This window comes from Oricola indica (genome assembly GCF_019966595.1).
Lineage (GTDB): Bacteria > Pseudomonadota > Alphaproteobacteria > Rhizobiales > Rhizobiaceae > Oricola > Oricola indica.
Genome location: NZ_JAINFJ010000007.1, coordinates 1 through 113,477 on the forward strand (window position 1 = coordinate 1; position 113,477 = coordinate 113,477).

Annotated in this window: 111 protein-coding genes, 2 tRNA genes and 1 riboswitch; of the genes, 58 read left to right on the forward strand and 55 right to left on the reverse strand. The window is 61.5% G+C overall.

Annotated features, from left to right (window positions below; genetic code table 11):
* Positions 1-273: 273 nt before the first annotated feature.
* From LC343_RS16885 to sthA, 3 genes are all read right to left on the reverse strand, one after another.
* Positions 274-813: an RES family NAD+ phosphorylase gene (locus LC343_RS16885; RefSeq protein ID WP_223478344.1), complete on the reverse strand. Its 540-nt coding sequence runs from the start codon at positions 811-813 to the stop codon at positions 274-276.
* Positions 810-1,241: an antitoxin Xre/MbcA/ParS toxin-binding domain-containing protein gene (locus tag LC343_RS16890; protein WP_223478345.1), complete on the reverse strand. Its 432-nt coding sequence runs from the start codon at positions 1,239-1,241 to the stop codon at positions 810-812. Before LC343_RS16890 ends, LC343_RS16885 begins: the two co-directional genes overlap by 4 nt.
* 72 nt (positions 1,242-1,313) lie before the next feature.
* Positions 1,314-2,720, reverse strand: coding sequence for a Si-specific NAD(P)(+) transhydrogenase (sthA, locus tag LC343_RS16895; protein ID WP_238484365.1), 1,407 nt, complete (start codon positions 2,718-2,720; stop codon positions 1,314-1,316).
* Positions 2,721-3,078: 358 nt separating this feature from the next.
* Between sthA and LC343_RS16900 the strand changes: the two genes are divergently transcribed.
* Entirely contained in the window at positions 3,079-4,305 is a 1,227-nt protein-coding gene (locus LC343_RS16900) for an NAD(P)/FAD-dependent oxidoreductase (protein ID WP_223478347.1), read from the forward strand.
* A 12-nt stretch (positions 4,306-4,317) separates the two neighbouring features.
* Here the strand turns inward: LC343_RS16900 and LC343_RS16905 are convergent, their stop codons facing one another.
* The 5 genes from LC343_RS16905 to LC343_RS16925 all read right to left on the reverse strand — a co-directional run bounded on the left by LC343_RS16905 (position 4,318) and on the right by LC343_RS16925 (position 13,165).
* Positions 4,318-5,538: an efflux RND transporter periplasmic adaptor subunit gene (locus LC343_RS16905; RefSeq protein ID WP_223478348.1), complete on the reverse strand. Its 1,221-nt coding sequence runs from the start codon at positions 5,536-5,538 to the stop codon at positions 4,318-4,320.
* 3 nt (positions 5,539-5,541) lie between these two features.
* Positions 5,542-7,902, reverse strand: a complete 2,361-nt coding sequence (locus LC343_RS16910) for an ABC transporter permease (protein WP_223478349.1) — start codon at positions 7,900-7,902, stop codon at positions 5,542-5,544.
* Positions 7,903-7,906: 4 nt separating this feature from the next.
* A complete protein-coding gene (locus LC343_RS16915; RefSeq protein WP_223478350.1) occupies positions 7,907-8,629 on the reverse strand; it encodes an ABC transporter ATP-binding protein in 723 nt (240 codons plus the stop codon).
* A gap of 163 nt (positions 8,630-8,792) precedes the next feature.
* Positions 8,793-11,972, reverse strand: coding sequence for an efflux RND transporter permease subunit (locus LC343_RS16920; protein ID WP_223478351.1), 3,180 nt, complete (start codon positions 11,970-11,972; stop codon positions 8,793-8,795).
* Positions 11,969-13,165: an efflux RND transporter periplasmic adaptor subunit gene (locus tag LC343_RS16925; protein WP_223478352.1), complete on the reverse strand. Its 1,197-nt coding sequence runs from the start codon at positions 13,163-13,165 to the stop codon at positions 11,969-11,971. Before LC343_RS16925 ends, LC343_RS16920 begins: the two co-directional genes overlap by 4 nt.
* 314 nt (positions 13,166-13,479) lie before the next feature.
* Positions 13,480-13,583: riboswitch (guanidine-I (ykkC/yxkD leader) on the forward strand.
* 95 nt (positions 13,584-13,678) lie between these two features.
* Here LC343_RS16925 and LC343_RS16930 point away from each other — a divergent pair.
* The 5 genes from LC343_RS16930 to LC343_RS16950 are packed head-to-tail and all read left to right on the forward strand — an operon-like array spanning position 13,679 to position 18,129.
* The gene (locus LC343_RS16930) at positions 13,679-14,740 is read left to right on the forward strand and encodes a putative urea ABC transporter substrate-binding protein (protein WP_223478353.1); all 1,062 of its coding nucleotides are present in this window, start codon (positions 13,679-13,681) and stop codon (positions 14,738-14,740) included.
* Between the two features lie 52 nt (positions 14,741-14,792).
* Positions 14,793-15,614 (forward strand): ABC transporter permease, encoded by an 822-nt coding sequence (locus tag LC343_RS16935; protein WP_223478354.1) that lies wholly within the window; start codon positions 14,793-14,795, stop codon positions 15,612-15,614.
* Positions 15,611-16,417: an ATP-binding cassette domain-containing protein gene (locus LC343_RS16940; RefSeq protein WP_223478355.1), complete on the forward strand. Its 807-nt coding sequence runs from the start codon at positions 15,611-15,613 to the stop codon at positions 16,415-16,417. The genes LC343_RS16935 and LC343_RS16940 overlap by 4 nt, the downstream gene beginning before the upstream one ends.
* Entirely contained in the window at positions 16,410-17,675 is a 1,266-nt protein-coding gene (locus LC343_RS16945; RefSeq protein WP_428982583.1) for an agmatinase family protein, read from the forward strand. The genes LC343_RS16940 and LC343_RS16945 overlap by 8 nt, the downstream gene beginning before the upstream one ends.
* Positions 17,668-18,129, forward strand: coding sequence for a hypothetical protein (locus LC343_RS16950; RefSeq protein WP_223478356.1), 462 nt, complete (start codon positions 17,668-17,670; stop codon positions 18,127-18,129). The genes LC343_RS16945 and LC343_RS16950 overlap by 8 nt, the downstream gene beginning before the upstream one ends.
* A 10-nt stretch (positions 18,130-18,139) precedes the next feature.
* Here the strand turns inward: LC343_RS16950 and LC343_RS16955 are convergent, their stop codons facing one another.
* The 3 genes from LC343_RS16955 to LC343_RS16965 are packed head-to-tail and all read right to left on the reverse strand — an operon-like array spanning position 18,140 to position 21,002.
* Complete coding sequence (locus LC343_RS16955; protein ID WP_223478357.1) at positions 18,140-19,417, reverse strand: TRAP transporter large permease; 1,278 nt, start codon at positions 19,415-19,417, stop codon at positions 18,140-18,142.
* Positions 19,418-19,431: 14 nt separating this feature from the next.
* On the reverse strand, positions 19,432-20,016 hold the full coding sequence (locus LC343_RS16960; RefSeq protein ID WP_223478358.1) for a TRAP transporter small permease: 585 nt from the start codon (positions 20,014-20,016) through the stop codon (positions 19,432-19,434).
* Positions 20,017-20,042: 26 nt separating this feature from the next.
* Positions 20,043-21,002: a sialic acid TRAP transporter substrate-binding protein SiaP gene (locus LC343_RS16965; RefSeq protein ID WP_223478359.1), complete on the reverse strand. Its 960-nt coding sequence runs from the start codon at positions 21,000-21,002 to the stop codon at positions 20,043-20,045.
* A gap of 221 nt (positions 21,003-21,223) precedes the next feature.
* Between LC343_RS16965 and LC343_RS16970 the strand changes: the two genes are divergently transcribed.
* Genes LC343_RS16970 through kduD form a run of 3 tightly spaced genes read left to right on the forward strand, consistent with a single transcriptional unit; the run spans position 21,224 to position 23,647 of the window.
* A complete protein-coding gene (locus tag LC343_RS16970) occupies positions 21,224-22,021 on the forward strand; it encodes a GntR family transcriptional regulator (protein WP_223478360.1) in 798 nt (265 codons plus the stop codon).
* Positions 22,022-22,061: 40 nt separating this feature from the next.
* Positions 22,062-22,898 (forward strand): 5-dehydro-4-deoxy-D-glucuronate isomerase, encoded by an 837-nt coding sequence (gene kduI, locus LC343_RS16975; RefSeq protein WP_223478361.1) that lies wholly within the window; start codon positions 22,062-22,064, stop codon positions 22,896-22,898.
* Positions 22,895-23,647, forward strand: a complete 753-nt coding sequence (gene kduD, locus LC343_RS16980; RefSeq protein ID WP_223478362.1) for a 2-dehydro-3-deoxy-D-gluconate 5-dehydrogenase KduD — start codon at positions 22,895-22,897, stop codon at positions 23,645-23,647. Before kduI ends, kduD begins: the two co-directional genes overlap by 4 nt.
* Positions 23,648-23,662: 15 nt before the next feature.
* Here the strand turns inward: kduD and LC343_RS16985 are convergent, their stop codons facing one another.
* From LC343_RS16985 to LC343_RS17025, 9 genes are all read right to left on the reverse strand, one after another.
* Positions 23,663-24,010 (reverse strand): RidA family protein, encoded by a 348-nt coding sequence (locus LC343_RS16985; protein ID WP_223478363.1) that lies wholly within the window; start codon positions 24,008-24,010, stop codon positions 23,663-23,665.
* A 28-nt stretch (positions 24,011-24,038) separates the two neighbouring features.
* Complete coding sequence (locus LC343_RS16990) at positions 24,039-25,061, reverse strand: histone deacetylase family protein (protein WP_223478538.1); 1,023 nt, start codon at positions 25,059-25,061, stop codon at positions 24,039-24,041.
* A complete protein-coding gene (locus LC343_RS16995; protein WP_223478364.1) occupies positions 25,061-25,540 on the reverse strand; it encodes a GNAT family N-acetyltransferase in 480 nt (159 codons plus the stop codon). The genes LC343_RS16990 and LC343_RS16995 overlap by 1 nt, the downstream gene beginning before the upstream one ends.
* 1 nt (position 25,541) lies before the next feature.
* The gene (kce, locus tag LC343_RS17000) at positions 25,542-26,468 is read right to left on the reverse strand and encodes a 3,5-dioxohexanoate:acetyl-CoA acetone transferase (RefSeq protein WP_223478365.1); all 927 of its coding nucleotides are present in this window, start codon (positions 26,466-26,468) and stop codon (positions 25,542-25,544) included.
* Positions 26,469-26,476: 8 nt separating this feature from the next.
* Positions 26,477-27,832 carry an aminotransferase family protein gene (locus LC343_RS17005; RefSeq protein ID WP_223478366.1) on the reverse strand — a complete coding sequence of 452 codons (1,356 nt, stop codon included), beginning with the start codon at positions 27,830-27,832 and terminating at the stop codon, positions 26,477-26,479.
* A 21-nt stretch (positions 27,833-27,853) separates the two neighbouring features.
* On the reverse strand, positions 27,854-28,933 hold the full coding sequence (locus LC343_RS17010) for an ABC transporter ATP-binding protein (protein WP_223478367.1): 1,080 nt from the start codon (positions 28,931-28,933) through the stop codon (positions 27,854-27,856).
* 70 nt (positions 28,934-29,003) lie between these two features.
* Complete coding sequence (locus tag LC343_RS17015) at positions 29,004-30,146, reverse strand: extracellular solute-binding protein (protein WP_223478368.1); 1,143 nt, start codon at positions 30,144-30,146, stop codon at positions 29,004-29,006.
* A gap of 36 nt (positions 30,147-30,182) precedes the next feature.
* On the reverse strand, positions 30,183-30,968 hold the full coding sequence (locus tag LC343_RS17020; RefSeq protein ID WP_223478369.1) for an ABC transporter permease: 786 nt from the start codon (positions 30,966-30,968) through the stop codon (positions 30,183-30,185).
* The gene (locus LC343_RS17025) at positions 30,968-31,834 is read right to left on the reverse strand and encodes an ABC transporter permease (RefSeq protein WP_223478370.1); all 867 of its coding nucleotides are present in this window, start codon (positions 31,832-31,834) and stop codon (positions 30,968-30,970) included. The genes LC343_RS17020 and LC343_RS17025 overlap by 1 nt, the downstream gene beginning before the upstream one ends.
* A 94-nt stretch (positions 31,835-31,928) precedes the next feature.
* On the opposite strand from LC343_RS17025, the gene LC343_RS17030 reads away from it, so the two are divergent.
* Both LC343_RS17030 and recQ read left to right on the forward strand, forming a co-directional pair.
* Positions 31,929-32,900 (forward strand): LysR family transcriptional regulator, encoded by a 972-nt coding sequence (locus LC343_RS17030; RefSeq protein ID WP_223478371.1) that lies wholly within the window; start codon positions 31,929-31,931, stop codon positions 32,898-32,900.
* A gap of 129 nt (positions 32,901-33,029) precedes the next feature.
* Positions 33,030-34,832, forward strand: coding sequence for a DNA helicase RecQ (recQ, locus tag LC343_RS17035; protein ID WP_223478372.1), 1,803 nt, complete (start codon positions 33,030-33,032; stop codon positions 34,830-34,832).
* Positions 34,833-34,841: 9 nt separating this feature from the next.
* Here the strand turns inward: recQ and LC343_RS17040 are convergent, their stop codons facing one another.
* From LC343_RS17040 to LC343_RS17055, 4 genes are all read right to left on the reverse strand, one after another.
* Positions 34,842-35,720 carry a transglutaminase family protein gene (locus tag LC343_RS17040; RefSeq protein ID WP_223478373.1) on the reverse strand — a complete coding sequence of 293 codons (879 nt, stop codon included), beginning with the start codon at positions 35,718-35,720 and terminating at the stop codon, positions 34,842-34,844.
* Positions 35,721-35,729: 9 nt separating this feature from the next.
* Positions 35,730-38,135 (reverse strand): circularly permuted type 2 ATP-grasp protein, encoded by a 2,406-nt coding sequence (locus LC343_RS17045; protein ID WP_223478374.1) that lies wholly within the window; start codon positions 38,133-38,135, stop codon positions 35,730-35,732.
* Between the two features lie 4 nt (positions 38,136-38,139).
* Entirely contained in the window at positions 38,140-41,484 is a 3,345-nt protein-coding gene (locus LC343_RS17050) for a transglutaminase family protein (RefSeq protein WP_223478375.1), read from the reverse strand.
* Between the two features lie 171 nt (positions 41,485-41,655).
* A tRNA-Ile gene (locus LC343_RS17055) sits at positions 41,656-41,732 on the reverse strand.
* Between the two features lie 131 nt (positions 41,733-41,863).
* On the opposite strand from LC343_RS17055, the gene LC343_RS17060 reads away from it, so the two are divergent.
* Entirely contained in the window at positions 41,864-42,598 is a 735-nt protein-coding gene (locus LC343_RS17060) for an SIMPL domain-containing protein (RefSeq protein WP_223478376.1), read from the forward strand.
* A 48-nt stretch (positions 42,599-42,646) separates the two neighbouring features.
* Here LC343_RS17060 and LC343_RS17065 read toward each other — a convergent pair whose 3' ends face one another.
* From LC343_RS17065 to LC343_RS17075, 3 genes are all read right to left on the reverse strand, one after another.
* The gene (locus LC343_RS17065; protein WP_223478377.1) at positions 42,647-43,237 is read right to left on the reverse strand and encodes a GNAT family N-acetyltransferase; all 591 of its coding nucleotides are present in this window, start codon (positions 43,235-43,237) and stop codon (positions 42,647-42,649) included.
* On the reverse strand, positions 43,237-43,653 hold the full coding sequence (locus LC343_RS17070; RefSeq protein WP_223478378.1) for a ketosteroid isomerase-related protein: 417 nt from the start codon (positions 43,651-43,653) through the stop codon (positions 43,237-43,239). Before LC343_RS17070 ends, LC343_RS17065 begins: the two co-directional genes overlap by 1 nt.
* 61 nt (positions 43,654-43,714) lie before the next feature.
* Positions 43,715-44,161, reverse strand: coding sequence for a YcgN family cysteine cluster protein (locus LC343_RS17075; protein WP_223478539.1), 447 nt, complete (start codon positions 44,159-44,161; stop codon positions 43,715-43,717).
* 130 nt (positions 44,162-44,291) lie between these two features.
* Here LC343_RS17075 and LC343_RS17080 point away from each other — a divergent pair, with 130 nt between their 5' ends.
* Positions 44,292-44,996, forward strand: coding sequence for an SDR family oxidoreductase (locus LC343_RS17080; protein WP_223478379.1), 705 nt, complete (start codon positions 44,292-44,294; stop codon positions 44,994-44,996).
* Here LC343_RS17080 and LC343_RS17085 read toward each other — a convergent pair.
* Positions 44,993-45,505: a DUF721 domain-containing protein gene (locus LC343_RS17085; protein ID WP_338018596.1), complete on the reverse strand. Its 513-nt coding sequence runs from the start codon at positions 45,503-45,505 to the stop codon at positions 44,993-44,995. The genes LC343_RS17080 and LC343_RS17085 overlap by 4 nt on opposite strands.
* Before the next feature lie 102 nt (positions 45,506-45,607).
* On the opposite strand from LC343_RS17085, the gene mutY reads away from it, so the two are divergent.
* Positions 45,608-46,696, forward strand: a complete 1,089-nt coding sequence (gene mutY, locus LC343_RS17090; protein ID WP_223478380.1) for an A/G-specific adenine glycosylase — start codon at positions 45,608-45,610, stop codon at positions 46,694-46,696.
* An 18-nt stretch (positions 46,697-46,714) separates the two neighbouring features.
* Positions 46,715-47,326, forward strand: a complete 612-nt coding sequence (locus tag LC343_RS17095) for an HAD family hydrolase (RefSeq protein ID WP_223478381.1) — start codon at positions 46,715-46,717, stop codon at positions 47,324-47,326.
* A 126-nt stretch (positions 47,327-47,452) separates the two neighbouring features.
* Here LC343_RS17095 and LC343_RS17100 read toward each other — a convergent pair whose 3' ends face one another.
* Both LC343_RS17100 and LC343_RS17105 read right to left on the reverse strand, forming a co-directional pair.
* The gene (locus LC343_RS17100; protein WP_223478382.1) at positions 47,453-48,610 is read right to left on the reverse strand and encodes a site-specific DNA-methyltransferase; all 1,158 of its coding nucleotides are present in this window, start codon (positions 48,608-48,610) and stop codon (positions 47,453-47,455) included.
* A 101-nt stretch (positions 48,611-48,711) separates the two neighbouring features.
* Complete coding sequence (locus LC343_RS17105; RefSeq protein WP_223478383.1) at positions 48,712-49,170, reverse strand: Rrf2 family transcriptional regulator; 459 nt, start codon at positions 49,168-49,170, stop codon at positions 48,712-48,714.
* A gap of 129 nt (positions 49,171-49,299) precedes the next feature.
* On the opposite strand from LC343_RS17105, the gene LC343_RS17110 reads away from it, so the two are divergent.
* Positions 49,300-50,190 carry an NAD(P)/FAD-dependent oxidoreductase gene (locus LC343_RS17110; protein WP_223478384.1) on the forward strand — a complete coding sequence of 297 codons (891 nt, stop codon included), beginning with the start codon at positions 49,300-49,302 and terminating at the stop codon, positions 50,188-50,190.
* Between the two features lie 9 nt (positions 50,191-50,199).
* Here LC343_RS17110 and LC343_RS17115 read toward each other — a convergent pair whose 3' ends face one another.
* The gene (locus LC343_RS17115; protein WP_223478385.1) at positions 50,200-50,766 is read right to left on the reverse strand and encodes a hypothetical protein; all 567 of its coding nucleotides are present in this window, start codon (positions 50,764-50,766) and stop codon (positions 50,200-50,202) included.
* Here LC343_RS17115 and LC343_RS17120 point away from each other — a divergent pair.
* The 5 genes from LC343_RS17120 to LC343_RS17140 all read left to right on the forward strand — a co-directional run bounded on the left by LC343_RS17120 (position 50,765) and on the right by LC343_RS17140 (position 57,337).
* Positions 50,765-50,989 carry a hypothetical protein gene (locus LC343_RS17120; protein ID WP_223478386.1) on the forward strand — a complete coding sequence of 75 codons (225 nt, stop codon included), beginning with the start codon at positions 50,765-50,767 and terminating at the stop codon, positions 50,987-50,989. The two genes, LC343_RS17115 and LC343_RS17120, sit on opposite strands and share 2 nt — an antisense overlap.
* A complete protein-coding gene (gene thrC / locus LC343_RS17125) occupies positions 50,986-52,383 on the forward strand; it encodes a threonine synthase (protein WP_223478387.1) in 1,398 nt (465 codons plus the stop codon). The genes LC343_RS17120 and thrC overlap by 4 nt, the downstream gene beginning before the upstream one ends.
* A 61-nt stretch (positions 52,384-52,444) precedes the next feature.
* On the forward strand, positions 52,445-53,755 hold the full coding sequence (locus LC343_RS17130; RefSeq protein ID WP_223478388.1) for a M16 family metallopeptidase: 1,311 nt from the start codon (positions 52,445-52,447) through the stop codon (positions 53,753-53,755).
* A gap of 34 nt (positions 53,756-53,789) precedes the next feature.
* The gene (locus tag LC343_RS17135; protein WP_223478389.1) at positions 53,790-54,404 is read left to right on the forward strand and encodes a GNAT family N-acetyltransferase; all 615 of its coding nucleotides are present in this window, start codon (positions 53,790-53,792) and stop codon (positions 54,402-54,404) included.
* A gap of 14 nt (positions 54,405-54,418) precedes the next feature.
* The gene (locus LC343_RS17140) at positions 54,419-57,337 is read left to right on the forward strand and encodes a putative bifunctional diguanylate cyclase/phosphodiesterase (RefSeq protein WP_428982597.1); all 2,919 of its coding nucleotides are present in this window, start codon (positions 54,419-54,421) and stop codon (positions 57,335-57,337) included.
* Between the two features lie 20 nt (positions 57,338-57,357).
* Here LC343_RS17140 and LC343_RS17145 read toward each other — a convergent pair whose 3' ends face one another.
* A complete protein-coding gene (locus tag LC343_RS17145) occupies positions 57,358-57,957 on the reverse strand; it encodes a YqgE/AlgH family protein (RefSeq protein ID WP_223478390.1) in 600 nt (199 codons plus the stop codon).
* A gap of 158 nt (positions 57,958-58,115) precedes the next feature.
* Between LC343_RS17145 and LC343_RS17150 the strand changes: the two genes are divergently transcribed.
* Together LC343_RS17150 and LC343_RS17155 are read left to right on the forward strand one after the other, a co-directional pair.
* Positions 58,116-58,940 carry a protein-disulfide reductase DsbD domain-containing protein gene (locus LC343_RS17150; protein WP_223478391.1) on the forward strand — a complete coding sequence of 275 codons (825 nt, stop codon included), beginning with the start codon at positions 58,116-58,118 and terminating at the stop codon, positions 58,938-58,940.
* An 83-nt stretch (positions 58,941-59,023) separates the two neighbouring features.
* Complete coding sequence (locus tag LC343_RS17155; protein ID WP_223478392.1) at positions 59,024-59,512, forward strand: peroxiredoxin; 489 nt, start codon at positions 59,024-59,026, stop codon at positions 59,510-59,512.
* Here the strand turns inward: LC343_RS17155 and LC343_RS17160 are convergent.
* Positions 59,509-59,916 (reverse strand): hypothetical protein, encoded by a 408-nt coding sequence (locus LC343_RS17160; RefSeq protein ID WP_223478393.1) that lies wholly within the window; start codon positions 59,914-59,916, stop codon positions 59,509-59,511. The genes LC343_RS17155 and LC343_RS17160 overlap by 4 nt on opposite strands.
* A gap of 234 nt (positions 59,917-60,150) precedes the next feature.
* Here LC343_RS17160 and LC343_RS17165 point away from each other — a divergent pair, with 234 nt between their 5' ends.
* Together LC343_RS17165 and LC343_RS17170 are read left to right on the forward strand one after the other, a co-directional pair.
* On the forward strand, positions 60,151-60,675 hold the full coding sequence (locus LC343_RS17165; protein ID WP_223478394.1) for a hypothetical protein: 525 nt from the start codon (positions 60,151-60,153) through the stop codon (positions 60,673-60,675).
* Positions 60,676-60,716: 41 nt separating this feature from the next.
* On the forward strand, positions 60,717-61,112 hold the full coding sequence (locus LC343_RS17170) for a hypothetical protein (RefSeq protein WP_223478395.1): 396 nt from the start codon (positions 60,717-60,719) through the stop codon (positions 61,110-61,112).
* Between the two features lie 242 nt (positions 61,113-61,354).
* On the opposite strand, the gene rnhA is transcribed toward LC343_RS17170, so the two are convergent.
* From rnhA to coxB, 10 genes are all read right to left on the reverse strand, one after another.
* Complete coding sequence (gene rnhA, locus LC343_RS17175) at positions 61,355-61,810, reverse strand: ribonuclease HI (RefSeq protein WP_223478396.1); 456 nt, start codon at positions 61,808-61,810, stop codon at positions 61,355-61,357.
* Entirely contained in the window at positions 61,810-62,772 is a 963-nt protein-coding gene (locus LC343_RS17180; RefSeq protein WP_223478397.1) for a homoserine kinase, read from the reverse strand. The genes rnhA and LC343_RS17180 overlap by 1 nt, the downstream gene beginning before the upstream one ends.
* A 3-nt stretch (positions 62,773-62,775) precedes the next feature.
* Positions 62,776-63,789, reverse strand: a complete 1,014-nt coding sequence (gene ispH, locus LC343_RS17185; protein WP_223478398.1) for a 4-hydroxy-3-methylbut-2-enyl diphosphate reductase — start codon at positions 63,787-63,789, stop codon at positions 62,776-62,778.
* 47 nt (positions 63,790-63,836) lie between these two features.
* Positions 63,837-64,586 carry an SURF1 family protein gene (locus LC343_RS17190; RefSeq protein WP_223478399.1) on the reverse strand — a complete coding sequence of 250 codons (750 nt, stop codon included), beginning with the start codon at positions 64,584-64,586 and terminating at the stop codon, positions 63,837-63,839.
* A gap of 72 nt (positions 64,587-64,658) precedes the next feature.
* Positions 64,659-65,534, reverse strand: coding sequence for a cytochrome c oxidase subunit 3 (locus tag LC343_RS17195; RefSeq protein ID WP_223478400.1), 876 nt, complete (start codon positions 65,532-65,534; stop codon positions 64,659-64,661).
* Between the two features lie 14 nt (positions 65,535-65,548).
* Positions 65,549-66,151: a cytochrome c oxidase assembly protein gene (locus tag LC343_RS17200; RefSeq protein WP_223478401.1), complete on the reverse strand. Its 603-nt coding sequence runs from the start codon at positions 66,149-66,151 to the stop codon at positions 65,549-65,551.
* A 7-nt stretch (positions 66,152-66,158) separates the two neighbouring features.
* On the reverse strand, positions 66,159-66,323 hold the full coding sequence (locus LC343_RS17205; RefSeq protein ID WP_223478402.1) for a hypothetical protein: 165 nt from the start codon (positions 66,321-66,323) through the stop codon (positions 66,159-66,161).
* Between the two features lie 5 nt (positions 66,324-66,328).
* On the reverse strand, positions 66,329-67,258 hold the full coding sequence (locus tag LC343_RS17210) for a heme o synthase (protein ID WP_223478403.1): 930 nt from the start codon (positions 67,256-67,258) through the stop codon (positions 66,329-66,331).
* Positions 67,259-67,377: 119 nt separating this feature from the next.
* Entirely contained in the window at positions 67,378-69,033 is a 1,656-nt protein-coding gene (gene ctaD, locus LC343_RS17215; protein ID WP_223478404.1) for a cytochrome c oxidase subunit I, read from the reverse strand.
* Positions 69,034-69,071: 38 nt separating this feature from the next.
* Positions 69,072-69,947: a cytochrome c oxidase subunit II gene (gene coxB / locus LC343_RS17220; RefSeq protein ID WP_223478542.1), complete on the reverse strand. Its 876-nt coding sequence runs from the start codon at positions 69,945-69,947 to the stop codon at positions 69,072-69,074.
* A 641-nt stretch (positions 69,948-70,588) separates the two neighbouring features.
* Between coxB and LC343_RS17225 the strand changes: the two genes are divergently transcribed.
* From LC343_RS17225 to LC343_RS17235, 3 genes are all read left to right on the forward strand, one after another.
* Entirely contained in the window at positions 70,589-71,155 is a 567-nt protein-coding gene (locus LC343_RS17225; RefSeq protein ID WP_428982598.1) for an invasion associated locus B family protein, read from the forward strand.
* A 42-nt stretch (positions 71,156-71,197) separates the two neighbouring features.
* Positions 71,198-72,652, forward strand: a complete 1,455-nt coding sequence (gene tldD, locus LC343_RS17230) for a metalloprotease TldD (protein ID WP_428982586.1) — start codon at positions 71,198-71,200, stop codon at positions 72,650-72,652.
* Between the two features lie 159 nt (positions 72,653-72,811).
* The gene (locus LC343_RS17235) at positions 72,812-74,386 is read left to right on the forward strand and encodes an RNA-directed DNA polymerase (protein ID WP_223478405.1); all 1,575 of its coding nucleotides are present in this window, start codon (positions 72,812-72,814) and stop codon (positions 74,384-74,386) included.
* A gap of 109 nt (positions 74,387-74,495) precedes the next feature.
* On the opposite strand, the gene LC343_RS17240 is transcribed toward LC343_RS17235, so the two are convergent.
* On the reverse strand, positions 74,496-74,834 hold the full coding sequence (locus LC343_RS17240) for a hypothetical protein (protein WP_223478406.1): 339 nt from the start codon (positions 74,832-74,834) through the stop codon (positions 74,496-74,498).
* Between the two features lie 254 nt (positions 74,835-75,088).
* Between LC343_RS17240 and LC343_RS17245 the strand changes: the two genes are divergently transcribed.
* Positions 75,089-75,163: transfer RNA gene (locus LC343_RS17245), tRNA-Glu, on the forward strand.
* A 260-nt stretch (positions 75,164-75,423) separates the two neighbouring features.
* On the opposite strand, the gene LC343_RS17250 is transcribed toward LC343_RS17245, so the two are convergent.
* On the reverse strand, positions 75,424-75,876 hold the full coding sequence (locus tag LC343_RS17250; RefSeq protein WP_223478407.1) for a GNAT family N-acetyltransferase: 453 nt from the start codon (positions 75,874-75,876) through the stop codon (positions 75,424-75,426).
* Between the two features lie 483 nt (positions 75,877-76,359).
* Here LC343_RS17250 and LC343_RS17255 point away from each other — a divergent pair, with 483 nt between their 5' ends.
* Positions 76,360-76,779 carry a universal stress protein gene (locus LC343_RS17255; protein WP_223478408.1) on the forward strand — a complete coding sequence of 140 codons (420 nt, stop codon included), beginning with the start codon at positions 76,360-76,362 and terminating at the stop codon, positions 76,777-76,779.
* A gap of 47 nt (positions 76,780-76,826) precedes the next feature.
* The gene (locus tag LC343_RS17260; RefSeq protein WP_223478409.1) at positions 76,827-78,461 is read left to right on the forward strand and encodes a BCCT family transporter; all 1,635 of its coding nucleotides are present in this window, start codon (positions 76,827-76,829) and stop codon (positions 78,459-78,461) included.
* A 40-nt stretch (positions 78,462-78,501) separates the two neighbouring features.
* On the opposite strand, the gene LC343_RS17265 is transcribed toward LC343_RS17260, so the two are convergent.
* From LC343_RS17265 to LC343_RS17280, 4 genes are all read right to left on the reverse strand, one after another.
* Positions 78,502-80,016: a peptide ligase PGM1-related protein gene (locus tag LC343_RS17265; protein WP_223478410.1), complete on the reverse strand. Its 1,515-nt coding sequence runs from the start codon at positions 80,014-80,016 to the stop codon at positions 78,502-78,504.
* 24 nt (positions 80,017-80,040) lie between these two features.
* A complete protein-coding gene (locus LC343_RS17270) occupies positions 80,041-80,259 on the reverse strand; it encodes a hypothetical protein (protein ID WP_223478411.1) in 219 nt (72 codons plus the stop codon).
* A gap of 71 nt (positions 80,260-80,330) precedes the next feature.
* Positions 80,331-81,332: an LLM class flavin-dependent oxidoreductase gene (locus tag LC343_RS17275; RefSeq protein ID WP_223478412.1), complete on the reverse strand. Its 1,002-nt coding sequence runs from the start codon at positions 81,330-81,332 to the stop codon at positions 80,331-80,333.
* A 16-nt stretch (positions 81,333-81,348) separates the two neighbouring features.
* A complete protein-coding gene (locus LC343_RS17280) occupies positions 81,349-82,170 on the reverse strand; it encodes an arylamine N-acetyltransferase family protein (protein WP_223478413.1) in 822 nt (273 codons plus the stop codon).
* Positions 82,171-82,325: 155 nt separating this feature from the next.
* Between LC343_RS17280 and LC343_RS17285 the strand changes: the two genes are divergently transcribed.
* From LC343_RS17285 to LC343_RS17295, 3 genes are read left to right on the forward strand one after another with little or no spacing between them, the layout of a single operon-like run.
* Positions 82,326-83,252 carry an ABC transporter ATP-binding protein gene (locus LC343_RS17285; protein ID WP_223478414.1) on the forward strand — a complete coding sequence of 309 codons (927 nt, stop codon included), beginning with the start codon at positions 82,326-82,328 and terminating at the stop codon, positions 83,250-83,252.
* Positions 83,249-84,010, forward strand: a complete 762-nt coding sequence (locus LC343_RS17290) for an ABC transporter permease (RefSeq protein WP_223478415.1) — start codon at positions 83,249-83,251, stop codon at positions 84,008-84,010. Before LC343_RS17285 ends, LC343_RS17290 begins: the two co-directional genes overlap by 4 nt.
* Positions 84,011-84,041: 31 nt before the next feature.
* Positions 84,042-84,734 (forward strand): NAD-dependent deacylase, encoded by a 693-nt coding sequence (locus tag LC343_RS17295; RefSeq protein WP_223478416.1) that lies wholly within the window; start codon positions 84,042-84,044, stop codon positions 84,732-84,734.
* A 60-nt stretch (positions 84,735-84,794) separates the two neighbouring features.
* On the opposite strand, the gene pdxH is transcribed toward LC343_RS17295, so the two are convergent.
* Positions 84,795-85,415: a pyridoxamine 5'-phosphate oxidase gene (pdxH, locus tag LC343_RS17300; RefSeq protein WP_223478417.1), complete on the reverse strand. Its 621-nt coding sequence runs from the start codon at positions 85,413-85,415 to the stop codon at positions 84,795-84,797.
* A gap of 129 nt (positions 85,416-85,544) precedes the next feature.
* Here pdxH and LC343_RS17305 point away from each other — a divergent pair, with 129 nt between their 5' ends.
* The 14 genes from LC343_RS17305 (at position 85,545) to LC343_RS17370 (ending at position 97,732) form a co-directional block, all read left to right on the forward strand.
* Positions 85,545-85,982: an RT0821/Lpp0805 family surface protein gene (locus LC343_RS17305; RefSeq protein ID WP_223478418.1), complete on the forward strand. Its 438-nt coding sequence runs from the start codon at positions 85,545-85,547 to the stop codon at positions 85,980-85,982.
* Between the two features lie 90 nt (positions 85,983-86,072).
* Positions 86,073-87,026, forward strand: a complete 954-nt coding sequence (locus LC343_RS17310; RefSeq protein ID WP_223478419.1) for a DnaJ C-terminal domain-containing protein — start codon at positions 86,073-86,075, stop codon at positions 87,024-87,026.
* A 105-nt stretch (positions 87,027-87,131) separates the two neighbouring features.
* The gene (gene fabI / locus LC343_RS17315) at positions 87,132-87,944 is read left to right on the forward strand and encodes an enoyl-ACP reductase FabI (RefSeq protein ID WP_223478420.1); all 813 of its coding nucleotides are present in this window, start codon (positions 87,132-87,134) and stop codon (positions 87,942-87,944) included.
* Positions 87,945-87,973: 29 nt separating this feature from the next.
* Complete coding sequence (locus tag LC343_RS17320) at positions 87,974-88,576, forward strand: histidine phosphatase family protein (RefSeq protein ID WP_223478421.1); 603 nt, start codon at positions 87,974-87,976, stop codon at positions 88,574-88,576.
* Positions 88,577-88,702: 126 nt separating this feature from the next.
* Positions 88,703-89,797, forward strand: coding sequence for a chorismate synthase (aroC, locus tag LC343_RS17325; RefSeq protein WP_223478422.1), 1,095 nt, complete (start codon positions 88,703-88,705; stop codon positions 89,795-89,797).
* Between the two features lie 8 nt (positions 89,798-89,805).
* Positions 89,806-90,894, forward strand: coding sequence for a 3,4-dihydroxy-2-butanone-4-phosphate synthase (gene ribB / locus LC343_RS17330; protein ID WP_223478423.1), 1,089 nt, complete (start codon positions 89,806-89,808; stop codon positions 90,892-90,894).
* The gene (locus LC343_RS17335) at positions 90,842-91,852 is read left to right on the forward strand and encodes a hypothetical protein (RefSeq protein ID WP_223478424.1); all 1,011 of its coding nucleotides are present in this window, start codon (positions 90,842-90,844) and stop codon (positions 91,850-91,852) included. The genes ribB and LC343_RS17335 overlap by 53 nt, the downstream gene beginning before the upstream one ends.
* A gap of 81 nt (positions 91,853-91,933) precedes the next feature.
* Positions 91,934-92,887, forward strand: coding sequence for a hypothetical protein (locus LC343_RS17340; protein WP_223478425.1), 954 nt, complete (start codon positions 91,934-91,936; stop codon positions 92,885-92,887).
* A 55-nt stretch (positions 92,888-92,942) separates the two neighbouring features.
* The gene (locus LC343_RS17345; protein ID WP_223478426.1) at positions 92,943-93,872 is read left to right on the forward strand and encodes a histone deacetylase family protein; all 930 of its coding nucleotides are present in this window, start codon (positions 92,943-92,945) and stop codon (positions 93,870-93,872) included.
* 3 nt (positions 93,873-93,875) lie between these two features.
* Positions 93,876-94,127 carry an exodeoxyribonuclease VII small subunit gene (locus LC343_RS17350; RefSeq protein ID WP_223478427.1) on the forward strand — a complete coding sequence of 84 codons (252 nt, stop codon included), beginning with the start codon at positions 93,876-93,878 and terminating at the stop codon, positions 94,125-94,127.
* Positions 94,128-94,217: 90 nt separating this feature from the next.
* Positions 94,218-95,138: a pirin family protein gene (locus LC343_RS17355; protein WP_223478428.1), complete on the forward strand. Its 921-nt coding sequence runs from the start codon at positions 94,218-94,220 to the stop codon at positions 95,136-95,138.
* Between the two features lie 144 nt (positions 95,139-95,282).
* Positions 95,283-95,636 (forward strand): hypothetical protein, encoded by a 354-nt coding sequence (locus tag LC343_RS17360; RefSeq protein ID WP_223478429.1) that lies wholly within the window; start codon positions 95,283-95,285, stop codon positions 95,634-95,636.
* Positions 95,637-95,705: 69 nt separating this feature from the next.
* Positions 95,706-96,461, forward strand: a complete 756-nt coding sequence (locus LC343_RS17365) for a TlyA family RNA methyltransferase (RefSeq protein WP_223478430.1) — start codon at positions 95,706-95,708, stop codon at positions 96,459-96,461.
* Positions 96,458-97,732: a class I SAM-dependent RNA methyltransferase gene (locus LC343_RS17370; RefSeq protein WP_223478431.1), complete on the forward strand. Its 1,275-nt coding sequence runs from the start codon at positions 96,458-96,460 to the stop codon at positions 97,730-97,732. Before LC343_RS17365 ends, LC343_RS17370 begins: the two co-directional genes overlap by 4 nt.
* 6 nt (positions 97,733-97,738) lie before the next feature.
* On the opposite strand, the gene LC343_RS17375 is transcribed toward LC343_RS17370, so the two are convergent.
* Together LC343_RS17375 and LC343_RS17380 are read right to left on the reverse strand one after the other, a co-directional pair.
* Positions 97,739-98,488, reverse strand: coding sequence for a crotonase/enoyl-CoA hydratase family protein (locus LC343_RS17375; RefSeq protein ID WP_223478432.1), 750 nt, complete (start codon positions 98,486-98,488; stop codon positions 97,739-97,741).
* A 10-nt stretch (positions 98,489-98,498) separates the two neighbouring features.
* Positions 98,499-100,274, reverse strand: coding sequence for an acyl-CoA dehydrogenase family protein (locus tag LC343_RS17380; RefSeq protein ID WP_223478433.1), 1,776 nt, complete (start codon positions 100,272-100,274; stop codon positions 98,499-98,501).
* Positions 100,275-100,462: 188 nt separating this feature from the next.
* Here LC343_RS17380 and LC343_RS17385 point away from each other — a divergent pair, with 188 nt between their 5' ends.
* Complete coding sequence (locus LC343_RS17385) at positions 100,463-101,338, forward strand: S49 family peptidase (RefSeq protein WP_223478434.1); 876 nt, start codon at positions 100,463-100,465, stop codon at positions 101,336-101,338.
* A gap of 26 nt (positions 101,339-101,364) precedes the next feature.
* On the forward strand, positions 101,365-101,556 hold the full coding sequence (locus LC343_RS17390) for a hypothetical protein (protein WP_223478435.1): 192 nt from the start codon (positions 101,365-101,367) through the stop codon (positions 101,554-101,556).
* A gap of 49 nt (positions 101,557-101,605) precedes the next feature.
* Here the strand turns inward: LC343_RS17390 and LC343_RS17395 are convergent, their stop codons facing one another.
* A complete protein-coding gene (locus LC343_RS17395; RefSeq protein ID WP_223478436.1) occupies positions 101,606-102,004 on the reverse strand; it encodes a hypothetical protein in 399 nt (132 codons plus the stop codon).
* 210 nt (positions 102,005-102,214) lie between these two features.
* On the opposite strand from LC343_RS17395, the gene LC343_RS17400 reads away from it, so the two are divergent.
* Positions 102,215-103,168 carry a glycine--tRNA ligase subunit alpha gene (locus tag LC343_RS17400; RefSeq protein ID WP_223478437.1) on the forward strand — a complete coding sequence of 318 codons (954 nt, stop codon included), beginning with the start codon at positions 102,215-102,217 and terminating at the stop codon, positions 103,166-103,168.
* A 72-nt stretch (positions 103,169-103,240) separates the two neighbouring features.
* Here the strand turns inward: LC343_RS17400 and LC343_RS17405 are convergent, their stop codons facing one another.
* Entirely contained in the window at positions 103,241-103,570 is a 330-nt protein-coding gene (locus LC343_RS17405) for a GYD domain-containing protein (RefSeq protein WP_223478438.1), read from the reverse strand.
* A 444-nt stretch (positions 103,571-104,014) separates the two neighbouring features.
* Here LC343_RS17405 and LC343_RS17410 point away from each other — a divergent pair, with 444 nt between their 5' ends.
* The 5 genes from LC343_RS17410 (at position 104,015) to glyS (ending at position 110,272) form a co-directional block, all read left to right on the forward strand.
* Positions 104,015-104,881 (forward strand): hypothetical protein, encoded by an 867-nt coding sequence (locus LC343_RS17410; protein WP_223478439.1) that lies wholly within the window; start codon positions 104,015-104,017, stop codon positions 104,879-104,881.
* Positions 104,882-104,892: 11 nt separating this feature from the next.
* Positions 104,893-105,267, forward strand: a complete 375-nt coding sequence (locus tag LC343_RS17415; RefSeq protein ID WP_223478440.1) for a VOC family protein — start codon at positions 104,893-104,895, stop codon at positions 105,265-105,267.
* A 102-nt stretch (positions 105,268-105,369) separates the two neighbouring features.
* Positions 105,370-105,921: a LemA family protein gene (locus LC343_RS17420; protein ID WP_223478545.1), complete on the forward strand. Its 552-nt coding sequence runs from the start codon at positions 105,370-105,372 to the stop codon at positions 105,919-105,921.
* Between the two features lie 20 nt (positions 105,922-105,941).
* The gene (locus LC343_RS17425) at positions 105,942-107,870 is read left to right on the forward strand and encodes a DUF2207 domain-containing protein (RefSeq protein WP_428982599.1); all 1,929 of its coding nucleotides are present in this window, start codon (positions 105,942-105,944) and stop codon (positions 107,868-107,870) included.
* A 101-nt stretch (positions 107,871-107,971) separates the two neighbouring features.
* Entirely contained in the window at positions 107,972-110,272 is a 2,301-nt protein-coding gene (gene glyS / locus LC343_RS17430; protein ID WP_223478442.1) for a glycine--tRNA ligase subunit beta, read from the forward strand.
* Positions 110,273-110,447: 175 nt separating this feature from the next.
* On the opposite strand, the gene LC343_RS17435 is transcribed toward glyS, so the two are convergent.
* Positions 110,448-110,918 (reverse strand): hypothetical protein, encoded by a 471-nt coding sequence (locus LC343_RS17435; protein WP_223478443.1) that lies wholly within the window; start codon positions 110,916-110,918, stop codon positions 110,448-110,450.
* 149 nt (positions 110,919-111,067) lie between these two features.
* Here LC343_RS17435 and LC343_RS17440 point away from each other — a divergent pair, with 149 nt between their 5' ends.
* On the forward strand, positions 111,068-112,051 hold the full coding sequence (locus LC343_RS17440; protein WP_428982600.1) for an L-threonylcarbamoyladenylate synthase: 984 nt from the start codon (positions 111,068-111,070) through the stop codon (positions 112,049-112,051).
* A complete protein-coding gene (locus LC343_RS17445; protein WP_223478445.1) occupies positions 112,048-113,457 on the forward strand; it encodes an FAD-binding oxidoreductase in 1,410 nt (469 codons plus the stop codon). The genes LC343_RS17440 and LC343_RS17445 overlap by 4 nt, the downstream gene beginning before the upstream one ends.
* Positions 113,458-113,477 lie beyond the last annotated feature (20 nt).

Sequence of the window (113,477 nt, forward strand, 5' to 3'; positions counted from 1 at the left end):
GCTCGCCCGCAACTTCCTGTCCGCTGTCGCGCTTGCCACTCTCATCGCGTTCTGGGTCTGAATGAGTCTGGACCCTAGCCATCCACTCAGGAAGATCTTCCTCATAGGAAAGCGCGACATGAATCGGCTCATTCACAGTGTTTCTCCGTCGCAGAATTCCTTTAATCACAGTTTTCTCTGCAATACACGATGAAAACAATACCCTCTAGCAAGCCCTGAAGAGGTCGCCTTACGTTAGAATAATGACGACGGAAGGTATTCTCATTAATATATTTAAAACTGTGGCGAACTGTCTGTTTTCCAACTGCTCTGATCCATCGGTAAGCGGCCGGACGGGTCGAACACCGTCACGCGATGCGGCGGCTCGGCGCTCCATTTCCACAGAACCGCGTTGAATTGGTCAGGGCGCGCGCCAATGGCGAAGGAAGGCACCAATGCGCCCGCGACACCCTCGTCGATCAATCGCTGTGCGACATCCCAGGATTTCGGCCGCCGGCCGTCGGCTATGTCCAAGAGCCATGGGCTCGTCATGTCCGTAAGCGCAACGCCCGCTTCATCTCTGGCTGACGGGGTCCGAAGGTCGGCCATATCCTCGATGTCGAGATCGTAGCTACACACGGTCAACGGTTCGAAGCGGCGGACGAAGCCGTGGCCCATTTCCGCGTACATGCCCTCGACTGTCGAGGCGAGATAGAGCGCCGGCACGCCCTTTGGATTGAAGCGTCCCCCATGGATCGCCGCCCCCTCGCCGGATATGGGCGCCCAAGCCCATCTCGGGTCGTGCGCCCGGTAGCAGACGCCCTGAAACCTCAAGCAAATCCGCCGGTTGCGACGTGATCGAGATAATCGCGGACTGTCGCCGCCTTGCCGTTCTTGACGAGGGATTCAGCGGTCCGACCACCAAAGGCCGGAATCGGTTCAGCGCGGTACCATGACAGCGCCTGCAGCGGGCCGCCGGCCCAACCTGCGACACGGCCAAGGATTTCCAGCATCTCGCGAAGCCGCGTCTGTGCCGGACGGGCATTGAGCCGCGCGGCGCGATAGATCGTATCGGGTTTCAACCCGGCTGTTTCAGCCAATTGCGCCTTCGACATGCCAAATCCGTCGGCGAGTTTATCAATGGAAATCATCTGATCCTTGTCCTCGAATGCCGAAACCACGGACAGGCCACGACGCGCAAAAGGCGCGCGATAGGCACTTACGCTTTCTTCCAGTCCCGCGGTTTCAGCCTTTTCAGACATATGCCATACCAATTTACAGCTTTATATGCTCTTGAATATGGCACTCTGTGTGAGCAAGTCAAGCTTAGACGGTCATCCATCCTTGACCTGCGCCACCGGCACGCCCGCGCCCATGCGGTTCCAGGCATCCAGCGCCGCGATCTTGTAGGCTTCGGCAAGCGTCGGATAGTTGAAGGTGTTTTCGACGAAATAGTCGAGCGTACCTTTCAGGTTGAGCACGGCCTGGCCAATATGGATCAGTTCGGTCGCGCCTTCGCCTACGATATGGCAGCCGAGCAGGCGGCGGGTTTTCAGGGAAAACAGCATCTTCAACATGCCGCGATCGAGGCCCATGATGTGGCCGCGTGACGTTTCCCGGAAACGCGCGATACCCGATTCATAGGGTATGCCCCGCTCGTTCACCTCTTCCTCCGTCATGCCGACGGTCGAGATCTCCGGCACCGCATAAATGCCATAGGGAAAGAACTCCGGCGGCTCATGCGCCGGCACGCCGAGCGCATGGCAGGCTGCGATCCGTCCCTGTTCCATCGATGTCGAGGCGAGGCTCGGAAAGCCTATGACGTCGCCGGCCGCGTAGATATGCGGCGCGGAGGTTTGCAGCGTCTCGGGATCGACCTTGAGACGGCCGCGATGATCGACCTCAAGCCCACAGGCGTCCAGACCGAGCGAACCGGTCGCGCCCATGCGTCCAGCGGCAAAGAGCAGCATTTCCGAGCGCACCTTGCGGCCACCCTCGAGCGTTACCTCGCAGCCCCTTTCGTTGCGCGTCACGCTCTCGACCTTCTTGCCGAAACGCAAGGCCATGCCGCGGTCGCGCAACTGATAGGTGAAGTCCTCCATCAACTCGTTATCGATGAAATCGAGCATGGAATCGCGCGGCTCGATCAGCGTGACATGGACATCGAGGGCGGAGAAGATCGTCGCGTATTCCACGCCGATCACACCGGCACCAATGACGGCGATCGAGCGCGGGAGGTCCGGGAGTTCGAGGATTTCGTCGGAGTCGAAAACCGAAACGCCATTGTCGAAGGGAATGTAGTCGGGGCGAAACGGGATGGTGCCGACGGCGATCAGGAAACGATCCGCCGACATGGTGAAGGTCTCGCCCTCCTCGCCCTCGACTTCGATCGTGTGCGGATCGGTAAATTTCGCCGCGCCCCGCAGTGTCGAGACCTGGTTGCGGGCGAACTGGTGTTCGAGCACCTCGACCTCGTGAGAGAGCGTCAGGTGCAGGCGCCGGCGAAGGTCGTCAGCGTTGATGTCCTGCTTAACGCGGTAGGATCGGCCGTAAAAGCCCCGCTCGCGCCAGCCGGAAAGATTGAGCGCGGTTTCGCGCAGCGTCTTCGACGGTATCGTTCCGGTGTGAACGGACACGCCGCCGACACGTCCGCCGCGCTCGACGACCAGCACGTCCTTGCCCAGCTTTGCGGCCTGAATTGCGGCACGACGGCCTGCCGGGCCGCTGCCGATGACGATCATATCGTAGTGGTCCACGTGACTTTCCCCTCGGTACGTGGGCCTCCTCCCGATACACACTATCGGTCAGAAGCCGGGGCAAAATCCAGCCCCTGTCTCATATTCGGCATCCTCGCCCTCCTGGGCCGGCCCGGATACGACGACGGACGACGGTCCGCGAAAAGTGCCGCATCCTGAATCGGTTAGCCAATCGGCTTGAGAGTCCGCGTGAAAACCTCGCATTCCGATCCAACCGGCGGATGACAAGGCGTGCCCGACGGGGGGCGAAACTTCGCTTGGTGTTTAGGGTCGCAACTCCGCCGCACATCTTGCTAAGAAGAGATCGAAAGCGAGTCCGTATTCGTCTCAACCGGGGAGTTGCATGTCACATACCGTCATCATCGGGGGAAGCCACGCGGGCGTCGCGGCGGCTGCCGCATTACGCCAGCACGACGCGAACATGGAAATCACGCTCGTCTGCGGCGAGAACGAACTGCCCTATCAGCGCCCGCCTTTGTCGAAGGCCTACATGTCCGGCGAGATGAGCCTCGACCGGTTGAGACTGCGTCCCGCCAGTTGGTACGAGGAAAACAATATCGCGCTCAAACTCGGTGTCGCGGCGACGGCGATCGACCGCGTCGGCCACCATGTTCACCTCGATTCCGGCGACGGGCTCTCCTATGATGCGCTTGTTCTCGCGACTGGCGCGGAGGCACGCCGCCTTCCCGCCGAGATCGGCGGGGATTTGCCGAATGTCCGCGTCATGCGCTCGCTCGACGATGCCAACGGGCTCATGACCGACATGAAGCCCGGCCAGAAGCTGGTCGTTATCGGCGGCGGCTATATCGGATTGGAGGCGGCCGCCGAGGCCGCGAAGAAAGGGCTCGATGTCACTGTCGTCGAGGCCGCCGAGCGGATTTTGCGCCGGGTCGCCTGCCGGGAGACGGCGGACGCATTCCGTGCGCTTCACCAGTCTCACGGCGTGACGATTCTCGAGAACACACAGATCGAACGGCTGGTCGAAGCAGGCGGCATCGCTTCGGCGGTCAAGCTCGCCAATGGAGAGGAACTGCCGCTCGATCTCGCAATTGTCGGGATCGGTATCGCACCAAATGTCCAGCTCGCCGAAGCGGCGGGGCTGGAAACGGCCGTCGGCGTCGTCGTCGATGATCACGGGCGGACATCCGATCCCGAAATCCTGGCTGCGGGAGATTGCACAGTCCTGCCATTCGACAATATGCCGACACGGCTGGAATCGGTGCAGAACGCCCATGATCAGGCCGCCGTCGTGGCCGCCAACATTGCCGGTATCGATACTGTTTACGCGCCCACGCCATGGTTCTGGTCCGATCAGTACGACATGAAGCTCCAGATCGCCGGCCTCAACCGGGGATATGACGCGGTCGTGGTTCGACCGGGCAAGCGCGAAGGCGCGGTATCGCACTTTTATTTCAGGCAGGGCCGGTTCATCGCTGTCGATTGCCTCAACGATGCGGCAACCTACGCCATGAGCCGCAAGCTGCTGGAAGGCGGAGCAATGATATCGCCGGAGCAGATCGCCGACGACGCGTTCGACCTGCGCGCCGCCATGAAAGCTCTCCAGGGATAGAGGCCGTTTCGGTCAGTTCAGCGTCGCCCGATCGACGACTTCGACGCCGTCCTCGACCCTGTCGCTCGGATGCGTGATGACGCGCGCGCCCTCGTCCACACCGGACAGGATTTCCGCCATCAGGCCGCTGCGACGACCGACTTCGACGGGAACCCGCCGCGCGATGCCGTTTTCATAGGCGAACAATGCCCAGCCGCCATCATTGCGGAACAGCGCGGATATGGGCACCTGCAGGACATCCTCGCCCTCCCAGACAATGATGCGCACGAAAACGGCGTAGCCATTGCCGAGCCCCTTGCCGGCGACATCGCCGTTCTCGAAATCGAGTGTCACGTCGACGCGCTGCTCTTCGATACCCAGTGCGGAGACCTTGGTCGTTGCCGCCGGATCGATCTCGCGCACACGGGCCCGCAAGGTTTCGTCGCCGCCCCAGCGCTCGACGAGCGCGGGCGCGCCTTCTTCGATGCGAACTGCCTCGGATGACAAGATGTCGGCGACGATTTCGAGATTGTCGCGCTGCCCGATCGAGAGGAGTTGCGCACCCGCCTGTACGGGACGTTCGCTGACATTCACGATGTCGAGGACGACGCCGTCGGACGGCGCCATGATCGGCACGCAGCAATTCTCGTCCGTTTCACCGTTTTGCGGCGGACCGGGTTCGATGAGCGCCGCCTTCGCGCGTTCGAGCGCGCTCTCGGCGGCCGCGCGATTGGCCTTTGCGGAGTCGAGCGCCGCCTCCCGAACGCTCTTCGTCTGCGCGGCATCCTCCAGCTGGGTCAGGGAGGCGACGCCGCGATCGACCAGGGTCTGGATACGCGTATACTGCGTTATCACGTAGTTCAGTTCCTCTTCGGCCTGTCGCACGGATGTCTCGGCAGACTGCAACGCGGCCTCCGCTTCACGTACAGCGGCTTCGGCCTGAACGCGGGTGCGGGTGTCCAGAAATCCGGTCTCGGACGGTTGAACGATCGCGACAACCGTCACGCCTTCGACAACATCCTCGCCGACGGAGACCGGCGAGCGCTGCGCCGTGCCGGCGATCGGGGCCGACACTTCGAAAATGTCCTTGATCCGCGTCTTGCCGTCTGCATCGACGGTCACGCGCATCACATCGCGGTTTGCCGCGACAAGATCGACCGGAACCGGGTCGTCCCGAAAAGCGACGTAGAGCAGTCCGGCGACAGCCGCGAGGCCCACCAAAGTGCCAATGATCGTGCGAGGTTTGAACGGCATGAATTACTCCCGCGTTTTCATGACGGAGACCAGGTCGAGCGTGTCGAGGCGCCTGCGGACAACGAGGACGGAGCCGACGGCAGCCACGAGCGCGACCACGCTCGCAAAGCCAAAGGTGTGGTTCTTCAGAACGACCGGAATCGTGTAGAGGTCGCTTGCGAATGCGAAACTCATTCCCCAGGCGAGCAGCGCACCGACCGCCCATCCAAGCGGCTGGGCGACGATTGCCAGCAACAATGTCTCGCCCATCAGGATGTATGAGACTTCCGCATTGGTGAAGCCGAGAATGCGCAGACTGGCCAGCTCGCGGGCGCGTTCCGACAACTGGATGCGCGCGCTGTTGTAGGTGACGCCGATGGTGATCATGGCCGCGATCGCGATGTAGATGACCGACTGGATCACGATGTTTTCCTTGATCGTGTCGCGGAAGGTCTGGCGCGTATCCGTGAGCATGATCAGACCGGCCAGATTGGGCGTATCCTTCAACTCCTGATGCAGTTCGTCGATACGATTTTCGTCGACAAGCACATTGGCGGCCGAAATGCGCGGCGACTGGCGAAATAGCCGCGCCGCGTATTCCGCATCCATATAGGCTCCCATGCCGAAATATTGCGTGACGATACCGCTCACCACGAGGTGGTGTTCTTCCCGGCGACCGGTCAGGAATTCGACATCGATCCATTCACCCGGTCTGACATCGAGCTGGCCGGCAAGGCGCTTTGTCAGAAGAATACCTTCAGCCGGCGCTTCGATCACCTTGCCGTCGGGATCGATGACGCGGCTCAGATCGGCATTCGGCCAGCTCGCCTCGATCGACACCCGCTTTTCCAGGTGGCCGTTCGTCAGGCGCACCGGCAGGCTGTATTGGCCCTCCGCCCGCAGAATACCGGGCAGTCGCTCGATATCTTCGAGAACCGAAAGCGGCTGATCGCCGGAGAGAAGCAGGATCGCGTCCTGGCGATTGGACTGGAAGAACGCGACATCGAGGATCTCTTCCATGGAGTCGTCGAAGAAGCTCGAGGCGACGAGAACCGCAACACCGAGCGCCATGCCCAGAGACGTCAGGGATGCACGCAGCGGCCAGCGCATGATGCCGCGAAGGATCATCATGGTCGGTTGCGACAACCGCATCGAGGCGAACAAGCGGTCGAACAGCCCGCGCCGGAAATTCGGGGGAGCCGGCGGTGACATCGCGACCGCGGGCGCCAACCGCGCCGCCTTCATCGCATTGAATACCGCGCCGAGAGCCGCCGACAGCAGGCCCAGGACACCGGAGAGCACATAGGTGAATTTGGAGACGCTGAAGATCAGATAGGGGAAGGTGAAGAACTCGGCATACATCAGCGCCATGCCCCGCGCCGCCCATGTGCCGAGCCCCCAGCCGATCAGCACGCCAATGACGGCGATCAGCGCGGACAGCATGATGTAGTGCATCGCAATCGTGAAATTGGTGTAGCCGAGCGCTTTCATAAGACCGATCTGGCTACGCTCCAGCGCGACGATGCGGCCGATCACCATGTTGACGAGAAACGCCGCGATTCCGAAGAAAACCGGCGGCAGGATGCGCGCCATGGTCTCCAGTCCGAGCAGTTCGGAATCGATGAAGGCATCGGACATTTGCTGGTCGCGCCCGTATGCGCCCGTGCCGCCATATGGTCGTAGAATGTCATCGAGACGGTCGACCACCTCGTCGGCATCGGCGCTGCGTGTCAGTTTCAGACTGACATCGTTGAACGCGCCGGACATGTCGAAAGCTGAGGCGGCAGCATTTTCGGCCATCCAGAGGATGCCGAAATTCTCGTTGTCGGGCATCAGGGAGCCCGGTCCGATCGTATAGATATATTCAGGCGACAATGCCGTGCCGACGATCGTGAGCGGACGCTTGCGGCCGTTCAGATTGGCCTGGATGATGTCGCCGAGCTGATAGTCGTTTTCGAGCGCGAAGGGCTCGTTGACCATGATCTCATCGGAAGCATCCGGATCGGGCGGACGGCCGGACCGCACCAGAGGCACGTTCAGGATCGCGCCGTTGGCCGGCAGCGAGATGATGCGGCCGGTCGCGGTCTTGACCCGGTTCGGAAGGTCCAGCACCGCATCCTTGACCGTGCGCAGTTCGACCGCCCAGACACCCTCGATCCCGGCGATCTCGTCCTTCAGATTGCGCGGCGCCCGCGTCGCGGATGCGAAGACATCGGCAAAGCGGTTGCGCTCGTAATAGGCCGACCGCGTGTTTTCGAGTGCACCGTACATGCCGTATGAGATCAGCACGATGGCGACGCCGCAGGCCAGCACAAGCGCAATCGACAGGCCTTGCGCCCATAGACGGCGGAAATCGCGCAGCAATTTCTTGTCGAGCGCCCTCATCGCCTCACCACTGTATGTCTTTCGGGTCGATGCGCGTGTCGTTCACCTCGACCTCGCCGATCCTGCCGTCCTGGAAACGGATAACGCGATGCGCCATCTTGCGGATCGAGGCATTGTGCGTGATCACCGCCGTCGTGGTTCCGAACTGGTCGTTGATGTCCTTCAATGCCTGCAGGACCGTGATGCCGGTTTTGGAATCGAGCGCTCCGGTCGGCTCGTCGCACAGAAGCACATCGGGCCGCTTGGCGATGGCGCGGGCGATGGCCACCCGTTGCTGTTCGCCGCCCGACATCTCCGCCGGAAAATGATCGAGGCGATGGCCTAGCCCGACGAGGGAAAGCGCGTCTTCCGGGCGCATCGGATCGGGAGCAATATCGGTGACGAGAGCGACATTCTCTCGCGCCGAAAGGCTCGGGACGAGATTGTAGAACTGAAAGACGAAACCGACATTGTCGCGCCGGTACCGCGTCAGTTCCCGGTCGTTGAGTTTCGAAAGCTCCAGATCGCGGAACCAGACATCGCCGCTCGTGGCATGATCCAGGCCACCGAGGATGTTCAGAAGCGTCGACTTGCCGCTTCCCGACGGGCCGAGCAGGACCGTCAGTTCGCCCGAGAATAATTCCAGATCGACGCCGGCAAGCGCATACACCTTCACCTCGCCCGTGTCGTAGACCTTGGTCACGTCATCGGTGCGGAATACGATTTCGGCCTTTCGCTTTTCTTCCATGTCGAACCGCCTGTGAAACCGCACTATGCCCGATCAATAGACGCATGCGTTGATCGCGCTCAAGAGGCGGCGCAATTGAAATCCGGCGCGGCGGCGGACTCTGGGAACGACACGGATGGCGGTTTCCGCCTCGTTCAACCGAGTGCCGGAATGCGCTTTTCCCCTATTGAACGCCGACGTGGGCGTCGTCGCGCTCGGCCATTTCCTGCAATTCGCGCTGCAGCTTCTCTTCGCCAACGGCACTCGGCTCGGACAGTCTCGCAAGGAGGAGATAGGCGACCGGTGTCAGGAACAGGGTTGCAAGCGTCGCAAGGCCAAGCCCGCCGACGATCACCCAGCCAAGCGCGGTGCGCGCCTCTGCCCCGGCGCCGAAGGAAAAGATCAGCGGAACCGCTCCAAGCACGGTGGAGATCATCGTCATCATCACCGGACGAAGGCGGATATTCGCGGCCTGTTCGATCGCCTCGCGAACGGATCGGCCCCGATTGCGCAACTGGTTGGCGAATTCGACGATCAGGATACCGTTCTTGGCCATGACGCCAACCAGCAGAACGAGGCCAATCTGGCTGTAGACATTGAGACTCGTACCCGTGATCGCCATGGCGAAAATCGCGCAAGCGAGCCCCAGCGGCACGGTTGCCATGATGATCAGCGCAGAGACGAAACTCTCGAACTGCGCCGCCAGCACCAGAAGCACCACCACGATCGCGATACCGAAAGTAAACGCCATGTCGCGCGACGACTGGTCCAGCGTCGCGGCTTCGGCCAGCGGGACGACACGCGCGCCCGGCGGCAGGAGCGGTTCGGCCATGCGAACCACTTCGCGATAGGCTTCGCCCAGCGAGAAACCCTCGGCCATGTTCGTCCGCATGGAAACGGAGCGCAGTTGCTGCTCACGATTCAGGCTCGGCGCAACCGCCTTTTCCTGCAGGTCGGCGATGACCGACATGGGCACGATACGGCCGTCGCCGGTCTTCAGATAGATCGCCTCCAGGTCGGTCGGGTCGTTGATCGGCGTCGTGGTCGAAATCAGTTTGACCGGGAACGACCGGTCATTGATGAAGACCTGCGCCACTTCCCGGCCGTCCAGAAGCGCCTGTATCGCCTCCGCGAGGCCATCGATATCGATCCCCAGATCGGACGCACGGTCCCGGTTGATGCGCACCGACAGTTGCGGCTGCGTCGTTTCGTAGGAAAGCCGCACCTGCTGGAAGCGTGGATCGTCCTCCATCTGGCGCACCATCGCCTCCGCGGCTTCGCCGAGGTCCGCATAGCTGTTTCCGACAAAGGCGAACTGCAGGCCATTGCCTGCCCCGCGAATGCCGAGACTGTTGGGCTGGATGGCGAATGCGCGCACGCCGGGAACCTGCGAGGTCAGCCGGTTCATATCCGCGACGATATCGGCCTGGCTTCGGCTGCGTTCCTCCCAGGGCGCCAGCGACAAGACCATGAAGCCGGAATTCGTGCTTGCTCCGAGCCCGGCAATGGAAAAGATGTTCTCGACCTCGCCACTTTCACGCATCGGCATGACGAGTCTCTCGATCTCGCGCATCTTCTCACGCGTGTATTCGAGGCTGACACCCTGTGGCGCGCTGACCCGCATGAGAGCGACCGAACGGTCTTCCGGCGGTGTCAGTTCCTGGGGAATTGTACGCGCCAGCGCCAACGCCACGCCGGAAACGATCACGGCAACGACGACGATGACCAGCGGCGCATCGAGCGCCTTGTGCAAGAGCCATTGATAGAACGACACCATCGCACCGCCAAAGCGGTGCAACGGGGTTGCGCCGTGGACCTTGGTGTCGTCGCGCCGCCGGATCAGGCGCGATGCCAGCATCGGACTCAAGGTCAGCGCCACGACGCTCGACAGCATGACGGCGAAGGCCAGAACAAAGCCGAATTCGCGGAACAGGCCACCCGCCTGACCGGGCAGGAAGGAAATCGGGATGAAAACCGCGGCGAGCGTCGCCGTCGTCGTCACGACGGCGAAGAACACCTCGCGCACGCCGACAACCGCGGCGGCGCGCGGCCCAAGCCCTTCATTGCGTTTGCGCACGATGTTCTCGAGTACGACGATCGCGTCGTCCACGACCATCCCGGTCGCGAGAACAAGGGCGAGAAGGGTCAGGATATTGATCGAGAATCCGGCGAGGTAGATCGCCGCGAAGGTGCCGATGAGGGCGATCGGAAGCGTCACCGTGGGGATCAGCGTCGCGCGCCAGTCGAGCAGGAAGAGGAATATGACGGCGACGACGATCCCGATGGCGAGCAGCAGCGTTCGGCGCACCTCGTCGATGGACCCGCGAATGAAGGTCGCGTCGTCGCTTGTCACGCGGATATCGACGCCTTCGGGCAGAATTCCCTGGAGGTCCCGGGCCGCCGCGCGAACGCCGTTGGAAATCTCCAGCGTGTTCGATTTCGCCTGACGAACGATGCCCATGCCGATGCCGGTCTGGCCATTGGCGCGCAGAGAGGAATCGCCGGGATCGGCTCCGAGGGTGACGGAAGCGACATCCTTGAACTGGACCCGATCGTTTATGTAGAGATTCTCGAAATCCTCGACCGACGTCACATCCGCGGTCGCGCGGACCACGATGTCCTGCGTGTTTGCGGTCAATGAGCCGGCGGGCACGTCGTAGGACACGCTGGCCAGCGCATTGCGCAGATTGGCGACAGTCAATCCGAGCGCGGCGAGCCGGGACTGGTCGACATCGATGCGGAACACCTTGTCGCGCCCGCCATAGACCTGCACGTCGGCGACGCCGGGAACGGCAGCCAGCCGATCCACCACCTCATCCTCGACGAGAACCGTCATGTCCTGCACCGACATGGTGGAAGAGGTTACGGCAAGCCGCATCACAGCGCTCGCATCGGCATCCGCCTTGACGATCTGCGGCTCATCCGCGCCATCCGGAAGGCGGTTCGTGATGCGGCCTATGGAGTCCCGTATATCGGAGGCGGCAGTCGACAGGTCGGTGTCATCGGAGAACTCGATCGTGACACGGCTGCGTCCGAAGGATGAGTCCGAGGAAATGGACGATACGCCGGAAACGCGCGCCACGGCGCCCTCGATGACGGCGGTCAGTTCCCTGTCGATGGTTTCCGGCGACGCACCGCTGTAGTCCGTCCGCACCGAAATGACCGGGCGATCGACATCGGGCAATTCGCGCACCTCGCCGCCGTAAAGCCCGGCAAGGCCGGCGACGACGATCAGCATGTTGATCACCAATGCGAGAACAGGGCGGCGAATAAAGATCGCGGTGCCGCCCGAGGCGAGCTTTTCGATTGTCAGGCCCGGCCGATCTTCCGATGATTTCTCCGGTTCACTCGCCGTGTCGGTCATGAGCCCGCACCTCCGGAACCGGGTCTCTCGCCGCCACCACCCTGCTGCTCGGCATTCGGCTCAGCGCCGGCGATCCGAACGGCGGCGCCCTGTCGCACGCTTTGAACGCCCTCGGTGATCACTTCGTCGCCTTCCGCGATTTCGGCTTCGACAAGGACCCGGTCTGCATTGCGCTGAATGATCGCCACTTCCACGCGTTCCGCCTTGCCGTCGACCACGCGCCAGACATAGGGGCCCGTGGAATCCCACTGGACCGCGAGCGGGTCGATCGTCGGATAGGTCTCGCCCTGGAACTGGATCTCGACCTCGAACGACATGCCCGCGCGCAGATGATCGCTCTGATTGGGAACGAGGGCACGGACCCGCAGCGTCCGGCTGCTCTCATCGACACGGTTGTCGACCGCGGTGACGGACCCTTCGAACGTCTCGCCGGGCCGTGCAATCGCGGTCGCCTCAATCGGTTTGCCGACGGTCATCGCGGCTGCGAAACGCTCCGGAACATGAAATTCGACGAGGATCTCGCTTCGGTCGTCGATGGTCGTGATATCGGTTTGATTGGTAATGTAGTCGCCCACATTCACCGACAGAATCCCAAGCGAACCGGATATGGGTGCCGTTACGGTGCGGCGGCTCAATGCGAGTTCCGCTTCCCTCAGCGCGACCCGCGCGGTCTGCAGTTCAGTGCGGGCCGCATCGGCTTCGACGGAACTGATGGCGCGTTGCTCGGCAAGGCTTCCAAGCCGCGTCGCTTTCTGTTCGGCATCCATGGCCGCCAGCCTCGCCCGTTCGACAGACAGTTCCTCCTCCGCGGAATCGAGCCGGATAATCACGTCGCCCGCATCGACCCTCGCTCCCGATGTCACGGGAATTTCGGCGATCTGGCCGGCAACCAGCGGGCGCATGGAGACAGTGCGTACGGCCTGTCCGGTCCCGATGGCGGTCAGGCGGTCGTTGACGACGCCCTGCCCCACCGGCGCGACAACAACGAGCGCTTCGCGGGAAAAACCGCCGCGACGCGGCGCGCCACCGCCTGAGCGGGCATCGCCTGCCTGCTGCCCGGTCGATGAGACCGAGAACCAGTCGATACCGTATCGGGCCAGCGTGTCTCCCGCGCCGGGGTAAAACCATGCCCAGCCAAGGAATGCGCCTCCCGCTAGCACCAGCGACCAGACAATCTGCTTCCAAATCTTCATTTGCGCCGCGATCCCGACATCCGTCAGCCGCCCGGTTCGGCTGTTCTCGATCCGGGATATTGCGAATGAATATAGCGGAGCTTCGATATCTGGCACCCGGAAAATCAAACATTAAGGAATTGTAATGATGGCGTGTCTCGGATGCTCAACCGGTCACCTTTGGAACGCTCGCCGACCCGACGAGACACCAAGGAAAAGGCACCCGGCGCACAAAAAATAGCCAGAAATCCGGGATTCGGGCGATTTCCCTTGCGGTATCGCGACGAATTCGCGGCGAAACGGCTCTGGCACGGGCCTTGCTTTCCCTCAAGTCGTGCAGAGGCGCCTAGGGTTCCGGTTCGATTGCGAATGTCTGGTCCAAGAGGTGCAAGCCGCCGAATGCAAGGCGGTGACACGGCGGGGCAAAATCCCGGGAGACAACTGCACAGGTTTGCGCGCGCAGACCTCTCCCGGATGTGCGCTCGAACCTCCCATGAATGCGGCCAGACCGCACGAAACTTGAGAGGCAGGAGCATGATCACAAAACTCATCACCACCCTCGGGCTGGCGGCAACGCTGGCATTGCCCCTTTCAATCAGCCAGGCGGCTGCGGAGGAAAAAACGGACTTCAAGGTGTGCTGGTCGATCTATGTCGGCTGGATGCCATGGGGCTATCTCGAAGACTCCGGCATCATGGACAAATGGGCCGAGAAATACGGCATCGATGTCGAGATCGTTCAGATCAACGACTATGTCGAGTCGATCAACCAGTACACGGCCGGCGAATATGACGGCTGCTCGATGACCAATATGGATGCCCTGTCGATCCCGGCCGGCGGCGGCGTGGATACGACGGCACTGATCGTCGGCGACTATTCCAACGGCAACGACGCCATCATCCTGAAGGACAAGAGCGACCTCGCCGAAATCGAGGGCCAGAACGTCAACCTCGTCGAGCTCTCGGTCTCGCACTACCTCCTGGCCCGCGCCCTGGAGTCTGTCGATCTTTCGGAACGCGACGTCACGGTGGTCAACACGTCCGACGCGGACATGATCGCGGCTTATGCGACCGACGACGTCACCGCCGTCGTGACGTGGAATCCCTTGGTCTCGGAAATCCTGACACAGTCCAATGCCAACAAGGTGTTCGACTCGGCCGGCATTCCCGGTGAGATCATCGACATCATGATGGTCAACACCGAGACGCTGGCGGACAACCCGGCCTTCGGCAAGGCGCTGGCGGGCGCCTGGTACGAAGTCATGGAGTTGATGGCTTCCGGCGACGAGGAAGCGCTGACCGCGATGGCCGAAGCCTCGGGGACCGACCTCGCAGGTTACAAGTCGCAGCTCGATTCCACCGAGATGTTCTACGCACCGGCCGATGCCGTCGCGTTTACCGAGTCCGGCGATCTGCCGAAGACGATGCAATTCGTCGCCGAATTCCTCTTCGACAAGGGCATCCTTGGCGAAGGTGCGCCAAGCCCGGAATTCGTGGGGGTCTCCTTCCCCGACGGCTCCGTCTATGGCGATGAGGCGAATGTGAAGCTTCGGTTCGACACGACCTACATGACGATGGCCGCCGACGGCGCCCTGTGAGCTCAACCCGCGCCCGGCGCCGAGCGCGCCGGGCCATCTGCTCGGGATCTCCATGCGCCTGATCAACCGGAAACCCTCGCGGATCACCGCCTTCGCGCTCGGCGCGGCGCCGTTCGTGGCCGTGATTGTCGCATATGCCGTCGCCAGCCATTACCGGCGACTGGACAATCCCGCCGACAAGCTGCTGCCGTCGCTACCAGACATGGCGTCAGCCTTCGGCCGCATGGCGTTCACGCCGGATCGGCGCTCCGGCGACCTGCTGTTGTGGATGGACACGCTCGACAGCCTCGAACGCCTCGCCGCCGGCATGGGCATCTCGATCCTTCTCGCGCTTTCGCTCGGCATCCTGATCGGGTTCATTCCGCATGTCCGGGCCTCGATGGCGCCTTTCGTCGCAACGTTCTCGCTGATCCCGCCGATCACGGTCCTGCCGATCCTGTTCATCATCTTCGGCCTCGGCGAACTCTCGAAAGTCATGCTGATCGTCGTCGGCACCGCGCCGGTGATGATCCGCTCGGTCGCGCAAGCGGTGATGGAGCTTCCGCGCGAACTGATCATCAAGGCGGAAACGCTCGGCGCATCCGTCTGGCAGATGATGATGCGCGTCGTGCTGCCGCAAATCCTGCCGAAACTGATCACCGCGATCCGGCTCGGCCTCGTGCCGGCCTGGATATTCCTGATCTCGGCTGAGGCCATCGCATCCACCTCCGGCCTCGGCTATCGAATCTTCCTCGTCCGGCGCTACCTCGCGATGGACGTGATCCTGCCTTACGTCATCTGGATCACGCTGCTCGCCTTTATCCTCGACCGGCTTCTCCTGCTCGCTTCGCGCAAGGCGTTCCCGTGGCATCACATGCAGGGAGAAAGCCTATGAGCGCTCAGCCGAAAGTCTCCGTCCAGAACGTAGCGAAAATCTATGCCGGCACCGTCGTGCTCGAACGCCTCGACCTCGACATCGCGGCGGGCAGCCTTTGCACCATCGTCGGCGCGTCGGGCTGCGGCAAGTCGACCTTCCTGCGCATGCTCCTGTCCCAGGAAACCCCGTCGCGCGGGCGGATCCTGATCGACGGCGAACCGCTGCCCACGGAACCGACACCCGACCGCGGCATCGTCTTTCAGCGCTACTCCGTGTTCCCGCACCTGACCGTCGAGGAAAACCTGATCCTTTCGGCGGAATTCGACGCCGCGCCGTTTTCAGGCAAGCTGCGCGGCGCGGCGCGGACAAAAGCACGCGAGGAGATCGCGGAAACGCTCGACCGTATCGGACTTTCTCCGGCGCGCGACCGATATCCGGCGCAGTTGTCGGGGGGCATGCAGCAACGCCTCGCCATCGCCCAGGCCCTCTTGAAGAAACCGAAGATCCTGCTCCTCGACGAGCCGTTCGGCGCGCTCGATCCCGGCATCCGGGCCGACATGCAGGAACTGCTGCTCGAGCTCTGGCGCGAGCTTTCCATGACCATCTTCATGGTCACGCACGATATCCACGAAGCCTTCAAGCTCGGCACTCGCGTTCTCGTCTTCGACAAGATCCGCCACGATCCCGACGCGCCCGACCGCTGGGGCGCGACGATCACCTACGACCTGCCGCTCGGCCGGCCGGGCGCGCAAACCATCCCCGATGCCAAGGCGCTATTCGCTCTCAAGAACACTACAAGAGGAGACGCTCCCAATGCGTGACATGTTCCCGTCCAAACCGGCGCGCGCCGGCCGCAAGGCCGGCCTGACGCTGCGCGATGAACAGCAGAGGCTGCACCATCCGGATTTCGACAAGCTCAACATGCGCGGCTGGAAGGCGGCGGAGAAGGAAGGGGAACTCCCTTCGGCGGCATGGCAGAAGGAGCGCCAGTGGGCGCTGCGCATGGGGCTGACCGGCTCGGATTCGCTCGAAGACAAGTCGATCCCCACCTTCTCGCGCGGGGAACTGCCGCATTATGCCGGCATCAACACCTTCCTGAAGGCGCCCTATATCGAGGACGTCACCAAGGTCGGCGCCTATGATGCCGCGATCATCGGCATTCCGTTCGACGGCGGCACGACATACAGGCCGGGAACCCGTTTCGGCCCGCAGGGCGTGCGCAAGATCTCCGCGCTCTACACGCCCTACAATTACGAGATGGGCATCGACCTGCGCGAGCAGATGACGCTGTGCGACGTCGGCGACGTCTTCACCATCCCCGCCAATATCGAGAAGACCTTCGATCAGATCACGCGGGCCGTTTCGCATGTCGCCTCATCGGGTGCGCTGCCGATCATGATTGGCGGCGACCATTCCATCGGCTTTCCCTGCGTGCGCGGCATCGCGCAATGCACCTCCAAACGCATCGGCATCGTGCATTTCGACCGGCACATCGATATCCAGGAAAAGGATCTCGACGAGCGAATGCACACGACGCCCTGGTTCCACGCAACGGACCTCGCAAACGTTCCGGCCGTGAACCTCGTGCAGGTCGGTATCGGCGGCTGGCAGGTGCCACGCGAGGGCGTGCAGGAGGCGCGCAAGCGCAACACGAACATCTTCACCATGCGCGACATCGAGGAGATGGGTCTGGCGGAAACCGCCGCCCGCGCGCTCGAACTCGCATGGAAGGACGCCGACGCCGTTTACATCTCATTCGATATCGACAGCGTGGACTGCGGCTTCGTACCCGGTACCGGCTGGCCGGAGCCCGGCGGGTTCCTGCCGCGAGAGGCGCTGGAACTGGTCTCGCTGGTCGCCGCGGAAGGTATTTGCGGGCTGGAGGTCGTCGAGGTCTCGCCGCCCTACGACACCTCGGACATCACCGCGCTGCTGGCGACCCGCGTGATCGTCGACGTTCTCGGCACGCTGGTCAGCCACGGCAAGATGGGCGCCCACAAATCCATCATCGACAAGCCGGTGCAAATCCCGGCCGGTCCGGATGTCGATGGCCAGGGTTGGGGGAAGAACCATGCATGACGATCACGACCATCCCCACCATCACGATCACGGACACCACCATCACCACGGTCCGGGCCACAATCATGCGCATGATCACGGAGAACACCTGCATTCCCATGTGCATGGCGATGCCGCGAAAGAACGCGCGGAAGAACTGCGTGTGCTTGCGACAGCCTTCCTCGACGGCTACCGCAAAGCCGACGACAAGACCTCATTTCTGCGTGTCGCGGGCGTACCGTTCAAGCTTCAGGGTTCCGACGGTCTCGCGATGCACCTGATCGAGACCCGGATCGAATCCCGCTGGCAGTTGGGCACCGCCTCGCCCGCCTTCGGTTCGCGTGAGCTCGTCTACCTCCCCTACCCCGGAAAGATGGTGTCCGAACGCGAGACGATGACCTTCACCTATGTCTCACTGACCGAGCGCGACGACATCGACCTTTCGGAAATCCTCGCGGCTCGCGCCGAGAAATGAGCCGCCCGGTCTATCGATAGAGATAGACCGGCAGCCACATCGACAGGCCGGGTACGAAGGAGAGCAGAAGCAGCACCGCGCCTAACGGCACGAGGAACGGCGCGGTCGCGATGACGCAGCGCTCGAAGGGGACATCGGCGACCTTCGAAAGCACGTAAAGCACCATGCCGACGGGCGGAGTCAGAAGGCCGATCATCAGGTTCAGGATAAGGATTATGCCGAAATGCACGGGATCGATGCCGATCTGCATCGCCACCGGCAGCAGCACCGGCGTCAGGATCGTGATCGCCGCAATCGTTTCCATGAAGCAGCCGACGAAGAGCACGATCGCCATGATGATCAGCAGGATCATCGTCGGGTTCTCCGTCAGGCCCAGCAACTCGTTGGCGAAGAGCTGGGCGACCTGGTTGGCGGTCAGGATCCAGGCGAAGATCGCGGAGGCTGCGACGATCATCATGATCGACGCCGTCGTCTCGATGGTTTCCATCGACACGCGCAGTATCCGCTGGATGTCGAGTGTCCGGTAGACGAAGACGCCGAGAAAAAGCGAATAGGCAACGGCAGCGATGGCCGCCTCGGTTGGCGTGAACATGCCAGTCAGAATTCCGCCAACGATGATGATCGGCGTGAAGAGCGGCATGAGTGCATCGACGAATGTTCTCAGGAAAACCCGGAACTCGAACCGGTCGTCACGCGGATAGTTCCGGATGCGCGAGTAGAAACCGACCATGACCATCAGAGCCAGCGCCATGATCATTCCGGGTATCAGGCCGGCCGCGAAAAGCTGGCCAATCGATGTATCCGCAATGACACCATAGACGACCAGCGGCAGTGACGGCGGAATGATCGGCCCGATCGTCGAGGACGCGGCGGTGATGCCGACCGAGAAATCCGTGTCGTAGCCGGCTTCCCGCATCGCCTTGATCTCGATATTGCCGAGCCCCCCGGCATCCGCCACGGCCGCGCCCGACATACCTGCGAAAATGACACTCGCGCCGACATTCACGTGACCGAGACCGCCATGCATCCAGCCGACGGTGGCCCGCGCGAAGGTGAAGATCTTCGTCGTGATGCCCGCCGTGTTCATCAAGTGCCCGGCCATGATGAAGAACGGCACCGCGATCAGCGGGAACGAATTGATGCCATTGACCATGTTGTGCAGGACCACGAGGCTCGGCATCCCCGAGGTCGCGATGAAATAGAGAGACGACAGGCCAAGCGCGACAGCCACCGGCGCGCCGGCGATAAGCAGCGCGAAAAGGATGACGAACATCAGGGTCAGTTCCATGGCCGCGCCACTACCTAGTCTTGAATGTCGGAAAGGGCGTGCTCGGCGATATCGCGCAGCACGGTTTCAGGCTGCTGGCGGATTTTCCGGACCAGCCACACGAATGAAAAGAACGCCATGACCGCAAGACCCGCGGCGACGCCCCAATAGAGCAGGCTTTTGGGAATTTCGGCCGACGCCATTTTCGTTTTCGTCTTCAGCGCCAGTTCAACGGCGATCCAGGACATGTAGCCGTAGAAGAGGCACGACAGCAGTTCCATCGCGACTGCCAGCCACTTGCCGGCGAGCGCCGGAACGTAACGGTAGAAGAACTCCAGGAATATATGCGTCCCCCTGCGCGTCACCGTGACGGCACCGAAAAATGCGACCAGGATCAGAACGTATCGCGCGATCTCCTCCGTCCACGCCAGGCTGTCGTTGAGCACGTAGCGGGTGAAGAACTGGAGAAAGACGATGACCGCAAGACACCAGAGCGCAAGAAGCCCGGGCAGATCGACCGGCTTGATGTCGATCGGCCCGGAATCCTCCGTGGCCGTGAAAACGGAGCGCGCAGGATTTGCGCGCTCCTTTTCGGTCTTGTCGACAGGCAAAGTGCTCATGTCTGTCTATCCGCAATCGCGGTTTGTCAAAGCGCCTGGAGCCGGTCGAACTGCTCCTTGTCGTAAGGCACCTTGTCCCAGTCGGTCAGCTTCGGCAACACCGCGTCCTGGAAGGGCTTGCGGTCGATTTCATTGACCTGCGTGCCTTGGTCGCGGAACCAGGAAATGAGATCGGTCTCAGCCTGGTAGATGCTGTCGGACACCTTTGCAGCGGCCTCTTCCAGCACTTCGCGAACCGCGTCGGAATCGTCGCCCATCTTGCCCATAGCGCTGTCCGACGCGATGATCAGCAGCGAGTTCAGGAGGTGTCCGGTCAGATTGATGTTCGACTGCACCTCGTAGAACTTCTTGAACTTGATGGTCGGCAGCGGGTTTTCCTGCGCGTCGACCACGCCCTGCTGAAGGGCAAGGTAAACTTCCGAGAAGGCCATCGGCGTCGGATTGGCGCCGACCGCGTTCGGGAACATCAGCATGACCGGCGAGTTCGGCACGCGGATCTTCAGGCCTTCCATGTCATCTGGCTTGAGGATCGGGAAGTTCGAGGTCACGTGGCGCTGGCCGTAGTAAACGAGCCCCATCACGGTGTGGCCGGTCGCGTCCTTGTAGCCGGCCGAAAGATCCTTGAAGAGATCGCTTCCGCGATAGGACTTCCAGTGATCGAAGCCGCGCATGATGAACGGATAATCAGAGATGGCGATCGGTCCGTAGTAGCGCTCGACGAAACTCGGTCCGGTATAGATGATGTCCACCGCACCGATGCCGAGGCCTTCGTTGATCTCGACCTCCTTGCCCAGCGATGAGGCCGGGAACACCTTGATTTCGACGCGCCCGTCCGTGCGCTTGGCGACCTCCTCGGCAGCCCATTCGGCAACCTGGTGATAGTCGGAGCCGACTTCGTAGACATGCGCCCATTTGAGCTCCACCGCGAATGCGGCGGACGTGGCGCTCAGCGCCACCGTGGCGGCAACGGCCGTCAGTGTGATCATTTTTCGAAACATCGCTTCCTCCCTTGCGTGTCGATCGGGCGAAAATGCCCTTCCTCCATCGACATGTTCGAATTTTCTGGTATACAAGATATATCTAATATACTAGAAAAAGATGAGCCGCAAGTGGCTGCGTCTCCGGTGAATGCCAAGTCCGTTGGGAAAGGCGTCGGTCGGGACTAACAATGGAACGAAAAAAGGGTGCGATTCGCAGGCGGAACGGCATGAAGGACGGAACTCAGACCATGACAGGCGAGGAAACGGCGCGGCAGCGCAAGCCGCGTTCGCCCAATGCGCCACCGAACGCGAACGGCCATCACGTTTCGGCCGTCCCGGCGAAGAATTCCGACATCGTCTATCAGGACCTTCGGCGCGACATCATTTCAATGAAGCTCGTTCCCGGCACCGCGATCCACGAGAAAGAGATCACGCAGCGCTACGGCATCAGCCGTACGCCCGTGCGCGAAGCGGTGCTGCGGCTTGCCGAGGACCGGCTGATCGACGTCATTCCGAAATCGGGGACCTTCGTCGCCCGCATTCCGCTGTCGATGGTGCGCGAAGCGATCGTTGCGCGGCACGCGCTGGAAGCGGTTACGGTTCGCGAAGCGACGCTCAAGGCAAGCGAAAGCCAGTTCATGGAACTGGGCGCAATCATCCAGCGCCAGCGCGAGCGGGCCGAGGCCGGCGAGGAAGAAGCGTTCCACAAGGCCGACGACGACTTCCACGCAGCCATCGCCGCCGCCGGCCGGCTCGCCGGCATATGGGACCTGATCCAGCAAATCCGCATCCAGATCGAGCGCTATCGCCGCCTGACGCTGCCGCAGCCGGGCCGCATGCTCAAGGTGGTCGGCGAACACGAGGCCATTCTGGATGCCATGAAACGGCGCGAGCCGGACGAGGCCGTGAACTGCATGGCCTATCATCTCAACAAGCTGCAGCTCGACATCGCGGTCTTCCGCGACCTGTGGCCGAATTATTTCCTTTTCGACCCCGCCCTCGACAGCGAATTGCTCGCAAATTGACCGGCGGACCACACGCGGCAAGGGAGGGCTGTGTGAACCCATGACCATTTCGATCCGACAAGCTGTCAGTCCCGCGGAAGCGCGTTCGTTCGACACGACCGCGCTGCGCGAAAATTTTCTTGTCACCGACCTGTTTTCGCCAGGCGCGATCCGCATGACCTATTCGCATGTCGACCGCACGATATTGGGTGGCGCCGTTCCCGGCGCCGACGTGTTGACGCTCGACGCCCCGGCGGAACTCGTCGCGCCCACATTTCTCGCGCGGCGCGAAATGGGCATTTTCAGCATTGGCGGCGGGGGCGCCGTGATCCTCGACGGGAAGGAATATCCCCTTCCCGTCGGGGATTGCCTTTATGTGCCGATGGGCGTCGAAGCGATCTCTTTCTCCAGCGCAAACGCCGACGATCCGGCCCGGTTCTACTTCGTATCGACACCGGCACATCACAGCCATGAGATCCGCCTCATTGCGCAATCCGACGCCAACCGTCTCGACATCGGCAGTGACAGCGACGCGAACCGGCGCACGTTGCGGCAATATATCCACCCCGATATCTGCGCTTCATGCCAGCTGCTGATGGGCATGACGATGATTGCCGACGGCAGCGTCTGGAACACGATGCCGTGCCACACGCATGACCGGCGGTCCGAGGCCTATCTCTATTTTGACATGGCCCCTGACGCCCGCGTCTTTCATTTCATGGGCGAACCGGACGAAACGCGCCATCTCGTCGTCGCCAACGAACAGGCGATCATCTCGCCCGGCTGGTCCGTCCATTGCGGGGCCGGAACATCGAATTACGGGTTCATCTGGTCGATGGCGGGCGACAATCAGGAGTTCACCGACATGGACATGGTTTCGATGGAGACGCTGCGATGATCGACCAATTCAGCCTCGAGGGCCGGACGGCGGTCGTGACCGGCGCGAATACCGGAATCGGTCAGGCCAGCGCGGTCGCACTTGCCGGGGCCGGTGCGAAGATCGTCGCGGTCGGGCGCTCCGCCATGGACGAGACGAAGGAGAAAATCGACGCCCCCGAGCGCTTTCACGCGATCCGGGCGGATCTTTCGGTGACGGCGAACCTCGCACCGGTCATCGAAGAGGCCATCGCATGGTCCGGCGGGGTCGACATTCTCGTCAACAATGCCGGCATCATCCGCCGCAACGCCGCGCTCGACTTCACCGAAGACGACTGGGACGCGGTGATGGACACGAACCTGAAATCCGCCTTCTTCCTGTCGCAGGCGGCCGCGCGGCACATGAAGGAACGCGGCGGCGGAAGGATCGTCAATATCGCCTCGCTCATGTCGTTCCAGGGCGGCATCCGCATCGCCTCCTACACGGCAGCGAAAAGCGGACTGGCTGGAATGACGCGGCTCCTCGCCTGCGAATGGGCTTCGCTCGGCATCAATGTCAACGCGGTCGCACCCGGCTACGTCGTCACCAACAACACCGAGGCGTTGCGCAACGATCCCGTCCGCTACCAGGCAATCCTCGACCGGATTCCCGCGGGCCACTGGGCCGAGCCCGAAGACATCGCAGGCGCCGTGGTCTATCTGGCCTCGGACGCGGCACGCTATGTCCACGGTATTTTACTGCCGGTCGATGGGGGCTGGCTGGCGCGCTAGCCCCCGGAAAACCACTTACTGCGCGGCGACGACGATAATCTCGACGGTGTATTCGGGCGTCGCCAGCTTGGCTTCGCCACAGGCGCGCGCCGGGGCATGACCCGGCTCGACCCAGGCATCCCACACGGCATTCATTTCCGCGAAATCCGACATGTCGGCGAGCCAGATGACCGCCTGCAGGATTTTCGTCTTGTCGGATCCTGCCTGCGAAAGCAGGGCTTCGATTTTCGAAAGAATGCTCTTTGTCTGATCGGTGACGCTGTCGCCCGGGTTGCCGACCTGGCCCGCCAAATAGACCGTGCCATTGTGGATAACGGCCTGGCTCATGCGCGTGCCGGAATCGATACGGTTAATGTCGCTCATATTGTCCTCGTCGTGGTGGTTTGTCCGATCAGGCTTCCGAGAAACCCTGCAGGACATGGGTGAGATTGTCTCCGAGTGCGTCGGAAACATAACCGCCCTCCTGCACGAAAAGCGTCGGCAGGCCAAGCCCGGCGATCGCCGCGCCGATACGCGCGAAGCCCGGGGTCGTGACTGCCAGTCCCTTGAACGGGTCGTCGATATGCGCATCGAGACCCAGGGCGATGACAAGGGCGTCGGTTCCGAATGCCGCGATTCGTTCAAAGGCGATATCGAGTGTTTTCAAATAGGCGTCGTCGCCGGTGCCACGGTCGAGTGGAAGGTTCATGTTGCAACCAATGCCGTCGCCCTCGCCGCGCTCATGCGCGTGGCCCCAGAAGAACGGATAGAAGCGTGCCGGATCGGCATGGATCGACAGGGTGAGAACATCGGCCCTGCGATAGAATATCCCCTGCGTGCCGTTGCCGTGATGTACGTCGATATCGAGGATTGCCGGCCGCTTTCCGGCCTTTCGCAGCCTTTCGGCGGCGATGCAGGCATTGTTGAAGAAGCAGAACCCGCCCGCAAGATCGGCATAGGCGTGGTGACCGGGCGGACGGCTCAGCGCATAGGCAGAACGCTCACCCCAGGCGATATGGTCCGCGCCGCGTATCGCGGTCTGCGCCGACCAGTAGGCTGACTCGAAAGTGTTTTCCGCGATCGGGCAAGACGTGTCGACCTGGTGGTATCCGGCCTGGCCGATCGCCGACTTGGGATAGGAATCGGTCCTGTTGGCCGGGTGGATGTTCGGGACAACTTCCGCGCCGGCCCCTTCGATATATTGCCAGCGGCGGTAGATGTTCTGCAGAAAGACGATGTATTCGGCCGTGTGCAAAGACGCAATCGGTCCCATGCCCTCATCGGTCGGCGCCTCGAAAGAGCAACCCGCCGCTTCCGCCGCCGCTTTCAGGATATCGATGCGCTTCGGCTGTTCTGGATTGGGCAGCAACGTGCCATTGGCCATGAAGTGCTTCGGATCGTGGCGGCGCTGGCGTTCGTCGAGTATCGCTTTCATCATTGTCCTTTCAGCGACTCGAATCCGGACCGGTCGAGCAGCATGATGGTCTCGTCCGCCATGGGCGCGAAACCGAGCCGGTCGTAGAACGCCCGCGCGCCATCATTATCGTCATAGACGGCGAGCTTGAGATAACCTGCATTCCAGACGGTTCCGGCATCCTCGGCAACGGCGCTCAGGAGGCGCTTGCCGAGCCCCTGCCCGCGCGCGGCATCCGCGACCCACAAATCGGAAACATAAACACCCGCAGACGCCATGACGGTGGAAAAGACGGGTGAATAGAGCGCCGCGCCGACAACCAGGCCGTCCGCTTCGGCAAGCAATGCCCGGAAGGCCGGGTTATCCCCGAACCCGGCCTTCCGAAGCAGCCCGGCCGTCCCGCCGTGTTCGTCTCCGATCTCGCCGGAGAGATGCCTAAGCGCCTCGTTCAACTGTTCCATGTCTTCGGCGACCGCCCGCCTTATCGTGATGGCGTCCATGTCAAATCGCCGTCCGGTCGGCGCCCTTGAGCCCCAACATTGCGCGCGCGTCCGTCGGGGTCGCCACTTCCCGGCCCAGTTCCTCCACGATGCGACGGATCTTGGCGACCTGCTCGGCGTTCGAGGTCGCGAGCTTTCCGCGCGCGATCATGAGGCTGTCCTCCAGTCCGACGCGCACATGCCCGCCCATCGCGGCCGCCATGGTGGTCAGCGGAATCTGGTGGCGGCCAGCCGCGAGCACCGAAAAGGCGTAGTCCGAACCGAACAGCTTGTCGGCGATCAGCTTCATGTGGCTCAGATTCTCCGGGTCGGGACCAATGCCGCCGAGGACGCCAAAAACGAACTGGATGAAGTATGGCGGCTTGATCAGGCCACGATCCGCGAAATGGCGAAGCATGTACAGGTGCCCGACATCGTAGCACTCGAATTCGAAGCGCGCGCCGCGCTCGACGCCGAGTTCCGTCAGGATACGCGCGATGTCGCGCGGGGTGTTCTTGAAAACCAGGTCGTCGGAGTTCTCGAGGAAGGGTTTCTCCCAGTCGTACTTCCAGTCGGAAATCTTCTCGGCCGCAGGATAGAGCGCGAAATTCATCGAGCCCATGTTGAGCGAACACATTTCGGGTTCGGCGCGCTTCGGCGCCTCCAGGCGCTCATCCAACGTCATGGTCGCGCTGCCGCCGGTGGATATGTTCATCACCGCGTCGCTGGCCTGCTTGATGCGCGGCAGGAAGGCCATGAAGTGATCGGGGGCGGCGGACGGCTTCCCGTTTTCGGGGTCGCGCGCATGCAGATGCAGGATCGCGGCGCCCGCTTCCGCCGCCGCGATCGACTGTTCGGCGATCTCGTTGGCGCTGACCGGCAAATGCGGCGACATGGACGGTGTGTGAATCGAGCCGGTGACGGCACAGGTGATGATGATTTTCGACATGGTAACCGTCAGGCGCTCAGCGGCATGGCCGCGCCCACTTCATCCGTGAACTGCCTCAAGGAGCGATCGAGCATGTCCATGATCTCCCCGATCTGGCTCTCGTTCACGATCATCGGCGGACAGACGAGGATGTGATCGCCGTCCACGCCGCCGCGCGTGCGCCGGGAATAGACGATCAGGCCGTTCTCATAGGCGATATCGACGAAGCGGGCATAGGCATTCAGGGACGCGGGAAGCGGCGCCATGGTGCGCCGGTCGCCGACGAATTCGAACGCCAGCAGCAGCCCCTTGCCGCGAACATCGCCAATGATCGCATAGCGTTGCATCAGATCCTGGAGCCGGGATTTCAGGACATCACCCATGGTTTCGGCATTGGCGACCAGGCCCTGCCGCTCGATCTCGTCCAGAACCGCCAGACCGGCAGCGCAGGCCAGCGGATTGCCGGCATAGGTGTAACCATGCTGGAACCCCCCGGTGTCGAGCACCGGCTCGACCAGCCGGTCATGTGCCGCCATTGCGCCGAGTGGCACGTATCCGGCGGCGAAGCCTTTCGACATCACGACGATGTCCGGCTCCATGTTCCAGTGTTCGCCGGCGAGGAATTTTCCGGTCCGCCCTGCCCCCGTCATCACTTCGTCGAGGATCAGCAGCACGCCGTATTCGCGGCATATCTGCTGCACGCGTTCCATGTAGCCTTTCGGCGGCACCAGCGCGCCGGTGGACGCCCCGCCAACCGGCTCGACGAAAAAGGCGAGAACGGTCTCGGGACCCTCTTCCAGAATCTTCTGCTCGAGCATGTCAGCGTAATGGATCCCCGTCGCCTCATCTTCCGGATCGAGGCCGTCGAGATAGGCGCGCGGCGCGGGCACTTTCGGCATCGAGCGCATCATCGGCTCGAAGGGGTCGGTCAGAGGCTGATAGCCCGTAATCGCCAGGGCGCCGAGCGTGGAGCCATGATAGGAAGGATAGCGAGATATCACTTTCCAGCGCGTCCCCTGCCCGGTGGCCAACGCATATTGGCGCGCCAGTTTGGTCGCGCTTTCGACGGCTTCAGAGCCGCCGGAAACGAAAAATATCCGGTCTAATCCCTCGGGCGTCAGCGTCGCCGTCTTCGCGGCCAGCTTTTCGGACGCCTCGGTCTCGAAATGCAGCCGGTAGCCGAAGGTGGATTTCTCCATCTGCAGGCGCATGGCGGCGAGAACATTCTCGTTGGAATGGCCGATATTGCAGACCATCGCGCCGGAGGATCCGTCGAGATAGCGCTTGCCGTCGACATCCCACATATAGATGCCGCGGGCCTGGTCGAGCACCGGTTTGCGCCGGCGCGTCTGATAGAAGAGATGGCTCTTTTGCTGGTTCGCCATGCGAGTCGTCCGAAATGAAAATCAGGTGGCCGGCAGCGCGGCGCAGTCGCGTGGACGCAGCCGCAGGGAGACGGGCGCGCCTTCGTCGAAGGGGTGCTCGTCAATCATGTTGATGGCCTGAAGCTGACGGTCGCCGGCACGCACGAAATAGCGCACTGCCTGCCCCTGGTAATCGACGGCTTCGACCGTCCCATCGACCGCCACGGTTCCGTCGGCAGGCTCATCGCGGTTGGTCAGGAGCAGTTTTTCCGCGCGCAGCACCATCTTCGCCGGACCTTCGGATGCGACATCGGCCGCCTTCCTGCCGGGCACGGCAACACGGCCGAACACGTCGACATCGAGCATCAGGTCGTCGCCCTCACGGCCGAGCACCGTTGCGTCCATGATGTTGGATGCGCCGAGGAAATTGGCCACGAACTCGCTCGCAGGCGTGTTGTAGACTTCTTCTGGCGGTCCGACCTGCTCGACGCGGCCAGCCGACATGACGACGATCCGGTCGGACATCGCCAAGGCTTCGGATTGGTCGTGCGTCACGAAGATGGTCGTCACTCCGATCCTTTCCTGGATTCGTTTCAGTTCCACGCGCATGTCCTCACGCAGATTGGCATCGAGCGCCGAAAGCGGTTCGTCCAGAAGCAGGACATCCGGCTCGATCACGATGGCACGGGCAAGCGCGATACGCTGTTGCTGGCCGCCGGACAACTGTTTTGGATAGCGGTCGCCGACGGACGGCAACTGAACGAGTTCGAGCGCATCCTGGACGCGTTTTCTCGCATCCTCTTTTGCCACGCCGCGATACTTCAAACCGAAGGCGACATTCTCGGCGATCGTCTTGTGCGGGAACAGTGCGTAATTCTGAAACACGAGCCCGAGATTTCGCTTGTGGATCGGCACGTCGTTCACCCGACGATCCTTGATGCGGATTTCGCCTTTGGACGGGTCGAGCAGCCCCGCGACCATCCGCAGCGTGGTCGTCTTGCCGCAGCCGGACGGGCCGAGCAGCGTGACGAAGCTCCCGTCGGGGATTTCGAGCGACGTCTTGTAGACGGCCGTGAAGTCGCCGAAGTGTTTCTCGATGTCAGTCAGGATAACAGAACTCACAGGCTCTTCTCCGGTCGCGGCTTGAGGCTCCCCGCCGCGCGAGGCGGCGGGGAGTGCGTTTAACGAGGGATCAGTATCCCTTCTGGACCCGGCCGAACATTTTCGACCAATCGGCCTCGTGGCCGTTCCAGTATTCGGGATCGGCAAAGGTCAGCCCGGACAGTGTGCCGGTCGGATCGAATGCCGGCAGCGTCGGGATCTTGTCGCCGAGATCGACCTTTGTCGGGTCGAGTGCGGGCGGATAATTCTGGCCTTCCGCGACGGCGATGGACGTCTCCGGCGCCAGCATGAAGTTCAGCAGTTCCTCGCAGGCTTCCATCGGCGAGCCCTTGATGACGAACAGGCACTCCTGCCAGCCGAAGCCGTTGGGAGGATCCATGTAGCCGATGTCGTGGCCCTGCTCCTGCAGCGCGTAGATACGTCCGGACCAGCCTTCGGTGACGTAGATTTCCTCCTCGGCGAGAAGGCTCATCAATTCGGCGCCCGAGGTCCAGTATTTCAGGGCCAGATCGCGGTGCGCCCGGACGGCATCCCACATCGCATCGACATCGGTCGCGCCATTCGGATCCTGCCCGGTCTGCAGCGCCGCGTACCACATGCGGGTGCGCCAGTCGGCCCAGCCGCCGATCTTTCCCTTGTAGGCATCGTCGATCAGGATCTTCGCGCCCTTTTCCTTCATCTCCTCGTCAGAGATGTGCTTGCGATTGTAGGCGAGGCCCGTCGTACCGTAGTCATAGGGCACACAGGACAGCTTTCCGTCGGTGATCTTGCGGAACACGTCATTCAGTTTCGGGATGACGTATTGCAGGTTCGGGATATTGTCTTCGTTGAGCTCCGACGTCAGCCCCAGACCGTGATACCGCGCATAGTCGAACACGCCCGAGAGGTGGGCGATGTTGTATTCGCCGGGCTGGCTCGCCTTGACGCGGGAGAGATACTCGTCGCCGCCGCCGAACGTTCCGTCGACCACGGTGACACCGGTCTTCTCCGTGAACGGGTCGAAGGCATATTCGCGGAACGCTTCGGAAACGACGCCGCCCCAGCCGTCGAAGCGCACTTCCTTGACGTCCTGGGCGTGGGCGAATTTCGCGAAGGGCGTCTGCACCCCGTATGCGAGACCGGCCGCGCCGATCAGGCCCAGGAACTTGCGCCGCTCCATGTCGCCATTCCTGTAGCGCTCGAGCAGCCTTCCGTATCGCTTGGTGTTGTCCATCGTGATCTCCTTCAAGAACCTGTTTGGCGGGAGCGGTTATCCGCCGCTTTTTCGGGCGAGTTGTCGGGCAATCGCGGCTCCCAGAAGCGGCAGCCCGACAGTAAGCACGATCATCACCGTGCCGAGCGCGTTGATCTCCGGCGAGATCGAATTGCGCAGCATGGCAAAAATCTGGGTGGGAACGGTCTCCACGCCGCCCGGCTTCCAGAAAAGGGTGCCGGTGATGTCGTCGAAACTTATGGTGAATGCGAACAGCCCGCCCGCCAGCACGGCCGGCAGCATCAGGGGCAGCGTCACCTCGAAAAAGGTCTGGACCGGGCTCGCACCGAGACTCAACGCCGCTTCCTCGATGTCGCGCCGGATGGCGACCAAACGCGCCTGAACGACGAGGACAACGAAGGGCAAGGTGAAGATCACGTGGCCGAAAAGCAGCAGCGCGAAGCTCTTGTTGATCGACATGAAATTGAGAAAGAGCAGCAGCGCCACGGCCAGAACGACCTCCGGGACGAGGATCGGCGCAATCAGCAAGGTCGAGATCAGGTTGGAGCCCGGCACCCGGTAACGGACGAGCGCTAGGCTCGCCAGCACGCCGAGCGTGGTCGAGATCAGAGCCGTGAGCGCACCGAGGATCATCGAGGTCCGAAATGCCCGCAGGATCGCCTCGTTCTGCGCAAGCTCCACGAACCAGCGTATCGAAAAGCCGGTCATCGGAAAGGAACCGAACTGGCTCGCATTGAAGCTCAGCAGGACCACGACGGCGACCGGCAGGAACATGAAGAGATAGACGAGCAGCGTCCAGAAACGGATGAGTTGCCAACCCATTAGCCGAGCCCCTTCATCAATTGCGCCATGCCGAGATAGCGGTTGTAGATGAGCACCAGGGCACCGAGGACGGCCAGCAGCATGAGCGACAGCGCCGAGCCAAGCGGCCAGTTGAGCTGCGTGATGATTGCCTCGAAAACCAGATTGGCGAACATAGCGTCCGTCGGTCCGCCGAGTACGAGCGGCGTGATATAGGTGCCGGCTCCGAGCACGAAGCAAAGAAGGCCGCCTGCCGCGAGGCCGGGCAGCGACAGCGGCAAAGTCACCTCGGTGAAGGCCTGCCACCGGGTGGCGCCCAGAGAATTGGCCGCATCCTCCAGCGTCTCGTCGATCCCGTCGAGGCTGACGAAGACGTTGAGAATCATGAAGGGTAGCAGGAAGTGGACGAGGCCGAGAATGACCGTCGTCTCGTTATAGAGCATCTGGATCGGCTCATCGATGATTCCGACCCCGATCAGGACCGAATTCAGGGCGCCCGAGACGCCGAGAATGTTGATCCAGCTCATCGTCCGGATGATGTAGCTGATCCAGAAGGGCAACATCAGGAGCAGCAGCAGGATCGCCTTGTTGCCGCGCGAGCGTGCGATGAAATAGGCGGCCGGATATCCCATCAGCGCGCAGACGATCGTGGTGATCCCCGCGATCTTGAGCGTGTTGAGGAGGATATCGCGATAGAACGAGTCCGTGAGGGCTTCCTGCCAGTTATCGAGAAAGAAGCCGGCCTGGTCGGCCCCGGTCGCGGTGCGAAGCCAGAACGAATACACGACTATGAAGCCGAGCGGCACGAAGAGCAGCAGAATGATCGCCGTCAGAGCCGGCGACAGCAATATCCAGGGTTGACGCGCCTCGCGGCTTTCGACCGACATTCAGGGTCCTCGGCTTTCGCGGAAGCCTTGACATTGAAGCGCAGGAGACCATCAATCAAATAGATAATCGCAATTATCATTATAGGTTTGATCTATGATGGACGCCATCGCTCCTTCCCGCCCCGCGGAACGCCTCGTCCGCGATCTCGACTGGAACCTCCTGCGAACCTTCGTCGTTCTGGCGGAATCGCGCTCCGTCACGGAGGCCGCAGGAAAGCTGCGGCTGGCCCAACCCTCGGTTTCCACCGCGCTCAAGCGTCTCGAAACCAATATCGGAAAGAAACTGATCGAACGGTCGCCCGGCCGCTTCAAGCTCACCCGCGCCGGCGAGTTGCTTTACCGTGAAGCCATCGACATCCAGGGCGCGATCTTCCGCCTGTCGACGCTGATGCGCGACGTCACCGACGAGGTGCAGGGCCATGTGAAGATCGCGGTTGCGAGCCACGTCATCTGCCCGGTCTTCGACGAGGCGCTGGCGCATTTCCACGCCAAGCATCCCAAGGCGACGCTTTCGATCGACGTCGATACCAGCCGCGAGGCGATCGCCGCGGTGACCGCACGCAGCGCCACTTTCGCCATCTGCCTCGTCCGCGAGCGCAATCCGAAGCTCGAATATCGCCGCCTCTATCGCGAGTTTTTCGGGCTGTTCTGCGGGCCGCCGCATCCGCTTTTCGGGCGCAAGGGCCTGACACAAGCCGATCTCTCGGGGCATGCGTCGGTATCCTTCGAGACAGATCGGCTGCACGATGTGCTGAAACCCGTCACCCTCATGCGGGCCGAAGCCGACCTCGGCGACCGCATTGTCGGCACGTCGAGCCACCTCGAAGAGGTCCGCCGCATGATCATTGCGGGTCTCGGCATCGGCCCCCTCCCCGTTCACGTCGCCCAGCGCGACGTCGCCGCCGGGCAGCTGTGGCATCTGCCGCCCTACGACAAGATGCCGGAAATCGACGTGCATGTGGTCTGGAACCCGCAAGCCAATCTCAATCGCGCCGAGCAATCCCTGCTGGAGGAATTGCTGGAGCGTATCGAGACGATCCCGATCGAGGAGCGCACGTACCTCTGAGCGGCGCAAAGGCGTCGCCTTTCCACGTCCGATTGTCCGCATGCGATTGCGCGGTATCGCAGCGCTGCCTAATGCTGGAAGCATTCATCCGCGATTCCCCTCAAGCGCCCCGGCGGCGACCGAGTTTTCATGCCCAGCAAACACGCCGTTCTCAAAGACGTCTTCGGTTTCGATACCTTCCGTCCCGGACAGGAGGAAATCGTCAACTGTCTGCTCGAGGACCGCAATGTGCTCGCGGTCATGCCGACCGGTGCAGGCAAGTCCCTCACCTATCAGGTGCCGGCGCTGGTCAAGGGTGGACTGACCGTGGTCGTCTCCCCGCTCGTCGCACTCATGCAGGATCAGGTCGCGGCGCTGAAACTTGCCGGGGTCGCGGCGGAGTCGATCAACTCCGCTGCCAGCCGCGACGACAACGTCGCGATCTGGCGCCGCGTCGCGTCAGGCCAGGTCCGTATCCTGTACATGGCGCCGGAGCGGCTGATGACGGATCGCATGATCGCCGCGCTGCAAAAGATCGGGGTCACGCTTTTCGCCATCGACGAAGCGCATTGCATTTCACAATGGGGCGCATCCTTCCGGCCGGAATACGACATGCTGCAAAACCTGCGCACCGCCTTTCCGGGGGTCCCGATCGGGGCCGTGACCGCGACTGCCGACGAGGCAACCCGCCGCGACATCGCAGAGAAGCTCTTTGCCGGAAACGCGGCGCAGTTTGTCGCCGGTTTCGACCGGCCCAATATCAGCCTCGCCGTCGAGCCAAAAGCCAATATGAAGAAGCAGTTGCTGGCTTTTCTTGACGGCCGCAGCCAGCAGAGCGGTATCGTCTACGCCCTGTCGCGCAAGAGCAGCGAGGAACTGGCTACATTCCTTTGCGAAAACGGCTACCGCGCGGTGCCCTACCATGCCGGCCTTTCCTCCGAACAACGCGCGGAGACGCAAAACCTTTTCATGACGGAAAGCGGCGTGATCGTGTGCGCGACCATCGCCTTCGGAATGGGTATCGACAAGCCGGATGTGCGCTTCGTTTTCCATGCGGATCTACCCGGCTCGCTCGACGCCTATTACCAGGAGATCGGACGTGCGGGCCGTGACGGCGATCCAGCGGATGCGCACATGGTGTTCGGCCTGCAGGACATCACCATGCGCCGCCGCTTCATCGACGACGAGAACGGGAGCGATGAAAGGCTCCGGCGCGAGCACAAACGCCTCGATGCGCTGGTGGCCTATTGCGAGGCGCCGACCTGTCGCCGCCAGAGCCTTCTTTCCTATTTCGGCGAGGAATCGGAGCCCTGCGGCAATTGCGATGTCTGCCTCAACCCGGTCGAGACCGTCGATGGCGCGGAAGATGCGCGCAAGATCCTGTTTGCCGCGCAAATGACCGGCGAACGATTCGGCGCGACCCACCTGGTCGACCTCCTTCTGGGCAAGGCCAATGAGAAGGCGCAGGCGCAGGGCCATACTGAGCTTTCGGTATTCGCGGCGGGACGCAACCATCCCCGACCGGTCTGGCAATCCCTGATCCGGCAACTCGTCGGCGGCGGGTTCCTGACCCTCGATGTCGCGGGCTATGGCGGTCTTTCGATCGCGCCAAAGGGGCATGCGCTGCTGAACGGCGAAGCCGAATTCCGCTACCGGCCCGACATGATCCGCAGCGCAAAGAGCAAGTCGAGGGCCAGTGTCGCCGCGGAGATGGATGCCGACGTCCCGCAGCCCCTCCTGCAGCGCCTGAAAGCCCGCCGCACCGATCTCGCGCGCGAGCGCTCGGTCCCCGCCTACGTCATCTTTCCCGACAAGACACTGATCGAAATGGCGAAATCCCAGCCTGCCGACCGCCGCGACTTTGCACGACTGCATGGTGTCGGCGAAGCCAAGCTCGAGCGTTTCGCGGATGCGTTCCTGGACGAGATCAGGCTCTATGCACAGGAAGGCTGAGGTGTCGCGCTACCCGACGGGAACGACATCGACCGCCTGGGAACTCGTATGCGCCCCGGCGGATCGCGTCACGCCTCTGACGGGCGCAACATCGAAGTAGTCGCGGGCGCGCGCGATGACGATATGGTCCTCTCCGGCCAAGGCTGCATTGGTCGGATCGAACTCGATCCACCCCATTTCTTCCCCGCACCACGCCCGAACCCAGGCGTGCATCGCGTCGGCGCCCTCCAGCCTGGGTTTCCCCTCGGGCGGGATCGTCCGCAGGAAACCGCTGACATAGCCGGCCGGAATACCGATGCCGCGCAGGCAGGAAATCATGATGTGGGTAAAATCCTGACAGACACCGTGCCGGCGCTCGAAGGCTTCCAGCATCGGCGTTTCGACGGTCGTCGCCTCCGGATCGAACTTCATGTCGCGGTGCAGCGCGAGATTGATCGCGCTCACCGTCTCCAGCGTGCTTGCATTGCCGACGATTACACTTCGCGCATAGTCCGTCGTCCGGCTGTCGATCGGAACCCGGGTGGAAGATCCCGTGAAGTGATGCGGAGACGCCGCATCGACACCTCTGTAGGCGGCAAGATCCTCCGCCAGTCCGGAAAGCGTCGGTGACATGTCGAATTGCGGGCCACGCGCGATGCGATCGACCCGCGCCTGCGCTTCGAAGGAGAGCACCTCATGTGGGCTGTCGAAGGCGAGCTCGGTGAAACGGTTGCCGAAAAAGTCGATACGGTCGACCCATTCCTGCGGACGGGGCTTGACCGTCATCGTGCCGGCGATCGCACGCTGTTCGCCGGGCAGGTCCGCTGGCATGAGCCGCACCAGATGACGGCCCGCATCGGCGAGATCGGGATAGGTGTATTCGATTTTCAGCGAGATGTCGTAACGCATCGGCTCGGCCTAGCGGAAATAGGTGCGGCTGAGTTCTCCGGAAATGGCGCCCAGATCGGCACCGACTTCCAGGAGAGCCTCGGTGTCGAGCGTATCGGCCGCATGGGTTGCCAGCGCCGCATGGGTCTTGAGCAGAACCCGCTGAAGCTCGTTGGACGGCCGGTGCTGCTCCGCGCCGGGAAGATAGCCGAAATGTTCCCGCATCTTGTCCAGTTGATGCACGATGGATCGCGGGTTGAGCGGATCGAGCGCCAGAAGGTCGATCACCGTCTCGCGGTTGGTCGCGACCGCGTAGCGCCGGCGGTGCGACATGGCGCTGTCGCCGACCTCGATGGCGAGATCGAAACCGCCTTCCGGCGCTTCGATGTCGGCATATCGGGCAAGGAGGTAGGTCATCGCGATGGCACGCTCGAGCGAACGGCCGATACTCAGGAAACGCCATCCGGTAAACCGGTACATGTTTTCGTGCACGAGGCCGGAGAAGCCGGACAGTTTGCGCAGCAGGATACCCATTGCCCGAGCGGTGTCGTCGCCGGGCATCGCGGTTACGGCCATCCTGTCTATCGTCCGGTCGATATCCGAAAGCGCGAGCCAGCCATCGACCGAGAACCGGTCCCGCACATGGCCGGCGGATGTCGTGGCCGAAGCGATTGCCGTCTGTATGCCTTCCTCGAGACCGTCTTCCGGATCGACGCCGGTCGAGATCATGTATTCGGCCAGATCCTTCAACAGGGGTGTATCCGGAAAGGCCGTTTCCGCAAGGCGGACATGATAGCCGCGCATCAGACGGATCATCGTCTCGGCGCGCTCCACATAACGGCCGAGCCAGAAAAGATTGTCGGCGGCCCTGCTCGGCAGGATGCCGGGCTGGTTGCGCACGAAAGGCGCGACCGGCTGGGCCAGCATCGTATCCTTGTCGACAGGCGATTTCCTGACGACCCAGACATCGGCAACCGAACCGCCGCGCTGCATCGCCAATTGTGGCGTGTCGCCCGACCGGCCGATTCGCGCGAAACCGCCCGGCATGACCCGCCAGCCTTCCGCGGTCCGGGCAAGAAACACGCGCAGGCTCATCGGCCTCGGCGCGAGACCGCCATCGACGAAAGCCGGAGCGGTGGACAGGGTGACGGTCTCCTGACCGACGAGATTGCCTGCCTCCTGATCGATCCAGCCATCGACCGTCTCCCGCATCTCGCTGGTGAAAACCCCGCCGACCGCCGAGATGTCGTCGAGTTCGAACGGCAGTCTTGTCGTGTAGGCATCGCCGATCGTCATGCGTGTGGCATTCGCCTTGACATGCTCGCGTTCGGCCTGCTGTCCGCACCACCATGTCGCGATATTGGGAAGCTTCAGCGGTTCGCCCGTCAGCGCCTCGCAGATGCGCGGAACAAACGCGAGGAACGCGCGGGTTTCGAGAACACCCGAGCCAAGCGCGTTGATCATCGTAATCGAGCCGTTCCGGATCGTACCGAGAAGACCGGGCGTGCCCAGCCTCGACGCTTCATTGAGTTCGAGCGGGTCGGCCCACTGCGCATCGAGACGCCGCCATAAAACGCTGATCGGCGACAGCCCCGCGACGGTGCGCACCATCAGCTTGCCGTTATGGACCGTCAGATCCTCGCCCTCCAAGAGCATGAAGCCGAGATAGCGCGCGATATAGGCGTGCTCGAAATAGGTATCGTTCAAAAGGCCGGGCGTCAGGATACCGACCCGGCTCGCATCGTCTTCACGCAGGCCCAGCAGCGTATCCCGAAAATCGCGGAAGAAACCGGCCAACCGCTCGACATTGGTGCGGCCATAGATATCGGAATAGATGCGCGAGGTGGCGATCCGGTTTTCCAGCGCGAAGCCGGCACCCGAGGGAGCCTGGGTTCGGTCTCCAAGCACCCACCAGTTACCTCCGGGTCCGCGTCCGATATCGAACGCGACGAAATGAAGGAAATGGCCGGAGCGCGGCGTCACCCCGACAAGCGGACGCAGCCACTCGCGATTGTCGGCGATCAGCGGCGCGGGCAGGTAACCGTCCCGGACCAGCTCGTTGGGGCCATAGAGATCCGCCAGGATTCGTTCCAGCAAATCCGCGCGCTGGACGAGGCCGGCGCCGATGGCGGTCCATTCGTCCTCGTCGATGAGGAGCGGCATGTGGCTGAGCGGCCAGTCGCGCTCGGAGGTGTCCTGCGGGCCGTAGTGGCGATAGAACACGCCGGAATCGCGCAGGTGCTGATCGCCTCGCGCCATGCGGGCGGAGAGTTCTTCGGGCGTCATCTCCGAAAGTGACCGGATCAGGTCGCCCCAAACCGGACGAATCCGGCCATCCGCGGCGACCAATTCATCGGGCACGTCATCGATCCGCCGATAACCGGCGAGCAGCCTCTCGACGGAATTGTCAGGCGCGCGATCGCCGCGAATGTTCATGTCTTCAAATACCTGGCGACCGTCTCAGGTCGAGCGTCATCGGAAACTCGCGATGCGGCGCTTCCGGCGGCGGCACATACGCGCCCGGAGTATGGCCATTGGCCTCGAAGCGCGCAAGCCGTCTGGCTTCCGCCTCGTTCGCGTTGACCGGGAAGGTCTCGTAATTGCGCCCGCCGGGATGAATGACATGGTAGATGCAACCGCCGAGCGCCCGACCGGTCCAGGTGTCGAAGATATCGAAGGTCAAAGGCGCATCCACCGGCAGCACAGGGTGAAGTGCGGCTGAAGGCTGCCATGCCTTGAAGCGAACCGCCCCGACCGACATGCCACCCGTGCCGGTCTTCTGGAGCGGAATCCGCCGCTTGTTGCAGGTGACGAGATAGCGTTCCGGGTCGGTCGTGACGAGCTTTACCTGAAGGCGCTCCGTCGAACTGTCCGTATAGCGCACGGTGCCGCCGATCGCACCGGTTTCGCCCAGCACGTGCCAGGGCTCGAGCGCCTGCCGGATTTCCAGGTGGACATCCTCGTAATCGACCGCACCGCAGAAGGGGAAGCGGAATTCCGCCTGCGCCTCGAACCATTCCGGCCGCAGGTCGAACCCGTGCTCGCGCAGATCGCGCAGGACATCGAGGAAGTCCTGCCAGACGAAATGCGGCAGCATGAAACGGTCGTGCAGAACCGTTCCCCAGCGCGTCAGGTCGCCGCCGACCGGGCTGTGCCAGAACCGCGCCACCAGGGCACGGATCAGAACCTGCTGGGCAAGGCTCATGCGCGCATTGGGCGGCATCTCGAAGCCGCGGAACTCGATCAGGCCGAGCCGGCCCGTGGGACCGTCGGGCGAATAGAGCTTGTCGATGCAGATTTCGGCGCGATGGGTGTTGCCGGTCACGTCGGTGAGCATGTTTCGCAACAGGCGGTCCGTGAGCCATGGAAGCGGCGGCTCGCCCGCGCCCGGATGCGGAATCTGCGCCAGCGCGATTTCGAGCTCGTACAGACTGTCGTGGCGCGCCTCGTCGATGCGCGGCGCCTGGCTGGTCGGTCCGATGAACAGGCCGGAAAACAGATAGGACATGCTCGGATGGCGCTGCCAGTGCAGAATCAGGCTGCGCAGGAGATCCGGCCGGCGCAGGAACGGACTGTCCATCGTCGTCGCACCGCCGACGACGACGTGGTTGCCGCCGCCCGTGCCGGTGTGCTTGCCGTCGATCATGAATTTGTCTGCGCCGAGGCGTGTCTGGCGCGCCTCCTCGTAGATCGCCTCCGTCGTCGCCACACATTCCTCCCAGCTTGACGCGGGATGGATGTTGACCTCGATCACGCCGGGATCGGGCGCGACGCGGATAACATTCATGCGCGGATCGGTCGGCGGCGCATAGCCCTCGATATGCACCTGCAGATCGAGCTTCGCGGCTGCCGCCTCCGCTGCGGCCACCAGTTCCAGATAGTCCTCGATGCGCTCCACGGGCGGCATGAAAACGCAAAGCCTTCCGTCGCGCGGTTCGACCGAGAGCGCCGTACGCACCGCGCCGCCCAATTCGCCGAGTTCCTGCTCGACAACGTCCTGGACCCGGCCGCCGGCCGTAAACGAGGCAACAGGCTGGGCATGGCCACCCTGTTCGGCGGCAATAGCGTCAGAAGCCTGAAAGTCGGGCAGCGGGCCGCGAGGCTCCGTCGGGTCGGCAATATTGACGTATGGGTATTGAGACGGCGGGACATAGGGCAGCGAGCCGAGCGGCAGACGATAGCCGACCGGGCTGTCGCCCGGGACGAGATAGACATTGCCGCGCCGCGTTTTCCATTTTTCCGAACGCCAGCGCACGCCGGAACCGGTCGCCTTGGCCTGCCAGCGCTGGATCGGTAACACGAAACCGGATGGTTCCGTCAGACCGCGCTCGAACACCGTCGTCATGCGGTGTCGCTCCTCCGGGTCCTCAAGCTTGGAATTCTGCGGCGTCACGTTTTCCGGAAGATTGCCTTCCTTGAGAATCCATTCCGCCGGATCCTCATAGGCCGGAACCACGAATTCGCTCTCGACGCCGAGTTCTTCCGCAATCGTGGCGAGCAGCTTCTCCGCCTTCTCCTTGTCGGCTCCGGCATCTTCGCCTTCGGGCGCGATCAGCGCGGTATCCTGCCAGATCGGCTTTCCGTCTCGACGCCAGTAGAGCGAGAACGTCCATCGTGGCAGGGTCTCGCCCGGATACCACTTGCCCTGCCCGTAATGAAGAAAGCCTCCCGGCGCGAAACGCTCGCGAAGCCGGCGGATCAGCTTGTCGGCAAGGGCGCGTTTCTGCGGACCGACGGCATCGATGTTCCATTCTTCGGATTCGAAATCGTCGATGGAGACGAAGGTCGGTTCCCCGCCCATCGTCAACCGGACATCGCCTGTGGCGAGCGAGGCATCGACCTTGCGCCCGAGCTCATCGAGCGCAGCCCACGACTCGTCGGAGAACGGCTTGGTGATGCGCGGGTGCTCTGCCGTACGCCGAACCTTCATGTCGAAGGCGAAATCGACATTGGCGAAGCTCGCCGCACCGGAAATCGGCGCCGCGTTGCGGAAATGCGGGGTCGCCGCCAGCGGTATGTGGCTTTCGCCGGTGAGCAAGCCTGACGTCGGGTCGAGCCCGATCCAGCCTGCGCCGGGCAGATAGACCTCGGCCCAGGCGTGAAGATCCGTGAAATCGTGATCGGTTCCGGGTGGTCCGTCGAGCGACACGAGGTCCGGCTTCAACTGTATCAGGTAACCGGAAACGAAACGCGCCGCGAGCCCGAGATTGCGGAGAATCTGCACCAGCAGCCAGGACGTGTCGCGACACGAGCCCTTGCCGATCTGTAGCGTCTCTTCAGGCGTCTGAACACCGGGCTCCATGCGGATGACGTAGTCGATTTCCTGCGACAGGCGGGCATTGAGATTGACGATCATGTCGACCGTCCGCTGTTGCGACCGGTCGATCGTGGCGAGGAGCTCGGTCAGCAACGGACCGGCGGGCTCCGGCGTCTTGTAGATGACGAGATCGGGACCGAGATCGGCATCATACTCGAACGGGTATTCCTCCGCCTTTTCCTCGACGAAGAAATCGAACGGGTTGTAGACCGTCATGTCGGCGACGAGATCGACCTCGATCTTCAGTTCCGTCACCGGTTTCGGAAAGACGAACCGCGCCAGCCAGTTGCCGTAGGGATCCTGCTGGTGATTCACGAAATGCTCGGATGGCGAGACCTTCAGCGAATGCGAGATCACCCGCGTGCGGCTGTGAGGCGCCGGCCGGAGCCGAATGATCTGCGGTCCGAGCGACACGGGTCGATCATAGCGGTAATGCGTCAGATGGTAGATGGCGGCCTTGATCGACATTTATCCAGCTTTTCCGTTGGTTATCGGGTCAGGTTTCCACAAATCGCCGCATCGCACAAATCGATTCGAAGAAAACGGCATAACGACCTCCCGGGAAGACCAGCGAGGCGTCGATGGACCGGTGCAGGTGCCATCCGGTCCAATCCGGGATCTGTTCGACAGCAGATTAGTTGGTGGGCCCGGAGGGACTCGAACCCCCAACCAAGCGGTTATGAGCCGCCGGCTCTAACCAATTGAGCTACAGGCCCCACCCGCGATCTGCCTAGCCGAAACGTTGCGGCTCCACAAGCCGTTACGTCCCTGTTGCCTGAGCGCCTTATTGGCGGCGCAATGACGTGGCACCGGCGGCATCGAAGGGTCACATGACGGGAACACCACAATGAACATCGCACGCAATGCCATCGCCTCCGCCCTATTCCTGGCTACTCCGCTTGCCGCCTCTCCGGCGCTTGCGCAACAGGCCGATCAAACACCGCGGATCGTCGTCACCGGCGAAGGCACAGCATCGGTTGCGCCCGACATGGCGGTCTTGTCGCTGACTGTCCTGCGCGATGGAAAGAGCGCCCGCGAGGCGCTCGACGCGAATTCGGCGGCAATGGCCGAAGTGCTGGCCGCGATGAAGGCGGAGGGCATTGCCGAGCGCGATCTGCAGACCGCCAATTTCTCCATCGAACCGCAATATTACTATCCGCCGCGCAAGGAAGGCAGCGATCCCGAGCAGCCGCGCATCACCGGCTATATCGTGCGCAACTCGCTGACAGTGCGGCTGCGCGACCTCGACAAGCTTGGGGCCGTGCTGGACAAATCGGTGACCCTCGGCGTCAATCAGGGCGGCAACATCGCCTTCACCAATGACGACCCGTCATCGACGGTGACCGAAGCCCGGATCGCGGCAATGAAGGATGCGAAGGCAAAGGCCGAGACGCTGACGCAGGCCGCCGGGATCGGCCTCGGCAAGGTGCTTGAAATCTCGGAAAATTCCGGCGGGCGCATGCCGGAACCGCTTGCGAAGGTGCGCTCGGCCATGGTCGAAGCGTCGGCCGATGTTCCCGTCGCGGCAGGCGAGAACAACTACACGGTTTCAGTCACCGTCACGTTCGGCCTGGACCAATAGGAAACGACCTCGTCACTGGCCGGACAAGTCCGGCCAGATGGCATCTGCCTAGCGCAGGTCGCGCATCCAGTATTCCATGGGTTTCTCGGTCTCGACCGTCTCGCCTACGTCCTTCCAGCCATAGGAGGTCGAAAGACCTTCCACACGCTCGTAGCCACGATTGCGCCAGAACCCGTCGAGCGGAACATGGTCCGTCGGGCGCATCGGGTGATCGGTCGGGCGTATGACAGCGGAGAAAATGCACTTCGAAAAGCCCTGCCGGCGCGCCTCCGCCTCGCGTTCCTCGAAGAAACGGATGCCGACGCCCTGACCGCGATAGCCGGGCAGCAGGACGGATTCGCCGAAGTAAAAGAATGCGTCCGGGTCGAGGCCGAGCTTTGCGAAAGGCCCCGCGAACTCCTCCTTGTGCTCGGAAAGAGGCGAAGCCGTCGCCATGCCGACAAGCTTCGCACCGTGGAAAGCCCCGCAAACGAAAGCCCCCGGAGCATCGACATAGGTCTCCAGATAGCGTCGTTCGTAGTCCATGTCGCCGTCATAGAGATAGGGCCATGCGCGGAACACCGCGATTCGCAGCCGCGCCATGTCCTCGAAGCGATCCCCGATCTCCTCTCGGGTCAGCGGACGGACTTTGGCGGCCATCAGTCCGCCTTCGAGACCTGCGCAGTCCAGTCGGTCAGGTTGTAATAGGTCGTCACGCGGCTGATCAGCCCGTCGTCGATCTCGAAAAAGATGCCGGCCGGCAGTGTATAGCTCTGGCCGTTCGCAGGCGGCAGGCCGTCGGCCGTCGAAAGGTATTTTCCGTGCACGGTGAATTCGGCGGCGGCACGCACGCCACCCTCGCCCACCATGATGGCGATATCGGTCAGGCGTTCCTCGTAATGGCGAGACATCTCGGCATTGAACCAGCGGAATTTTTCCTTACCGATCTCCCGACCGCCCTGATTGATGTCATGGGCGACATCGTCGTGCAGGCAGGCAAGCATGGCGTCTGAATCGCTGGCATTGAACGCGGCGAGATAGCGCTCGATCAGGGCTTTGGCATCGGCTTCAGACATGGTCGTTCCTCTCAAATAATCCGGTCGGATCAAAACGCCGGTGCGCCGGCGCGGTTCCGTCCTACATCCCTTCCTCGACCATGTGGTCGAGATATTCGCCCTCATGCGCCATATCCTGCTCGAAGGCGGTGACGCGATCGCGCATCGACATGGACGCCGTATGCACCGATGCCGGGTCCCCCGTCAGGAGCGGATGCCAGTCGTAAAGCGGCCTGCCTTCGGCGAGCAGTCTGTAGGCGCATGTCTGGGGCAGCCATGGGATGGTACGCACGTTTTGCGGCGTCAGCCCCACGCAATCGGGCACTTCCACCAACCGGTTCGCGTAGTCGGTGCAGCGGCACTTTTCAGCATCGAAAAGACGGCAGGCGACGGTGGTGTAATAGATCTCATCGGTATCGTCGTCGATCAGCTTCGACATGCAGCACTTGCCGCAGCCGTCGCACAGCGCTTCCCACTCGGCGGGGGTCATCGCCTCGAGGGGAACGGTTTCCCAGAAACGGTCGCGCATGGGTGCAGCTTCGTCTGTCATTGTCGCGACCAACCATATGCGCAACGCCCTTGCAAGCATGACGGAACAACATTCGGGCCTCGATTATTCCTCCATGAAGCACTAAGCCGAAATCGAGAGGAGACTGCATATGCGCTTCAAGGCAAAAACCGTCATCGTCACCGGTGCGGCGGGCAATCTCGGCAGCGCCGTCGCGCGTCGCTTCGCCGAGGAAGGCGCGTCTGTCGCCCTGTTCGGCCACAAGCTGGAAAAGGTTCAGGCGGTCGCGGCGGCGCTGGATGGTGACCACGCTGCTTTCGCCGTCGATCTGACCGACCGCGATGCGACAAAGCAGGCCGTCGAGGCCGCAAGCCGGCAATTCGGGCCACCCGCTGTCCTGTGCGCGATCGCGGGCGGTTTCGACATGGGGACTCCGGTGCACGAGGTTCCGGCCGAGAGCTGGCAGAAGATGATGGACCTCAATCTCGGCACGCTTCTTTCGGTGCTCGCCGCCGTCACGCCGGGCATGATCGAACGCGGCAACGGCAAGATCGTCACTGTCGGCGCGAATGGCGCGAAAGCGGGTGGCAAGACCATGGGCCCCTACGCGGCTTCGAAATCCGCCGTGATGCGCGTGACCGAAAGCGCCTCGGCTGAGCTCAAGTCACACGGCATCAATGTCAATTCCGTGCTTCCGTCGATCATCGATACGCCGGAAAACCGCGAAGCCATGCCAAAGGCGGACAGTTCCAAATGGGTTACGCCCGAGAGCCTTGCCGGCGTCATCGCCTTCCTCTGCTCAGACGACGCGAAGGACATCCACGGCGCGCTGCTGCCGGTTACCGGGCTCAGCTAGCGGCCATCCTGCTTGACGCTTCGGCCGAGCCGCGCGAGCGCCTCGCGGAGCCCCTCGTCTTCGATGCTTTCGGTGAGCGCATCGATCCGCTTCTCGTCTGCGGGCGACACGGGCGCCTTCCTGCGGGGCGGCTTTCGGGTCGGCGCGACCGGTTTTTGAACCAGTTGCAGACGCTCGACGGCCTGGAAACCGAAAAACGCGTTCACCCGCTGAATGATTTCACCGGTCTGATGCTGGAGGTGAAGCGCAGACATTCCCTCGGCGGCGACGATCAGCGTCGCGGGCTTGAAGGGATCGTCCTCGGAAGCGCGGCGCGGCCAGTTGATCTTCTGCGGTCTTGTGGTCTCGGCAAGCGATGCAGGCACGATTTCCGGCCATGAAGACAACAATGCCGATGTCATGCCGGCGCGCTTCGCAAGCACCGGATCGAGCACGTCGGAGACCAGCCCCCCGAGTTGTTCCGGGAAGGCCTTTTTCCATGGTCCTGATCGTGATTTCCGTGCCGTCACGCCGAGTTGTCCTCGCTATGTGGCGAAGCGGTGATAATAAACATGCGGGCCGACAAAAAGCGATGCTTGATCTTGATGGTCGGGTTGGCACAAGAACGGGACATGAATGCGGCCCCTTCTCCCGCCATCGCGACGAAATTGCTTGCCTGGTATGATCGCCATGCCCGCGACCTGCCCTGGCGCGTTGGCCCCCTCGATCTCGCCAAAGGCGTTCGGCCCGATCCGTACCGCGTATGGCTCTCGGAAATCATGCTGCAGCAGACGACCGTCGCGGCGGTCAGGGACTATTTCGCGAAATTCACGGCAAAATGGCCGAACGTCGATGCGCTTGCCGCTGCAAGCGAGGACGACATCCTGCGCGCATGGGCGGGGCTCGGTTACTATTCGCGCGCCCGAAACCTCAAGAAATGCGCCGACGCCGTGATGAGCTCGCACGACGGGCGGTTTCCGCAGACGGCTGCGGCTTTGCGCGACCTTCCGGGCATCGGCGACTACACCAGCGCGGCCATAGCGGCCATCGCTTTCGATGAACCCGTCGCCGTGGTCGACGGCAATGTCGAACGCGTGATGACTCGCCTCTTCGCCATCGACACGCCGCTGCCCGAAGCCAAGAAAGGCATCAAGGCGAAGACACAGGCGCTCACGCCTGAACGCCGGCCGGGCGATTTCGCGCAGGCGATGATGGATCTCGGCGCCACACTGTGTACGCCGAAGCGGCCGGCCTGCATGCACTGCCCCTTGCGCGCGGATTGCGCGGCCTTGACGAAAGGCGATCCGGAGCGTTTTCCGGTCAAGCCACCGAAGAAGGCGAAACCGGTGCGAAGAGGCGCCGCATTCGTGCTCACCAATCGGGACGGCGCGATCCTGCTTGAGAAGCGCGGCGACAGCGGCCTGCTCGCCGGCATGACACAGGTGCCGACCACGGAGTGGTCCGCGCGCCGGGATGGAGAAACCGGGACCGGCAGTGCCCCCCTGCCCGGCATTGACTGGATATCCTGCGGCACGATCGTCCATGTCTTCACCCATTTCGAATTGCGCCTCGATGTCTATCGCGGCGAAGGCGAGAAAGCCCCTGCCGCACATCAATGGTGGAGCGCGCCGGACGACATCGCGGGAGAGGCCCTACCAACTGTCATGAAAAAAGTGTTGGGTCTCGCCATCGAGCACGAATCGGAACACGACCTTTCCTGAAACGCCCAGGTTCATTTCATGACCGCTATCCGCCACATTGTTTTCGACATCGGAAAGGTGCTCCTGCACTACGATCCCGAACTGCCCTTCCGGCGTATCATTCCCGATGATCGTCGGCGTGCGTGGTTCCTGGAAGACGTTTGTTCGAATGCCTGGAATGTCGAGCAGGATCGCGGCAGAAGCTGGAGCGAGGCGGAGGACGAACTGATCGCCCACTTCCCGGACGAGGCCGACAATATCCGCGCTTTCCGCCGAAACTGGTCGGAGATGATCCCCTATGCCTATGAGGGGAGCGTCGCGATCCTGCGCGAACACCTGGACGCCGGGCACGACGTGACGATGCTGACCAATTTCGCATCGGACACGTTCCGCGAGGCGCAGGAATTGTATCCGTTTCTCAAGTCCACGCGCGGGGTGACGGTGTCCGGCGACATAAAGCTGATCAAGCCGGATCCGGCGATCTACGCGCACCACACCCGGACATTCGATCTCGACCCGGCGGCAACGCTCTTCATCGACGATTCCGAGAAAAACGTCGTGTCAGCACGCGAATTCGGCTGGCAGGCGATCCATTTCGAGGATCCGGAGCAGTTGCGCGAAGAGCTCGCGGAGTTCGAATTGACCACTTAGGCGCAATCCGCATCCACGCGCGATCGCGATCCTCCTGGTTCAGATGAATGCGCGCGGCGATGCGTTCGAACCTGGAGGACTCCGAAACACATCGCCGCGCAAGCGACCTAGCGGATCAGCCACAGGTCAAGCTCCGGCTGTCCCCATCGACTGGCGCACTTGCTGGCGCAGGGTATCGATGGAAATCAGCGAACCGTTTTCTTCATAGTGCCAGAAGGTCCAGCCATTGCAGGCGTCGAGGCCTTGCACCTTGGCGCCGATGCGATGGATCGACGCCTGGTCGTTGCCATGCGACAGCGAACCGTCGGCCTGGACCGTGGCGGCCCAGCGTCGTTTCTTGTCGGTCAGGGCGGTGCCCGGCTTCAACAATCCGCTGTCGAGCAGGGTAACGAAGGCGACACGCGGCTCGGCGCGTTTCGACGCGACGATCTTCAATGTCTTGAGATCCGCCGGCTCCACCGCCTCGATGCGGGCAGTCGCGGCGTCGATATAGGCCTGTTCGCGTTCCACGCCGATGAAATGACGGCCGAGGCGCTTGGCCACCGCGCCGGTTGTGCCGGAACCGAAGAACGGATCGAGCACCACGTCGCCCGGCTTGGTCGAGGCCATCATGATGCGCGCGAGAAGCGCTTCCGGCTTCTGGGTCGGATGAACCTTGTCGCCATTATCGTCTTTGAGACGCTCGCCGCCATTGCAGATCGGGAAAAGCCAGTCCGAGCGCATCTGAAGGTCGTCATTCGCCGCCTTCAGCGCCTCGTAATTGAATGTATAGCCTTTGGCGTTCTGGTCGCGGGACGCCCAGATCATGGTCTCATGCGCGTTCTGGAACCGGCGGCCGCGGAAGTTCGGCATCGGGTTCGTCTTGCGCCAGATCACGTCGTTGAGAATCCAGAAGCCGATGTCCTGCAGCGTCGTGCCGACGCGGAAAATGTTGTGATACGAGCCGATCACCCAGATCGTGCCGGACGGCTTCAGGACACGGCGAGCGGCAAGCAGCCAGGCGCGGGTAAAGGCGTCATAGGCCTGGAAGGACTCGAACTGGTCCCAGTGATCGTCGACGGCATCAACCTTCGACTGGTCAGGACGATGCAAATCGCCGTCGAGCTGGAGATTGTAGGGCGGGTCCGCGAAGATGACATCCACCGATTTCTCGGGAAGGCTTTCGAGCGCGGTAACGCAGTCACCCTTGATGATGGTGTCGACGACGTCCGGAAGGACGCGCGAAGAGGGGAGCTTGGGAGCCGCGGCGGCGCGGTCCCTGGAAGCAAGGCGAACGACAGACATGTAACACCCGAAATACGCAATACGATACGGGCGCATGGTTACGCAGTGCGGTTAATGACGGGTTAGCGGATTGCGAAGAATTCAAACAAACGCACTGGCCGTCAGCCGCAAAACTCCGGCTTGCCGGTCCAGGGTGAGTCTTTCAGCTTGCTTTCGAAATCGGCATTGATGTCGGCCAGCGTGATCTCACCGAACCGGGCGAGCAGCATCGCCCTCGCATCATCGAGCGTCGCCGCCAGCCGCTCGTTGATGGCCTGCTCGACGAGACAATCGGGCTGATCCTCGGTCGGACCAAAGGCGAAAACCGCGGGATCGCCGAGTGCATGAAAGACATCGGCAAGCGTGATGGCCTCGAGCGGCGCAGCAAGCTCCCAGCCGCCGCCATGCCCCTTTTTGGAGGTCAGGAAACCGGCGTCGCGCAATCCCGCCATCAGCCGGCGCGCTACGACCGGATTGGTTGAAAGGAAAGCCGCAACCGCCTCCGACGTCAGCGGTTCCTCATGTTCGGCCATATGGATCAGCACATGCAGTATGCGCGACAAACGACTGTCTCGTCTCACTCAAATCTCCCGCCAGTTTCCAGGAATTTAGGGCAGTTCGAGCATTTATGCAACTTTTCGTGTTTCATGATATTGACTCCGCTCAATATGAAACATTAAATGTTGCATGAAATTCACAAGGAGAATGGCATGTACGACGTCATCGTTCTCGGCGGCAGCTTCGCCGGCCTGTCCGCAACCATGTATCTCGCCCGATCCCGGCGCCGGGTCCTGCTTGTCGATGCAGGACAGCCGCGCAACCGCTTCACCAACGCCTCGCATGGATTTCTCGGCCAGGACGGAAAGGCGCCCGCGACGATCCGCGAGGCCGGGCGGGCTGAACTGGCCCGTTACGACAATGTCGATTTCCTCGACGGTACAGCCGTCGATGCGATCACCGAAGAGGATGGTTTCACCGTGGTGATGGCTGACGGAAGCGCCGTGCGCGCGAAACGGCTCGTGCTGGCGACCGGCGTGACCGACATCCTGCCGGAGATCGACGGGCTTTCGGAACGCTGGGGCCGCTCGGTCCTGCATTGTCCATTCTGTCACGGTTACGAGTATCGCGACCGCCCGCTCGGCGTACTCGCGACAGGCCCTGCATCGGCGCATCAGGGGGATATGATACCGGACTGGGGTCCGACGACCTATTTCACGCAAGGCCAATTCGAGCCGACACCCGAGGAACAGGCACGCTTCAGCCAGCGTGGCGTGACGATCGAACGCACGCCGATTGTAAAGCTTCTCGGCGACGAGGCTGACCTGGAAGCCGTACGTCTCGCAGACGGGCGGGAACTCCCCCTCGCCGCCCTGTTCACCGCGACGCAGCTGACGATGGCGAGCCCAATCGCCGAAAAGCTGGGCTGCGAGATGGAAGGTGGGCCGCAAGGCCCCATTCTGGTCGTCGACAATCAGAAACAGACAAGCGTGACCGGCGTATTCGCCGCGGGCGACGCGACGATGCCGATGCACAGCGCGTTGCTGGCATCATCCTCGGGGATGATCGCCGGCGTGTGCGCCTATCGATCGCTGGTCGCCTGACCTGTCGCGTCAGGGCGTATCGTAAGGCCCCTCGTCGAAGCCGACGAAGATCTGGAGATTCTGTGATGTCGGTGCGGGAACAGCGACCTGTTCATCCTTGAAGATGAACTGCGTCGCGCCCGCATTCGGCGAAACCGCAACCTGGATCTTGCCCAGTTGCGAGTAAGGCACGTCCTCGCCCTGCCGCACGGCGACGCGTACCGGCAATTCAAGGTTTCCAGCCGTGCCCTTGGGTCCCTCGACGACCCGTCCGGCCGCTGCGATCTGCATGTAGAGCATTCCGCCAGAATACTTGCATGAGCGCGTCACGTCCGTGATGGTCGCCTGATAAATGATCTCGTCGGGATTATCCTGATTGTTGCGCGTATAGGTCCGCAGAATGGCCGTGCCTTCGCGCAGCGTGACGCGCGGGCAATAAGCGCGCAAATCATCAGCCGTCAGTTCCTCGTCCGCCGCGTTGCCGGTCGACTTCTTTCCGAACGCGTCGTTCATGTTCATGGACTGGCAGGAAGCCAAGGTCAGAAGCGCGATGAGAGCGCCGAAACGCAGGGCTTGTTTCGCCTGGACGATACGCATGATGAACCGTTTTCCCCGTAATCCGTTCCCGTATTGCAGCTATTTCCATCACGAAAATGGCGATTCAGCGATGGCGGCGGCACCATCCATAGCTTTGTCCGGTTCGTCAATGGCGGAGGATGTCGCTTCAGCCGGTTCGGGCTTTGGAATTGGCGGGTTTTCGGTTAAGCAGCGCGCGGCATATACATGCGCGGCGCGCAAGGAAGTGAGTGAATACCCGTGAAATACGTCTCTACCCGCGGCCAGGCTCCCGTCCTGGGTTTCTGCGACACCATGCTTGCCGGACTTGCCGGCGATGGCGGCCTTTACGTACCCGAGACATGGCCGCATTTTTCGGCCGCCGACATACGGGCGCTGCGCGGCAAGAGCTACACCGAGATCGCCGTTGCGGTAATGTGGCCGTTCGTCGAAGGCGAGATCGAGCGCGCGACTTTCATGCGGATCATCGAGGAAGCCTATTCGACCTTCCGGCATGAGGCAGTCTGTCCGCTCGTTCAGACGGATGACAACGAGTTCGTGCTGGAACTCTTCCACGGACCGACGCTCGCCTTCAAGGACGTCGCCATGCAACTCATCGGCCGGCTGATGGACCATGTGCTGGCCGAGCGCAACGAGCGGGCGACGATCGTCGGCGCGACGTCGGGCGATACGGGCGGTGCGGCCATCGAGGCCTTTGCCGGACGCGACCGCACCGACATTTTCATCCTGTTTCCGAAGGGGCGCGTTTCGCCTGTTCAGCAGCGCCAGATGACATCGAGCGCGGAAGCGAACGTTCATGCGCTGGCCGTCGAAGGCAATTTCGACGATTGCCAGGGACTGCTGAAGGACATGTTCAATCACGTGGCGTTCCGCGACTCCGTCAAGCTGTCCGGCGTCAATTCGATCAACTGGGCACGCATCATGGCGCAGGTGGTCTACTATTTCACGTCGGCCCTGTCGCTCGGCGCACCCGATCGGCCTGTCTCGTTCACTGTGCCGACGGGAAATTTCGGCGACATCTTCGCGGGCCATGTCGCCCGGCAGATGGGCCTTCCGATCGAAACCCTGGTCATTGCGACGAACGACAACGATATTCTCGCCCGCACGCTGGAGACCGGCATCTACGAAATGCGCGGCGTCGTCGAGACGACTTCGCCCTCAATGGACATCCAGATTTCGTCAAATTTCGAGCGACTGCTTTACGATGCCGGAGGTCGGGACGACGCGGAAGTTCGCAATGCAATGGCAAGCCTCAAGCAGTCGCGCAGCTTCGACCTGCCCCCCCACACGCTGAGCGCGATCCGGTCCGGCTTTGCCGCGGGACGTGCAGACGTGAGTGAGGCCGCCGCCACCATTCGCCAAATACGTGAGAAATCGGGCTATCTGCTCGATCCGCACACCGCATGCGGTGTCCATGTCGCCCGCAGGGTGGCGCGCAGGGCAGCGCCCATGATCGTTCTTTCGACGGCACATCCCGCGAAATTCCCGGCGGCCGTGGAAGAAGCATCCGGCGTCCATCCGGCATTGCCCGAATGGCTGTCCGATCTGATGGAGCGTCACGAAAGTTTCACGGAGCTTCCATCCGATCTCAAAATGATAGAAGATCATATCAAGAGCCACGCCCGCGCGGCCCAGTGACGACGCGGGCGGGAAAAGCGAGGAAGCGTTTGGCCGCCGCGCGGCCCTAGGGAGTATGCACATGACCGTAGAGACGACACGTCTCTCCAACGGCATTACCGTTGCCACGCAAAGATTTGAACATGTGGAGAGCGTCGCTCTCGGGGTCTGGGTCAAGGCCGGCTCGCGAAACGAGTTCGAAGACGAACACGGAATAGCGCATCTTCTGGAACACATGGCCTTCAAGGGCACCCGCCGCCGCGATGCCCGCACCATTGCCGAAGAAATCGAGAATGTCGGCGGCGATATCAATGCAGGCACGAGTGTCGAAACGACATCCTATTTCGTGCGGGTGCTCAAGAACGACGTCCCGCTGGCCCTCGACCTTCTGGCCGACATCCTGCAAAACTCGAAATTCGACGAAGACGAACTGCAGCGCGAAAAACACGTGATCCTGCAGGAACTGGGCGCGGCCAACGACGTGCCGGACGACGCCGTCTTCGACCGCTTCACCGAAGCCGCCTTTCGCCACCAGCCGATCGGCCGCGCCATCCTCGGCACGCGCGATACGATCAAATCCTTCACCAGCGAGCAGATCCGCACCTATATCGACCGCGAATATTGCGGCGAACGCATGGTGATCGCGGCAGCCGGCGCCATCGATCACGACGAATTCGTCAAGCTGGTCGAGGCGGATTTCGGCTCGATCCAGGCCAAGCCCAAGGGAAAGGCCGTCTCGCTCGCCCATTATGTCGGGGGCGACTATCGCGAACACCGCCCGCTTCAGGACACCCAGTTCCTGCTCGGCTTCGAGGGGCGCGCCTATCATGTGCGTGATTTCTACGCCTCGCAGGTCCTCGCTATGCTGCTCGGCGGCGGCATGTCGTCGCGGCTGTTTCAGGAAGTGCGCGAGAAACGCGGTATCTGCTACTCGATCTACGCCTTCCATTGGGGGTTCTCGGACACCGGCATCTTCGGCATCCATGCCGCGACCGAGCCCGGCGATCTCGAGGAACTCGTCCATCTGATCCTCAAGGAATTGCGCCGTGCTGCGGCGGATATCGATACGCCCGAATTGAACCGCGCCCGCGCGCAGTTCCGGGCCAGCCTGCTGATGTCCGGCGAAAGCGCCCCCAGCCGGGCAGGCCAGATCGCCCGCCAGATCCTGCTTTTCGGCCGACCTATCCCGAACGAGGAACTGCTCGACAGGCTCGACAAACTGACGGTCGAACGACTGCGCGACCTCGCCGGCAGGCTGTTCACCAGCTCGACGCCGACGGTTTCCGCCATCGGCCCGGTCGATCAACTCATGGATATCGATACAATCCGCTCGGAACTCGCTTCAGGCGGCACGGAATCGCAGCGCGCGAATGCCCGGTTCGCCGTCGGCTGATCCGCCAGCAAGTCGCAAAACAACGGTGCCGGACATGATTGCCTTCCCTTTTCGTGGAGCGCGCCAGCAAATCATCACCGGCAAGAGTATCGTGCTGCGTCATCCCGAGATTTCCGATCACACGGAATGGGCGTCCCTGCGCGCGGACAGCCGCACCTTTCTGCAGCCATGGGAACCGACATGGCCGAATGACGATCTGGAACGCGCGGCGTTTCGCGGACGCATCCGGCGCTACAATCATGAAATCGCGGCGGGCACGGGTCTTCCCTTCTTCATTTGCGAAAAGGGAACCGGCGCGATCATGGGCGGAATAACGCTCGGCAACATCAGGCGCGGCGTTTCACAATGCGGTCATATTGGCTACTGGATCGGCGAACGCCACAGCGGCAGAGGCATCATGAGCGAAGCGGTCGGTTTACTTTGCGACCACGCGTTTCGCGCTTGCGGATTGCACCGCCTTGAAGCTGCCTGTATCCCGGACAATACGCGGTCGATCCGGATTCTCGAAAAAGCCGGATTCACGCGCGAGGGATACCTGCGGTCGTATCTGAAGATCAATGGCGCCTGGCGCGACCACGTGCTCTTTTCGCGGATCAATCCGCGGCACGAAAGGCTGAGTGCGCCTGTGGAAAAAGGTGAAACGGTTTGACGCGGACGGACGCGATAACGGGAGGGCGATACGGCCACGGCATTCTACGCCTCGGCGCGTTGCTCCTGCTTGCTTTCGCGACAGTCCTCGCGGCCTTCGGCGGGCGCGCCTTCGCCGTCGAACCGATTTCCATCGGACGAAACGCGGAGGCTCTGGATCTTTCGCGCGCCGTCACGATCTACCGGAACCGCGGTGAAACCTTCCGCATCTCCACCGCTCCCGGCATCGACGGCATCGTACGCACCATCGAAGTTCAGGCGACGCAGGAATCGACAGATGGCCACTGGGCCGTATTCGCGCTCGCCAACACCACGGAACAGCAGATCGACCGCCTGATCGTCGCGCCGCATTTCCGGCTCGTCGATTCGCATTTCTTCTGGCCGGACCTCGGCTCGAAACGCATTGTCGCTATCACGCCGAGCGAAGGCTTCGCGCTCGACAGGGTCGAAAGTTCCGACGCGGATATCTTCTCGATCACTCTCAATCCGGGCGCGGTGGTTACCTTCGTTGCCGAACTGGCATCGCCGAACCTCCCGCAGGTCTATCTGTGGGAAGCCGACCGCTACAAGGACATCATCAATTCCTACACGCTCTATCGCGGCATCGTGCTCGGCATTTCCGGCCTGCTGGCGCTGTTCCTGACGATCCTGTTCGTGGTGCGCGGGACGTCGATGTTTCCGGCCGCCGCGGCCCTCGCCTGGGCCGTTCTTGCCTATATCAGCATCGATTTCGGTTTCATCGACCGCTTCTTCGACGTACCGCCAGCAGATGTGCGAACATGGCGAGGGATGAGCGAGGTGTCGCTTGCCGCGACGCTGGCGCTGTTCATCTTCACCTATCTGAATCTCAATCGCTGGAACGATCACCTGAGTTACGGCGCCATCGCATGGGTGATGGCGCTCGCTGGCCTGTCGGCGCTGGTGTTCTACGACCCCGCGCTCGCGGCCGGTGTCGCCCGTTTCTCGATTGCGGGGACCGCGCTGTTCGGATCGGTCCTGATCGCTTATCTGAGCTGGCGCGGATTCGACCGGGCGATCATGCTTGTGCCCGCCTGGGCGTTGCTGATCGCATGGATTATCGCCGGATACATGACAGTGTCCGGCCAGGTCGATAACGACATCATCCAGCCGGCACTTGCGGGCGGCCTCGTACTGATCGTGCTGCTGATCGGCTTCACGATCATGCAGAACGCCTTCTCCGGCGGCGCCTTCCAGCAGAACCTCCTTTCCAATGTCGAGCGCCAGGCGCTTGCGGTGAAAGGCTCCGGCGGCATTGTCTGGGACTGGGACGTTGGACGCGACCGCCTGTCGACGACACCGGACCTCGGCGCTGTTCTCGGCCTCGGCGCCGGAAAGCTGCAGGGACCGCCCAAGAACTGGCTCTCCCATATCCACAGCGACGACCGTGACCGTTTCCGCGTGACGCTAGACGCAGTGCTCGAGAAGCGCCGCGGCAAGATCGACATAAATATCCGGCTTCGCGGATCGGACGGCTACTACAGCTGGTTCGCGGTACGCGCACGACCAGTTGTCGGCGCGGACGGACAGGTCATTCGCTGCATCGGTACGATTATCGATGTCAGCGACCAGAAGCGCGCTGAAGAGCGGCTGTTGCACGATGCCGTGCACGACAACCTTACCGGCCTTCCGAACCGCGAATTGTTCATGGACCGGCTGCGCAACGCGCTTGCGATCGCCAATGCCGACGATTCGATGAAGCCGACTGCGCTCATCATCGATATCGACCGCTTCCGGCAGGTCAATGAGTCGATCGGCATGGCAGCCGGCGATACCTTGCTGATCACCGTTGCCCGTCGGTTGCGCCGGCTGCTTCGCCCACACGACACGCTGGCGCGCATTTCCGGCAACCAGTTCGGCATCATCCTGCTTTCGGAAAACGAACCCGGACGCATTGCCGCGTTCGCGGACGCGGTCAAGAAGACCATCAAGGCCCCGATTTCCTTCGCCGAGCGCCAGATCATCCTGACGGTTTCCATCGGCCTCGCGACGTTCACGCAGGCCCGCTCGCAGGACGAAGACTTGTTCGGCGACGCCGAACTCGCGCTGTTCCAGGCGAAGCGTTTCGGCGGCGACCGCGTGGAGCCGTTCCGGCCGGCATTCCGGACCTCGGGCTCGGACAAGCTGCAACTGGAATCGGATCTCAGACGCGCCATCGAACGCGGCGAGATTTCGCTTGCCTATCAGCCGATCGTGCATTCCGGATCGCTCGATATCGCCGGCTTCGAAGCGCTGATGCGCTGGAACCACCCGCGCCGCGGCGAGATACAGCCTTCGGAATTCATCGCGATCGCCGAACGGTCCGACCTGATCGTTGAACTCGGCAACCATGCGCTGGAACTGGCCATGCGCCAGTTGATGGATTGGGATGTCCAGTTGCCGGATGCGAGGCTTTTCCTCTCCGTCAATGTGTCGAGCCAGCAGGTGATGACGCGCGATTTCGCCAACACGCTGTCGGGCATGCGCGCGCGGTTCTCGTCGCGCCGTCACAAGCTGCGGCTTGAAATCACCGAGACCGTGCTGATGCAGAATCCGGAGCACAACTCACGCGTCCTGCAGAAGATCAAGGAACTGGGCATCGGTCTCGCGATGGACGATTTCGGCACCGGCTATTCGTCACTGGCCTATCTGTCGCAATTCCCGTTCGACATCATCAAGATCGACCAGTCGCTCGTCCGCAACGACTGGTCGCAGCGCGATATTCTTCTTCAGTCGGTGATCGCGATGGCGACCAATCTCGGCCTTGCCACCGTTGCCGAAGGCGTGGAATTGCCGGAAGACGCCGACAAGCTGGAAGATATGGGATGTACCTACATCCAGGGTTTCGTGGCCGGGGCGCCGGTCAGTGCGGAGGAAGCCACGGAACTGGTCATGGAGCAAAATCCGGTCGTCTCCAATGACGACGCGGCCGAATAATCCAATACAGACCTGGTCGTTCAGGCGTGGCCGCAATCGGCGACGAAATGTGCCGGCTGGATGCCCGCCGCACGCAGCAGGCGGTCGTATTTGGTCTCGTGATCCTGGTCGAAGACCAGTCCGCTATCCGCGTCGAGCGTCAGCCAGCTATTGTCCAGCATCTCGTTTTCGAGCTGGCCGGGACCCCAGCCCGAATACCCCAGAGAGATCGCGCAGCGATTGGGGCCCTCCCCTTCGGCGATCATCCGCAGGACCTGTGTCGTCGACGTCAGGAACACCGATTCCGAAATCGGAATCGTCGAGTCGCCGCAATAGTCGGCGGAATGCAGGACGAAACCGCGATGCTCGTCCACCGGACCGCCATGCCCGACCGGCGCATGCGCCACGCTGGTCGGCATGTTCGGCAAGCTCGCCTCGGAGAATACATCCGTCTGCTCCACGAGATCGCAGAACGTCATCCCACGCGCCTTGTTGACGACAAAGCCCATCGCGCCCTCTTCGTTGTGGGCACAAACATAGATGATGGTCTGCGCGAAAAACGAAGACGCCATGCCCGGCATGGCAACGAGGAATTTTCCCTCGAATTGCCCCGAACCGCTGGCAACATGCTTATGCGTCAAGATTTCCATATGAGAAGCGTAACACCGAACATGGATTTCGCCAGTATTTTTTCTGTCCGCTCTTACATCCCACGAGATGACGGGAGTCACGAAGAGTTGACGCCGGTATCGAACGAAATTCATTTGCCATTCAAACGAGTTAGGGCCAACTGAACGACATGGCTTCTCACCTGCCAGTAAAATATGCCGCGATTTTCGCCGCTTTGTGCGCGTTCCTGCCACAGGCCGCGCATGCCGCTTCCTCGCAATGGGAAGCGACCGACGGCGCGCGCATCCGGATCGTCGCCGAGCCACCAATGCCGGGCGCGAATGAACTCCGGGCAATCCTGCAAATCGACCTCGAACCTGGCTGGAAAACCTACTGGCGCGAACCCGGTGCGGCCGGCATACCGCCGCAAGTGGCGATATCCGGGGACGGTGTCTCCGCGGTTCAGATCCATTTCCCCGCTCCGGAATGGACGGATGACGCTTACGGCTCCTGGGCTGGATACAAACACCCGGTGGCGCTGCCGCTGACCTTGGCTCTCGACGGAAACGATACGCCCGGCGCAATCGCCGCCGACGTCTTTCTCGGCATCTGCCGCGATGTCTGCGTCCCCGTTTCCGCGCATCTCGAATTCGATCCGCGAGACGCGCGCGGCAAGATGATTCAGGCTTTGCTGATCGACGCTGCGTTTTCTGCCCTTCCCGACGGCAACTCCGACAATCTTGCGATCGAAGGGGCGTCATGGACGGCCGACGGCGAGATCGAGATAAAGTTGCACCACAAGGCTTCCGGCGGAGAATCGCCGCAGCTATTCCTCTCGGCCGGGTCGGATCACCCGTTTTCCAAACCGGTTCAGGTTTCGTCCGATGCGGGCACGACCATTTTCCGCGCGCGACCGGCCTTCGATCCTTCAAAAGCCGGCGCATTCGAGATGATCGCCACTGCACGACACGGAATCGACGCCGTCGAGATCACGCTCCCGATCGACGCGTTCTAAATCGCGATTTCGGCGAACATCCTCTCCCAATTTTAGTGCATTCGCCCTATGTCAGGGCTGACCCGTTCAATCTGGAGATGCACATGCCTATCGAAGCCGGCGCGAAGATTCCCTCAGCCACTGTCACGAAGATCACGGTGGACGGACCGGAGGAGATCACGACGGACGATTTGTTTGGCGGCCGCAAGGTCGTCGTCTTCGGCGTGCCCGGAGCATTCACGCCGACCTGTTCGCTGAACCACCTGCCCGGTTTCATCGAAAACCGCGACACGATCCTCGCCAAGAGCGTTGACGAGATCGTGTGCGTCTCCGTCAACGACCACCACGTCATGAAGGCGTGGGCGGAGACGACGGGCGCGCTCGGCAAGATCACGTTCGTTGCCGACTGGGACGCGGCATTCTCCAAGGCGATCGGCATGGAGGTGGATATCTCCGCCGGCAAGCTCGGCCTGCGTTCGCTGCGCTATTCCATGATCGTCGATGATGGAACGGTGACTGCCGTCAATCTCGAGGAAAAGCGTGGCGAAGCGACCAATTCCGGCGCGGCAGCGATGCTGGAACAGCTTGCCTAGTTTCCGCTCGTAACCGGCGCGTAGGGATCGATCTCCGGCCAGGCGATCCAGAGATAGCTCTTCCCGGCGGTCGCATAGCTGTCGCCGGGAATTCGCCCGGCATCCTTGAGGCGTTTGAGCGTCTCCTGCACGACCCCGTCCCTCACGACATCCACGACGATGGCGTACCAGCCGTTCTGCGATTGCAGGACGGCGACACGGGGAAATTGTGCGGTGTATTGTTCGGCGACCTCGATCGAATCCGGCAGCGTCTGCCGGCTGGCGACTTGTATCCAGAACTCGTCCGCCTGAAGCGCGGTCACCGGTCGCTTCACGGGACCGCTGACGGGCGGTTGCTCGGCCCTTGCCGTGGCGACAATCAGTGACATTGCAATGGCAAGAATGCCTGCGACTGCGACCTTCATTTCCGTTGCACCCCCAATTCGTTCCGGGGCATCCAGTCTAGAAAGAAAACATCCGCACGGCAATTTCCCGGCATTATGGCGGTGTGAGACCCAAAATCGTTGCGGTTGCGTATCTAGATGGATGCATCCCATCGAAGCAGTTGAAATCTTATCTTGCTTGAAGAGTGGAGTTGAGTTTTTTGGTTAAATTCTGGTAAATGCTTGAAATGTAGTGATTCGCGTGAGGAGTAGCCCTTGGCAGAGTTGACATTTCTTTCCCAGCCGGGCGGCAATATTTGGGCTGCTGAAGCGCCAGATTGGACGAACTCAGAGCGTGAGGTTTTGAAAATTGGCATCACCGGGGAGGCTATTGAGGCACGCGCGTCTGCCAGGGGCCAGACTTGGCAGGTCGGGCAAATGTATGGCGTTGTTGGGACTGGGATGATTTTCACCCAGCATGTTTTTCGTGGACTTAAGCGAGATATGTTCGTTGGGGATGATCGCAAAGCGGATAGGTCAAAGTATGCTGTATCGTGGGCAGCCCCAAACGATGTGCGGTTTGCCGAAGACGCTCAAGGCGGATACTTGGAATACTACCCAGCTCCAGAGGGCTGCATATTCGTTGTTTACATCTCGATTAATCGAATGTTAGTGGAATTCCCGGACATCTTCGGATGGGCTGAGCATTGGACGTGGGTCGATGAAGACCCGGGAAAGTCTGGAGCCCCCGTTGAATGGGCCGACCGATATGAAGAACTCGTTTGGTCTAGGGACGCCTAGACCGGGCGAGTTTATGTGTTTGAAAAAGGAGGACTGTTGCGATGGAACAGAGAAGGGAAGTAAACCTTCCCAGTGGTATGAAGTTGGGAAAGTTCAGGCCGGTGGCCTACTACGACAAGCACATGGACTGCCTACGTGTATTCACGCGCGATTGCAGCGTCACGGAAAAGCGAGTCGATGGCTTCATCACGCTCCATAAGTGCAACCATCGCAGTGATTTTGACCCAGAATATGTAGGGTTTACTCTCAAGGGTATCCGTCACCTATTTGATACGGTTGGCCTTGATCTTGGTGGGGTCTACACCCTGACAGAGATAGTGGACCGGATTGTTAAATTTCGACCTGGATCGTCTGTCTCGACCGTCCTTGAACTCGTCTACAAAGACTACAAGGACGATGACATTCATGTAGAACTTGACGGTGAACTCGCCGCCTAACGGCTAGATTATACTACTTTCCCGTGCGCATCGGTTGCCTTGCGCACGGAGCTCCTGTTTGAATGCCGGTACGCCTTTGCCTACGCGCTTCTTTAGGTCACTCGTAGGCTTCAGGTTTCGTTTGATCCATGCCGGGCATGACGATACCATTTCCTTAGCGATTAGATGACTTCTAAGGGGCTTTTTCCAGAGCCCGAGCGTCGCTGGGTATCGCTCCGCCCTAATACCGCGACTTGCCCGCGTCAGCCTTTGAACGACTTCATGCCCTCGCGCGCCAGTTCGTCGGCGCGCTCGTTTTCCGGGTGGCCCGCATGACCCTTGACCCAGTTCCAGTTGATTTCGTGGCGGCGCGACAGCTCGTCGAGCTCCTGCCAAAGTTCCGCGTTCTTGACCGGCTTCTTGGCGGCCGTCTTCCAGCCATTGCGTTTCCAGCCATGGATCCAGCCGGAAATGCCGTCCTTCACATAGGATGAATCCGTATAGAGTTCGATCCGATGCGGCCCGCCGCGAAGCGCTTCCAGCGCCCGGATCGCCGCCAAAAGTTCCATGCGATTGTTGGTGGTCTCGGCCTCGCCGCCGTTCAGTTCCTTCTCGGTGCCGTTCCAGCGCAGGATCGCACCCCAGCCACCGGGCCCGGGATTTCCCGAACACGCGCCGTCAGTGAAAATCTCGATGGTCTTGGACGTTGCTTTCGCCATCAGCCGAGCCCGTATTCACTTGCGGACCGGACCTGCCCGTGGAAGCGCATTTTCATGAGATACTCGAGCGGATCCTTCTTGACGACAAGCGAGCCTTCCGGGGTCATCACCCAGTCATAGAGCCGCGTCAGCATGAAGCGCAGCGATGCGCCCGCGCAGAGCATCGGCAGGGCCGCCATCTCTTCCTCCGTCAAAGGACGAACCGCATTGTATGCGTTCAGGAACGCCTGGCTCTTGGTGATGTTGAACGCGTGATCGCGCTCGAAACACCAGGCGTTCAGGCAAACGGCGATATCGTAGGCGAACGCGTCATTGCAGGCGAAATAGAAGTCGATGAAGCCGGACAGGCTGTCGCCAAGGAAAAAGACATTGTCCGGGAACAGATCGGCGTGGACGACGCCTTGCGGCAGTTCGCGGGGCCATTCCGCTTCCAGCCGGTCGAGCAAGGCCTCGGTTTCCGGGATCAGCTTCGGATCGATCGCATCGGCATGCGCGCGCGATTTTTCCCAAAGCGGCCGCCAGTCCTCCAAGGTCAGTCCGTTCCGGCGCTTCAACGCGAAGTCCTCGCCGGCAAGGTGCATTTCCGCCAGCCCCCGCCCGACTTCGGCACAATGCATCGGTTGCGGCCGGCGCAGCCAGATACCTTCCAGAAATGTCACCATCGCGGCGGGCCGGCCGGCAAGTTCGCCCAGCATGGCGCCGTCGCGGCGATGAACCGGCAACGGGCAGGACACGCCGCGCTCGGCCAGATGCTGCATGAGACCGAGGAAAAACGGCAGGTCATCCCGGTTCACCCGCTTTTCGTAAAGCGTCAGGATAAACTGGCCCGACGTGGTGTGAACGAGGAAGTTGGAGTTCTCGACGCCTTCGGCGATGCCGCGATAGGACTGCAGGTCGCCCACATCGTATTCGGCCAGAAAGCTTCCGAGTTCGGCTTCGGTAATATCGGTATAGACAGCCATTCGTCAGTCGCCGCTTCCATTGAGAAAAGCCATGTCGGCGGTTTCGAGCGGCGTATCGCGCAGATCGCGCATGACGGGAAAATTCTCCGTCTCCTCGACCGTGAGCGCGATGTCGACCGTCACGTCGAACCGGTCGCGGAAGGCATCGATGATTTCCTCGACTACGATCTCCGGGGCCGAGGCGCCAGCCGATATTCCGATGGCGGAGACGCCATCCATGCGATCCCAGTCTATCTCTCCGGCGCGCTGGACAAGCGTTGCGTCTGCCGCGCCGTGCTTGCGCGCGACCTCGACGAGGCGGCGCGAATTGGAGGAGTTCGGCGCGCCGACGATCAGGAACATATCCGTGTCCGGCGCCGCTTTCTTCACCGCTTCCTGGCGATTGGTCGTGGCGTAGCAGATCGATTCTGAGGATGGCGCTGTCAGCTTCGGAAAGCGTCTTTCCAGCGCCGCGACGATATCGGCGGTGTCATCGACCGACAGTGTGGTCTGCGTGACAAAACCGAGGTTCTCCTCGTCGGGCACGGCGAGGCCTGCAACCTGTTCGACAGTCTCAACGAGCGTTACGGCTCCGGGCTCGAGTTGGCCCATTGTCCCCACGACCTCCGGGTGGCCCGCATGTCCGATCAGGAGAACATGACGCCCCAAGCGCTGGTGGCGCATCGCCTGCTTGTGAACCTTCGAGACCAGCGGACAGGTCGCGTCGAGATAGAACATGTGCCTGTTCTCGGCGTCGGCGGGCACGGATTTGGGTACGCCATGCGCCGAGAAGACCACCGGCCGTTCGTCGCGATGTTCGGCGGGAATGTCCGAAAGCTCCTGCACGAACACGGCGCCACGTTCACGCAGCCCGTCGACGACAAAACGGTTATGCACGATCTCGTGCCGGACATAGACCGGCGCGCCGTATTTCTTGAGCGCCAGAACGACGATCTGGATCGCCCGGTCGACGCCGGCACAAAAGCCACGCGGCTCGCAAAGGCGGATCGTCAGCGGTGGCTTTACGGGGGCGTTCATTCGGGTCATCCGGTTCGATGCCGATTTGGAAGCCAGGGCACAGCTTGTCAAGGCTGGCGCAGCCTGCGCCACAGGAAGACCCCCGACACGGCGAGCAGAGCCGCCGCCAGTCCGTACCACGTCACCACATATTGCAGGTGGTTGTTCGGGAGGTCGATATTCGTGATGCCGCCGATCGGCAGTTTCGACGGATCGGCTTGCGGCCCGGCATCGACGAAGAGCGGCACGATCGTTTCGCCGTCGAGCTCCGCTGCGGCCGTCATGGCCGCAAGATCCTTCCAGTAATACTCATTCTTCGCCGGATCGTTTTCCGGCACGAGGAAGCCCGGCTTGTCATCGAGCGGCAGGCGGGCAAGGCCGGTTATTGCCTGCTCGCCTTCCGGCCGGCTATCCGGACGCGTGGCGGGGTCCTTGCGGTCATAGGGCACGAAGCCACGATTGACGAAAAGGATCTCTCCGTTGTCCAGTCTGAGGGGTTGATAGACGTTCCAGCCGGAGGCGCCCTTCCACGTCGAAAGCACGTGCTGCTCGGTATCCGGCAGGAACGTTCCGCCAAGAGAGACCGGCAGGTACTCGATATCCTCTCCCGAGCGCATCATGGTCAGCGCCTCAGACAGTGGCACGGCCTCCGCGTGGATGCGTTGATCGATTGTCGCGAGCAGCCCTTCTTTCCAAGCCAGCCTGCGAACCTGCCAGTTTCCGAGGGAAACCAGGATGGCAAGCGAAACCAGTGTCGATACAACAAGAACCCAAGGAAAGCGGTTCGCCTTCTCGGCCCCGGTGTTTCCGGAGGTCAAATTCTTCTCCTCAAAAACGAAGGGGCGATCCTGACGACCGCCCCCTCCGCAATTTGTATCCGTCCCGGATCGTCAATGCGCGATCGGTGCGCCCCACGATCCCCAGACATAGATCACGAGGAACAGGAACAGCCAGACGACGTCAACGAAATGCCAGTACCAGGCGGCGGCCTCGAAGCCGAAATGCTGCTTGGGCGTGAAATCACCGGCCAGCGCCCGGAAAAAGCAGACCAGAAGGAAGATCGTTCCGACCAGCACGTGGAAGCCATGGAAGCCCGTCGCCATGAAGAAGGTCGCGCCATAAAGCGAGCCCGTGAACGAATAGGGCGCATGAATATATTCGTAGGCCTGCACGCTGGAGAACAGGATGCCGAGCACGATCGTCAGCGCCAATCCCCATTTCAGGCCGCTGCGGTCGTCGTGCAAGAGTGCATGGTGCGCCCAGGTGACCGTGGTGCCGGAAAGAAGCAGGATAACCGTGTTGTAGAGCGGCAGGTGCAGCGGATCGAGCACTTCCAGGCCAGCCGGCGGCCATGTTCCGCCGGTGTATTCGAGGCGCATGACCTGAATTGCCTCGTCATAGAACAGGCTGGCGTCGAAGACGGCCCAGAACCAGGCAACGAAGAACATGACCTCCGAGGCGATGAACATGATCATGCCATAGCGCAGGTGAAGCGAGACCACCTTGGTATGATGCCCCTGATGGGCTTCCTTGATCGTGTCGCCCCACCAGCCGAACATCGTGTAGAGCACGATCAGAAGGCCGATGAAGAACACCCAGGGATTGTCCAGCGGAATACCGAGCAGGCCGAACTCATTGCCCTGCAGGGACTGCATCCAGCCGATACCGCCAATCGCCATCACCAAAGCGCCGATCGAGCCGAAGAGCGGCCAGGGACTCGGATCAATGATGTGATAATCGTGATGTTTGGTGTGTGCGTCGGCCATGTGGCTATCCCCGGTTACTGTATTGTTCGCGTGACGTCCGCGCCGATGTTTGATTGCGCGACAGGCTTCGGTTCGTCAACTGGAAAGAAGGTGTAGGAAAGCGTCAGCGTATCGATGTCCTTCAGTTCCTCGGATTTCAAGATGTCCGGGTCGATGAAGAACACGATGGGCATGTCGGCGGTTTCGCCTGGAACAAGCGTCTGCTCCGTGAAGCAGAAACACTCGATCTTGTTGAAGTAGGCGCCCGCCGACTGCGGAGTCACGTTGAATGTTGCCGTGCCCGTTATTGTCTGGGCCGAATTGTTGTGCGCCGTGTAGCCAACCTGCATGGTTTCGCCGATCTTCAATTCGACCTGGCGTTGGTTTGGCTTGAAATCCCAGTTCACGCCTGCGGTATTTGCGTCGAAACGAACCTTGATCGTTTGGTCGAGGACCTGGATCCCCGCCGTCTGCGCGCGCTGCGTCGTGCCGCCATAGCCGGTCACCTGGCAGAAAAGGCGATAGAGCGGCACCGAAGCGTAAGCCATGCCGACCATGCCGACGGCAATGCCGAGACCGATCGCGGCGATCAGACCGTTGCGGCGGCTACTCTTCGATTGTGCGGTTGCCTGGGTCATCAATGCCTCACAGAGAACGGTCGAAGAGCGAGGCGCCCATCTTGGCCCATGAGCCGACATAGATGATAACGACGAAAGCCGCGAGGACGAGGCCGAGAGCGACAGAGCGGCGGCGCTGCGCCTTCTTCTGCGCATCGGTCATCTCGACCGTATCCTGCTTGTTTTCGGCCATCGCGATCACCCCGCCAGCACTTTCATGACAAGCGCTTCGCCCAGTAATACCGAGAACAGGGAAGCAAGGTAGACGAGCGAGAAGCCGAACAGCTTCTTGGCCGGAACCATAGTGGCATCGCCATCGGGCATGCGCCAGACAGCAATGGCATGGCGAAGGAAATTGAGCCCGAGCAGGATGGAAACAGCTCCGTAGACAGGCCCCGCCAGACCGAGCGGCCAAGGCGATACGGCGACTACGGCCAACACCAGCGAATAGGCGACGATCTGAAGCTTGGTATGGCGCTCGCCCGCGACGTTCGGCAGCATCGGCACCTTGGCCATGTCGTAGTCGCGCAGCTTGAATAGCGCCAGCGCCCAGAAATGCGGCGGCGTCCACAGAAAGATGATCAGGAACAGGACGACGCTTTCCAGGCTAATTCCGCCAGTCACAGCCGCCCAACCGATCATGGGAGGAAACGCGCCGGCCGCGCCGCCAATAACGATGTTCTGCGGCGTGGAACGCTTCAGCCACATCGTATAGATGACGGCGTAAAAGAAGATCGTAAAGGCGAGCAGTCCGCCGGCAACCCAGTTGGTCAGCGTGCCAAGCGTCAGCACCGAAAAGACAGACAGGACCAGGCCGAACGCCAGCGCCTCGCCACCGGCGATCCGGCCGGCGGGAATCGGACGCTTCTTCGTGCGCGTCATGACGGCGTCGATATCGGCGTCGTACCACATGTTCAACGCGCCCGATGCGCCGCCGCCCACGGCGATCGCCAGGATGGCGATCAATGCGATCAACGGATTGATCGAGCCGGGTGCGAGCATCATGCCGACAAAGGCCGTGAACACGACCAGCGACATCACGCGCGGCTTGAGCAGCGCGAAGTAGTCTCCGGGCATCGCCTCGGAGATGCGCGCCTCGTTGCTCTGGATGTTTTCGACTAACGCCATTCTGTCCAGTCCGGTCCCGTCGGGCTTTTCACCCTACTTGTCGGCCACAGGAGACCTTTTTGTGCAGTTGCCCGGAGCAATGCGCCGGGCAACCAGTTTCTCGTTTCTTGCCGCCGGTCTTACTTGATGCGCGGCAGCTGCTCCCACTGGTGGTACGGGGGCGGCGAGGAAAGCTGCCATTCCAGCGTCGTCGCACCCTCGCCCCACGGATTGTCACCCGCCTCGCGCTTCTTGGCGAAGGCTTCCCAAACACCATAGAGGAAGATCAGGACACCGATCGCCGACAGGTAAGACCCGTAGGAGGAAATCTGGTTCCAGCCCGCAAACGCATCCGGATAGTCGATGTAGCGGCGCGGCATGCCGGCCAGACCGAGGAAGTGCTGCGGGAAGAAGATCAGGTTCACGCCGATGAAGGTCACCCAGAAATGGGTCCGCGCGATGAACGGCGAGTACATGTAGCCGAACATCTTCGGGAACCAGTAGTACCAGGCCGCGAAGATCGCGAAGACCGCACCCAGCGACAGCACGTAGTGGAAGTGCGCCACGACATAGTAGGTGTCATGCAGAGCGCGGTCGAGACCGGCATTGGCGAGCTGAACGCCCGTCACGCCGCCGACGGTGAACAGGAAGATGAAGCCGATCGCCCACAGCATCGGGGTCCTCATCTCGATCGATCCGCCCCACATGGTGGCGATCCACGAGAAGATCTTCACCCCGGTCGGCACCGCGATGACCATCGTCGCGAACACGAAGTAGCGCTGCGTGTCGAGCGACAGTCCGGTCGTGTACATGTGGTGTGCCCACACGATGAAGCCGACCACGCCGATGGCGACCATGGCGTAGGCCATGCCGAGATAGCCGAAGACCGGCTTTTTCGAGAAGGTCGAAACGATGTGGCTGATGATGCCGAAGCCCGGCAGGATCAGGATGTAGACTTCCGGGTGACCGAAGAACCAGAACAGGTGCTGGAACAGGATCGGGTCACCGCCGCCTTCGGGCGCGAAGAAGGCCGTGCCGAAATTGCGGTCGGTCAGCAGCATGGTGATGCCACCCGCCAGAACCGGCAGCGACAGCAGCAGCAGGAAGGCCGTGATCAGCACCGACCATGCAAACAGCGGCATCTTGTGCAGGGTCATGCCCGGCGCGCGCATGTTGAAGATGGTGGTGATGAAGTTGATCGCGCCAAGGATCGAGGACGCGCCGGCAATATGCAGCGACAGGATCGCGAAATCCATCGCCGGTCCCGGCTGGCCGGATGTCGACAACGGCGGATAGATCGTCCAGCCGCCGCCCACACCATGCGCGCCAGGAGCGGACGGCATGAAGATGGAAATCAGCAGCAGGATGAAGGCCGGCGGCAGCAGCCAGAAGGAGATGTTGTTCATGCGCGGGAACGCCATGTCCGGCGCGCCGATCATGATCGGCACCATCCAGTTGGCGAAACCGCCGATCAGCGCCGGCATGACCATGAAGAAGATCATGATGAGGCCGTGGCCGGTCGTGAACACGTTATACATGTGCTTGCCGGCATCCAGGGCGCTGTCGCCTTCGACCCCGTAGACCATCGAAGCCAGCCCGTGGAATATCTGAATGCCCGGCTCGGCAAGCTCCCACCGCATCATGACGGACAGGAAGCCACCGATGACGCCGGCCGTGATCGCGAAGATCAGGTACAGCGTTCCGATATCCTTGTGGTTGGTCGAAAACATCCAGCGACGCACGAAACCCTGGGGCTTGTGGTCGGCATGGGCGTCATGGGCGATTGATCCAGCCATGTCTTGCATGCTCCTCGAAAAATACTCCGGCCAGCCGCTTATTCAGCGGAAGCCAGTTGGCGCTGCGCGTCGATGGCAGCCATCAAATCTCTGTTCGCGGCACCGACGTCGTCGCGTGCGGCGGCGAGCCAGCCATCATACTGCTCGCGCGAAACGGCACGTACGGCGATCGGCATGAATGCGTGATCCTTGCCGCAAAGCTCCGAGCACTGACCGTAATAAATGCCCTCTTCCTCGACACGGAACCACGTCTCGTTGAGGCGACCCGGCACGGCGTCCATCTTCACGCCGAAGGCAGGCATCGCCCAGGAATGGAGCACATCACCGGCTGTGACCAGCAGGCGCACGGTCGTGTCCACCGGCACGACGATCTCGTTGTCGACTGCGAGAAGGCGCGGATAGACCGCCTTGTCTTCCTTGCCATAATCGGCGCGATCTTCTTCGCGCAGCAGAAGCGCATCGAAGGAGACATCCTCGCCCTCATCGCCCTGATATTCGTAGCCCCAGTACCACTGGTACCCGGTCGCCTTGATGGTGAGTTCGGGTTCACCTTCGGGCGTGTATTGCGCGGTGAGCAACTGGAAGGACGGCACCGCGAAGAACAGAAGGATCAGCACCGGACCGACAGTCCAGATGATCTCGATCATCGTGTTGTGGCTGGTACGCGACGGCGTCGGATTGCTGCGTTTGTTATAACGCATGATGACGTAAACCAGCAGCGCCAGAACCAACAGCACGATCGGAATGAGGAACCACAGCGTGTATTCCTCGAACCAGCGAATCTCGTGCATGATGCCGGTCGCTGCCGGCTGCAAGTCCGTCTGCCACGGGGTCGGTTGAGCGGCGAAGGCAGCGCCCGACGACAACGCGGTCGCGATGGAAACGATGCCTGCAAGCCAGGCCGGTTTATTCAGCACGTTGTTAACTCCCAATCATCGCGCGGCCGTTGCCTCGGCTGCGCCGGACGGAAAAGAGCCCGTCTTTGACCTGTATCAATCACAGACCGCTTTTACGCGCAACTGAAACACAAGTCGAAACCGTGCGTCATTTTGCGCGTCGAAGGGCCGCAACACGGGGGCTTATTGGCGATATTGACCTGTTTGCCAAGTCGTCACCGCGACAAAAAAACGCGCATGCCATGATTTCGACCAGAAAGCATGTGTGAAGCTCTCCCAAGGGTCGGGATATGAGAATGTGAGGGTTCGAATTCCCGCTCCCGGGGCTCGTTCCCTTTCACTGCGGCCTGCGATAAAAGAGCGGACCGAATCGACCAGCCGAGGTGATTTTCGCCGAATCAGGTGAAACACAGCCTTGCCGATAGACGATCGACACCGGACGGGAAACTCTGATGGCCGCCGACATGACTGATAAAACGATGCAGCACACAAACGACCGATTTCAGCGCGGACAAAAAACCGGCCACGGAAAACTGCGCGTGATCGCGGCCGGCTTTGCGCTGATGCTCGGGGCCGCCGGCTATCTTGCCCATGACCACCTGACACAACCGGCCGATAGCCAAACGGCCTCGACCAATCGGGGCATGGACGCCGGTTATATGCGGACGGCCCGGGAAGTCGCGTCGGTCGGTCCGATCGATCTCGGCACGGGCGCGCCGCTGCAGACCCGCAAGCCGGATCCGGAACCCGTAGATGGTGTGAAAGTCGCGCAGGTCGGCGCGGGAGGTTCGATCCAGCCCTCCAACGTGCGCGCCACGCATGGCGCATGGTCAATCGTCTGCGACCTGCCGCCAGGTGCAACCAACGAGCAATGCGTGCTCATGCAGAATGTCGTGGCTGCCGACCGCGAGGAATTCGGCTTGTCCGTGGTGGTCCTGAAGACTGCCGACAAGAAGGCCCGGATCCTGCGCGTTCTCGCTCCGCTCGGCGTTCTGCTGCCGAACGGGCTTGGCCTCAATATCGACGGCAATGACATCGGCCGCGCATATTTCGTTCGCTGCTTCACCGATGGCTGCTATGCCGAAGTGATCCTCGAAGACACGCTGATCAAGGCATTGTCGGAAGGCAATAGCGCCACATTCTACGTCTTCCAGACACCCGAGGAAGGCATCGGCATCCCCGTCGATCTCACCGGCTTTACCGACGGATACCGGGCGCTGCCCTGATCCCGGGCGACAACGGTTGTCCCCTCGCCTCACGACGCCTAAATGAGTCGTGAGACGAAAGGACTGTCCATGCCCGCCGATTCCATTCCCGACCTGATCAACGCCTTCGATGTGCCGAAGGAGACGCTGCAAGGCGTCGTCGCCGATGCGCTGGAAAAAGCCGACGACGGCGAGCTGTTCGTCGAGCACCGCGAATCCGAACAATTGATGTTCGACAATGGACGCCTGAAGACCGGGTCTTTCAATACCGGACGCGGCTTCGGCCTGCGCTCGGTCGCCGGCGATGCCGTCGGTTACGCCGAATCCGGCGAACTTTCGCTAGCAGCACTGAAACGCGCGGCGGACGCGGTTGGCGCGGTGACCACCGGCTATTCGGGCAAGTATTCCGACGCACCCCAGGGCACGAACCGCAAGCTCTACGGCGACGCCAACCCGATCGGCGAGCCTTCCTTCGAGACGAAGGTCAAGTTGCTGACCGAGATCGATGCCTACCTGAGGGCGAAGGATCCGCGTGTTCGCCAGGTCAGCGCGTCGCTGGCCGCTTCATGGCAGGTGGTGGAAATCCTGCGTGCCGACGGCCATTTCGCCAAGGACGTGCGGCCGCTGACCCGCGTCAACATCTCGGTCATCGTCGGTGACGGCGACCGGCAGGAGAGCGGCTCGCATGGCATGGGCGGCCGACAGGAATTCGGCGAATTCATCGCCACCGACACCTGGAAGCACGGCGCCGACCAGGCGTTGCGGCAGGCACTGGTCAATCTCGACGCGAAACCCGCCCCGGCCGGCACATTCGACATCGTGCTCGGCGCTGGCTGGCCGGGCGTGATGTTGCACGAGGCCGTCGGCCACGGCCTTGAGGGCGATTTCAACCGCAAGGGCACCTCCGCATTCGCCGGATTGATGGGCGAACAGGTCGCGGCGAAGGGCGTCACTGTCGTCGATGACGGTACGATCGAAAACCGGCGCGGCTCTCTTTCTATCGACGACGAGGGGACACCGTCTGGCTACAACGTACTGATCGAGGACGGCAAACTCGTCGGCTACATGCAGGACCGGCAAAACGCGCGCCTGATGGGCGTCAAGCCGACCGGCAACGGACGCCGCGAATCCTACGCTCACGTGCCGATGCCGCGCATGACCAACACCTACATGCTCGGCGGCGACAAGAGCCCGGAGGAAATCATCGCTTCGGTCGACAAGGGCATTTACGCGGTCTCGTTCGGCGGCGGCCAGGTCGACATCACCTCCGGCAAGTTCGTCTTCGGCTGCACCGAGGCCTACATGATCGAGAACGGCAAGGTGACGTATCCGGTCAAGGGCGCGATGCTGATCGGAAACGGCCCTGACGCCATGCACCGCGTCTCCATGGTCGGAAACGACATGGCACTCGATACCGGTATCGGCATGTGTGGAAAGGCCGGACAGGGCGTGCCCGTCGGCGTCGGCCAGCCGCATTTGCGCATGGATCAGATGACGGTCGGCGGCACCGAGCGCTAAGGCTACCTTTTTAGGTAAAGACCAATATCGACCTGAGGTCCATCCCACGGCATTGACATGCCAAAACTACAAATGCGACCGTGCCTATTGCAATAGCTAAAGGCCTTACTTGTGTCGTTAAGTAGATCAAAGCGGTTTAGTTTGCTGCTGGAAAGAGGGATGTTTCCGGAAGAACTCCCCCCGCCGTTCGTGACCTATAAACTTGCTAGATACAGGGAAAGCATCCTAGCTTGCTGGAATCCGCTGCAAGCCCCAAAGCCCTTCAACTTCGAATCATATTCGTATCCGCGGCTTGGACGTCAAAGACGTCGTTTGGCCGTCGTAAATCCGATTCCTCAAACCCTGTTATGCGATCTGATATCGAGGAATTGGCAGGAGATCTATAAACACATTTCTACATCTCAAGTTTCACTCGATACACCAACAATTCTTGACGACGCTGAGCGAGCGGTGCCTAAGCCCGATTTCGATTTTATTGCATTAAAGAGACTGGATGTCGGCTCTACATACAATCACATCTTGCTGTCAGACATTTCTCGTTTCTATGGGACAATATACACCCATGTAATCCCATGGGCTTTGCATGGAAAAGATTGGTGCAAAGCCAATCTCCATACTCAGGCGCTAGCTAATAGCTTGGGAGAGAAACTGGATCGCCACTTGCGAAAAGGTCAGGATAACCAGACGCTTGGCATCCCAGTAGGACCAGATACTTCGCGGATAATTTCAGAAATTGTCGCCGTGTCTATCGAAAAAGGATTTCTCGCCTCCGAGGGAGTCACAGCTGAACAAGTTTTTCGTTATGTTGACGACTGGTTCATTGGATATGATACGGCCGGTGAGGCGGAAGACGCCATCGCTTTTCTTTCAAGTTCGTCCCTTAAGTTCGAGCTTGAGTTGAACCACGAAAAAACACGAATTATCGAACCGATGGATTCGCTCCAGGAACTGTGGCCATCAGATATCCGGAGCACTGTAGTTAGGAACACTGTCAAGTCACAAGCTTACGACCTACAAACATTTTTTACTAAAGCATTCAATTACTCGACGAATTATCCAAATGAGAATGTTTTATTCTATGCTATAAAATTAGCCAGGTCATTTACTATTAGAAACGAAAACACCGAGATTTTTGAAAACTATCTACTGCGAGCCGCGCGAGCCAATCAAACAACGATTCCTATAGTAACGCAAATTTTAGCCACCAACCATCAACGCCCAGAAGCTTCACAACAAAAAATCCGCAAGTTTATTCACGATACCATACAACGTTGCGCTCCAGTTGGCTTTCATGGTGAAATCGCGTGGGTCTTATTTCTTGCAAAAAGCTTAGAAATAACAATCGAGGAAGCCACTATAAATTTGGTATCTAAATTGGAGAGTTCAGTTTGCGCTCTTCTAACTCTCGACTTAAGGAATAAAGGGCTCATAAAAGGGAATGTTGATACTGCATTCTGGTCTTCATTTATGAATCCTGACTCGCTACATTCATCAATGTGGCTGCTCGCTTACGAAGCGGACTTAAAAAACTGGCTTCCATCTCCTTTGAATCACGTTAGCAATCATACACATTTTAGTGTTTTAAAGTCTAAAAACGTAGAATTTTACGATTCCAGCAAACTTATAGAAAGCAAAGAAGAGTCTGTAGCGAGAGAATTCAAAGTTGTTAACAGAAAAATAGAGAAGTCTAGATTGAAAAACATACTTTATTATCTATCACAGAGATCAATCTAATATATTAATTCTACTCTCTGAATGTTGAAAATTCGCTTTCGGCGTCGGCCAGCCGCATCTCCGGATGGACGCGATGACGGTTGGCGGCACCGAGCGCTAAGCTCTCTCCTTAGTCGTCTATCGTTGCGGGCGGGCGGACTGTTTCCGGCAGGAAATGGCCTATATCGTCCCACATGTCCTGGATCCCGCCCAGGACAGTGATGTTGCTTTCATGCGTCGTGCCGAGAGCGACAACCCGGCGCAAAGCCGAGACGTCGAGTACCGCGAAACGCCGCGCGACATGGCCTATGGCATGGGCGCATTCGCTTATCAGGAAGGCGATTTCGTCGTCATCGGCGATTTCTCCGCGCCATGCTTCGGCCGCGCCAAGACTTGCGTCGAGTGCAGCGCGGATCTCATCGAGCGATTCCGAATGGATCGCGATACCCGCCAAGTCTGCCGGCTTCATTGGACGATCTCCGATTTCGGTCCGTTTCCGGGAAACAATAAGCAGCCGATCGCGGTGTTGTCGTCAAGCAAACGAAGGAGGCTCTCGGCGCAAGGCTGCTCAGAAATTTCCTTGTTCGGGCGACGCGGTCATGGTCCGTGCGATCGATCCGGTGCGCGACATGCTGAAGGCGTTCGTCGAAGATATCTGACGCGGCCGGCCAAGCGGGATTGACCTCGCTCGCGCTTGTGCCTATATGCGCCTCTTCCGCGCACGCTCCCATCGTCTAGCGGTTAGGACGCCGCCCTCTCACGGCGGAAACAGGGGTTCGATTCCCCTTGGGAGTACCAGCGATTTCCATCACTTGGCCGATCATCTCTGCTCTATGTGCAGCATTCGCGGAACGTCGCGATGGAACCCGGTGCTTGGATTCACCCATCACAATCGGTCATCGATGATCGGCCGCAGACACCCCACATTGAATAGCACCGAGTTTGACAGACGCCCTCGATGCTCACCTTCAGCTGTCGTTCGAACCCGATGGGTGATTCGCTGAGGCCGATTCGCTCGCGTGAAATGACCGGGCAGAACGCCCTGCCCGGTCATGCGCTCAACCCTTGAGCATCAGAACTGCATTCTCGAAGGGGTAGCCAAAATCATCCACATCGCGCCGGGAAACCTCCTCGAATCCGAGAGCGGCATAGAAGTGAAGGGCCTGTTCGTTCCGGGTGTAGACTTCGAGCGACAGCTCGCTCTTGCGTTCAAGAGCATGGGCAATCAGCTTGCGGCCAACGCCTTGGCCCTGCCAGTTCGGTTCTATGAAAATCGCGCCGATGAAACTGCCCAACAGGCTGATGAAACCCACCGGCTCGCCCGCATGACAGGCGACCCAGGTCTCTGATTTCGGGAGGTACTCGTCCTCGATCAACGGCCGCTGCTCCAGAAGCCTTGGCCGACCGATAAACGGATGCGCTCTCAGAGATGCGTCGAGCCAGATGCCTGACAGTTTTTCGGTGTCCGCTGCCGCGTCAAACGGCCGGATTATTACGTCCTGGTTCTCCATGAGAACTCCATAGAATTCATGCACAATTGGATCGGCACACGCGGTGCCGAGCGATTCCGCTCCATGCGGTTCAATCCAAGCCTCTGTGCATCAAGCTCCTTCCATGGACTCGTCGCACCCATATCAGTTGGCCCGAGGCTGTCAATAAACGCACGGGGCTCAGGGCTTCGTGCCGCTGTCACGGCCTCTTTCGGAGGAGCCATAGCTGCATGACGCCACAAGATCCGAGCGGCATGAAATGGCATTCAGACGGGGCTGATCAGCGATAGTGGAGCGTGCTTGCGGACAGTTCCTCGCACAATCCTGGGAACTTCCGGCCGGGCGGTTTACAGCGCGATGGATGCCGCGTTAGCCTCGCGTCGTAATCGGAACGTCAATCTCCGTTTGCGGAATAGCAACCGGCTGTCAAACCCGCCAGCCTGATGCAAAAAACACAATATCGGCAAAGCTTAAGCAATGCCTCACATATGACGGGGAGAGCCAATGTATCACAAAATCATGGTGCCCGTGGACCTCGCGCACGCCGACAAGCTGGCGCAGGCGCTCGACACGGCGGCTAATCTTTCTTCACTCTACAAGGTGCCGGTGACCTATGTCGGCGTCACGGCGTCGACGCCCGGCCCGATGGCCCACAATCCGGCGGAGTACGAGCAAAAGCTCTTGGCATTCGCGAAGGAGCAGGCCGAACGGCATGGCATCGAGACCCACGGCAAAACCGTGGTCAGTCACGACCCGGCCGCCGAGCTCGACGACGCGCTGGTCAAGGCCGTTCACGAGACAAAAAGCGATCTCGTGGTCATGGCGACGCATATCCCGAATGTCGCCGATCACGTCTGGCCTTCGAATGGCGGCCGCCTGGCAACGCATACCGACGCATCGGTTTTCCTCGTTCGCCCGAGCTGATCCGGCGAATTTCAACAACACTCAAAACATAAACGGGAGGAAATCCCATGAGCGACACTTCCACCGGCATTCCGGAACCCGAGGGTGACGCGGGCCTGATCGAAACCGATTACGAAATCGGTCAGGACAACATCGAAGCACAGATCGGGCCGTTCGGCCTCGATATCCACAACCCCGTCTTCGCGGTTTCGGCCGGCGTAATCGTATTGTTCGTCGTCGTGGCGCTGATCTTTCCGCAGCAGGCTGCGGATTTCTTCGGCTGGCTGCGTCCGGCACTGACGAGCACATTCGACTGGGTATTCCTGCTGGCCGGCAATATCTTCGTGATCTTCACGGTGGCGCTGATCTTCACGCCCTACGGCTCGATCCGGCTTGGCGGCAAGGAAGCGACGCCGGACTATAGCTATATCGGCTGGTTCGCGATGCTGTTCGCCGCCGGCATGGGTATCGGGCTGATGTTCTTCGGCGTGCTCGAGCCGGTCTACCACATGGCGATCAGCCAGCCGCTCGGCACCCCCTCGCCCTTCGATGCGGACGGCGTCCTCATTCCGGAGAATGTCGAGGCGGCCCGGCAGATGGGCCTCGCGGCGACAATCTATCACTGGGGCCTGCATCCATGGGCGATCTATGCCGTTCTGGCGCTGGCGCTCGCACTGTTCAGCTACAACAAGGGCCTGCCGCTTTCCGTGCGCTCGGCCTTCTACCCGATCCTCGGCGAGCGCGTCTGGGGCTGGTGGGGCCACATCATCGATATCCTGGCGGTCTTCGCGACCCTGTTTGGTCTCACAACGTCGCTCGGTATCGGCGCGCAACAGGCCAATGCCGGTCTGGAACATGTCTTTGGCATTCCGAACAACCTGACCGTGCAGGTCATCCTGATCATCGGCATTACGTCGATCGCTCTGGTTTCGGTGGTCCGCGGCCTCGACGGCGGCGTCAAGGTGCTCAGCGAGATCAACATGGCGATCGCCGCACTGCTGTTGATCTTCGTGTTCCTGGTTGGCCCGACCGCCACGATCGTCTCGGATTTCGGCAAAGGCCTCGTCGCATACATCGTCGACCTGCCTGCCCTGTCGAACCCGTTCGGTCGCGAGGATACCGGCTACATGCAGGGCTGGACGTCCTTCTACTGGGCATGGTGGATTTCGTGGTCGCCCTTCGTCGGCATGTTCATCGCCCGCGTGTCGCGCGGCCGCACCGTACGGGAGTTCATCATCTGCGTGTTGCTGATCCCGTCACTGGTCTGCGTCATGTGGATGGCCGTCTTCGGCGGCACCGCGATCGACCAGGTCCTGACAAGCCCGGAGACGAGCGCGGTGAAAGCCAATGTGATCGACAGCTACTCGCCGGAACTGTCGCTCTTCGCCATGCTGGAAGGTCTGCCGCTTGCCGGGCTCACCTCCTTCATCGGCGTCGTGCTGGTGATCGTCTTCTTCGTCACCTCGTCGGACTCCGGTTCGCTGGTGATCGATACGATCACGGCCGGCGGCAAGGTGGACGCACCGGTTCCGCAGCGCGTGTTCTGGGCGAGCTTCGAGGGCTTGGTGGCCATCGTGCTGCTGCTCGGCGGAGGATTGACGGCGCTACAGGCGATGGTCATTTCAACCGGCCTGCCCTTCACGCTGGTGCTGCTGGCGATGTGTTGGGCGATATTCCAGGGGCTTCGAAGCGAACCCCGATAAGGATCGAAGAAGGCCGCGGTGATCCCGCGGCCTTTTTCATTTACGCGGCACCGCATTCACGGTCGAGAATGGCGACCATTGCCTGGTAGAGTTCCTCCGCGTCCTTCCTGCTGCGGCCGACGCAGACCGCCCCCAGCTTGCCGAACTGCGAAAGCGCGCCGATCAGGTGAAAGACCACACCGGTCTGGGTCGCGCCGTGGAAATGTATGCCGTTTCGAACGGCGATATCGATCAGGTCCTCGGGCAGAAGCCCCCGGTAGCAATCCGATTCCAGATTGTCGGTCGCATAGTAGTAGCGCGGCTCGCCCTGCGGCGTATTGAACAGGCCCGTCGCGGAATCGTAAGCACCATCGGTCAGATACTGCAGCATGATGAAGGGATGCGTCGTGCCGCCCTTGCGCAGGTTGATCTCGATCGCATAGTGCTTCCAGCCATCCCCCTCGCGCACGGAAATGAAATCGACGGCGAAGCGACCGAGCACGCCCTGTCTCGACAAGGCTTTCGCGGCTTTCAATCCTTCGGCCTGCACCTCGAGACGATAGGCCTCGTCGGCCGGAAACAGCGCGCCCAGAAATTCCTGGTCGGTCAGTCCGCCGAGAACCTGGTCATGCGTTGAGATTGCTTCCACCTCACCCGCGGGATCGATGCGGAACTGCGCCGATGGCGAGCGCTTGTCCTCTCCCTCCACGAAAGCCTCGACGATGCCTCCCATCTCGTGGAACTTGGAGCGATACACATTCCAGTCGACATCATGAGCGCCGAACTCCATTTGCGGCAGATGCGCGGCGATCCACTCCTCGGTGCCGCTCTCGGGACAACCGTCGAAGCGGAACGTGGCATTCCCTTCCCCGGAAAAACCCTCGTTGAACTTCACGACGGCACGCCGCAATTGCGGATTGCGCCGTTTCAGTTCCGCAAGCGAGGAAACGATATCCTTCTCGCTGTCCAGATCCTCGAAGCCGTCCGGCATCAGCACGCCGGCTTCACGAAAGAGCTTGCGCCCCCCGCTTTTCGAACCAAGCGGCAGCAGTTCCGGATCGCAGCCATAGATCGGGATATCGAGTTCGAGAGCGAGCCGCCGTTCGATATCGGAGACGGTATAACAGGCCATGTGGGCGAGCGAACTGTCGCCGAGCGACGCGCGAATGCGCTTCATGAGGCGTGGCCGTTCGAGGATCTTCTCCGTCAGCGACCTGTCGGACGTATCCTGGCAGTTGAGAAGCGTGAGCCTCTCGCGCGCATGGCGGTGCGGGACGCCTTCCAGAAGGTGGAGATAGTAATCGATCGTCGCCTCGGCGATCGGTGCGCTCGTGACATAGACGACCCGCGTCTCGGGCATGCGCAACAGGAACAGGAGACACAGCAGGCGTTCCTCGTAATGCGGGACGCCGGCAATGCGGGCCAGAACCTCGTTGTCGAGCGACAGGCTTGGTACGATCAGGACCGTGCGCGGAAGAAGGTGGTCGGGAAAAACACGCTCGTAGATGCGAACAAGGCGTTTCTGCAATTCGCGGAAGGCTTCGGTGTCGCCGGGTTCCGTGAATCCTTGCGCCATCGACTCCTCCCCCCTGCCCGGTCCTCAGGCGCCGGATGCGGGCGGCGTGCGCCCACGCTTCTGGAATTCGGCGTTCAGGCGCTCCTCGAAGTCCACCAGATCCTGCGGCATCGGCTGACCGGTGGCCTTCATCTGCATCAATTCAAGATGGATCTGCTCCAGCAATTCATGATCGTCCTCCGGCTGGTTCTCCATGTCGTTGAACAGCATGTTGAGCCGTGTGATCAGTCCTTCGAACGCCATTTTCACTCGCCTTGGTCAGTGGTTGCAGGAAATCAGTAGCATCGACGCACGCGCATGGGAATTGTCCCGGATCAAGCATCCGCCGGAAGCGACGCCATGACTTGCGCCGCGATCTCGAACGATCTCAGTCGTGCCTGATGGTCATGGATCTGTCCGGTCAGGATCAGTTCCTCCGGTTCGTAACGTTCAACGAAGCCGAGAAGCGCCTTGCGAACCGTCTCGGGCGAGCCGACGGCCGTGACGGAGAGCGCCTCGTCCACCATCTCGCGCAGTTGCACGGTGAGAAGTTCGTCCAGATTGTCGACCGGGCGCGGCAGCGGGCCGGGCATGCCGGTTCGCAACCGCGCAAAGGCCAGTTGCATGGACGTACGCAGGAATGCCCCTTCTTCGTCCGTCGGTGCAGCGAAAACATTCACCGCAAGCATGAAATGCGGACGGTCGAGATATTGCGACGGCCGGAAAGTCCGGCGGTAGACCTCGATCGCCTGTTCCAGTGCCGCCGGTGCAAAATGCGATGCGAAGGCATAGGGGAGCCCGAGATGCGCGGCGAGTTGCGCGCCGTAAAGGCTCGAACCAAGGATCCAGACCGGTACATGCGTGCCTGCGCCGGGGATGGCGCGGACACGGCCACCGCCGGGCGGTTCGTCCTCGAAATAGCCCATCAGTTCGACGACATCGTTGGGAAATCCGTCGGCCTGATCGAGACCGCGGCGCAAGGCCCGGGCGGTCGCCATGTCGGTTCCCGGTGCGCGCCCCAGCCCCAGGTCGATGCGATCCGGATAGAGCGTTGCGAGCGTGCCGAACTGCTCTGCTATGACCAACGGCGCATGGTTCGGCAGCATGACGCCACCCGCGCCGACACGGATCGTCTTCGTCCCATTGGCGACATGACCGATCAGCACGGATGTGGCTGCACTCGCGATGCCGGGTGAATTGTGGTGCTCGGCCAGCCAGAAGCGCCGGTAGCCCCACTCTTCCGCATGGCGCGCGAGATCGAGCGTGTTATCGAGCGCATCGGCGGCGCTGTGGCCATCGGGGATCGGGGAAAGATCGAGGACGGAAATCGGAATCATCATCCGCTCCAATGGTTCAAACGGCGAGCCGTTCCACACGGCCCAGTGTTTCGAGACGCCGCCAGATCTGTTCGGTGAGCGAACGGTCGACGGGCAAGGCGAATTCTTCGGTCATAACGTCGTGCAGGTCGTCGAGCGAACCGACAGCGCGCTTCGCCACGCCGTCGCGGTTCTCGATGCGCAACGCCGTGTTCAACAGGCTGACGCGGCCATCCGAACGGTGGCGGCTGAGCATGAGGTTGGATGGAAACGGGGCCCTCTCCCATCGCGCGGTAACGAAATTCGCCGCCTCGATATCCGCATCGCGCACCGAGGCGCGGTCGAAACCGTAGAGCGAAAACCAGCCTTCCGGCGTAAGGCGCTCCAGAACCAGTTCACCCGCGTCTTCGTCCTCGCGCAGCCGGTAGTCGCCGGACGGAGCAGACTGGGTCTCGCGGGTACCGGTTCGCAGCGGAACGGATGCCCCGGCCCCGCCAAATCCGGTATCGGCCAGCCATTCCTCGCCATCGATGCTGACAAGCCAGGCAAGATGACTGCGATTGGCGCCCTGCGCCGCGCCGTTCCTCACGCGTGCCATGACACGCCGCGCAACGAATCCGACATCGCCAAGCGCCGCACCGAAAAGCGTGTTCACCTCGAAACAATACCCGCCCCGCCGGTGTTCGACGACTTTTCCGAAAATGCCCGATATCGATACATCGGGGACGATGCCGAGCAACGGATCGATATTCTCGAACGTGACGGCATTCATCTGCGCCGATTGCAGCACGCGAAGCCCGTTCGCGTCGGGCGCCGGTTTCTCGATGCCAAGTCGCCGGTAGTAGTTGTCGAAATCCATGGAACACCCGAATACGCTTCGAAACCGCTATTTGGAGATTTATGACCGGCGTTGCAATTGTCAGGAGAGGCTAATCCAATCCGTGGCCGGGTGTTTAAATCGATTGTCCTGACGCCTATCTAACGCGTTCCCTCCATAGACCGGCCGAGCTCTTCATGGCGCCTCTTATTTCCATAGACCGACTCACCAAGACCTACGACGGCGGCTTCCAGGCGCTCAAGGGTGTCTCGATGACCATCGAAAAGGGCGAAATCATAGCCCTGCTCGGGCCGAACGGCGCCGGCAAGACGACAATGATCTCGATCATCTGCGGTATCGCCCGCGCGACCTCGGGCACGGTGACGGTCGATGGAGACGATACCGTCAAAGACTATCGCAAGACCCGCGCGCGAATCGGGCTTGTACCGCAGGAACTGACGACCGACCAGTTCGAGACGGTCCATGCCACGGTCACCTATTCGCGCGGTCTCTTCGGCAAGCGGCCGAAACCCGAGTACATCGAATGGGTGCTGAAGGAATTGTCGCTTTGGGAAAAGCGCGACGAGAAGGTTGGCACACTGTCCGGCGGAATGAAGCGTCGCCTGCTGATCGCCAAGGCCCTGTCTCACGAACCCGACATCCTGTTTCTCGACGAACCCTCCGCCGGCGTCGATGTCAGCCTCCGCAAGGACATGTGGAACACGGTCCGCAAGCTGCGCGAAAGTGGCGTCACCATCATCCTGACGACCCACTACATCGAGGAGGCGGAGGAAATGGCCGACCGCATCGCGGTGATCCGCAATGGCGAGATCATCGTGGTCGAGGACAAGGCCGAATTGATGCGCAAGCTCGGCCAAAAGGACATAACGCTGACCTTGGCGAAACCGATCGACGCGATCCCGGAAAGCGTCTCGGACTACAATCTCACGCTTTCCGAGGACGGACGCCAGCTGACCTACTCCTTCATGACCACCAGCGAACGCACGGGCATAACCCGCCTGCTGACGACGCTGGCGGATGAAGGCATCCGCTTCTCCGACGTCGATACACGGAAGAGTTCGCTCGAAGACATCTTCGTCTCTCTGGTGGAGGAAAACGCATGAACCTGCTCGCTGTCTGGGCCATCTATCGATACGAAATGGCGCGCTGGTTCCGCACGCTCTTCCAGAGCGTCGTCTCTCCGGTCGTGTCGACATCCCTCTATTTCGTCGTCTTCGGTGCCGCCATCGGGTCGCGCATCACGGAGGTGGAAGGCGTTTCCTATGGCGCGTTCCTCGTTCCCGGCGTCATCATGCTGAACCTGTTAACCCAGAGCGTGACGAATGCCGCGTTCGGAATCTATTTTCCGAAATTCGTCGGCACGATCTACGAGATATTGTCGGCGCCCATCTCCTATTTCGAGATCGTGCTGGGCTATGTCGGCGCGGCGGCGACCAAGGCGACGATCCTCGGCCTTATCATTCTCGCCACGGCCAGCCTGTTCGTAGACCTGCATATCGCGCACCCGTTCGCGATGGCGGCCTTCCTGCTGCTCACCGCGATCACCTTCTCGCTGCTCGGCTTCATCATCGGCATATGGGCGGACAGTTTCGAGAAACTGCAGATCGTACCGCTGCTGGTCATCACGCCGCTGGTCTTCCTCGGCGGCAGCTTCTACTCGATCTCGATGCTGCCGGAGTTCTGGCAGAAGGTGACGCTGTTCAACCCGGTGCTGTATCTGATCAGCGGGTTCCGGTGGAGTTTCTACGAGATTTCCGACGTTTCCGTCACCGTCAGCCTTGCGATGATCGGCCTCTTCCTTGTCATATGCATGTCGGCCGTCTGGTGGATCTTCAGGACGGGCTACCGGCTGAAAAGCTGAACGGAGACGGCCCCGGCAAGAAAAGGTGCACATGAAACTCGTGGTCCTCACCGGTGCGGGCATATCCGCTGAGAGCGGGGTGTCCACCTTCCGCGATCCGGACGGCGTCTGGATGAAAATGGATCCGATGAAACTGGCGACGCCGGAGGCATTCGCGGCCGATCCGGCGCTTGTCCACGGCTTCTACAATGCCCGCAGGGCTCAGTTGCGCGAGGTCGAGCCGAATGCCGCGCATCGGGCGCTTGCCCAACTCGAACGGAAGCTGGGCAACGATTTCATGCTGGTGACGCAGAATGTCGATGACCTGCATGAACGCGGCGGATCCCGCGATGTCGTGCATATGCACGGACAGCTTCAACAGGCATGGTGCCGCAGCTGCGACACAAGAATCAGCTGGGATGAAGACCTGTCGACCGGGACCGAGTGCCCGAATTGCGGTTCGGCCGGTCGCTTGCGCCCGGACATCGTCTGGTTCGGCGAAATGCCCTACCGGATGGACGAGATCCTCGGTGCGCTCGACACGTGTGACATGTTCGTCGCCATAGGAACGAGCGGCGCGGTTTACCCCGCCGCGGGCTTCGTCGAGATTGCCGCCAATGCCGGCGCCGAAACGCTGGAACTCAATCTGCAACCCTCCGAAGGCACCCGTCTCTTCGACGACTTCCGCCACGGACCGGCAACCGGGATCGTGCCGGCTTTCGTGGACGAGATCCTTGCCAGGTGAACGCGATCGGGACTGACGCGACAATCCCGTCGATCGCGGTTGCCACGGCCATCGTGCTGCTCAGGGATAAAACCGGGTTCTGGTCCACGGTGCGGTTTCCGTTTCGCGGCGGAAGATCACCCGGTCATGCAGCCGAAACGCGCCGTCCTTCCAGAATTCGATATAGACGGGCGCGATGCGAAAGCCCGACCAGTGGGGCGGACGCGGGATCTCGCCGACGGCATATTTGGCCGTGAATTTTGCGACTTCCTTTTCCAGCGCGAAGCGGCTTTCCAGCGGACGGGACTGCTTCGACGCCCATGCTCCAATGCGACTGCCACGCGCACGTGACGCGAAGTAGGCGTCCGCCTCGGCATCGTCGACGACCGTGACGGCCCCGCGCAGCCGCACCTGACGGCGCAACGACTTCCAGTGAAAACACATCGCCGCCTTCTTCGTGGCGAGGATTTCCTCACCCTTCTGGCTCTCGAAGTTGGTGTAGAAGACGAAACCGTCCTCGTCATAGTCCTTCAAAAGGACCATGCGCACATTCGGCAACCCGTCGGAATCGACGGTTGCAAGCGATGTCGCATTGGGGTCGTTGATTTCGGATTTCTTTGCTTCTTCCAGCCATTCGCCAAACAGGGCGAACGGGTCCTCGCGGGTGGTGAAGTCAGGATTTGTTAACTCTACGGGCGCCATAATCTCTCCCGGGACATGCGGTTATAACCGCAGATGAGTGATTGATTGATGCGTCATGTGTTGCACACAAACGGAGCTTTCGCGCAAGCGCTTGACGCCCGTATTGCATCCGGTGCCCGGTTTCTGGCGATGGGTTTGACCGCCTTGGCGCTGACCGGCTGCAGCATGACCGGCAAGGGACTGGACGAAGCCACCGTCGGCGCGATCGCTATCGTTGACGATTCGGTTGCCGTCACTGCCGATCCCTTCAAGAAAGCCACCGACCTGGAAGGCGTGGAACGCGACAGGCTGCTGGACGAAGACACGATCCGGAACGCGGTGACGTCGGTGGATCTGAAAACCCGAGACGGCGGGCCTTTGGCCTGGGCCAACCAGTCGACCGGTTCCAAGGGCGAAATCACCGATATTCGGCAGCGCAAGGTCGCCGGCCAGACCTGCCGCAGCTTCAACGCGACGCGGCAATCCTATGACGGCGTGACGCTCTATGAGGGTGACCTGTGCCTCGATCGCCGCACCGGCTGGTGGACGCGGATACTCGCCCCGGCGGGATCGCGCGGCGATGTCTGATCCGTCGCGATTTCCGGGCAAACATCTGGAATTTCCCATATTTAATCGCCATATGCTGAACAACTACAGTTGAAACAGCGCAAGAGTGCCATGAGAGACCCGTATGCTGTGCTCGGCGTCGCAAAGACGGCCAGCGCATCCGAAATAAAATCTGCGTACCGCAAGCTCGCCAAGAAGTATCACCCGGACGCAAACAAGGACGATCCGAAAGCGCAGGAGCGCTTCACGGAGGCTTCGCGCGCCTATGAGATTCTCGGCGACGAAGCCAAACGCAAGCAGTTCGACCGCGGCGAGATAGACGCCGAGGGCCGCGAGACCTTCCAGGGTTTTGGCGGTGGCAACCCCTATACAGCCTATGACGGCTTCGATGCGCGCGGCGGACCCGGCGGGTTCGAGTTCCGTTCCGGCGGCCAAGGCCCGACAGAAGACATTCTGAGCGAATTGTTCGGATCCGCCTTTGGCGGTGGCGCACGGCAGTCCGGCCCGTTTTCGGGTTTCGGCAGGACCGGTGGCGCCGGTGCACGCCAGACGAAAGCGCAGCCGCCCAAGGGCAAGGATATCGAAGCCGACCTCGCCGTGACGCCCGCCGACCTTATGGGCGAGCGAAAGGCGCGACTGACCCTGCCTGACGGACGGACGGTCGCCGTTTCCATTCCGCAAGGGGCGACCGACGGCCAGGTCATCCGCCTGAAAGGCCAGGGATTGGCCGGACCGGCAGGACATCGCGGCGACTTTCTCGCGAAGATTCGCCTCAAGCAGGCCGATGGCGCGCGGGTCGAAGGCGCCAATATCGTCATGGATGTCGAGGTGCCGCTGGAAACCGCAATCGTCGGCGGCAAGGTTCCGCTGACCATGCCCGATGGCAAGAAAATCGCCCTGACGGTCCCGGCCTGGTCCTCCTCCGGGCAGACGATGCGCGTCAAGGGCAAAGGGCTCCCGCGCGCGAAATCCGGCCATGGCGACCTGCTTGCAGTGCTGCAAATCCAGCTCCCGGATGAAAAACGCGAGGCGCTGGAGGCGCTTTTCCGCAAGACCGAGGTTTGACGTCCGGCTTGTGGGTCCAATGCCTTCTAGCTTGATGGACCGAAATTGCTGTGCGATATGCTCGCCCGAGAAAGACAATATCTTTATCTTTTCGGGATGACAGCCATGACCACAGGTTCGGGCCTCATGAAGGGCAAGCGGGGCCTTATCATCGGCCTCGCAAACAACAAGTCGATCGCCTGGGGCATTGCGAAATCCTGCGCGGACCAAGGTGCCGAACTGGCATTCACCTATCAGGGCGATGCACTGCGGAAACGCGTCGAGCCGCTGGCCGGTGAACTGAACGCAATCGTCTGCGGCCATTGCGACGTGACCGAGCCGGATACGATCGAGGCGGTGTTCTCGCATCTCGAAAAGACCTGGGGTCGGCTCGATTTCCTCGTTCATGCGGTCGCGTTCTCCGACAAGGACGAATTGACGGGACGCTATGTCGATACGACGCGTGAAAACTTCGCGCGCACGATGGACATCTCCGTCTATTCGCTGACCGCCGTCGCGAAACGCGCCGAACCGCTGATGACCAATGGCGGCTCCATCCTGACGCTGACCTATTACGGCGCCGAGAAGGTGATGCCGCATTACAACGTGATGGGCGTCGCGAAGGCCGGGCTCGAGGCGAGCGTGCGCTATCTCGCTGCGGACCTCGGACCGTCCGGCATCCGCGTCAACGCCCTGTCGGCCGGGCCGATCAAGACGCTCGCGGCATCGGGGATCGGCGACTTCCGCTATATCCTCAGGTGGAACGAGTACAACTCGCCGATGCGCAAGACGGTGACGACCGACGAGGTGGGCGATTCCGCGCTCTATCTCCTGAGCGACCTGTCACGCGCCGTGACGGGCGAAGTGCATCACGTCGATTCGGGCTACCATGTCGTCGGCATGAAGGCGGTCGACGCGCCGGATATCACCAAGGACTGACTGGCGCAGTATCACGGGGCAATTTCGCGATGACAGGCACGACGCTGCCGAGATTCTACATGATCCGGCACGGCGAGACCGAATGGAATCGGGAGCGCCGATACCAGGGCAAGGCGGATATACCGCTCAATGACACCGGACGGGGCCAGGCGGCGGGAAACGGCAGATACCTCGCCTCGCTTCCGATCGACTGGAAAGACTGGAGTTTCGTCGCGAGCCCGCTTTCGCGCGCGGTGGAGACGACACGGATCATCCGCACCGAACTCGGCCTTGATCCCGACGAATTCCGCACCGATGAGCGACTGATGGAGGTGAGTTTCGGAGAATGGGAGCGCAAGCTCCATTCCGAACTGCTTCAGGAATATCCGGACGCGATGGCGGCCCGCGATCGCAGCAAATGGGATCATGTTCCGCCCGGCGGCGAGAGCTATGCGCAGGCCGTGAACCGCGTCCGCGACTTTTTCGATGGGTTGGACGCGCAGACCGTGATCGTCTGCCACGGCGGCATCATTCGCGCGACCCGGTATCTTGTCGAAGGTCCCGGCGATGGCACCCTCGCCGATGGCCATGTCCCGCAGGACCGGGTCTACCGGTACGACGGACAGGACGGCGTCTGGGTCGGGCTGGACTGAAGCGCCTCGGGTCTCGAACGGCCAAAACCTGTCCCCATACGCTCTTGGAGTTTCCCGCTTCGACAGGACGCGGCTTCTCATTTCGCGAATGCTGCTCTAGAAGGTCGTCACGAACGGAATTTCCTCATGTCGCATAACACTTTCGGCCATCTTTTCCGCGTCACCACCTGGGGCGAAAGCCACGGTATCGCGCTGGGCTGCGTGATCGACGGTTGCCCGCCCGGCATCGCGTTCACGGAGGCCGAAGTCCAGGCGTATCTCGACAAACGCAAACCGGGCCAATCGAAATTCACGACACAGCGCCGGGAAGCCGACGCGGTCCGGGTTCTTTCGGGCGTCATGCCGCAGGAAGACGGCGAGACGCTTGTCACCACGGGTACGCCCGTCTGCATGATGATCGAGAACACCGACCAGCGGTCGAAGGATTATTCCGACATCGCCCAGCGCTACCGGCCAGGTCATGCGGACTTCACCTACGACAAGAAATACGGCATCCGCGATTATCGCGGCGGAGGCAGGTCTTCGGCGCGGGAAACCGCCGCGCGCGTGGCCGCCGGCGCATTGGCGCGAAAGATCGTGCCTGGGCTTTCGGTGCGCGCGGCGCTGGTCTCTATGGGTACAAAGGAAATCGACCGCGCGAAATGGGATTGGGAAGAGGTGGATCGCAATCCGTTCTTCACGCCCGATGCGGACGCGGCCGAGGCTTTCGCGGACTATCTCGGCGAAATCCGGAAGACCGGCTCGTCCGTCGGCGCGGTGGTCGAAGTCGTGGCCGAGGGTGTCCCGGCAGGGCTCGGCGCGCCAATCTACGCCAAGCTCGATCAGGATATCGCTTCCGGGCTGATGTCGATCAACGCGGTCAAAGGCGTCGAGATCGGCAACGGGTTCGAAGCCGGGCGCATCCGCGGCGAGGACAATGCCGACGAAATCCGTATCGACGAATATGGCAACCCGGCCTTCCTCTCCAACAATGCCGGCGGCATCCTTGGTGGCATTTCAACCGGGCAGCCCGTCGTCGCGCGTTTCGCCGTCAAACCCACCTCCTCCATCCTGACGCCGACCCGGTCCATCACGGCCGACGGCGAGGAGACCGAGGTCGTGACAAAAGGACGCCACGATCCGTGCGTCGGCATTCGCGCGGTACCGATCGGAGAGGCAATGGTTGCCTGCGCCATCGCCGATCATTATCTGCGGCACAGGGGCCAGACCGGCCGTATTTGAGGATTTCAATGGCATACGATCAGGCAAGGGTCATCGAGGCGCTGCGCGCTTTCGAGCGTGGTGAAATCGTCGTCGTCATGGACGATGACGGACGCGAGAACGAGGGCGACCTGATCGTTGCCGCGGTTCACACGACGCCGGAGAAGATGGCCTTCATCGTTCGGCACACGTCCGGCATCGTCTGCGCGCCGATGACCCGCGAGGACGCCAAGCGGCTCAATCTGGCGCCGATGGTGGCCGAGAACGACGCGCCGCACGCCACTGCGTTCACCGTGACCGTCGATTACAAGCACGGCACCACGACGGGAATTTCCGCCGACGACCGCACCATGACCGTGCGCAACCTCGCCAATCCGAATGCCGGCGCGCCGGATTTCGTGCGTCCCGGCCATATCTTCCCGCTCGTGGCGCGGGAGGGCGGCGTCCTGATGCGGTCGGGTCATACCGAGGCCGCCGTCGATCTCTGCAAGCTTGCCGGTCTGCCCCAGGTCGGAGTGATCTGCGAACTGGTCAATGACGACGGTACCGTGATGCGCGGACCACAGGTGACCGCCTTCGCACAGGAACACGGTCTCAAGCAGATCAATGTCGCGGACCTGATCAATTACCGCCAGCGCAAGGAAACGCTGATTGAACTGGTCGAGACATTCGACCTCGAGACCACGGTCGGGCCAGCGAAGGCGTATTCCTACACGCTTCCCTGGGATCCGATGCATCATCTCGCCGTCGTCTATGGCGACATTCGCGACGGTGTGGACATACCCGTGCGGCTGCATCTGGAATCGGTCGTCGACGATGTCTTCGGCAAGGAAAAGATGGTCTCTGCCGTGATGCAACGAATGGCCGACGAGGGACGCGGCGTTGTGGTCTATCTTCGAGAGGGTTCCGTCGGCGTCGGCAAGTCAGCGGGTCGCCGCTTGCCGGAGGAGCATATGGAGGCGCAGGATCGGGAAGCCGAGTGGCGGGAAATCGGTCTCGGCGCGCAGATCCTGAAAGATCTCGGGATAGGCTCGATCAAACTCTACTCCACCAGGGAGCGACACTATGTGGGGCTCGAAGGCTTCGGAATCCGGATATCGTCTACTGAAATTCTGTAACGGCGCGGCTCTTGCCGTTTTCCTGACGCTCGGCGCGGGTTCGGGCGCACACGCGGTCGAGTTGTTCGAGCTCGATCTTCCCGCACCGATCACCGCAATCCGGAAATCCGCCGACGGCGCTTACATCGCGCTTGGACAGGAAACCTTCCGCCTTGTGAGCTGCGACCGGCCCGAAGGCGTTTGTCTGTCAACGGCAGCGCCCGAAGCCAGGCGGCCGAAACCGTCAGGCGCCCTTCCCGACGGCGGCATGGACGTGGCAGAGGACGGCGATATCCGCAGGGCATGGTATGGAGCACCGACCAACCGTTACGCCCATGGTGTTCTCGGCGACGCGACCGAAGGCGGCGCCCTGATCGCAATCGATGAAAGCGGCCGGGAAATCAGGTTCGACCTGCCGGAGAGCCAGGTCTTCGAGGACCTGACGCCACGCATCCATGACCTCGACGGTGACGGCTCGAACGAGGTCGTCACGATACGCTCTTCAAAAACCGGCGGGTCGGCGGTTGCGATCTACGGGCTGCGCGACGGCCAACTCGTCGAACTCGGCGCAAGCAGCGAGAATGGACGTCCGAATCGCTGGCTCAATATCGCCGGCATCGTTCCCGACGGATCCGGCGCGGCCACCCTCTATGCCGTGCGCACACCGCATATCGGCGGGCGATTGTTCTCGCTCGCCTATGCGAATGACACGATCACCGAGAAGAACGATATCGCCGGCGACGTCTCGAACCACGTCATCGGCTCGCGCGATCTCGGCCTGTCCGCGGTATCGGACTTCGACGGCGACGGGAATCCCGATCTCGTCCTTCCTTCCCAGGACCGTATGCGGCTGCGCTTTCCGCTGTCGAACCTGCCGGACATCGCCCTGCCCGGCCCGATCGACAGGTCCATCGCCGTCGTCGGAGGACGGATTGTGACTGTCACGCAGGATGACCGTCTGCTGGTGGTCGCCCCCTGACCGGTTTGTGACATCTGTCACATCGCAATGTCCCTCGGCGCCTAGTGTTGGCCGCAGTCACAAACCGAAGGGGCAATCGCCATGTGGGACTTTTCCATCGCAAAAACCTTGTCGATTCTCGGCCGCACGATGCCGTTCATCCTGCTCAGGATGGCGGTCTATTTCGGCATCACCTTCGCCTATATCATCGCGACCGGGGCGGGAGCCGGTGTCGGTTACGGTATCGGGCAGATCGGCAGCGAACCGGGATCCTTCGCGGTCTGGGGCGGGATCGCCGGTTTCGGTATCGTCTCCGCCATCGTCTACTGGATCCGCGAATACATTCTCTACATGGTCAAGGCCGGCCACATCGCGGTCATGGTCGAACTGATTGACGGCGAACCGCTGCCGGAAGGGCAGATCGCGCACGCGCAGGAAACGGTGAAGGAACGGTTCGGCGAAGCCAACATCCTGTTTGCGCTTGACCAGCTCATCAAAGGCGTGATTCGCGCGATCACCGGCCTGCTCGGCGGCGTCGCGGCCTTCCTGCCGATCCCGGGGCTGAACGCCCTTGTCGGTTTCATCAACGGCATCATCCGAATGTCGCTGACCTATGTCGACGAGGTGATCCTCGGCTACAATATCCGCATCGGCAGCACCAATCCGTGGGAGACATCGCGGCACGCGCTGGTGCTCTACGCGCAGAACGGTACGCACATGATCAAGAATGCCGTGTGGCTGACCGCGATCATGTGGCTCTTCTCGCTCTTCGTCTTCCTGATCATGCTCGTTCCCGCCGGATTGCTGGTCTATCTCGTCCCCGGTTCGGCAACCGGCTACGGATTCGTCTTCGCGATCCTTCTCGCCTGGTCTTTCAAGGCCGCGATCATGGAACCCTTCGCCATTGCCGCACTGCTGCAAGTCTACTTCAAGCGCATCGAGGGACAGGTTCCGGATCCGGAATGGGACCGCAAGCTGGCCGGCGCATCGGGCAAGTTCCGCGACCTGACGGAAAAGGCGAAGGAAGCGTTCGGCGGCCGTCCTGTCGCCCAATAACAACATTCTTTCAGGGACGGATGGCATGGCCGGACATTGATGATACAAACCGGCCATGACTACCCGTCTCTATTCGCACGACATCTTTCTCGATCACCTCACGCCCCCCGGCCATCCGGAACGGCCGGACCGGATCAGGGCTGTCTCTGAAGCCCTTGGGCTGGAGTTCTTCGATTCGCTGGACCGGGTCGATGCACCCCGCGGCGATGCGGAGACCATTCGCTACGCCCATCCCGAAGACTACGTCACCCGCGTGATGGCGCAGATTCCCGAAGAGGGTATTGCGCGCATCGACGCCGACACCTGCGTCAGCCCGAAAAGCTACGAGGTCGCGCTGCATGCGCTCGGCGCGGCGAACGCCGCGGTTGACGACGTCTTCGCGCAGGCAGTGTCGAACGTCTTCGTCGCGGCGAGACCGCCCGGCCACCATGCCGAAAAGAATACGGCCATGGGGTTCTGCCTGTTCAACACGGCAGCCATCGCAGCGCGTCACGCGCAGAGGCAACACGGCGCCGAGCGTGTCGCGATCGTCGATTGGGACGTCCATCACGGCAATGGCACGCAGGACATATTCTGGGACGACGCCTCCGTACTTTATTGCTCGACCCACCAGATGCCGCTCTATCCGGGTACGGGCGCAAAGGGCGAGACGGGCGAGCATGGCACGATCTGCAATGCGCCGCTTCGTCCGCAGGATACCGGCGACCAGTTCCGCGCCGCGTTCAAGGAGCGCGTGCTGACCGCGCTGGACGATTTCCAACCCGACCTGATCATCATTTCCGCCGGCTTCGATGCGCATCACCGCGATCCGCTGGCCGAGATCAATCTGGTTGAGGACGATTTCGACTGGGCGACCGGCAAGCTGATGGATGCCGCCGGACGCCACTGCAACGACCGTCTCGTCAGCCTGCTGGAGGGCGGTTACGATCTGAAGGGCCTGGCGGCATCGACCGCCGCCCATGTTTTGCGACTGATGCGAGGATAGACCATGGCGGACGCCCCGACCCACGCCGACGTGAAGGACATGAATTTCGAGACGGCGCTCCAGCAGCTCGAATCCATCGTCGACCAGCTCGAACGCGGAGACGTTCCTCTCGACAAATCCATCGAGATCTACGAACGCGGCGAGGCGCTGCGCAATCGCTGCGACGCGCTGCTTAAGGCCGCCGAAGCCAAGATCGAGAAGATCAAGCTCACGCGCGAAGGCAAGCCGGCAGGGACAGAGCCGCTGGACGGGTAGGCTTCATTCGGCGAACGCTGTGTCGCTCTTGATTGAAATGGGCGCGGCCTCTCCCATTTGCCTTCCTGACGAAACACACGGAGGCGGAGCATGAGCTTCTTTCCCGGAAACGACCCCGAGGCCGGCGACGCCTTCGCCTGCGACGCGATTGAAACCCTGATCATACCGAAAGTGTCCGACATCGGCGGCTTCGAGGTGCGGCGCGCCCTGCCCTCGTTGAAACGCAAGCTGGTCGGTCCATTCATCTTCTTCGACCGGATGGGACCGGCCACCTTCAAGCCCGGCGAGGCCATCGACGTGCGCCCGCACCCGCATATCGGGCTGTCCACCGTTACCTATCTCTATGATGGCGCCATCCGCCACCGCGACAGTCTCGGCACCGAGATGGTCATCGCGCCGGGCGACATCAACCTGATGACGGCCGGGCGCGGCATCGTCCATTCGGAGCGTTCGCCGGAGGAGACCCGCGCGACCGGAAGGCGCATGTCCGGCCTGCAGACATGGCTGGCGCTTCCCGACGACAAGGAAGAGATCGCGCCCACTTTTGAAAACACCGCGGCCGCAGCAATGGGCATCGTCGAGGACGGCAAGGCGCATGCGCGCGTTTTGATCGGTTCGTTTCACGGCGCGTCATCGCCGGTCGCTCAGTATTCCGACACGCTCTATGTCGATATCACCCTGCCGGCCAATGGCGAGATCGAAATTCCTGCCGAAGCTGAAGAGCGCGCCATCTATGTGTCGGAGGGCGAGATCGAGATCGCCGGGGACGTATTCGCGCCGGATCAGCTGCTGGTCTTCCGGCCGGGCGACAGGATCGTCGTTCGGTCGGCGCGCGGCGCGTCCTTCATGCTGTTCGGCGGCGCGTCGCTCGGCTCGCGGCGTTATATCTGGTGGAACTTCGTCTCCTCCTCGCGCGAGCGCATTGAGCAGGCCAAGGAAGAATGGAAAAGCCGCCGCTTCGACATCGTGCCGGGCGACGAAGAAGAGTATATCCCGCTGCCGGAACGGTGACGCCGGGCCACTGTCTTAACCCGTAGTTCACCCTGTCCTTTAGCTCAGGGCTTACCTTCTTTATTTTCCAAAGACTTACCGCGTTTCTTTGCGCCGAAATAACCCGCCTTCCCTAGAGTCTCCGCAGCAACGGGGAAGGTGGCTATGTACTTCAATGACACGCTGAAAACAGCGGTCGTGTTCGCTTTTCTGGGAGCCGCGACGATCGCGGCCCCGGTCACGGGGGCAAACGCTGAACCGCAATTCGACAAGAAACTGGCCAAGGTGCTCGCCGACAAGGCAGCAGCGATGCTCGGCGACCTGCGCGGCGGATACACGCTTGAAGACGGAGCCGGACTGGCGCCTGAGGAAGAAGAGACGGGCTGGTTTAACCAGCGCTCGCACGACGACAGCGCCATGCTGATCGCACCCTATGTCGACCGGACGACGACGAGCTCGATCGAGACCGATGCCTGGCTGTTGCCGCGCACGGACATCCGTGTCGTCTATACCGGCTGACACAATCCATTGACCTTGCGTGCATGATTGTCATTGCCAACGCGCGCGTCGCGCGGCAATGACATGATCATGACCTCTCAGGATAATTCGCAACGCGCCCGTCTTGACCAGTTGCTGGTTGATACAGGCGCGTTCGCATCGCGCTCTCGTGCGAGAGACGCGATCCTTCGCGGCGCGGTCCGCATCGCCGGACAGGCAGCCTCCAAACCGGGCCAGATGGTTTCGTCGGACAGCCCGATCGATATCGACGATCCGGCGCGGAACTACGTCTCGCGGGCGGCGCTGAAGCTGAAAGCCGCGCTGGAGCATTTCAACCTCTCGCCAAAAGGCCGGACGGCTCTGGATATCGGCGCGTCGACCGGGGGCTTTACCCAGGTCCTGCTGGAAGACGGCGCGGCGCATGTCATCGCCGTCGATGTCGGCCATGGCCAGATGGATGCCGGCCTCGCCGCAGACCCGCGCGTCACGAGTATCGAGGGCCTGAACGCCCGCGATCTCGATCTCGTCCATTTGCAGGGCGAACATCCGCGGTTCATCGTTTCCGATGTGAGCTTCATCTCGCTGAAGCTTGCCCTGCCTTCAGCGCTTTCACTTGCCGCGCCGGGCGCGGAAGCGGTGCTGCTGGTCAAGCCTCAGTTCGAGGTCGGACGCGCGAGAATAGGCAAGGGCGGGCTTGTTTCGCGCGAGGATGCCGAGCGTTGCTCCCGTGATCTCGCCCAGTGGCTGTCGGACCAGCCGGGCTGGCGCGTTCTGGGTCTCCATCCCTCCCCGATTTCAGGCGGCGACGGAAATGCCGAATTCCTCCTCGCTGGGAGGAAAGCATGAGCCGGACCGCAACCCTGACGATCGACGAACTCGGTCTGCGCGGCGACGGTATCGCCAAGACAGACACCGGACAGATTTTCGTGCCCTATTCGCTTCCCGGCGAAACCGTGACCGCGATCGCGGATGGCAAGCGCGCCGCGCTTCTCTCCGTCCGGACACCTTCGCCCGACCGTATAGAACCCGTCTGTGCGCATTTCGAGACCTGCGGCGGCTGTTCTCTCCAGCACCTGAGCGAAGAAGCCTACCGTGTCTGGAAAGCCGGCCTACTCGAAAAGGCGCTTTCCGCACACGGTATCGATACGACGAAGATCAAGCCCGCCCAGTTCTGCGACCCGCATACAAGGCGGCGCGCGGTGTTCTCCGCGATCAGAACAGAAAAGGGTATTCAGCTCGGCTTTCAGCAGGCTGCCAGCAACCATGTCGTCGATCTCGACGAATGCCATGTCGTCACGCCGGAAATATTCGGCGCGCGCGCAGCCATGAAGGAGCTGCTTGCAGCCTTTCTGCCGACCGCGAAAACCGTGCATGTGACCGTCAACCAGACACTTGCCGGCCTCGATCTCGCCGTGGATGGAAAGATCGAACCGGGGGATGTCGAAAAGCGCGCGGCGGCCGACAAGCTTCGCGCGCTCGGTTTTGCCCGGCTGACCGTCAACGGGGAAGTGATCCTTGCGCCGAGACGGCCGGTAGTCGAGTTCGGCGATGTGGTCGTCGCACCGCCGCCGGGCGCGTTCCTGCAGGCCGTGCCCGCGATGGAGGAGGCCATGGCTGGCCTTGTCACCGCGCACATGGCCAAGTGCAAGCGGGTCGCCGACCTCTATGCAGGCTGCGGCACCTTCGCATTGCGGCTTGCCAAGGGCTCGACCGTGCATGCAGTGGAAGGTGACGGCCCGGCACTCGCCGCGCTCGACCGGGCGTTTCGCGACAATTCCGACAAGCGGCTGAAGCCCGTGACGACCGAGCGGCGCGACCTCGTGCGCCGGCCGATGACAGCGCACGATCTCAGGATTTTCGACGGCGTCGTCTTCGATCCTCCGCGCGCGGGCGCCGAGGCGCAGGCACGCGAGATCGCGGCATCCACCGTTCGCCGCGTGGCCGCAATATCCTGCAATCCCGAGACTTTAGCCCGCGATCTTTCGATTCTGATTCAGGCGGGTTTCAAGTTGAAATCGGTGACGCCGATCGACCAGTTCATCTGGACGCCACATCTCGAAGCCGTCGCGTTGCTCGAACGGACAGGCGGAAAAAAGCGTCACTGGTCGGACATGTAGGCCGGACTATTTCTTGCGCGCCATGAACGCCATGAAGGCTTCGCGCGCCTCGTCCGATTTCAGCCTCTGCAAAAAGAGTTCGCCTTCCTCGCGGATGCGATCGAGCACGGGCTCACGCGGCCCCTTGACCAGTTTCTTGGCCAGTTGGAGTGCCTCCGGCGGTTTGGCGGCGAATGCCTCGGCGGCCGCGATGACCTCCGCCTCGAGCGCTTCCGGCTCGGCGATCTTCCAGATCAGTCCGGCATCGAGCGCCTGTTCGGCGGAGAATCCCTCGCCCATTGCGAGCAGCGCAAAAGCGCGTTGATGGCCCATGATCTGCGGCGCGATCAGACTGGATGCGGCTTCCGGCACGAGGCCGAGATCTGTGAATGGCGTTTTGAACAACGAGCCGGGCGTCGCGAAGGTCATGTCGCAATGCAGGTGGATCGTCGTACCGATGCCGATGGCCAAGCCATCCACACCCGACACGATCGGCTTCCGCGCGCTGGCGAGCGCGACCAGGAAGTCGAACACATCCTTGCCATGGTCTCCGCCGGTGGCGACCGCCAGGAAATCCTGCATGTCGTTGCCGGAGGAGAACGCGCCGGGCGCGCCGAGAAAAACATGCACGCGCACGTCGTCGTCGGCATCTCCGGCGCGCAGGGCGGAGGCCATCCGGTCATACATGGCGCGCGTGATCGCGTTCTTCTTGTCCGGACGGTTCAGCCGGATAAGCTGAATAGCGCCCCGGCGCTCGACGATAATATGGTCGGACATACTGGCCTCCTCAGGCGATCAGGAATTTGCCGGCAGCAGCCAGGCTGTCTGAGCCCGCTTCGACGGTCATGCGAAGCCCGGCCGTCTCGCCGGCCAGGTTTTCGGCGAAGAACCGGCACAGTGCAGCCCGTTCCTCGTTTTCGCCGTCAGTCAGCGCGGAAGTGGCGAGATAGACACCGCCCGCGGCCAGTCCGAACAAGCGGAGATAAGGTGTCGCTCCGGCCAGTGCGCCGGCCATGTCACCTTCTTTCAACATTCGAGCGAGCGCATCCGTCGCGGCGCGAAGGTCCGCTACCGACGCCTTCAGCCGTTCCGCAGACTGACCGAATGCCGGATTGTTGGACGCGGCGAGATCGGCCAGCACCGCATCGAGCTCATCGAGGTATGACCCGACGCAGGCACCGTCCGATTGCGGCAGCTTGCGCGTCACGAGGTCGATCGCCTGGATGCCGTTGGTTCCCTCGTAGATCTGGGCGATACGCGCGTCGCGCATGTAGATCGCCGCGCCCGTCTCCTCGATATAGCCCATCCCGCCATGCACCTGCACGCCGATCGAGGCCACCTGAGAGCCGATATCGGTCGAGAACGCCTTTGCGACAGGGGTCAGCAGGCTCGCCCTCTCGTGCCAGGCGCGCGCCTCGTCGCCATCGTGGACTCGCGCCATGTCGATCGCATGCGCGCAGGCGAGGCAGATCGATCGCGCCATCTGGGTCAGTGCGCCCATGGTCAGGAGATCGCGCTGGATATCGGGATGGAGAACGATCGGGCTCATGCCCTCGCCGGTCCAGCCCGGTGCGCGCCCCTGGCGGCGTTCATTGGCATATTCCACGGCCTTCTGTCGCGCTGCTTCCGCGACGGCCACACCTTCGACACCGACGGCCAGGCGGGCATTGTTCATCATCGTGAACATGCAGTTGAGGCCACGATTTTCCTCGCCGACCAGCCAGCCGATCGCGCCCGGCTCGTCGCCGAACTTGCCGTCTCCGTAAATCATGGTGCAGGTCGGCGAAACATGGATGCCGAGCTTGTGCTCGATGGCGTTGCACCAGACATCGTTGCGCGCGCCGAGCGACCCGTCCTCATTGACGAGAAATTTCGGCACGAGGAACAAAGAGATGCCACGCGTTCCGGCAGGCGCGTCCGGCAGGCGGGCGAGCACCAGATGGACGATGTTGTCCGTCATGTCGTGTTCGCCGTAGGTGATGAAGATCTTCTGCCCGAAAATCCGGTAGGTGCCGTCGCCGACGGGTTCCGCGCGGCTGCGAAGGGCGCCGACATCGGAGCCGGCCTGCGGCTCGGTCAGGTTCATGGTCCCGGTCCACTCGCCCGATACGAGTTTCGGAAGATACTTTGCTTTCAACGCGTCGGTCGCATGCGCCTCGAGCGCCTCGATCGCGCCCATCGTCAGGGTCGATGCCAGTCCGAAACCCATCGACCCGGAATTCCACATTTCCGCGACCGCCATGGCGAGCATCGTCGGCAAATTCTGGCCGCCATATTCGGCATCGGCGGCAAGGCTGTTCCAGCCGCCCGCCGTCCAGCTGCGAAAGAGATCGACATAGCCATCGGGCATGGTCACGACCCCATCGGCGCAGCGTGCGCCCTGCCGGTCGCCCGGGATGTGCAACGGCGCGATTTCCTCCGTCGCGAAACGGCCCGCTTCCTCAAGGATCGCATCGACGAGATCCTCGCTCAGATCGCCGAAGCGGCCATCGGCAAGCGCGGCCGAAAGGCCCGCGACCGATTTCAACGTGTGGGCAATTTCGCTGACTGGGGCTTTGTACATGAATCCCTCCCGAACGACTCGCGGCAACGACCGGCTTCCAACCGATGCAGGCAGCGCTAAATTCTTTTTACGTAAACGTCAATATTTCACGTTCACGTCAACAAGCACGATATTCCCGGAAGCCATGTTGCACGCGCCGACGGCGTACATACATAGTTGGTGAAGCGAAACCAGCGAGTATTTATTCCGTGGCATCCGATCTCAAACGTCTCCTCCCGAAACGCTTCCGTCGCGAAGGACCCGTGATCCCGGTTGTGCGGCTCCACGGCATGATCGCTGCCGGCAGTTCGCCGATGGCGCAGCGGATCTCGCTGGCCACCACAGCCACGATGATCGAAAAGGCATTTGACGACAAGCGCGCGCCCGCGGTCGCCTTCAGCGTCAACTCGCCCGGCGGATCGCCCGCCCAGTCGCGGTTGATCTTCAAACGCATTCGCGACCTCGCGGAAGAAAAGAACAAACGCGTTCTTGTCTTCACCGAAGACGTGGCGGCGTCCGGCGGGTACATGATCGCAGTTGCCGGCGACGAGATCATTGCGGACCCCTCCTCCGTCATCGGCTCGATCGGCGTGATTTCCGCCGGGTTCGGTTTTGTCGATGCGATCGGCAAGCTCGGAATCGAGCGCCGGGTTCACACCGCCGGCCAGAACAAGTCCATCCTCGACCCGTTCCAGCCGGAAAAGGAAGAGGACGTGGAGCGGCTGAAAGCGCTGCAACTCGACATTCACAAGGTTTTCATCGACCTGGTGAAAGCGCGGCGCGGCGACAAGCTGGCCGATAATCCCGACCTCTTCACCGGCGCATTCTGGACGGGCGAAAAAGCCAGGGAACTGGGACTGGTCGATCACATCGGCGACATGCGTTCCTTCCTGAAGGCGCGCTTCGGCGACAAGACGGAGTTGCGCCTTGTCCAACCGCAGCGCAATCTGTTCGGACGCAGGCAGGCGGCCGGTGTCATTTCCGGTCTTGCCGGCATCGACGCCGAGACGCTTTCGGCGTCGGCCGCCAACGGGCTCGCCGGAGCGTTCGAGGAGCGCGCCCTGTGGGCGCGATACGGATTGTAGGCAACACCCGGCAGGGGGAGAACGAAATGCCGCAATTGCTGTTCATAGCCGCCGTCGCAGCGGTCGGGGTCATCGGTTACCGCGCCTTTGTGAAAGAGGCCGAGAAAGTTTCTGCGCGGGTGCGCCGCGCCGAGAAAGAGCAGGAAACCGGAGCCGTCGGAACGCTTGTCGAAGACCGGGAGACCGGCGAATACCGGGTCGTGAAGCCGGACGAATAGATAAAGGGCGGCCCAAAGACCGCCCTTTCCGTTTCCACCGGCGTCGCGATCAGCGCATGATCGCCGGGTTCGGGCAGTAGTAGACCTCGTTGGTCGGCAGCAGCACATAGCAGTCCCGCACGGCGACCTTTTGTCCACCGACCATCTTGTAGGTCAGTTCACACGAGCAATCATCCTTCGATGAGGCCACGCGTCTCGGCGGCGTCCAGGGCGTGCAGTCGATGGCCGCGACGCTGGCTGTACCAGGCCTGCACGGAGGCAACTTCTGTTGTTGCGGGCCCTTGTCGCTGATCGAGTTGCCGGGCTCCTTGTAGGTCTGCTTTTGCAGTTGTTGAGCCTCTGCCGAGGACAGGCCGGCAGCGACTTCCGCACCGATCGTGGTAACGGCGAGGCCGGGAATGAGAATGGCCAGTGCAAGCGTTTTGCGGATATTCAATGCGATGGTCATGACGTTTTCCTTTCGGTTCAAGTTTCAGCCCCGAACTTTCGGTCGGCGCCCCGTCAAAGCGGGACCACGGCTGCCTGAAAGTTGACCTGATCTTGCGTTTTTCCGGTTGGAGCTTCTGTGCCACTGCGCACAGGACCGGACATTCCGCCGCTCTTGACCGCTGGTGACCGTCATGCAACGGAAGCGCCGACCCGTCAGAAGGCCAAATCAATGACCGCGCACACCACTATCGATACACTACATCCCACCCGCTCGTTCCAGGGTCTGATCCTGACCCTGCACAACTACTGGGCGTCGCATGGTTGCGTCGTGTTGCAGCCTTACGACATGGAGGTCGGCGCAGGCACATTCCATCCGGCGACGACGTTGCGCTCGCTCGGCCCGAAATCGTGGAAAGCGGCCTATGTGCAGCCGTCGCGACGGCCGACGGACGGCCGCTATGGCGAAAACCCGAACCGGCTTCAGCACTATTACCAGTACCAGGTCATCCTGAAGCCCTCGCCGCCGGACCTTCAGGACCTTTATCTGGGATCACTGAAAGCGATCGGGCTCGATCCGCTGCTGCATGACATCCGTTTCGTCGAGGACGACTGGGAAAGCCCGACGCTCGGCGCGTGGGGGCTGGGCTGGGAGTGCTGGTGCGACGGGATGGAGGTCTCGCAGTTCACCTATTTCCAGCAGGTCTGCGGCATCGAATGCGCGCCGGTATCGGGCGAACTGACCTACGGGCTGGAGCGGCTGGCGATGTATGTGCAGGGCGTCGACAATGTCTACGACCTGAACTTCAACGGCCAGGAAGGCGAAGACAAGATCACCTATGGCGACGTCTTCCTGCAGGCCGAACAGGAATATTCGCGGCACAATTTCGAATATGCCGATACGGCGATGCTGCTGAAACATTTCGAAGATGCAGAGAAGGAATGCGAAGCGCTGCTCAAGGCAGGCGCGCCGGATGGCGATTCCAACGAACGCCTGCACAAATGCGTGCTGCCGGCCTACGACCAGTGCATCAAGGCGTCCCACGTCTTCAACCTGCTCGACGCGCGCGGCGTGATCTCGGTCACCGAGCGGCAGAGCTACATCCTCAAGGTCCGCAACCTGTCGCGCCAATGCGGCGAGGCGTTTCTTCTGACCGAGGCCGGCGGCGTGAACTACTCGGGCTGAGGGCTATCGGCGAGAGCCGTGAAGCCGCTCCGACCGTTTCCGTCGAGCGGCTCCACTGTTTGCGACCTGCGCTTATCCGGCCGACTTGAACGCGGATGCGAGTTCGCCCGCCTTTTTCTGCGCGGTCAGGAACTCGGCGCTCGTATAGGCGCGCACCGTCTTGAGGTTGGACACCGTTCCCGAAGCCCCGGCCACCATCAGCGCGGGAACCAGGTTCGCGCTGTCATCGGTATCCACAAGCAGCATGAAATCGCTGTCCCCGCTCGTGATGTAGTAGCTGGTCATCTTTCCGCCGGCGGCTTCGACAAGCGAGCGCGTTGCGGCTTCTCGATCCGAGGGATTGGCGATCATCCCCTTCATTGCGGCTGCGGTATAGTTCCCGGTGATTACGAATTGCGGCATTTTCAGCCCTCCCTTTTCAATATGATTTCGTTGTCGAAAGCTCCGTTTTTCTCTTCAGACCACGGCGAAACATCATAACACCGAAAGATCACCTTCCCTAACGGAATGTTGAATGGGTGCCAAACCGCCGTCGCGCCGGCACGATCACCGGCGGAAGGCTGTTCATCTTGGCGAAGCTGCAAATGGCAGGCGGGCCTCAATGTCCGGCGAAGCGGTGCGCCGGCGCACCGAACTGGCCTGAAGGCTCGTGCTCACGCGCGGGCCAGGACGAGGAAAACGCAATCCGGGCGCTGCCCGTTATGCCGGACGCCATCGACGGCGTGAAGAAACGGCATAAGCGCTATAGAATTAACCTTTGTTAATAGAACGGAAAATTGCCTACCGTCTATTTATGATCTATGAGATTAATATTGGAAAACCCAAATCTAATACTCGGTTGTAAAAATGGCGGATAAAAAATCGAACCCATCGAGTGAACCAACTGCGGCAAAGGAATGCTTTGTTATAATGCCGATTTCCGATGCGGAGGGATATCCAGCCGGTCACTTCACCGAAGTCTATAGCGAATTGATAAAACCTGCTGTCGAAAGCGCCGGGTATACCCCGACACGAGCTGACGAAGTTGTTTCCTCCAACATGATTCATATCGACGTGATATCTAAGATTGTTCATGCAGACCTTTGCGTTTGCGATCTTTCTTCGAAGAACCCTAATGTAATGTTCGAATATGGAATACGCCAAGCTTTTGATAAACCTACCGTATTAATTAAGGACACAAGCACAACTAGAATATTTGATCTTTCCGGTTTCCGAGATATCGAATATGATACATCACTTCGCGTTGGAAATATACTAAAGAAGCGAAACGAAATTAAGGATGCAATATTAGAAACTATTCAAAATCAAGGAACAGATGGAAATGTCTTCTCCCTAGTATCACTTCTAGGCTTAGCCAACGCCGCACAAATCCCAACATCCAACGCAGACCCAGAGGCGGCTCAGTTTCAAATAATAATGAAGCAAATCAGCGCTCTTCAAGAAATAATAAATTCTAAAATTATTTCAAATGATTCAAATTATCTACAAAAACATCGAAATAAAACACAACCTCTTGGTTCGCAAGATTACACTCATATTTATGACGGAAATTTACAGGTAAGCATTAATAGAGAAATGTCTAAAGTTAAAATATTTGATACAAATAGTAAAAAGATTTACAATCTTAATATGCTTGATAAAATTCCCATTGAATTAGAGGGAAAATTATCAAGAGAAATTATCCAAGAAATATACAATACATTACTCCCGTAGAAAAAACCACCATGACCGCACACGGCATCGTCCACTGGACCGAATTGAACACGCATGACGCCGACAAGGCGATGAAGTTCTATGGCGAAACACTTGGCTGGACCTTCGACGCCATGCCGATGGGCGGCGACGCGCCTTACTACCTCATCTCGTCCGAGGGCGAGACGATCGCCGGCATCTTCACCTTGACCGGCTGGAAGCTCATGATGGTTCCGGAGCACTGGTTCACCTATTTCTCGGTCGATGATGTCGATGCCCGCGTCGAGAAGGCGAAGGCGGCCGGCGGCCGGCTCATCCGCGAACCGATGAACATTCCCAACATTGGCCGCGTCGCAATCGTCAAGTCCGCGTCGGGCTCGGTTTCGGGCTGGATCACCCCCGGCTGAAATGGGGATCATTGGCCTGACGCGCCCGCAACGGCTTCATTCCGCTTACGGATTGGGCTAGTCTCCGAGCGTCCAACAGGAGACCTTCGCATGTCCAGCAGCATGATTATTCTGGCGATCGTTGTCGCCGTGGCCGGCTATGTCATGGTCACCTACAACGCGCTGGTGCGTGTCCGTCAGATGGTCCAGGAGGCATGGAGCGGTATCGACGTGCAGCTGAAGCGGCGCGCCGACCTGATCCCGAACCTCGTCGAGACGGTGAAAGGCTATGCCAGCCACGAGAAGGAGACGCTTGAAAAGGTCACCGAGATGCGCACCCGCGCACAAAACGTGCCGGCGGGTGACGTGGCCGGGCGCGCCGCGGCCGAAGGCATGCTCTCGCAGGCGCTCGGCCGGCTGATGGCCGTCGCCGAAGCCTATCCCGACCTCAAGGCGAACGAGAATTTCCGCGACCTGCAAGGCACGCTGGAAACACTGGAAAGCGAGATCCAGATGGCCCGGCGCTGTTACAACGGCTCGGCGCGCGAGCTGAACGTGAAGGTCGAGAGCTTCCCGTCCAATCTGGTCGCGAACAATTTCGGCTTCGCCAAGGCGGACTATTTCGAACTGGAGGATCCGTCGGATCGCGAGACGCCCGACGTCAAGTTCAATTGACCCGCATCGAAACAACCGTACTGCGCAGAGTTCTCGCGCTGTTCGTCCTGCTTGCCTCATCCGCGATTACATTGGCCGCGGAGGAAATCCTGCTGTTTCGCAGCGACGTCGATGTCAGCCGGGACGGCGACTTCCTCGTCACCGAGACGATCAGGGTCAATGCGGAGGGCCGCAATATCCGGCGCGGCATCTATCGCGACTTTCCGGTCACCTTCGAGGACGCCAACGGCAACACGGCCCGGAACGGTTTCGAACTGATTTCGGCGACCCGCGACGGACGCGAGGAAACCACTCGTGTCGTCGAGGGCGGAACGTTCGTGCGCGTCTATCTGGGCCAGGAGGACGTCTTCCTTTCGCCCGGCGTCCACACCTACGAACTGACCTATCGGACAGACCGTCAGGTCCGTTTCTTCGACGATCACGACGAGGTCTACTGGAATGCCACCGGCACCGAGTGGATCTTCCCGATCCGAAAGGCCTTCGCGGTGATCACCTTGCCCGAGGGCGCCGATGTGAGCGAGACGGAGGTCTATACCGGCGGATACGGAGCGACGTCGCATAACGCCAGTTCGACACTTTCGGCAGGCAGCAACGCCGTAACCTTCGAAACCACGCAGCCGCTCGGCCCGCGCGAAGGGCTGACCGTCGTCGTTGCCTTTCAGAAGGGTGTTATCGCCGAACCGAGCGATGAGCAGAAATTCGCCTGGTATATCCGCGACAATCTCGGCACGCTGATCGCCGTCGGCGGGCTGACGCTGGTTCTGCTCTACTATTTCTGGGCATGGGTCCGTGTCGGACGCGATCCGCCGGGCGGCGTCGTCGTGCCGCGTTGGGACCTGCCGCAGGGCGTCTCACCGGCGCTGACGCACTACATCTCGAACAAGGGCCTGAAGAAAGGCGGCTTTCCGGCCATCTCGGCCGCGGCGATCAATCTCGCGGTCCAGGGCTATCTCGTGCTGGAGGATATCGGCGAGACAATCACCATACGCCGCACGCAAAAGCCGATTGCGGGCGCGAAGTTCCCCGTCGGCGAGGCGGCGCTGCTCAACAAGATTGCCGGCTATGGCGGTTCCCTCACCGTCTCCAAGGCAACGGGCACGAAGGTGAAATCGCTCGCCTCCAAGTTCAAATCCGCGATGGAGAAGGAACACCGCTCGGTGTTCTACAAGTTCAATATCGGCTGGATCGTACCGGGCGCCATCCTGTCGATCGTGACGATCATCGCCACCCTCGCCCTGGGTCGCTTGAGCGACGCGACGATCGGCTTCGCCGTCCCGGCCGGCATCATCGGCATCGTCTTCACCATCCTGGCGATCAATCTCGGAAAACGCGCCCGTTCCGGTTTCGGCGGCAAACTGCAGCTCGTCATGATGCTGTTCTTCGTCGGCGCCTTCGTCGTCAATTCCGGACTGTTCACCGCATCCGGTCTCATCGATGTACTGGACAAGCCGCTTCTTGTCGGCGCACTGGCGACACTGGTCATGCTCAACGTGCTGTTCTTCTTCCTGATGGGCGCGCCGACGAAGCTCGGCGCACAGCGGTCCGACGAGATAGAGGGGCTGAAGCGGTACCTGACCGTCGCCGAGAAAGACCGCATGAACATGGCCGGCGCGCCGAAAATGTCGCCGCAACACTATGAGAAGCTGCTTCCCTACGCCGTCGCGCTCGATGTCGAGGATCAGTGGTCGAAGGCGTTCCAGACATGGCTGGCAACCGCCGTGGCGGCGGGTGCGGCGGCAGCCGTCGCCTATCACGGGCCCGGCTGGTATCGCGGCAGCGGCCCGTTCGACACCGGGCGCGTCGGCGACACGCTGGGCGGCCTCGCCGGCTCCATGTCGGACAGCTTCACCGCCTCGCTACCGCAGCCGAAATCCTCGTCGTCGGGCTTTTCTGGCGGTGGCGGCTTTTCCGGCGGCGGCGGCGGTGGTGGCGGCGGAGGCGGCTGGTAGGCCGCAAATGCGCCTGACCGCGTGACATCGCAACGCGGGCTTGCTATTCGCCCCGCGACAGCCCTTTCCGATCATACTTTTCCGATTACGCCGGACCCACCATGCCAGACCTCCTGCTCGAACTCTTCTGCGAAGAAATCCCCGCCCGCATGCAGCGCAAGGCGGCGGGCGATCTGAGGAAAGCCGTCACGGACGCGCTGGTCGATGCCGGTCTGACCTATGAGGGCGCGCGCGAATACTGGACGCCGCGCCGCCTGGCGCTCGACCTGCGCGGCCTGACCGCCCGGTCGGCCGATATCACGGAGGAGCGAAAGGGGCCGCGTACCGACGCGCCGGAAAAGGCCGTCGCCGGCTTCCTGCGCGGCGCCGGGCTTTCCTCGGTCGATGAGGCGGAAATCCGCACGGACCCCAAGAAGGGCGATTTCTATGTCGCGGTGATCAAGAAGGCCGGCCGCGACGCCGAGGAGATCATCGCCGACATCATGCCCGGCATCATCCGCAACTTCCCCTGGCCGAAATCGATGCGCTGGGGCAAGGCATCGCGCGAGCCCGGTTCGCTGCGCTGGGTGCGGCCGCTGCAGTCGATCCTGTGCACCTTCGGACCGGAAACCGAGGAGACGAAAGTCATCGCCTTCGAGGTCGACGGGATCGTCGCCGGCAACGTCACGCGCGGCCACCGCTTCCACGCGCCTGAACCGATCACGGTCCGCCGTTTCGAGGATTACGTCTCGAGCCTGGAAAAGGCGCATGTCGTCCTCGACGCGGAACGCCGCAAGGACATCATCGCGACGGACGCGCGCAACCTCGCTTTCGCGCAGGGCGTCGAGCTGGTCGAGGATGACGGGCTGCTGGAGGAAGTGTCCGGGCTGGTCGAATGGCCTGTCGTGCTGATGGGCGAATTCGAGCGGGATTATCTGGAAATCCCCGACGAAGTGGTGCGGCTGACCATCAAGACCAACCAGAAGTGCTTCGTCTGCCGCGATCCGGAGACGCAGCAGCTCACCAATCGCTTCATCCTCGTCGCCAACATCGATGCATCCGACGGCGGCAAGGAGATCGTCCACGGCAATGGCAAGGTCGTGCGCGCCCGCCTGTCCGATGCGCTGCATTTCTGGAAGACCGACCAGTCCGACCTGCCCGACCTCGGCGAATTGACCGCCTCGGCGGAGAAATTCGGCCTCGACCTCAAGAAGCCGCTCGACCAGCGCATGGCGAAGCTCGACCGGCTGAACGTGACGTTCCACGCCAAGCTCGGCACGCAGGGCGAGCGCGTCGCGCGTATCGCGAAACTGGCCGAGGAGCTGGCCCCCAAGGTCGGCGCGGAGTCAAAAGACGCCCGTCGCGCCTCGCTGCTCGCCAAGGCGGACTTGACCACCGAGGTGGTCGGCGAGTTCCCAGAGGTTCAGGGCGCGATGGGCCGCATCTATGCTGAACGGCAGAACGAAGACCCCGACGTCGCGAAAGCCATCGAGGACCACTACAAGCCGCTCGGCCCGACCGACGATGCCCCGACCGACCCGGTTGCCATCGCGGTCGCACTAGCCGACAAGCTCGACACGCTCACCGGCTTCTGGGCCATCGACGAGAAGCCGACGGGTTCGAAGGACCCCTATGCGCTGCGCCGCGCCGCGCTGGGCGTGATCCGGATTTTGCTGGAGAATAAGATACGACTACAAATTGGCTCCACTCTTAATTTCGCAGCGGAGGATGTGGCGGACCACATTCGAGATCCTCGCCTTGATCGCGAATTTAAGATTGCAGGCGAACTCGAAGCAAGTCTTGGCGGGGACTCGCTTATGGATCAGGTCATTGAGCGGGATCTCGCAAAAAACGCTGAAACATTTGAGGGCTCTGATGAAGTTCGCAGCAAGATTCTGAATGACCTCCTCTCCTTCTTCCATGACCGCCTGAAGGTCTATCTCCGCGATTCCGGCGCGCGTCACGATCTGATCGACGCGATCCTGTCGCCGGAAGACGATGACCTTCTGATCGTCGTGCGCAAGGTCGAGGCGCTCGGTGCGATGCTCGACACCGAGGCCGGCGCGAACCTGCTGGCGGGCACCAAGCGCGCGCTGAATATCCTCGCGGCGGAGGAAAAGAAGGACGGCGAAGGTGCGTTTGACGGCGCGATCGACAAGTCTCTCCTGAGCGAACCTGCCGAGCGCGAACTCGCCAATGTTCTCGAAGCCGTCTCCGGCCATGTCGATGCGCATATCGCGAAAGAGGAATATGCGGAGGCGTTTGCCGCGCTGTCGGAACTGCGTCCCGCCGTCGATGCCTTCTTCGAGGGCGTGATGGTCAATGCGGACGACCCGGCCGTCCGCGTCAATCGGCTGCGGCTTCTCTCTTCGCTGCGCGCGACGACACGCAAGCTCGCCGATTTCTCGAAGATCGCCGGCTAGCGCAATTCAGGTCCTGGCAGAAACATCAGCATCGGAATGCGCGTTCGAGCCGAAGGCGAGAGGCTGCGCATTGTGATTCTATTGCAACCTGAAATGCACTAAGCCCGGTTCGATCCCCCGAAACGAAAACGCCCGCGACTGGCGCGGGCGCTTTCGCTGCCGTGTTGCCTTTGGATCAGCGAAGCAGGTCCGCATCGCTAAGGATGTTGTCCTCGATCGTCCGCTCGATGATGAAATCCTCGACGGCCGTGTCGCTCGTATCCAGCTCCCGGAGACGATCCTCGATGCGCTGCTCGATCGGCGAGGTGGACGCGGTCTGGTCGTCGTCGAAATCCTCGTCGTCCTCTTCCTCGTCCGCGTCCTGATCGGTCGATGCCTGATCCGCGTTTTGCAGGTCCGGCGAGGTCGGATCGGTCGTGGACGCATCGATCTGCCCCGGATTGTCACCGCCATTGATGACGGTCATGTCGATGCTGCCCGGCGACGGCGCGAGATAGACCTTCGGCGTGGTGGTGTTGTCGAATTCGACGAAAAGCACCGACGGAAAAGCCGGGTCTTCCTCGATCACATAATCGGCGTGGGCCGGCGCGGATGCGAGCAAGGCGGCCGCGCAGGTCGCGGATGCGAAAATACCAAATCTGCTCATGTTTTCGTTCCCCGTTTTCTCATCACCCAGCCGGAACCGTAGCAAAACCGTCTTGAAGCGCCGTTTTGGATTTCGCTCAAATTTTAACGGCCGCCGCCGGGCCGTTGCACGCGCCCGGATCGGGGTGTAGCAGTCGCGCCATGGAACCGATGCCGAAACAGCGGGTGTGCCGCATCCTGAAGGCGGGCGAAGACGCCCTGCGCGAGGCGCGTGCGGCGCTGCTTGCCGGCGAGGTCGTCGCGATCCCCACGGAGACGGTTTACGGTCTTGCCGCCGACGCGACCAATGGCCCGGCGGTAGCGCGGATTTTCGAGTCGAAACAACGCCCTTCCTTCAATCCGCTCATCTGCCACGTGACCGGCATCGCGATGGCCAAACGCTTCGCATCCTTCGATCCCTTGTCACGCAAACTGGCCGACGCTTTCTGGCCCGGAGCGCTGACACTGGTACTGCCGCTCAGGGACGATCACGCCATTCATCCGCTTGTGACGGCAGGGCTCGATACGGTCGCGGTGCGCGCGCCGCAGGGCTTCGGCGCGGAGCTGATCGCGGCTGTCGGCCGGCCCCTCGCCGCGCCCAGCGCCAACCGGTCCGGACGGATCAGCCCGACGACGGCACAGGCCGTGGCGGACAGTCTCGGCGACGCGATCCCGCTGGTGATCGATGGCGGTCCGACGGCCGTCGGCGTCGAATCCACAATCGTGAAGGTCGATGGCGAGACGGTCCGGCTGCTTCGTCCGGGCGGCGTCGCCGCAGAGGAGATCGAGGCCGTGGTCGGACGCAGCCTGGTGCGCGCCGAGGCGAATGCAGCGATCCAGGCACCCGGAATGCTCGCCTCGCATTACGCGCCCCGCGCACAAATGCGCCTCAATGCCGATCATGTCGCGCCGGGAGAGGCGCTGCTCGGTTTCGGGCCGGTGCGCATCGCGGGCGCGAACGCCGCGAAAGAGGTCCTCGTCTTGTCGGAGGCCGCCGACATGAAGGAGGCAGCCTCCAATCTGTTCGAATTCATGAGCCGGCTGGACGCCGCCGGCGCAACGACCATCGCTGTCGAGCCGATCCCTTCGAGCGGGCTCGGAGAGGCGATCAACGACCGCCTGGCGCGGGCGGCCGCACCCAGGGGAGAAAAATGAAGACGGATCTGATCAAGCGCCTTGTCGAAATCTGCGGCGAAAACAACGTCCTGACCGATGATGCGGACACCGCGCCTTATCTAAAGGAATGGCGTGGCCGGTGGACCGGCAAGACAGCCGCCGTCGTCAAACCCGGTTCGACGGCGGAGGTTGCCGCGATCCTGAAGCTTGCCAACGAGACGAAGACTCCGGTGGTTCCGCAAGGCGGTAATACCGGGCTGGTCGGCGGGCAGATACCCGACAAGAGCGGTGACGAGATCGTCCTGTCGACCTCCCGGCTGAACCGCATCCGCGAGATCGACCCCGCCGGCAACACGATCACGGTGGAGTCCGGTGTCGTGTTGCAGGCGGTGCAGGAAGCCGCCGAAGAGGCGGGACGCTTCTTTCCACTGTCGCTCGGCTCGCAAGGGTCCTGCCAGGTCGGCGGAAACCTCTCCACCAATGCCGGCGGAACCGGCGCGCTCGCCCATGGCGTGGCCCGCGACCTCTGTGTCGGTCTCGAAGTCGTGCTGCCGACGGGCGAGGTCCTCGACGATCTCAACAAGCTCAAGAAGGACAATACAGGTTACAACCTGCGCAACCTGTTCATCGGTGCGGAAGGCACGCTCGGCGTCATCACCGCCGCGGTCCTGAAACTGTTTCCGAAGCCCGCCGGCCGGGCCACGGCCTTTGTCGCCCTTCCCTCTCCTGAGGAAGCGCTGGCCCTTTTCGACCGGGCGCGCAATTCCGCCGGAACCGGTCTCACCGCCTTCGAACTGATGGCGCGGATCGGCGTCGATTTCACGACGCGGCATGTGCCTGACGTGCGCGATCCGCTGTCGACGCATTATCCATGGTACGTGCTGATGGAAATCTCGTCGGGGATTTCGGAAGAAGATGCACGCGCCACGCTGGATGGCGTGCTGGAACACGGCATGGAGCACGGGCTGATCCTCGACGGCGCCATCGCCGAGAGCTTTCAGCAGCGCGCCGATTTCTGGCGGTTGCGGGAGGGCATGTCGGAAAGCCAGATACCGGAAGGCGGCTCGATCAAGCACGACGTTTCGGTCCCGGTCGACCGTGTCCCCGATTTCCTCGCCGAAGCGGACAAGGCGGTTCTGGCAATCGAGCCGGGATCGCGCATCTGCGCCTTCGGCCATGTCGGCGACGGCAACATCCATTACAACATTTCCCAGCCCGTCGGCGCCGACAAGGCGGTGTTCCTGACGCTGACCGAGGTGATCACCCCCGCGGTCCACGCGATCGTGGGCAAGCATGGCGGCTCGATATCGGCGGAGCATGGAATCGGCCAGATGAAGCGGGGCGAACTGGCCGAGGTCAAGTCTCCGGTCGCGCTCGATCTGATGCGGCGCATCAAGAAGGACTTCGATCCGGAAGGGATCATGAATCCCGGCAAGGTGATCTGAGACCCGCGCCAAAATTGTGC

Coding starts and splice junctions, on each gene's coding strand:
- LC343_RS16890 (WP_223478345.1), bottom strand. CDS start 1,241: ATGTCTGAAAAGGCTGAAACCGCGGGACTGGAAGAAAGCGTAAGTGCC.
- sthA (WP_238484365.1), bottom strand. CDS start 2,720: ATGATCGTCATCGGCAGCGGCCCGGCAGGCCGTCGTGCCGCAATTCAG.
- LC343_RS16900 (WP_223478347.1), top strand. CDS start 3,079: ATGTCACATACCGTCATCATCGGGGGAAGCCACGCGGGCGTCGCGGCG.
- LC343_RS16905 (WP_223478348.1), bottom strand. CDS start 5,538: ATGCCGTTCAAACCTCGCACGATCATTGGCACTTTGGTGGGCCTCGCG.
- LC343_RS16910 (WP_223478349.1), bottom strand. CDS start 7,902: ATGAGGGCGCTCGACAAGAAATTGCTGCGCGATTTCCGCCGTCTATGG.
- LC343_RS16915 (WP_223478350.1), bottom strand. CDS start 8,629: ATGGAAGAAAAGCGAAAGGCCGAAATCGTATTCCGCACCGATGACGTG.
- LC343_RS16920 (WP_223478351.1), bottom strand. CDS start 11,972: ATGACCGACACGGCGAGTGAACCGGAGAAATCATCGGAAGATCGGCCG.
- LC343_RS16925 (WP_223478352.1), bottom strand. CDS start 13,165: ATGAAGATTTGGAAGCAGATTGTCTGGTCGCTGGTGCTAGCGGGAGGC.
- LC343_RS16930 (WP_223478353.1), top strand. CDS start 13,679: ATGATCACAAAACTCATCACCACCCTCGGGCTGGCGGCAACGCTGGCA.
- LC343_RS16935 (WP_223478354.1), top strand. CDS start 14,793: ATGCGCCTGATCAACCGGAAACCCTCGCGGATCACCGCCTTCGCGCTC.
- LC343_RS16940 (WP_223478355.1), top strand. CDS start 15,611: ATGAGCGCTCAGCCGAAAGTCTCCGTCCAGAACGTAGCGAAAATCTAT.
- LC343_RS16945 (WP_428982583.1), top strand. CDS start 16,410: ATGCGTGACATGTTCCCGTCCAAACCGGCGCGCGCCGGCCGCAAGGCC.
- LC343_RS16950 (WP_223478356.1), top strand. CDS start 17,668: ATGCATGACGATCACGACCATCCCCACCATCACGATCACGGACACCAC.
- LC343_RS16955 (WP_223478357.1), bottom strand. CDS start 19,417: ATGGAACTGACCCTGATGTTCGTCATCCTTTTCGCGCTGCTTATCGCC.
- LC343_RS16960 (WP_223478358.1), bottom strand. CDS start 20,016: ATGAGCACTTTGCCTGTCGACAAGACCGAAAAGGAGCGCGCAAATCCT.
- LC343_RS16965 (WP_223478359.1), bottom strand. CDS start 21,002: ATGATCACACTGACGGCCGTTGCCGCCACGGTGGCGCTGAGCGCCACG.
- LC343_RS16970 (WP_223478360.1), top strand. CDS start 21,224: ATGAAGGACGGAACTCAGACCATGACAGGCGAGGAAACGGCGCGGCAG.
- kduI (WP_223478361.1), top strand. CDS start 22,062: ATGACCATTTCGATCCGACAAGCTGTCAGTCCCGCGGAAGCGCGTTCG.
- kduD (WP_223478362.1), top strand. CDS start 22,895: ATGATCGACCAATTCAGCCTCGAGGGCCGGACGGCGGTCGTGACCGGC.
- LC343_RS16985 (WP_223478363.1), bottom strand. CDS start 24,010: ATGAGCGACATTAACCGTATCGATTCCGGCACGCGCATGAGCCAGGCC.
- LC343_RS16990 (WP_223478538.1), bottom strand. CDS start 25,061: ATGAAAGCGATACTCGACGAACGCCAGCGCCGCCACGATCCGAAGCAC.
- LC343_RS16995 (WP_223478364.1), bottom strand. CDS start 25,540: ATGGACGCCATCACGATAAGGCGGGCGGTCGCCGAAGACATGGAACAG.
- kce (WP_223478365.1), bottom strand. CDS start 26,468: ATGTCGAAAATCATCATCACCTGTGCCGTCACCGGCTCGATTCACACA.
- LC343_RS17005 (WP_223478366.1), bottom strand. CDS start 27,832: ATGGCGAACCAGCAAAAGAGCCATCTCTTCTATCAGACGCGCCGGCGC.
- LC343_RS17015 (WP_223478368.1), bottom strand. CDS start 30,146: ATGGACAACACCAAGCGATACGGAAGGCTGCTCGAGCGCTACAGGAAT.
- LC343_RS17020 (WP_223478369.1), bottom strand. CDS start 30,968: ATGGGTTGGCAACTCATCCGTTTCTGGACGCTGCTCGTCTATCTCTTC.
- LC343_RS17025 (WP_223478370.1), bottom strand. CDS start 31,834: ATGTCGGTCGAAAGCCGCGAGGCGCGTCAACCCTGGATATTGCTGTCG.
- LC343_RS17030 (WP_223478371.1), top strand. CDS start 31,929: ATGATGGACGCCATCGCTCCTTCCCGCCCCGCGGAACGCCTCGTCCGC.
- recQ (WP_223478372.1), top strand. CDS start 33,030: ATGCCCAGCAAACACGCCGTTCTCAAAGACGTCTTCGGTTTCGATACC.
- LC343_RS17040 (WP_223478373.1), bottom strand. CDS start 35,720: ATGCGTTACGACATCTCGCTGAAAATCGAATACACCTATCCCGATCTC.
- LC343_RS17045 (WP_223478374.1), bottom strand. CDS start 38,135: ATGAACATTCGCGGCGATCGCGCGCCTGACAATTCCGTCGAGAGGCTG.
- LC343_RS17050 (WP_223478375.1), bottom strand. CDS start 41,484: ATGTCGATCAAGGCCGCCATCTACCATCTGACGCATTACCGCTATGAT.
- LC343_RS17060 (WP_223478376.1), top strand. CDS start 41,864: ATGAACATCGCACGCAATGCCATCGCCTCCGCCCTATTCCTGGCTACT.
- LC343_RS17065 (WP_223478377.1), bottom strand. CDS start 43,237: ATGGCCGCCAAAGTCCGTCCGCTGACCCGAGAGGAGATCGGGGATCGC.
- LC343_RS17070 (WP_223478378.1), bottom strand. CDS start 43,653: ATGTCTGAAGCCGATGCCAAAGCCCTGATCGAGCGCTATCTCGCCGCG.
- LC343_RS17075 (WP_223478539.1), bottom strand. CDS start 44,161: ATGCGCGACCGTTTCTGGGAAACCGTTCCCCTCGAGGCGATGACCCCC.
- LC343_RS17080 (WP_223478379.1), top strand. CDS start 44,292: ATGCGCTTCAAGGCAAAAACCGTCATCGTCACCGGTGCGGCGGGCAAT.
- mutY (WP_223478380.1), top strand. CDS start 45,608: ATGAATGCGGCCCCTTCTCCCGCCATCGCGACGAAATTGCTTGCCTGG.
- LC343_RS17095 (WP_223478381.1), top strand. CDS start 46,715: ATGACCGCTATCCGCCACATTGTTTTCGACATCGGAAAGGTGCTCCTG.
- LC343_RS17100 (WP_223478382.1), bottom strand. CDS start 48,610: ATGTCTGTCGTTCGCCTTGCTTCCAGGGACCGCGCCGCCGCGGCTCCC.
- LC343_RS17110 (WP_223478384.1), top strand. CDS start 49,300: ATGTACGACGTCATCGTTCTCGGCGGCAGCTTCGCCGGCCTGTCCGCA.
- LC343_RS17120 (WP_223478386.1), top strand. CDS start 50,765: ATGATGAACCGTTTTCCCCGTAATCCGTTCCCGTATTGCAGCTATTTC.
- LC343_RS17115 (WP_223478385.1), bottom strand. CDS start 50,766: ATGCGTATCGTCCAGGCGAAACAAGCCCTGCGTTTCGGCGCTCTCATC.
- LC343_RS17130 (WP_223478388.1), top strand. CDS start 52,445: ATGACCGTAGAGACGACACGTCTCTCCAACGGCATTACCGTTGCCACG.
- LC343_RS17135 (WP_223478389.1), top strand. CDS start 53,790: ATGATTGCCTTCCCTTTTCGTGGAGCGCGCCAGCAAATCATCACCGGC.
- LC343_RS17150 (WP_223478391.1), top strand. CDS start 58,116: ATGGCTTCTCACCTGCCAGTAAAATATGCCGCGATTTTCGCCGCTTTG.
- LC343_RS17155 (WP_223478392.1), top strand. CDS start 59,024: ATGCCTATCGAAGCCGGCGCGAAGATTCCCTCAGCCACTGTCACGAAG.
- LC343_RS17160 (WP_223478393.1), bottom strand. CDS start 59,916: ATGAAGGTCGCAGTCGCAGGCATTCTTGCCATTGCAATGTCACTGATT.
- LC343_RS17170 (WP_223478395.1), top strand. CDS start 60,717: ATGGAACAGAGAAGGGAAGTAAACCTTCCCAGTGGTATGAAGTTGGGA.
- rnhA (WP_223478396.1), bottom strand. CDS start 61,810: ATGGCGAAAGCAACGTCCAAGACCATCGAGATTTTCACTGACGGCGCG.
- LC343_RS17180 (WP_223478397.1), bottom strand. CDS start 62,772: ATGGCTGTCTATACCGATATTACCGAAGCCGAACTCGGAAGCTTTCTG.
- ispH (WP_223478398.1), bottom strand. CDS start 63,789: ATGAACGCCCCCGTAAAGCCACCGCTGACGATCCGCCTTTGCGAGCCG.
- LC343_RS17195 (WP_223478400.1), bottom strand. CDS start 65,534: ATGGCCGACGCACACACCAAACATCACGATTATCACATCATTGATCCG.
- LC343_RS17200 (WP_223478401.1), bottom strand. CDS start 66,151: ATGACCCAGGCAACCGCACAATCGAAGAGTAGCCGCCGCAACGGTCTG.
- LC343_RS17205 (WP_223478402.1), bottom strand. CDS start 66,323: ATGGCCGAAAACAAGCAGGATACGGTCGAGATGACCGATGCGCAGAAG.
- LC343_RS17210 (WP_223478403.1), bottom strand. CDS start 67,258: ATGGCGTTAGTCGAAAACATCCAGAGCAACGAGGCGCGCATCTCCGAG.
- ctaD (WP_223478404.1), bottom strand. CDS start 69,033: ATGGCTGGATCAATCGCCCATGACGCCCATGCCGACCACAAGCCCCAG.
- LC343_RS17225 (WP_428982598.1), top strand. CDS start 70,589: ATGCGGACGGCCCGGGAAGTCGCGTCGGTCGGTCCGATCGATCTCGGC.
- tldD (WP_428982586.1), top strand. CDS start 71,198: ATGAGTCGTGAGACGAAAGGACTGTCCATGCCCGCCGATTCCATTCCC.
- LC343_RS17235 (WP_223478405.1), top strand. CDS start 72,812: ATGTTTCCGGAAGAACTCCCCCCGCCGTTCGTGACCTATAAACTTGCT.
- LC343_RS17240 (WP_223478406.1), bottom strand. CDS start 74,834: ATGAAGCCGGCAGACTTGGCGGGTATCGCGATCCATTCGGAATCGCTC.
- LC343_RS17250 (WP_223478407.1), bottom strand. CDS start 75,876: ATGGAGAACCAGGACGTAATAATCCGGCCGTTTGACGCGGCAGCGGAC.
- LC343_RS17255 (WP_223478408.1), top strand. CDS start 76,360: ATGTATCACAAAATCATGGTGCCCGTGGACCTCGCGCACGCCGACAAG.
- LC343_RS17260 (WP_223478409.1), top strand. CDS start 76,827: ATGAGCGACACTTCCACCGGCATTCCGGAACCCGAGGGTGACGCGGGC.
- LC343_RS17265 (WP_223478410.1), bottom strand. CDS start 80,016: ATGGCGCAAGGATTCACGGAACCCGGCGACACCGAAGCCTTCCGCGAA.
- LC343_RS17270 (WP_223478411.1), bottom strand. CDS start 80,259: ATGGCGTTCGAAGGACTGATCACACGGCTCAACATGCTGTTCAACGAC.
- LC343_RS17275 (WP_223478412.1), bottom strand. CDS start 81,332: ATGATTCCGATTTCCGTCCTCGATCTTTCCCCGATCCCCGATGGCCAC.
- LC343_RS17280 (WP_223478413.1), bottom strand. CDS start 82,170: ATGGATTTCGACAACTACTACCGGCGACTTGGCATCGAGAAACCGGCG.
- LC343_RS17285 (WP_223478414.1), top strand. CDS start 82,326: ATGGCGCCTCTTATTTCCATAGACCGACTCACCAAGACCTACGACGGC.
- LC343_RS17290 (WP_223478415.1), top strand. CDS start 83,249: ATGAACCTGCTCGCTGTCTGGGCCATCTATCGATACGAAATGGCGCGC.
- LC343_RS17295 (WP_223478416.1), top strand. CDS start 84,042: ATGAAACTCGTGGTCCTCACCGGTGCGGGCATATCCGCTGAGAGCGGG.
- pdxH (WP_223478417.1), bottom strand. CDS start 85,415: ATGGCGCCCGTAGAGTTAACAAATCCTGACTTCACCACCCGCGAGGAC.
- LC343_RS17305 (WP_223478418.1), top strand. CDS start 85,545: ATGGGTTTGACCGCCTTGGCGCTGACCGGCTGCAGCATGACCGGCAAG.
- LC343_RS17310 (WP_223478419.1), top strand. CDS start 86,073: ATGAGAGACCCGTATGCTGTGCTCGGCGTCGCAAAGACGGCCAGCGCA.
- fabI (WP_223478420.1), top strand. CDS start 87,132: ATGACCACAGGTTCGGGCCTCATGAAGGGCAAGCGGGGCCTTATCATC.
- LC343_RS17320 (WP_223478421.1), top strand. CDS start 87,974: ATGACAGGCACGACGCTGCCGAGATTCTACATGATCCGGCACGGCGAG.
- aroC (WP_223478422.1), top strand. CDS start 88,703: ATGTCGCATAACACTTTCGGCCATCTTTTCCGCGTCACCACCTGGGGC.
- ribB (WP_223478423.1), top strand. CDS start 89,806: ATGGCATACGATCAGGCAAGGGTCATCGAGGCGCTGCGCGCTTTCGAG.
- LC343_RS17335 (WP_223478424.1), top strand. CDS start 90,842: ATGTGGGGCTCGAAGGCTTCGGAATCCGGATATCGTCTACTGAAATTC.
- LC343_RS17340 (WP_223478425.1), top strand. CDS start 91,934: ATGTGGGACTTTTCCATCGCAAAAACCTTGTCGATTCTCGGCCGCACG.
- LC343_RS17345 (WP_223478426.1), top strand. CDS start 92,943: ATGACTACCCGTCTCTATTCGCACGACATCTTTCTCGATCACCTCACG.
- LC343_RS17350 (WP_223478427.1), top strand. CDS start 93,876: ATGGCGGACGCCCCGACCCACGCCGACGTGAAGGACATGAATTTCGAG.
- LC343_RS17355 (WP_223478428.1), top strand. CDS start 94,218: ATGAGCTTCTTTCCCGGAAACGACCCCGAGGCCGGCGACGCCTTCGCC.
- LC343_RS17360 (WP_223478429.1), top strand. CDS start 95,283: ATGTACTTCAATGACACGCTGAAAACAGCGGTCGTGTTCGCTTTTCTG.
- LC343_RS17365 (WP_223478430.1), top strand. CDS start 95,706: ATGACCTCTCAGGATAATTCGCAACGCGCCCGTCTTGACCAGTTGCTG.
- LC343_RS17370 (WP_223478431.1), top strand. CDS start 96,458: ATGAGCCGGACCGCAACCCTGACGATCGACGAACTCGGTCTGCGCGGC.
- LC343_RS17375 (WP_223478432.1), bottom strand. CDS start 98,488: ATGTCCGACCATATTATCGTCGAGCGCCGGGGCGCTATTCAGCTTATC.
- LC343_RS17380 (WP_223478433.1), bottom strand. CDS start 100,274: ATGTACAAAGCCCCAGTCAGCGAAATTGCCCACACGTTGAAATCGGTC.
- LC343_RS17390 (WP_223478435.1), top strand. CDS start 101,365: ATGCCGCAATTGCTGTTCATAGCCGCCGTCGCAGCGGTCGGGGTCATC.
- LC343_RS17395 (WP_223478436.1), bottom strand. CDS start 102,004: ATGACCATCGCATTGAATATCCGCAAAACGCTTGCACTGGCCATTCTC.
- LC343_RS17400 (WP_223478437.1), top strand. CDS start 102,215: ATGACCGCGCACACCACTATCGATACACTACATCCCACCCGCTCGTTC.
- LC343_RS17405 (WP_223478438.1), bottom strand. CDS start 103,570: ATGCCGCAATTCGTAATCACCGGGAACTATACCGCAGCCGCAATGAAG.
- LC343_RS17410 (WP_223478439.1), top strand. CDS start 104,015: ATGGCGGATAAAAAATCGAACCCATCGAGTGAACCAACTGCGGCAAAG.
- LC343_RS17415 (WP_223478440.1), top strand. CDS start 104,893: ATGACCGCACACGGCATCGTCCACTGGACCGAATTGAACACGCATGAC.
- LC343_RS17420 (WP_223478545.1), top strand. CDS start 105,370: ATGATTATTCTGGCGATCGTTGTCGCCGTGGCCGGCTATGTCATGGTC.
- glyS (WP_223478442.1), top strand. CDS start 107,972: ATGCCAGACCTCCTGCTCGAACTCTTCTGCGAAGAAATCCCCGCCCGC.
- LC343_RS17435 (WP_223478443.1), bottom strand. CDS start 110,918: ATGAGCAGATTTGGTATTTTCGCATCCGCGACCTGCGCGGCCGCCTTG.
- LC343_RS17440 (WP_428982600.1), top strand. CDS start 111,068: ATGCCGAAACAGCGGGTGTGCCGCATCCTGAAGGCGGGCGAAGACGCC.
- LC343_RS17445 (WP_223478445.1), top strand. CDS start 112,048: ATGAAGACGGATCTGATCAAGCGCCTTGTCGAAATCTGCGGCGAAAAC.